General features: G+C 69.6%; 87 protein-coding genes and 1 pseudogene (2 of these 88 running past the window's edge). 34 read left to right on the top strand and 54 right to left on the bottom strand.

The features are described 5' to 3' along the window. The 3 genes in view from ahcY to GQQ93_RS01670 are tightly spaced (at most 53 nt apart) and all read right to left on the bottom strand, a layout consistent with a single transcriptional unit that may run on beyond the window. On the bottom strand, positions 1 to 1,146 hold the 5' portion of the coding sequence (gene ahcY, locus GQQ93_RS01680) for an adenosylhomocysteinase (protein ID WP_157422476.1). It extends 336 nt beyond the left edge of the window; only the first 1,146 of its 1,482 coding nucleotides appear in the window; the start codon lies at positions 1,144 to 1,146; its stop codon lies off the left edge, out of view. Between the two features lie 53 nt (positions 1,147 to 1,199). Then, a complete protein-coding gene (locus GQQ93_RS01675) occupies positions 1,200 to 2,636 on the bottom strand; it encodes a phosphomannomutase/phosphoglucomutase (protein WP_157422475.1) in 1,437 nt (478 codons plus the stop codon). Beyond that, the gene (locus GQQ93_RS01670; RefSeq protein WP_022888342.1) at positions 2,633 to 2,848 is read right to left on the bottom strand and encodes a DUF3499 family protein; all 216 of its coding nucleotides are present in this window, start codon (positions 2,846 to 2,848) and stop codon (positions 2,633 to 2,635) included. Before GQQ93_RS01670 ends, GQQ93_RS01675 begins: the two co-directional genes overlap by 4 nt. 45 nt (positions 2,849 to 2,893) lie before the next feature. Between GQQ93_RS01670 and GQQ93_RS01665 the strand changes: the two genes are divergently transcribed. Next, complete coding sequence (locus tag GQQ93_RS01665; RefSeq protein WP_157422474.1) at positions 2,894 to 3,331, top strand: hypothetical protein; 438 nt, start codon at positions 2,894 to 2,896, stop codon at positions 3,329 to 3,331. A 49-nt stretch (positions 3,332 to 3,380) separates the two neighbouring features. Here GQQ93_RS01665 and GQQ93_RS01660 read toward each other — a convergent pair whose 3' ends face one another. The 5 genes from GQQ93_RS01660 to GQQ93_RS01640 form a co-directional block, all read right to left on the bottom strand. Next, complete coding sequence (locus tag GQQ93_RS01660) at positions 3,381 to 4,856, bottom strand: DUF5719 family protein (protein ID WP_157422473.1); 1,476 nt, start codon at positions 4,854 to 4,856, stop codon at positions 3,381 to 3,383. Further along, on the bottom strand, positions 4,846 to 8,028 hold the full coding sequence (locus GQQ93_RS01655) for a glycosyltransferase (protein ID WP_170296095.1): 3,183 nt from the start codon (positions 8,026 to 8,028) through the stop codon (positions 4,846 to 4,848). Before GQQ93_RS01655 ends, GQQ93_RS01660 begins: the two co-directional genes overlap by 11 nt. Before the next feature lie 111 nt (positions 8,029 to 8,139). Then, the gene (locus tag GQQ93_RS01650) at positions 8,140 to 8,460 is read right to left on the bottom strand and encodes a WhiB family transcriptional regulator (RefSeq protein WP_157422471.1); all 321 of its coding nucleotides are present in this window, start codon (positions 8,458 to 8,460) and stop codon (positions 8,140 to 8,142) included. 181 nt (positions 8,461 to 8,641) lie between these two features. After that, a complete protein-coding gene (gene galE, locus GQQ93_RS01645) occupies positions 8,642 to 9,604 on the bottom strand; it encodes a UDP-glucose 4-epimerase GalE (protein ID WP_157422470.1) in 963 nt (320 codons plus the stop codon). A 120-nt stretch (positions 9,605 to 9,724) separates the two neighbouring features. Continuing rightward, the gene (locus tag GQQ93_RS01640) at positions 9,725 to 9,862 is read right to left on the bottom strand and encodes a hypothetical protein (protein WP_157422469.1); all 138 of its coding nucleotides are present in this window, start codon (positions 9,860 to 9,862) and stop codon (positions 9,725 to 9,727) included. Positions 9,863 to 9,947: 85 nt separating this feature from the next. Between GQQ93_RS01640 and GQQ93_RS01635 the strand changes: the two genes are divergently transcribed. Then, complete coding sequence (locus tag GQQ93_RS01635) at positions 9,948 to 10,904, top strand: GlxA family transcriptional regulator (protein WP_157422468.1); 957 nt, start codon at positions 9,948 to 9,950, stop codon at positions 10,902 to 10,904. Here the strand turns inward: GQQ93_RS01635 and manA are convergent, their stop codons facing one another. After that, on the bottom strand, positions 10,905 to 12,161 hold the full coding sequence (gene manA, locus GQQ93_RS01630) for a mannose-6-phosphate isomerase, class I (protein WP_157422467.1): 1,257 nt from the start codon (positions 12,159 to 12,161) through the stop codon (positions 10,905 to 10,907). Positions 12,162 to 12,332: 171 nt separating this feature from the next. On the opposite strand from manA, the gene GQQ93_RS01625 reads away from it, so the two are divergent. Continuing rightward, positions 12,333 to 14,348, top strand: coding sequence for an acyltransferase family protein (locus tag GQQ93_RS01625; protein ID WP_157422466.1), 2,016 nt, complete (start codon positions 12,333 to 12,335; stop codon positions 14,346 to 14,348). A 332-nt stretch (positions 14,349 to 14,680) separates the two neighbouring features. On the opposite strand, the gene GQQ93_RS01620 is transcribed toward GQQ93_RS01625, so the two are convergent. After that, positions 14,681 to 15,697, bottom strand: a complete 1,017-nt coding sequence (locus GQQ93_RS01620; RefSeq protein WP_170296094.1) for an O-methyltransferase — start codon at positions 15,695 to 15,697, stop codon at positions 14,681 to 14,683. Positions 15,698 to 15,706: 9 nt separating this feature from the next. Between GQQ93_RS01620 and GQQ93_RS18175 the strand changes: the two are divergent. Further along, positions 15,707 to 16,120 (top strand): annotated as a pseudogene (locus tag GQQ93_RS18175) (glycosyltransferase family 2 protein); the annotation flags it as partial. A 1,670-nt stretch (positions 16,121 to 17,790) separates the two neighbouring features. Here the strand turns inward: GQQ93_RS18175 and wecB (GQQ93_RS01610) are convergent. Further along, the gene (gene wecB, locus GQQ93_RS01610; RefSeq protein ID WP_246191998.1) at positions 17,791 to 18,984 is read right to left on the bottom strand and encodes a non-hydrolyzing UDP-N-acetylglucosamine 2-epimerase; all 1,194 of its coding nucleotides are present in this window, start codon (positions 18,982 to 18,984) and stop codon (positions 17,791 to 17,793) included. Between the two features lie 139 nt (positions 18,985 to 19,123). Between wecB (GQQ93_RS01610) and wecC the strand changes: the two genes are divergently transcribed. From wecC to GQQ93_RS01595, 3 genes are all read left to right on the top strand, one after another. Beyond that, positions 19,124 to 20,374, top strand: coding sequence for a UDP-N-acetyl-D-mannosamine dehydrogenase (gene wecC / locus GQQ93_RS01605; protein ID WP_157422463.1), 1,251 nt, complete (start codon positions 19,124 to 19,126; stop codon positions 20,372 to 20,374). Positions 20,375 to 20,465: 91 nt separating this feature from the next. Further along, the gene (locus tag GQQ93_RS01600) at positions 20,466 to 22,145 is read left to right on the top strand and encodes a glycosyl transferase (protein WP_170296093.1); all 1,680 of its coding nucleotides are present in this window, start codon (positions 20,466 to 20,468) and stop codon (positions 22,143 to 22,145) included. Between the two features lie 45 nt (positions 22,146 to 22,190). Then, a complete protein-coding gene (locus GQQ93_RS01595; protein WP_157422461.1) occupies positions 22,191 to 24,827 on the top strand; it encodes a CDP-glycerol glycerophosphotransferase family protein in 2,637 nt (878 codons plus the stop codon). Here GQQ93_RS01595 and GQQ93_RS01590 read toward each other — a convergent pair. Beyond that, the gene (locus tag GQQ93_RS01590) at positions 24,763 to 26,388 is read right to left on the bottom strand and encodes a glycosyltransferase family 2 protein (RefSeq protein WP_157422460.1); all 1,626 of its coding nucleotides are present in this window, start codon (positions 26,386 to 26,388) and stop codon (positions 24,763 to 24,765) included. The two genes, GQQ93_RS01595 and GQQ93_RS01590, sit on opposite strands and share 65 nt — an antisense overlap. A gap of 181 nt (positions 26,389 to 26,569) precedes the next feature. Between GQQ93_RS01590 and GQQ93_RS01585 the strand changes: the two genes are divergently transcribed. From GQQ93_RS01585 to GQQ93_RS01565, 5 genes are read left to right on the top strand one after another with little or no spacing between them, the layout of a single operon-like run. Further along, positions 26,570 to 27,943: an O-antigen ligase family protein gene (locus tag GQQ93_RS01585; RefSeq protein WP_157422459.1), complete on the top strand. Its 1,374-nt coding sequence runs from the start codon at positions 26,570 to 26,572 to the stop codon at positions 27,941 to 27,943. Next, positions 27,940 to 29,217: an O-antigen ligase family protein gene (locus tag GQQ93_RS01580; protein WP_246191997.1), complete on the top strand. Its 1,278-nt coding sequence runs from the start codon at positions 27,940 to 27,942 to the stop codon at positions 29,215 to 29,217. Before GQQ93_RS01585 ends, GQQ93_RS01580 begins: the two co-directional genes overlap by 4 nt. A gap of 56 nt (positions 29,218 to 29,273) precedes the next feature. Beyond that, positions 29,274 to 30,143 carry an ABC transporter permease gene (locus tag GQQ93_RS01575; protein WP_157422458.1) on the top strand — a complete coding sequence of 290 codons (870 nt, stop codon included), beginning with the start codon at positions 29,274 to 29,276 and terminating at the stop codon, positions 30,141 to 30,143. Beyond that, entirely contained in the window at positions 30,127 to 30,876 is a 750-nt protein-coding gene (locus tag GQQ93_RS01570; RefSeq protein ID WP_157422457.1) for an ABC transporter ATP-binding protein, read from the top strand. Before GQQ93_RS01575 ends, GQQ93_RS01570 begins: the two co-directional genes overlap by 17 nt. Then, a complete protein-coding gene (locus tag GQQ93_RS01565; protein WP_157422456.1) occupies positions 30,873 to 32,267 on the top strand; it encodes a bifunctional cytidylyltransferase/SDR family oxidoreductase in 1,395 nt (464 codons plus the stop codon). Before GQQ93_RS01570 ends, GQQ93_RS01565 begins: the two co-directional genes overlap by 4 nt. Before the next feature lie 20 nt (positions 32,268 to 32,287). Here the strand turns inward: GQQ93_RS01565 and GQQ93_RS01560 are convergent, their stop codons facing one another. Both GQQ93_RS01560 and GQQ93_RS17915 read right to left on the bottom strand, forming a co-directional pair. After that, positions 32,288 to 32,533 (bottom strand): DUF6752 domain-containing protein, encoded by a 246-nt coding sequence (locus tag GQQ93_RS01560; protein ID WP_157422455.1) that lies wholly within the window; start codon positions 32,531 to 32,533, stop codon positions 32,288 to 32,290. A 19-nt stretch (positions 32,534 to 32,552) separates the two neighbouring features. Then, positions 32,553 to 33,977, bottom strand: coding sequence for a methyltransferase domain-containing protein (locus GQQ93_RS17915; protein WP_212277226.1), 1,425 nt, complete (start codon positions 33,975 to 33,977; stop codon positions 32,553 to 32,555). Positions 33,978 to 34,288: 311 nt separating this feature from the next. On the opposite strand from GQQ93_RS17915, the gene GQQ93_RS01550 reads away from it, so the two are divergent. Together GQQ93_RS01550 and GQQ93_RS01545 are read left to right on the top strand one after the other, a co-directional pair. Then, positions 34,289 to 35,518 (top strand): lipopolysaccharide biosynthesis protein, encoded by a 1,230-nt coding sequence (locus GQQ93_RS01550; RefSeq protein WP_157422454.1) that lies wholly within the window; start codon positions 34,289 to 34,291, stop codon positions 35,516 to 35,518. Positions 35,519 to 35,572: 54 nt separating this feature from the next. Continuing rightward, positions 35,573 to 37,495, top strand: coding sequence for a glycosyltransferase (locus tag GQQ93_RS01545; RefSeq protein WP_246191995.1), 1,923 nt, complete (start codon positions 35,573 to 35,575; stop codon positions 37,493 to 37,495). Positions 37,496 to 37,557: 62 nt separating this feature from the next. Here the strand turns inward: GQQ93_RS01545 and glf are convergent, their stop codons facing one another. Together glf and GQQ93_RS01535 are read right to left on the bottom strand one after the other, a co-directional pair. Continuing rightward, a complete protein-coding gene (glf, locus tag GQQ93_RS01540; protein WP_157422453.1) occupies positions 37,558 to 38,709 on the bottom strand; it encodes a UDP-galactopyranose mutase in 1,152 nt (383 codons plus the stop codon). Continuing rightward, positions 38,706 to 40,007 (bottom strand): nucleotide sugar dehydrogenase, encoded by a 1,302-nt coding sequence (locus GQQ93_RS01535; RefSeq protein ID WP_157422452.1) that lies wholly within the window; start codon positions 40,005 to 40,007, stop codon positions 38,706 to 38,708. The genes glf and GQQ93_RS01535 overlap by 4 nt, the downstream gene beginning before the upstream one ends. A 137-nt stretch (positions 40,008 to 40,144) precedes the next feature. Here GQQ93_RS01535 and GQQ93_RS01530 point away from each other — a divergent pair, with 137 nt between their 5' ends. Then, positions 40,145 to 41,503 carry a glycosyltransferase gene (locus GQQ93_RS01530; RefSeq protein WP_246191993.1) on the top strand — a complete coding sequence of 453 codons (1,359 nt, stop codon included), beginning with the start codon at positions 40,145 to 40,147 and terminating at the stop codon, positions 41,501 to 41,503. Further along, the gene (locus tag GQQ93_RS01525; RefSeq protein WP_157422451.1) at positions 41,500 to 41,934 is read left to right on the top strand and encodes a hypothetical protein; all 435 of its coding nucleotides are present in this window, start codon (positions 41,500 to 41,502) and stop codon (positions 41,932 to 41,934) included. Before GQQ93_RS01530 ends, GQQ93_RS01525 begins: the two co-directional genes overlap by 4 nt. Here the strand turns inward: GQQ93_RS01525 and GQQ93_RS01520 are convergent. The 9 genes from GQQ93_RS01520 to wecB (GQQ93_RS01485) form a co-directional block, all read right to left on the bottom strand. Further along, entirely contained in the window at positions 41,931 to 42,767 is an 837-nt protein-coding gene (locus tag GQQ93_RS01520; protein WP_170296092.1) for an NAD-dependent epimerase/dehydratase family protein, read from the bottom strand. The two genes, GQQ93_RS01525 and GQQ93_RS01520, sit on opposite strands and share 4 nt — an antisense overlap. A gap of 20 nt (positions 42,768 to 42,787) precedes the next feature. Further along, positions 42,788 to 44,170 carry a polysaccharide biosynthesis protein gene (locus GQQ93_RS01515; protein WP_157422449.1) on the bottom strand — a complete coding sequence of 461 codons (1,383 nt, stop codon included), beginning with the start codon at positions 44,168 to 44,170 and terminating at the stop codon, positions 42,788 to 42,790. A gap of 112 nt (positions 44,171 to 44,282) precedes the next feature. Beyond that, positions 44,283 to 44,705 (bottom strand): hypothetical protein, encoded by a 423-nt coding sequence (locus tag GQQ93_RS01510; protein ID WP_157422448.1) that lies wholly within the window; start codon positions 44,703 to 44,705, stop codon positions 44,283 to 44,285. Beyond that, positions 44,705 to 46,024, bottom strand: a complete 1,320-nt coding sequence (locus GQQ93_RS01505; protein WP_170296091.1) for a glycosyltransferase — start codon at positions 46,022 to 46,024, stop codon at positions 44,705 to 44,707. Before GQQ93_RS01505 ends, GQQ93_RS01510 begins: the two co-directional genes overlap by 1 nt. After that, complete coding sequence (locus GQQ93_RS17820) at positions 46,021 to 47,226, bottom strand: glycosyltransferase (protein ID WP_170296090.1); 1,206 nt, start codon at positions 47,224 to 47,226, stop codon at positions 46,021 to 46,023. The genes GQQ93_RS01505 and GQQ93_RS17820 overlap by 4 nt, the downstream gene beginning before the upstream one ends. Beyond that, complete coding sequence (locus tag GQQ93_RS01500) at positions 47,223 to 49,001, bottom strand: ABC transporter ATP-binding protein (protein WP_157422446.1); 1,779 nt, start codon at positions 48,999 to 49,001, stop codon at positions 47,223 to 47,225. Before GQQ93_RS01500 ends, GQQ93_RS17820 begins: the two co-directional genes overlap by 4 nt. Before the next feature lie 4 nt (positions 49,002 to 49,005). Next, entirely contained in the window at positions 49,006 to 49,992 is a 987-nt protein-coding gene (locus GQQ93_RS01495; RefSeq protein WP_157422445.1) for a Gfo/Idh/MocA family protein, read from the bottom strand. Continuing rightward, positions 49,992 to 51,095 (bottom strand): DegT/DnrJ/EryC1/StrS family aminotransferase, encoded by a 1,104-nt coding sequence (locus tag GQQ93_RS01490; RefSeq protein WP_157422444.1) that lies wholly within the window; start codon positions 51,093 to 51,095, stop codon positions 49,992 to 49,994. The genes GQQ93_RS01495 and GQQ93_RS01490 overlap by 1 nt, the downstream gene beginning before the upstream one ends. A gap of 154 nt (positions 51,096 to 51,249) precedes the next feature. Then, on the bottom strand, positions 51,250 to 52,320 hold the full coding sequence (gene wecB / locus GQQ93_RS01485) for a non-hydrolyzing UDP-N-acetylglucosamine 2-epimerase (protein ID WP_157422443.1): 1,071 nt from the start codon (positions 52,318 to 52,320) through the stop codon (positions 51,250 to 51,252). Positions 52,321 to 52,385: 65 nt separating this feature from the next. Between wecB (GQQ93_RS01485) and GQQ93_RS01480 the strand changes: the two genes are divergently transcribed. The 6 genes from GQQ93_RS01480 to GQQ93_RS01455 all read left to right on the top strand — a co-directional run bounded on the left by GQQ93_RS01480 (position 52,386) and on the right by GQQ93_RS01455 (position 58,614). Next, positions 52,386 to 53,123: a glycosyltransferase family 2 protein gene (locus tag GQQ93_RS01480; RefSeq protein WP_157422442.1), complete on the top strand. Its 738-nt coding sequence runs from the start codon at positions 52,386 to 52,388 to the stop codon at positions 53,121 to 53,123. After that, positions 53,120 to 53,506 carry a DUF2304 domain-containing protein gene (locus GQQ93_RS01475; protein WP_157422441.1) on the top strand — a complete coding sequence of 129 codons (387 nt, stop codon included), beginning with the start codon at positions 53,120 to 53,122 and terminating at the stop codon, positions 53,504 to 53,506. The genes GQQ93_RS01480 and GQQ93_RS01475 overlap by 4 nt, the downstream gene beginning before the upstream one ends. Positions 53,507 to 53,556: 50 nt before the next feature. Beyond that, positions 53,557 to 54,150 (top strand): acyltransferase, encoded by a 594-nt coding sequence (locus tag GQQ93_RS01470; RefSeq protein ID WP_157422440.1) that lies wholly within the window; start codon positions 53,557 to 53,559, stop codon positions 54,148 to 54,150. After that, positions 54,147 to 55,349 carry a glycosyltransferase family 4 protein gene (locus GQQ93_RS01465; protein WP_157422439.1) on the top strand — a complete coding sequence of 401 codons (1,203 nt, stop codon included), beginning with the start codon at positions 54,147 to 54,149 and terminating at the stop codon, positions 55,347 to 55,349. Before GQQ93_RS01470 ends, GQQ93_RS01465 begins: the two co-directional genes overlap by 4 nt. A gap of 153 nt (positions 55,350 to 55,502) precedes the next feature. Next, positions 55,503 to 57,449, top strand: a complete 1,947-nt coding sequence (locus GQQ93_RS01460) for a DUF6541 family protein (RefSeq protein ID WP_157422438.1) — start codon at positions 55,503 to 55,505, stop codon at positions 57,447 to 57,449. A gap of 55 nt (positions 57,450 to 57,504) precedes the next feature. Beyond that, on the top strand, positions 57,505 to 58,614 hold the full coding sequence (locus GQQ93_RS01455) for a glycosyltransferase (RefSeq protein WP_157422437.1): 1,110 nt from the start codon (positions 57,505 to 57,507) through the stop codon (positions 58,612 to 58,614). Positions 58,615 to 58,644: 30 nt separating this feature from the next. Here the strand turns inward: GQQ93_RS01455 and GQQ93_RS01450 are convergent, their stop codons facing one another. The 4 genes from GQQ93_RS01450 to GQQ93_RS01435 all read right to left on the bottom strand — a co-directional run bounded on the left by GQQ93_RS01450 (position 58,645) and on the right by GQQ93_RS01435 (position 64,308). Continuing rightward, complete coding sequence (locus GQQ93_RS01450) at positions 58,645 to 59,787, bottom strand: glycosyltransferase (protein WP_157422436.1); 1,143 nt, start codon at positions 59,785 to 59,787, stop codon at positions 58,645 to 58,647. A gap of 77 nt (positions 59,788 to 59,864) precedes the next feature. After that, on the bottom strand, positions 59,865 to 62,282 hold the full coding sequence (locus tag GQQ93_RS01445; protein ID WP_157422435.1) for an LGFP repeat-containing protein: 2,418 nt from the start codon (positions 62,280 to 62,282) through the stop codon (positions 59,865 to 59,867). Between the two features lie 248 nt (positions 62,283 to 62,530). After that, positions 62,531 to 63,361 carry a glycosyltransferase gene (locus tag GQQ93_RS01440; RefSeq protein WP_157422434.1) on the bottom strand — a complete coding sequence of 277 codons (831 nt, stop codon included), beginning with the start codon at positions 63,359 to 63,361 and terminating at the stop codon, positions 62,531 to 62,533. Then, positions 63,358 to 64,308: a glycosyltransferase gene (locus GQQ93_RS01435; RefSeq protein WP_157422433.1), complete on the bottom strand. Its 951-nt coding sequence runs from the start codon at positions 64,306 to 64,308 to the stop codon at positions 63,358 to 63,360. Before GQQ93_RS01435 ends, GQQ93_RS01440 begins: the two co-directional genes overlap by 4 nt. Before the next feature lie 166 nt (positions 64,309 to 64,474). Here GQQ93_RS01435 and GQQ93_RS01430 point away from each other — a divergent pair, with 166 nt between their 5' ends. Continuing rightward, entirely contained in the window at positions 64,475 to 65,614 is a 1,140-nt protein-coding gene (locus GQQ93_RS01430; protein ID WP_157422432.1) for a glycosyltransferase family 4 protein, read from the top strand. A gap of 76 nt (positions 65,615 to 65,690) precedes the next feature. Here GQQ93_RS01430 and GQQ93_RS01425 read toward each other — a convergent pair whose 3' ends face one another. The 3 genes from GQQ93_RS01425 to GQQ93_RS01415 form a co-directional block, all read right to left on the bottom strand. Then, positions 65,691 to 67,064 (bottom strand): LCP family protein, encoded by a 1,374-nt coding sequence (locus GQQ93_RS01425; protein ID WP_157422431.1) that lies wholly within the window; start codon positions 67,062 to 67,064, stop codon positions 65,691 to 65,693. Further along, positions 67,061 to 67,528: a 5-(carboxyamino)imidazole ribonucleotide mutase gene (gene purE, locus GQQ93_RS01420; RefSeq protein ID WP_157422778.1), complete on the bottom strand. Its 468-nt coding sequence runs from the start codon at positions 67,526 to 67,528 to the stop codon at positions 67,061 to 67,063. The genes GQQ93_RS01425 and purE overlap by 4 nt, the downstream gene beginning before the upstream one ends. Before the next feature lie 129 nt (positions 67,529 to 67,657). Next, positions 67,658 to 68,788 carry a 5-(carboxyamino)imidazole ribonucleotide synthase gene (locus tag GQQ93_RS01415; RefSeq protein ID WP_157422430.1) on the bottom strand — a complete coding sequence of 377 codons (1,131 nt, stop codon included), beginning with the start codon at positions 68,786 to 68,788 and terminating at the stop codon, positions 67,658 to 67,660. 78 nt (positions 68,789 to 68,866) lie between these two features. Here GQQ93_RS01415 and GQQ93_RS01410 point away from each other — a divergent pair, with 78 nt between their 5' ends. Then, complete coding sequence (locus GQQ93_RS01410) at positions 68,867 to 69,517, top strand: GtrA family protein (RefSeq protein WP_246191990.1); 651 nt, start codon at positions 68,867 to 68,869, stop codon at positions 69,515 to 69,517. A gap of 3 nt (positions 69,518 to 69,520) precedes the next feature. On the opposite strand, the gene GQQ93_RS01405 is transcribed toward GQQ93_RS01410, so the two are convergent. From GQQ93_RS01405 to GQQ93_RS01395, 3 genes are all read right to left on the bottom strand, one after another. After that, positions 69,521 to 70,384 (bottom strand): DarT ssDNA thymidine ADP-ribosyltransferase family protein, encoded by an 864-nt coding sequence (locus tag GQQ93_RS01405; protein ID WP_170296089.1) that lies wholly within the window; start codon positions 70,382 to 70,384, stop codon positions 69,521 to 69,523. Between the two features lie 112 nt (positions 70,385 to 70,496). Next, the gene (locus GQQ93_RS01400; protein WP_157422428.1) at positions 70,497 to 71,054 is read right to left on the bottom strand and encodes a PH domain-containing protein; all 558 of its coding nucleotides are present in this window, start codon (positions 71,052 to 71,054) and stop codon (positions 70,497 to 70,499) included. A gap of 7 nt (positions 71,055 to 71,061) precedes the next feature. Beyond that, a complete protein-coding gene (locus GQQ93_RS01395) occupies positions 71,062 to 71,937 on the bottom strand; it encodes a biotin--[acetyl-CoA-carboxylase] ligase (RefSeq protein WP_157422427.1) in 876 nt (291 codons plus the stop codon). A gap of 111 nt (positions 71,938 to 72,048) precedes the next feature. Here GQQ93_RS01395 and GQQ93_RS01390 point away from each other — a divergent pair, with 111 nt between their 5' ends. Together GQQ93_RS01390 and GQQ93_RS01385 are read left to right on the top strand one after the other, a co-directional pair. Continuing rightward, positions 72,049 to 73,647, top strand: coding sequence for an acyl-CoA carboxylase subunit beta (locus GQQ93_RS01390; RefSeq protein ID WP_246191988.1), 1,599 nt, complete (start codon positions 72,049 to 72,051; stop codon positions 73,645 to 73,647). Positions 73,648 to 73,657: 10 nt separating this feature from the next. Then, entirely contained in the window at positions 73,658 to 73,927 is a 270-nt protein-coding gene (locus tag GQQ93_RS01385; protein WP_157422425.1) for an acyl-CoA carboxylase epsilon subunit, read from the top strand. Positions 73,928 to 74,382: 455 nt separating this feature from the next. Here the strand turns inward: GQQ93_RS01385 and GQQ93_RS17995 are convergent, their stop codons facing one another. Genes GQQ93_RS17995 through GQQ93_RS01370 form a run of 3 tightly spaced genes read right to left on the bottom strand, consistent with a single transcriptional unit; the run spans position 74,383 to position 78,744 of the window. After that, positions 74,383 to 76,689, bottom strand: coding sequence for a hypothetical protein (locus GQQ93_RS17995; protein ID WP_246191987.1), 2,307 nt, complete (start codon positions 76,687 to 76,689; stop codon positions 74,383 to 74,385). Beyond that, positions 76,676 to 77,335, bottom strand: a complete 660-nt coding sequence (locus GQQ93_RS01375) for a response regulator transcription factor (RefSeq protein WP_157422775.1) — start codon at positions 77,333 to 77,335, stop codon at positions 76,676 to 76,678. The genes GQQ93_RS17995 and GQQ93_RS01375 overlap by 14 nt, the downstream gene beginning before the upstream one ends. Positions 77,336 to 77,382: 47 nt before the next feature. Continuing rightward, complete coding sequence (locus GQQ93_RS01370) at positions 77,383 to 78,744, bottom strand: class I SAM-dependent RNA methyltransferase (protein WP_157422424.1); 1,362 nt, start codon at positions 78,742 to 78,744, stop codon at positions 77,383 to 77,385. 46 nt (positions 78,745 to 78,790) lie between these two features. Here GQQ93_RS01370 and GQQ93_RS01365 point away from each other — a divergent pair, with 46 nt between their 5' ends. Continuing rightward, the gene (locus tag GQQ93_RS01365; protein WP_157422423.1) at positions 78,791 to 79,444 is read left to right on the top strand and encodes a Maf family protein; all 654 of its coding nucleotides are present in this window, start codon (positions 78,791 to 78,793) and stop codon (positions 79,442 to 79,444) included. Between the two features lie 92 nt (positions 79,445 to 79,536). Next, positions 79,537 to 81,309, top strand: coding sequence for an acetyl/propionyl/methylcrotonyl-CoA carboxylase subunit alpha (locus tag GQQ93_RS01360; RefSeq protein ID WP_157422422.1), 1,773 nt, complete (start codon positions 79,537 to 79,539; stop codon positions 81,307 to 81,309). An 87-nt stretch (positions 81,310 to 81,396) separates the two neighbouring features. Here the strand turns inward: GQQ93_RS01360 and GQQ93_RS01355 are convergent, their stop codons facing one another. The 3 genes from GQQ93_RS01355 to GQQ93_RS01345 all read right to left on the bottom strand — a co-directional run bounded on the left by GQQ93_RS01355 (position 81,397) and on the right by GQQ93_RS01345 (position 85,938). After that, positions 81,397 to 82,833, bottom strand: coding sequence for a flavin monoamine oxidase family protein (locus GQQ93_RS01355; RefSeq protein ID WP_170296088.1), 1,437 nt, complete (start codon positions 82,831 to 82,833; stop codon positions 81,397 to 81,399). Between the two features lie 129 nt (positions 82,834 to 82,962). Next, positions 82,963 to 84,462: an APC family permease gene (locus GQQ93_RS01350; RefSeq protein ID WP_157422420.1), complete on the bottom strand. Its 1,500-nt coding sequence runs from the start codon at positions 84,460 to 84,462 to the stop codon at positions 82,963 to 82,965. A 45-nt stretch (positions 84,463 to 84,507) separates the two neighbouring features. Then, positions 84,508 to 85,938, bottom strand: a complete 1,431-nt coding sequence (locus tag GQQ93_RS01345; RefSeq protein ID WP_157422419.1) for an NAD(P)H-quinone dehydrogenase — start codon at positions 85,936 to 85,938, stop codon at positions 84,508 to 84,510. 84 nt (positions 85,939 to 86,022) lie between these two features. Between GQQ93_RS01345 and GQQ93_RS01340 the strand changes: the two genes are divergently transcribed. Next, positions 86,023 to 86,850: a purine-nucleoside phosphorylase gene (locus GQQ93_RS01340; RefSeq protein ID WP_157422418.1), complete on the top strand. Its 828-nt coding sequence runs from the start codon at positions 86,023 to 86,025 to the stop codon at positions 86,848 to 86,850. A 26-nt stretch (positions 86,851 to 86,876) separates the two neighbouring features. Continuing rightward, positions 86,877 to 88,598: a phospho-sugar mutase gene (locus GQQ93_RS01335; RefSeq protein ID WP_157422417.1), complete on the top strand. Its 1,722-nt coding sequence runs from the start codon at positions 86,877 to 86,879 to the stop codon at positions 88,596 to 88,598. A 154-nt stretch (positions 88,599 to 88,752) separates the two neighbouring features. Here GQQ93_RS01335 and GQQ93_RS01330 read toward each other — a convergent pair whose 3' ends face one another. From GQQ93_RS01330 to GQQ93_RS01280, 11 genes are all read right to left on the bottom strand, one after another. Further along, positions 88,753 to 89,037 (bottom strand): PTS sugar transporter subunit IIB, encoded by a 285-nt coding sequence (locus GQQ93_RS01330; RefSeq protein ID WP_157422416.1) that lies wholly within the window; start codon positions 89,035 to 89,037, stop codon positions 88,753 to 88,755. After that, positions 89,034 to 89,489: a PTS sugar transporter subunit IIA gene (locus tag GQQ93_RS01325; protein ID WP_157422415.1), complete on the bottom strand. Its 456-nt coding sequence runs from the start codon at positions 89,487 to 89,489 to the stop codon at positions 89,034 to 89,036. Before GQQ93_RS01325 ends, GQQ93_RS01330 begins: the two co-directional genes overlap by 4 nt. Before the next feature lie 67 nt (positions 89,490 to 89,556). Beyond that, positions 89,557 to 90,678 (bottom strand): adenosine deaminase, encoded by a 1,122-nt coding sequence (locus GQQ93_RS01320; protein WP_157422414.1) that lies wholly within the window; start codon positions 90,676 to 90,678, stop codon positions 89,557 to 89,559. 91 nt (positions 90,679 to 90,769) lie between these two features. After that, complete coding sequence (locus GQQ93_RS01315) at positions 90,770 to 92,074, bottom strand: thymidine phosphorylase (RefSeq protein WP_157422413.1); 1,305 nt, start codon at positions 92,072 to 92,074, stop codon at positions 90,770 to 90,772. After that, positions 92,071 to 92,487: a cytidine deaminase gene (locus tag GQQ93_RS01310; protein WP_157422412.1), complete on the bottom strand. Its 417-nt coding sequence runs from the start codon at positions 92,485 to 92,487 to the stop codon at positions 92,071 to 92,073. Before GQQ93_RS01310 ends, GQQ93_RS01315 begins: the two co-directional genes overlap by 4 nt. Before the next feature lie 61 nt (positions 92,488 to 92,548). After that, positions 92,549 to 93,856, bottom strand: coding sequence for an ABC transporter permease (locus tag GQQ93_RS01305; RefSeq protein WP_157422411.1), 1,308 nt, complete (start codon positions 93,854 to 93,856; stop codon positions 92,549 to 92,551). Continuing rightward, the gene (locus GQQ93_RS01300; RefSeq protein ID WP_212277225.1) at positions 93,856 to 95,193 is read right to left on the bottom strand and encodes an ABC transporter permease; all 1,338 of its coding nucleotides are present in this window, start codon (positions 95,191 to 95,193) and stop codon (positions 93,856 to 93,858) included. Before GQQ93_RS01300 ends, GQQ93_RS01305 begins: the two co-directional genes overlap by 1 nt. Further along, entirely contained in the window at positions 95,190 to 96,707 is a 1,518-nt protein-coding gene (locus tag GQQ93_RS01295; RefSeq protein ID WP_157422410.1) for an ABC transporter ATP-binding protein, read from the bottom strand. The genes GQQ93_RS01300 and GQQ93_RS01295 overlap by 4 nt, the downstream gene beginning before the upstream one ends. Before the next feature lie 162 nt (positions 96,708 to 96,869). Further along, the gene (locus GQQ93_RS01290; protein ID WP_157422409.1) at positions 96,870 to 97,967 is read right to left on the bottom strand and encodes a BMP family lipoprotein; all 1,098 of its coding nucleotides are present in this window, start codon (positions 97,965 to 97,967) and stop codon (positions 96,870 to 96,872) included. Between the two features lie 172 nt (positions 97,968 to 98,139). Continuing rightward, positions 98,140 to 99,198: a BMP family lipoprotein gene (locus GQQ93_RS01285; RefSeq protein ID WP_157422408.1), complete on the bottom strand. Its 1,059-nt coding sequence runs from the start codon at positions 99,196 to 99,198 to the stop codon at positions 98,140 to 98,142. A gap of 21 nt (positions 99,199 to 99,219) precedes the next feature. After that, entirely contained in the window at positions 99,220 to 100,338 is a 1,119-nt protein-coding gene (locus tag GQQ93_RS01280) for a mannose-1-phosphate guanylyltransferase (RefSeq protein ID WP_157422407.1), read from the bottom strand. Positions 100,339 to 100,510: 172 nt separating this feature from the next. On the opposite strand from GQQ93_RS01280, the gene sdhC reads away from it, so the two are divergent. The 4 genes from sdhC to GQQ93_RS01260 are packed head-to-tail and all read left to right on the top strand — an operon-like array spanning position 100,511 to position 103,960. Then, positions 100,511 to 100,933 carry a succinate dehydrogenase, cytochrome b556 subunit gene (sdhC, locus tag GQQ93_RS01275; protein WP_022888266.1) on the top strand — a complete coding sequence of 141 codons (423 nt, stop codon included), beginning with the start codon at positions 100,511 to 100,513 and terminating at the stop codon, positions 100,931 to 100,933. Between the two features lie 12 nt (positions 100,934 to 100,945). Then, a complete protein-coding gene (locus tag GQQ93_RS01270) occupies positions 100,946 to 101,377 on the top strand; it encodes a succinate dehydrogenase hydrophobic membrane anchor subunit (RefSeq protein ID WP_157422406.1) in 432 nt (143 codons plus the stop codon). 7 nt (positions 101,378 to 101,384) lie between these two features. Beyond that, complete coding sequence (sdhA, locus tag GQQ93_RS01265; protein WP_157422405.1) at positions 101,385 to 103,196, top strand: succinate dehydrogenase flavoprotein subunit; 1,812 nt, start codon at positions 101,385 to 101,387, stop codon at positions 103,194 to 103,196. 2 nt (positions 103,197 to 103,198) lie between these two features. Next, positions 103,199 to 103,960: a succinate dehydrogenase iron-sulfur subunit gene (locus GQQ93_RS01260; protein WP_157422404.1), complete on the top strand. Its 762-nt coding sequence runs from the start codon at positions 103,199 to 103,201 to the stop codon at positions 103,958 to 103,960. A 251-nt stretch (positions 103,961 to 104,211) separates the two neighbouring features. On the opposite strand, the gene GQQ93_RS01255 is transcribed toward GQQ93_RS01260, so the two are convergent. Together GQQ93_RS01255 and GQQ93_RS01250 are read right to left on the bottom strand one after the other, a co-directional pair. After that, positions 104,212 to 114,084, bottom strand: coding sequence for a DUF11 domain-containing protein (locus tag GQQ93_RS01255; RefSeq protein ID WP_157422403.1), 9,873 nt, complete (start codon positions 114,082 to 114,084; stop codon positions 104,212 to 104,214). Between the two features lie 287 nt (positions 114,085 to 114,371). Next, positions 114,372 to 115,343: the final stretch of a prealbumin-like fold domain-containing protein gene (locus tag GQQ93_RS01250; protein ID WP_170296087.1), read on the bottom strand. The gene runs 6,180 nt beyond the window's last position; 972 of the gene's 7,152 nt are visible here — the last part of the coding sequence; its start codon lies off the right edge, out of view; its stop codon occupies positions 114,372 to 114,374.

The following is a 115,343-nucleotide window of genomic DNA, read 5'->3' as shown; positions in this document are numbered from 1 at the left end:
GATCTCGACCTTCTCCGCACCCTCGAGCGCCTCGAGCGCGGCCATGTCGATCTCGTTGTCGAAGTGGCCGACGTTCGAGACGATCGCGAGGTGCTTCATCTCGAGCATGTGCTCGAGTCGCAGCACGTCCTTGTTGCCCGTGCAGGTGACGAAGATGTCGACCTCGCCCACCACGTCCTCGACGCGGGCGACCTGGTACCCGTCCATCGCGGCCTGGAGCGCGCAGATGGGATCGACCTCGCTGACGATGACCCGGGCGCCCTGGCCGCGCAGCGCCTCTGCGGCGCCCTTGCCCACGTCGCCGTAACCGACGACGAACGCGACCTTGCCGCCCATGAGCACGTCGGTGGCGCGGTTCAGCCCGTCGGGCAGCGAGTGGCGGATGCCGTACTTGTTGTCGAACTTCGACTTCGTCACCGAGTCGTTGACGTTGATCGCCGGGAAGAGCAGCTCGCCCTCGGCGTGCAGCTCGTAGAGGCGGTGCACGCCGGTCGTGGTCTCCTCGGTCACGCCCGTGAGCTCCTCGGCGATGCGGGTCCAGCGGTCGGGGCTCGTCTCGAGCGAGCGGCGCAGCGTGTCGAGGATCACGCGATACTCGCCGCTGTCGGCGTCGGATGCCTCGGGCACGACGCCTGCAGCCTCGAAGTCGCGCCCGCGGTGCACGAGCAGCGTGGCGTCGCCGCCGTCGTCGAGGATCAGGTTCGGGCCGATCCAGTCGGCACCGGCCTCGGCGGCTTCGGCCGACCAGTCGAAGATGCGGTCGGTGCACCACCAGTACTCGTCGAGAGTCTCGCCCTTCCACGCGAACACCGGCACGCCGGCGGGCGCGTCGACGGTGCCCTCGGGGCCGACGACGATCGCCGCGGCCGCTTCGTCCTGCGTGGAGAAGATGTTGCAGCTCGCCCAGCGCACCTGCGCGCCGAGCGCGACGAGGGTCTCGATGAGCACGGCCGTCTGCACCGTCATGTGGAGGCTGCCCGCGATGCGCGCACCCGCGAGCGGCTGCGTCGCCCCGAACTCGGCCCGCAGCGCCATGAGGCCCGGCATCTCGTTCTCGGCGAGCCGCAGCTGGTGACGACCCGCCTCGGCGAGCGAGAGGTCGGCGACCTTGTACGGGAGTGCGGTGGTGGCGGGCAGCGTCGTCATGCCGTCCATTCTCGCAGGCCTGTCGGCCGTGCGACGACGCGGAGAGCGACCGCCTATTCGGCGCGGATGAGGGCGAGGACCTCATCGCGGATGACGGCCATCGTGGGCTCGTCGCCGCCCTCGACGTTCAGGCGCAGCAGCGGCTCGGTGTTCGACGGGCGCACGTTGAACCACCAGAACGGCTCGTCGCCGGCGGTCTGGCCGAGCACGGTGAGGCCGTCGAGTTCGTCGAACTCGCCGCGACCCGTGAACGCCTCGACGATGCGCGTGTACGCGGCCGGAACATCGTCGACGACCGAGTTGATCTCGCCCGACAGCGCGTACGGGTCGAACCGCGCGGCGAACTCGGAGAGCGGCGCCTCCTGGCCGCCGAACTCGGCGAGCACGTGCATCGCCGCGAGCATGCCGTTGTCGGCGCCCCAGAAGTCGCGGAAGTAGTAGTGGGCCGAGTGCTCGCCGCCGAAGACCGCGCCCGTCGCCTTCATCTGGTCTTTGATGAGGGAGTGCCCGACGCGGGTGCGCACCGGCACGGCGCCGGCCGCCTCGATGGTCTCGGGCACGAAGCGCGAGGTGATGAGGTTGTGGATCACGTTGACGTTCGTCTCGCCCGCCGCGCCGACGCGGGCGATCTCGCGGAGGGCGACGATCGCGGCGACCGCCGAGGGCGTGACGGCACCGCCACGCTCGTCGACGACGAAGCAGCGGTCGGCGTCGCCGTCGAACGCGAGGCCGAGGTCGGCGCCGTGCTCGACGACCGCGCGCTGCAGGTCGACGAGGTTCGCCGGCTCGAGCGGGTTGGCCTCGTGGTTCGGGAAGGTGCCGTCGAGTTCGAAGTAGAGCGGCACGATCTCGAGCGGCAGGGCGGGCAGGCCCGCGGCCTCGCCGAGCACGGCGGGAACGGTGAGGCCGCCCATGCCGTTGCCCGCGTCGACGACGATCTTCAGGGGGCGGATGCCTCGGAGGTCGACGAGCGTGCGGAGGTACGCCGCGTAATCGGCGAGGACGTCGGCCTCGAGGATCGCCCCGCGCGCCTCGACGGGAGTGATGCCCTGTTCGAGGTAGTCGGCGGCGCGGTCGCGGATCGCTGCGAGACCGGTGTCGAGCGAGATGCCCTGGGCACCCGCACGCGAGAACTTGATGCCGTTGTAGGCGGCCGGGTTGTGGCTCGCGGTGAACATCGCCGCCGGGGCATCCATCGAACCCGACGCGAAGTAGCTCTCGTCGGTGGAGCACAGCCCGATCGACACGACGACGGCGCCGCGCGCGGCCGCACCGGCCCCGAACGCGGCCGCGAACGACGGCGAGGAGTCGCGCATGTCGTGCCCGACGACGACCCGGCCGCCGGCCGCGCCGACCTCGTCGACGAAAGCGGCGCCGAGCGCCTCGACCGTCTCGGCGGTGAGCCCCTCGCCCACGATTCCGCGCACGTCGTACGCCTTGACCACTGCGTCGAGGCGCGCGCGAACGTCGGATGATGCAGCGGAAGTCATGCCTTGAAACCTACCCCACCGAGTGCGGTGTGCCGCACGACCTGCCAGCCGACCGGGGCGGAGGTGCGCTCGGCGTGCCGGGCGCAGAGATCGTAGCCGTGGGGCTCGCGCACGACGGCGAGCGGGCCCAGCACCGCCGTGGACTCGGCGTAGTCGAAGGTCAACGTCGCAACCGCCTCGGCGGCGCATGCGGTTCGCGAACAACGTCTCATGGCAGATCAAGAGTAGCGATCGGTGCCGACAATAGGATGGAATACATGCCCCGCTCCCGTCGTGTCGCGCCCCGCTCTCCGAGACGGCTCGCCCGTGACCGCCATGGCCGAGGCATGCGCTCGCCCGTGACGGGGCCGCACCTGCCGCTGCTCTCGACCCGGCTCGACGATTTCGAGCTCACGATCGGCACGACCGTCTCGTACCTGCGGGGGCTCTGGCCCGAGCTCGAGGGGGTCGTGTTCGAGGTCGCGCAAGCCCCGGCCGAGGCGATCCACGACGACCACATCGACCGGTGGAAGGTCTACCACGACGAGCGACGCATCGTCTTCTTCCGGCTCCCGATCGTGCGCTTCCTCCGGCTGCAGGAGGGCGAGGATCGCGACGAGAAGCTGCTCGTCGAGAGCTGCGTCTTCCGGGCCGTCGCCGACTTCCTCGGCCGCGACCCGTGGGAGCTCGCGCCCGGACGCTACCGGCACCTCTGACACGGCGGCCCCGCCGCCCGCGCCTCGCTGAGGCGACGCGGCGCCCAGCTCAGCGCGGGGTGACCACGATCGGCGAGTCGAGCGGACCGGGCGGCCGCACCGGGAACGACGACAGGGCGCGCTCGCCCGAGAACGAGACGGTGGCGTGCACACCGGCGGCGCCGCCGAGTTCGACGACACTGCGCTGCTGGAGCTCGATCGACGCCGCCTCCTCGGGGGCGAGCCGAACGGAGCGCTCCTCGCCGTCGACGACGGCCAGCACCTCGAGCTCGTCGTCGCCCGGGTTCAGCAGGTGCAGCACCGGGCCGGGCCCGGCCGGCACCGCCACGACCGCGGTCTCGAGCAGCGGTGCCGTGGCGACCGTCCAGGCGAGGTCGACGGAGGCGTCCTCGTCGTCGCCGCCGGGAGCCGTTTGCGCCTCGGGCGTGCCGGTGGTCGCACGGGCCGCGGCGACGATCGGCGCGTCCGCCTCGAGCGTGATCGTGTAGTCGCCTTCGTCGAGCTCGCCGAGCGGCACATCGGTCACCTGGCCGGGTTCGAGCGAAACGTCGATGCTCGCACCGCCGCCGCCCGACTCGGACGCGACGCCGATCGAGACCTCGACGGGCTCGTCGCCCGGGGCGAAGAGGCGCACGGCGGGGTGGTCGTCGCCCTCGGCGTGATCGTCGGTGGGATCGACGCCGCCGGCGGTCGGCACCACGAAGCCGGGGATCGACTGGGTCGTCGCGGGCATCGCCGTCGGGCCGACGAGCTCGACGCCCGCGGGCGTCAGCCCCTCGATGACCGAGTGCTCGAGCGTCGCCGCGATCGCGCCGCCCGTGCTGGTCACATGCACCACCGGTGAGCGGAGGTTCGGTGCCAGTCCCGCGAGCGAGAGTGCCCGCTGCTCACCGGCCGGCACCGTGATGCCGAGTGCCGACGGGGCCTCGACCGGCCCATTCTCCCCGCTGACGCGCACGTCGACGGTCGCGGCGACCTCGCTCGGGTTCGAGAGCAGCACGATGCCGCTCCGCCCGACATCGGTCGCACCGCCCACGAGCCAGGCCTCGGCGACCGCCTCGTCGCACGCAGCTGCGGCGTATCCGGCGATCGTCTCGCGCTCGCTGCGCTGCCCCTGCGCTCCTGCCAGCTCACCGGGACCGGCGGCACCGGCCTCGGTGGCGATGGCGAGCGGAGTGCCGTCGCGGTCGGCGTTCGGGTTCTCGGGCGCGCCGAGCGGCGTCTCGGTGATCTCGACGTCGTCGGGCGAGACGCCCGTCGTCACCGAGGTCGAGCCGACCGACACCGCGGTCGTCGCATCGGCAGCGTCGTCGCCGAGCGAGAGCAGCGGTCCGGGGCAGACGCGCAACTGCCCGGTCTCCGCGGGCTCCACGACCGTCGAGGGCGGTTCGACGCGGAACTCGGGCCACGGCACGATCGCGGCAGCAGCGATGGCGGCCGCCGCGATGCCGCCGGCGACGACGAGGGCGAGGCCGCGGCCGCCCGCGCGGGCGAGGTTGCGAGCGAGTTCGCGCTTATCGGCCATCGTCGTCTCCTTCGCTCGCGGGGGCGGGTTGGTCCGGGCCCTCGGGCTCGGGCGCGGGTTCGGGTTCGGGTTCGGATGCCTCGGGGCCCGACTCGCCCGAGTCGGTTCCGGCATCGGGGGCGGGGCCCGCGTCGGGCTCGGTGCCGGCGTCGGTTTCTGGGCCCGCGTCGGGCTCCGGGCCTGCATCCGAGTGCGCGTCCTGCACCGTGGCATCCCCCGCGTCGACGGCGCCGTCGGCGGGACCGCTCTCGTCGGCATCGGCTGCGTCGCCGACAGCCTCAACCTGCTGCGCGTCGACCTCCGGCTCCGCGACCGCGGCACCGGCGGCCGCCGCGACGGCACGACCCTTCCGGCGCGGCGTCACCGGTCGACGCCGCTCGGGGCGGCGATCCGCCTCCCTCCCGGCGCCCGTGGGAATCGAGAGCAGCAGTGTCGCACCCAGCACGAGCAGTTGCACGGCGGTGATGACTCCCGCCATCCATCCCCCGGTGTCGGCCGGGATCTGCGCGGCCGGGGCGTCGGGCTCTGCGGCAGTGAACCGCCAGAGCGTGCCGAAGTCCGTCTCGCCGACGGCGACGAGCGCCGAGTTGGCGTCGAGCGCGGTGCGCGCGCGATCGGCCACCGCGACCGCGGCGCTGTCGTCGGGGTCGCCAGGTTCGTCGAGCAGCACGAAGGAGGCGCCGAACTCGCTGACGGCGGCCTCGGCGCCCGATCCGCTGCGCGAGGCGAGGTTGCCGGCGACGAGCGCGAGCTCCTCCTCGTCGGCCGACAGCGTCCGCTCGGTCGCGGCGAGCGTCGACTGCTCGTCGAGCGTGGTCCCGGTGCCGCGCTCCAGGGTCGCCCGCAGGCTTCCGTCGGCGTCGGGCGTGAGACGGAGCGTCGTGACCCGCGGGTCGGCCTCGGCCTCAGCTCCCACGAACGCGGGCAGGGTCCGAGCGGCGGCGGGCTGCACGGCGACGGAACCCGTCGCGAGCGAGATGCCGGTCGGCAGCATCGCGGCAGCCATGGCGGCGAACACCACCCACCCGAGGAGCGCGCGGCCGCGTCGCATCGCGTCGAGCGCGAGCACCGCGGCGAGCACGAGACCGAGCCAGGCGAGGCTGAGGCCCGCGCCCGTCCAGACCGGGATGGCGTGCGAGCCGGCCGAGGCGACCGAGAGGTGGGCCGCGGCGACGGCGGTGGCGAAGCCGAGGAGCGCGATCCCGAGCGAGAGCGCCGCCGCCCTGAGCGAGCGGGTGAGTACCGCGGTGAGCGCGACGAGCACCAGCGGGAGCACGAGCGCGCTGAGCGCGATGCGGAAGTCGACCGAGCCGGCGGAGGAGAAGAAGTCCTCCCACCCGCCCCAGGTACCGTCGGGGAGCCCGAGGGCGAGCTGCCAGGTCGACGGGATCCCGCTGCCCGTCGGGAGCCCCGGATCGGCGACGAGGCCGAGCGGAGTGCCGCGGCGGAGCTGATCGACGACGAGCGGCAGCGCGAGCACGAGCGCGGGGATCGGCAGGCCGACGAGGCGCACCCATGCGCGCCCGCTCACCGCGAGCGCGACGAGCCACGCGACCAGCAGCGCGGGTGCGAGGCTCGGGGCGGCGCCGACGAGGGCGGCGAGGAGCAGCGAGGCGGTCGCCGCCGCCGCCCACGACGTGGCGGCGCCGAATGCGGCGAACGCGAACCAGCCCAGCAGCACGTGGGCGAGCACGGCCCCGGGGCGGCCATCGCCGAGCGCCACGAGGAACGGCGGCGCGAAGGCCCAGAGGAGCGCGGCGACGGCGCGAACCGAGGCACGCTCGGTCAGTCGCGAGGCGGCGAACCAGGCGCCGACTGCGGCGGCGGGGATCGCGAGCAGCCAGAGCAGGAGGAGCGCGAACGACGGCGCCCAGAACGCCGCCGAACCGAGCACGGCGAGGACCCCCGCGAACGGGTCGGCCGCGCCGACGAAACCGGTGCCGAGGTCGCGCCAGCCGTACGCGGCGTTGCGCCAGAGCTCGGCGACGTCGTTCGAGAGCGGCTGGAGCGCCCCGCCGCCGACCCCGCCCGAACCGAGGAGCCACGAGAAGAGCCCCACGGAGGCGGCCGCCGCGACGAGGAGGATCCATCCCCCGCCCGTGCCGATGAACTGGAGCTCGTGCTTGCGCCCTCGCGCCCGCTCCCGGCGGGCCTCGGCGGAGTGCTGTCTCCGGCGCCGCATCTCGTCGGGCTGCATGCGCAGCGGGGCGATCGCCGACCATCCGACCGTGCGCGCCGATTTCAGCGCGCGCCGGGCTCGCGGCACGCGTGTGCCCGAGAACATCGTCGTGAATGCCGCGGCGAACTCGCCGGGGATGGCCCCGGGCGCCTTGACGAGCAGCAGCCGCACGGAGCGGACGACGGCGAGCAGCAGGAAGCTGAGCCAGTGCAGCGGCACGAACGGGAGCGGTGCGTAGACGAGTCTGCGGTGGAGCTGCGCCGCACGGGTCGCCCGCACACGGCGGCGCGTCGTGCGCGCCCGCGGCCCGGCCTCGGGTCCGGCCACGCCGACCCCGGCGAAGCGCACCTTCGCCTCGGGGACGACCGCGACCCGATGTCCGGCCAGGCGGGCGCGGATCGAGAGGTCGAGCGCGTCGTCGACGGTGGGGAGCCCCGGGTCGAACCCGCCGAGCGCCCGCCAGACGGTGTGCCGCACGAGGATCGCCGCGGGATCGAGTCCGAGGACGTCGCTGAGCCCGTCGTGCTGGCCCTGGTCGAGTTCGTCGGTGACGATCGCGACGCTCCGCCCGAGCCGGGTGATCGAGCGGCCGAATCGGGCGATGCGCTCGGGTTCGTCCCAGTCGACGAGCTTCGGGCCGGCGATGGCGACCGATCTCCCGGTCTCGAAGGCGGCGACGAGCTGCGCGAGCGCGTCGGGCGCGGGGGCGCTGTCCTCGGCGAGCAGCCAGAGCGCGTCGGCGTCGCCACCGGGCGCTTCGAGCACGCGGTCGGCGGCTCGGACGGCTTCGCCGAAGGAGAGACGCTGCGAGAGGTCGATGAGGCGGGTGGGCGACGCCGCGGTGACCTGCTCGCGTGCGACGTCGTCGGCCTCGGTGAGGACGACGACGAGCTCGTCGGGCGCCCGCTCCTGCGAGCGGATGGCATCGAGCGTCTGACGGAGGTGGTCGCCGCCGTGGTGCACGACGAGGACGGCGGTGACTCTGGGGAACATCGGGGTCAGCCTAAGCGGCGCGCCCCGTGGCATCCGCAAGCGAGGCGGGCGCGCCTCGAAAACGGCGGCCGGAAAGCCGTGCGCGGAGCCTGCCGAAGCAGGCTCCGCGCCTCACACCGCCCGCTTGCGGAGTTTGCGCCGCTCGCGTTCGGAGAGCCCGCCCCAGATGCCGAAGCGCTCGTCGTTGCCGAGCGCGTATTCGAGGCATTCGCCCCGAACCTCGCAACCGGTGCAGATCTTCTTCGCGTCCCGCGTCGATCCGCCCTTTTCAGGGAAGAACGCCTCGGGATCGGTCTGCGCGCACAATGCGTCGCTCTGCCACGCCAACGGATTGTCGTCGTCGATCGTGGGCCGCACGCCGGGAACTCCCAGCCTGACCGGATCGATGAACCAATCGTCAGGTACTCCAGAACGATATTCAGGACTTCCCATATCGTCTCCCACCCAGTTGTACCGACCACCCAGAGGGTGTGTCACGACCAATTACACCGGTGTAGTTCGTGAGAGTCAAGTCGTAGATCGTAAACCCTCAATCCGCCGTCGAGGCTTCACGAGGGTCACGACACGCCGGGTGTTGAGCAGACGTTATGAATCGAACGCGGATGCCTCGCGCTCAGCTCGCGGCGCGACGCGCCTCCCAGGCGCTCCGCACCATGTCGGTGAGCGAGTGGCGCATGCGCCAGTCGAGGTCGCGCGCGGCGAGCTCGCCGGAGGCGACGATGCGGGCGGGGTCGCCGGCACGGCGGGGGGCGACCTCGGGGTCGAACGCGATGCCGGTGACCTCGGCGACGGCCTTCATGATCTCGCCGACCGAGACGCCCTCGCCCGATCCGAGGTTGTAGACGGGCTCGACCGGCTCGCCGGCCTCGAGACGCTGCGCCGCGACGACGTGCGCCTCGGCGAGATCGGCGACGTGGATGTAGTCGCGCACGCACGTGCCGTCGGGGGTCGCGTAGTCGTCGCCGTTGATGCGCGGCGTGCGCCCGTCGAGCAGCGCGTCGAAGACGAGCGGGAAGAGGTTGTGCGGGCTCGGGTCGAACACCTCGGGCGTGCCCGATCCGACGACGTTGAAGTAGCGCAGGCTCGTGTGGGAGAGCTCCGTCGCCCGCGCCTGGTCGGCGAGGAGCCACTCGCCGATGAGCTTCGACTCGCCGTAGGGCGATTCGGGATGCTTCGCGGTCGCCTCGGTGACGAGGTCGACGTCGGGCGTGCCGTACACGGCCGCGCTCGACGAGAACACGATGTTCGAGACGCCCTTGGCCTCCATCGCGGCGAGGAGCGTCGCGGTGCCCGTGACGTTCTGCTGGTAGGTGTGCAGCGGCCGCTGCACCGAGACGCCGGCGTACTTGTAGCCGGCGAGGTGCACGACGCCGCGGATGCCGTACCGCTCGAACGCCGATTCGAGCACGCGCCCGTCGAGGATGGAGCCCTGCACGAACGGAATGCCGTCGGACACGAATCCGCGCCGCCCCGAGGAGAGATCGTCGACGACGACGGTGTCGATGCCCTTCGCCGCGAATGCCCGCACGACGTGCGAACCGATGTAACCCGCTCCCCCGGTGACCAGCCAGCTCATGTTCGACCCTCTCCAGGCGGCGGTCTCTCCGGCGCCCACCCGATCGTAACGAACCGGGCGAGGCCGAGCCCGCCGGCGGCCCCGAAGAACGGCGACGGCGGGCTCGATCGGCGTCGGCGGTCAGCCGAGTCGTTCGATGTGGCGCGTGCGGTCGCGGATCTCGGGACGCCCGTAGCCGTCGTCGTCGAGGCGGAGCACGGTGGCGAGGACTCCCCAGACGGCGAGCCCCGCGAGCACGAGGAGGATGATGGTGGTCATGGCAGTTAATCTACGTATTGCCACAAACTGCCGAAAGTGGCAGAGTGGACACTAATCGATCGATTTCTGCCACGCGGAGGGCACCGTGCTCCACTCCATCGCCTGTCTCGCCATCCCCCAGATGGCGCCGTTCGAATTCGGCGTGATCTGCGAGGTCTTCGGCATCGACCGCTCAGAGCAGGGCGGTCCGAACTTCGACTTCCACGTCGTCACCGCCGAGCCCGGTCCGATCTCGACGAAGCTCGGCTTCGACATCGTCGTGCACGAGGGCCTCGAGTTCGCCCGCACCGCAGACCTCGTCGCGGTGCCGGCCGCGCTCATCGACGAACCGCTCGACGAGCGCGTCGCCGAGGTGATCCGCGACGCGGTCGCGCGCGGCGCCTGGGTGCTCAGCGTCTGCTCTGGAGCCTTCACACTCGGCCGCGCCGGCGTGCTCGACGGGCGGCGCGCCACCACCCACTGGATGTACACCGACCGCCTCGCCGCCGAGTTCCCGACCACCGACGTCGACCCCGACGTGCTCTTCGTGCAGGACGACAAGGTCGTCACCGGTGCAGGTACCGCCGCAGGCATCGACGCGGCACTCCACATCGTGCGCTCGGAACTCGGTGCGAGCGCCGCGAACATCATCGCCCGCCGCATGGTCGTGCCCCCGCAGCGCGACGGCGGCCAGTCGCAGTTCATCCAGACCCCCGTCGGTGAATGCGCGAGCGACTCCTTCGCGACCATCACCACGTGGATGCTCGAGCACCTCGACGAAGACCTCACCGTCGACCGGCTCGCCCGCACCGCGCTCATGTCGCCGCGTACCTTCGCCCGCCGATTCCGCGCGGAGACGGGCACCACGCCGAACGCCTGGCTCAACCGCCAGCGGCTGCTGCGCGCACAGCAACTCCTCGAGGAGACCGACCTCAACCTCGAGCAGATCGCGCGAGACACGGGGTTCGGCGCCGCCGCCGTGATGCGGCACCACTTCGTCAAGGTGCTGCAGACGACGCCGACGGCCTACCGGCGGCTGTTCGGGCTCCGCGTCGCGAGCTGATCAGTCGACGGGCGAACCGACGGTCGCGATCCACGCCCGCCCCTCGCCCCCGACCTCGACGACCCGCTCGTCGGGGGTGACGTACACGGCCTCCCCGCGGGCCATCCGCATCGGCTCGGTCGAGACCGCGCCGCGCAGCTCGATCGACGACCCTTCGGCGAGGACGATCGCCGGCCCCGCGAGCGCGACGCGGGCGGCACCCGCGGCCGCGGACGGCTCGACGCGGTAGAGCTCGAAGTCGGGCACGCCCGGCCGGAACACGCGGAGCCCCGGCCCGAGCTCGTCAGGCGCCAGCCGCGGCGGCGGCATCGGCGTGAAGTCGAGCACACCGGCGAGTTCCGCGACGTCGATGTGCTTGGGGGTGAGTCCGCCCCGCAGCACGTTGTCGCTCGCCGCCATGAGCTCGATACCGAGTCCGTCGAGGTAGGCGTGGATATTGCCGGCCGCGAGGTACAGCGACTCCCCCGCGACGAGCCGCACCCGGTTGAGCAGCAGCGAGATCACGATGCCCGGGTCGCCGGGATACACCTCGGCGAGCGAGCCCACCGTCGCGAACGACTCGGCGTACGGCGAGGCCGCGGCCTCGTCGCTCGCGGCGAGCGCGGTCACCCGTTCGATCACCCAGCTCGCCTCGCCGGTATCGCCGCCCCGGCCGTCGGTCAGCAGCCACTCGACGGCGGCGCGCAGCGGGTCGGGCCCCGAGAGGCGGGATTCGAGCAACTCGAGCGCCCCCGGTTCGGGCGAGTCGGATGCCTCGTCGGCCCCGCGCAGCACGGAGAGCACGCCGCGCACCTCCTCGAGCGGCCGGAACCCCGACAACGCGTCGAAGGTCTCGCTCACCGCCACGATGAGCTCGGGCTTGTGGAACTCGTCCTTGTAATTGCGGTCGTACGCGTCGATCGGCACCCCGTCGGCCTCCTCGCGCGCGAAGCCCGCTCGTGCCTGCTCGGGGGTCGGGTGCGCCTGCAGCGAGAGCGGTGCGCCCGCGGCGAGCACCTTCATGAGAAACGGCAGGCGCGCCCCCTTGGAGGCCAGTTCGGGACCGAGCGCCGCGACCGGGTCGGCCGCGATCCACGCGGCGAGGTCGGCGTGGCCGACCGATGCGGCGTCGACGATCCGCGCGGGCGACCCTGCGTGCGCGCCGAGCCAGAGCTCGGCCTCGGGGCCGCCCGATGCTGGCCTGCCGCGGTAGTCGGCGATCGCGCTCCTCGATCCCCAGGCGTAGTCGCGGGGGGTGTTGTCGATCGTCACGAACATCCGTGCTGGTCCCTTTCCTCGGCGTGGCTCCAAACTACCAACGGACGCGTACGTCCGAATGAGGGGTGCCGTCGCGCCTCGTCGCGTCACTCCTGCCGAGTGGTCAGCCGGGGCTCCACCGGCCCCTAGACTCGATTGCCCCTTCTCGAGAGTCAGGAGAGTCACGCCGAGATGCCCAGTCCCACCGCCCGCCGGATCGACGAGATCGAAGGGCTCCGCGGCCTCGCGCTCACGCTCGTCGTGCTGTTCCACCTCTTCGGCATGGGCAGGGTGTCGGGCGGTGTCGATGTGTTCCTGTTCGTGTCAGGGTTCCTCCTCACGCTGACGATGCTCAGGAGCTGGTCGACAGGCCGGCCTCAGAACCTCCGCCGGCGTTACACCCGGATCATCCTGCGGTTGACTCCTGCAGCGTTGCTCGTGCTCGCCGCGACGGCAGTGCTCACGCTGGCCATCCTCCCCCCGTCGACGTGGTCGCAGACCGCGCGCGAGATCACGGCCGCAGCTTTCTACTACGAGAACTGGGAGCTAATCGGATCGCAGCTCGCGTATGGAGCGGCGGGCCCCTCGACCAGCCCGGTCCAGCATTTCTGGTCGCTGTCGGTTCAAGGCCAGTTCTTCCTCGTGTGGCCGCTCATCATGGTGGCGTTGTTCGCCGTGGGCGGGCGGCGTGCCAGGACCAAGCACCTCGTCGCCGTCGTCGTCGCATCGGCCACAGTCGCATCGTTCATCTACGCGATCTCCCTGAATGCGACTGAACCGGCCGTCGCGTACTTCGACTCCTTCACGAGATTCTGGGAGATCGGGGCCGGGGCACTCCTCGCCGTCGTCTTCAACCGCGTCAACCGGGTGGGCGATGCGTGGCGCGTCGTGCTCGGATGGATGGGGGCTACCCTGATCATCGCTTCAGGGTTCGTACTCGACGGCGCGAAGCAGTTCCCCGGTCCGGCCGCGCTCGTTCCCGTCGTCGGTGCAGCGCTCATCATCCTCTGCTCCGGGGAACCGACTCGTCTCGGCGTCGATCGGGCGCTCGCGACACCGCCGATGCGGTGGCTCGCTAGAATCTCCTATCCCCTGTACCTCTGGCATTGGCCCATCCTCATCGGCTACCTCGCCGTCCGCGACTACGATCACGTCGGCGTTCTGGGCGGGGCCTTCGTTCTTGTCGCGGCAGTTGTGCTCGCCTGGTTGACCCAGCGTTTCGTCTCCGAGCCGATACTCGAGCGTGCGAGCCGAGCTCCGCGAAAGCACCACCCGATCCTGGCCGTCGCGGCGGCCGCTGCACTGACCGTGGTCGTCTCGAGTGGCGCAACCGCTGCCGAGCAGTCCCGGAGCGAGACCCTCAGCAGCGTCGCCGACGAGGCGTCGCAGTACCCGGGCGCACTGGTTCTCACGGAGGGCAGTGTCGCTCCCAAGGGAGTGGAACCCGCTCCTGACGCCTCGATCGCGTTCGATGATCTTCCCGCCGTCTACTCGGAGAAGTGTATCCAGAACTACCGCGATCAGCCCCAGTACGCCGTCGTCCAGACATGCGAGCCCCGGGGCGATGCCGACTCCGACATCGAGATCGTGATGTCCGGAGGGTCGCACACTCAGCAATGGGCGGACGCGATGACGATTCTCGCTGAACGCCACCATTGGCGACTCACGATCATCGACAAGGACGGTTGCCGCCTGAGCCTCGATGAGCACAACCCCAATGCGAGTTGCGTCGCGTGGAACAAGGCGGCGATGGATGAGCTCATCAGGATCCGCCCCGACGCCGTCTTCACCGTCTCGACCAAGACCTACCTCGACAAGCCGGAGCTCGTGATCCCGGGCCAGTTGACGGCCTGGCAGACTCTCGATGAAGCGGATGTCCCGGTGATCGGTGTACGGGACACTCCGCGCTTCCCCTGGCGCATCCCCGAATGCCTCGAGGAGCGACCCGATGCCCCAGCGGAGTGCGGCCTCGACCGCGCGCGGGTCTACGCCGAGACATCCCCTATCCTGTCCGTCGACCGGTTGCCCGACTCCTTCATCGAGCTCGACGTCGCTGACGGATTCTGCGATGGACGATGCGAACCGGTGGTGGGGAACGTAACCGCGTACCGAGATGACGACCACATGACGGCGTCGTACTCGACCACCCTTGTACCGTTGCTCGAGGACGAACTCAAGGCATCGGCCGGTTACCTGTTCCGCGAGTGAGTCGCCGAGCCGGGCTCGAAATGCGTGCCCCCGACGAACCCGATACCGACGGCTGCCTCATACCGACGATCACCGTCCAGTCCAGCGGTCGACGGAGTTCAACTCCAGCGGGCTACGGCGTTCGAGGGAGCCAATGTGCGCCCGGCCTCATGACCATGGGTGTCGGACAGAACTCCACGCGTTCGGAGGCTCCCTCGTGCAAGACCTCGTCGACCGCGGAACGTTCATCCGAGACCTCGGGCTCCACCCAGCCGCACACCGCATGCCGCACGATCGGCAGCAACGCAAGACGGGGTGCTCCCGAGTCCACCGGGCGGCCCGATGACGCCAACTCAGCCTTCTGATGCCCGGGTGAGCAGTGAGGCGCCCTTCTCCACATCGAACTCGGATTCGATCAGGGGACCGAACTCGCGCTGCCAGGAGGCGACGGTCGCCTGCTCATCCGGACGTTTCATGTCGTCCATGATGATCACCGCGTCCGACGACAGCAGGTCGTGGAGCACGCGCATCGCCGGCCGTCTGGCAAGCGGACCAGTCGATTCGGGCGGCCCGTCGACGAAGAGGAGATCGATGTCGCTGACTCCGCGAAGCGCGTCCCTGGAGTACCAAGTGCCCACGCCGTCCCATTCCTCAAGCGGCGCCCGGCGTACCTCGGCGAACGCACCGAGCCCATGCGCTTCGATGAGCGCCTCGGTGCGGAGCGCGTACTTCTCACTGCTCTCGAGCGCGATCACTTTCGAACCGGGCGAGTACTTGCGCGCGGCCATCGCCAACCAGAATGTCGAAACCCCGCTCCCGCACTCGAGAATCAGACGAGGCTGACGAGCACGGACGAGGTCGACAAGTCGCAGCAACACGTCTGGCGAAGCGGCCCACCCTCGCATCTGAGGCACCGAGGCGCCTACCTCGAATTGGCCGAAGAGATTGATGGCTGCTTGAACCTGGGCGTAGTGAAACTGCAAGTCGGCCTTCGTGGCCACAGTGCCACGCATTTCGCTCACGCCAGCCTGCGCTTCGAGAACGGCGAGTTCGGACTCCACGAGCGTGGCTCGGAGCCGGCCCAGCTCATGCTGGACGGCCTGCCCGTCCTGCTGGATCCGCCGGAGCTGCTTGAGCGTCTGCACGTCCTGCTTGGCGAGCACACGCCGGGCCTGCACCTCCACGCGCGCGGCGACGATGACGAGCAGAGCGCCGATCGCCCCGATCGCCACCGCCAAGGCGATGCCTCCGAACAGCTCGTACGCCAGCGCACTCGCGGCGACGACGATCGCGCCGATGATCAACCCGGCGATCGCTCGGCCCGTTCGCGTCCGCGGCATAACCGTGCGCAATCTCTGCATCTTCGTCATCGCATCCTCATGGAATCGCCACTTCCCGCAGGGTGGACGGACAGTGCGCATGACGCGCATACAATCGAGCGCGTGGACAGCGCCCTTCCGACCGTATCAGTGATTCTTCCGACCCACAGGGGCGGGTCGCGGATCAACCAGATGCTGGCCGCGCTGGCCCGCCAGAGCATCGCATCAGACCGCGTGGAGCTCGTTGTCGTCGAGAACGGAACGCCCGACGGGACGAGCGAACTCGTCCAATGGTTCAGCGCACAACACCCCGGGATGCGGATCATCTACGACTGGCTTCCGGAGGCGAACGTCTCAGCCGCGGTCAATCGCGCCCTCGACCTCGCCACATACGAATACATCACGTTCGTCGACGACGACGACGACCTCGCACCGAGCTACCTCGAGGCGCTCCTGCAGGAGGCGACCCCCGACGCCGTCACAGTCTCCTGGATCGCGGACATCGACCCTGCCGAGGGGGTCGCCCGCTACGGCAACTACGTGAGTCGAGCCTTGAGCCGCGTCGCAGGCGAGACTGTTCACCCGAGTGTGGTGCCGCAGGCGCTCGCGCTTAACGTGTGCAAGCTCGTCGCACGGAACCACACCCACCAGTACAGGTGGGACACCTCGCTCCTGAGCGGCATGGACGTCCTTTTCTGGACCGAACTAGTCAACGGCGAGAGCCTGAATCTGAAGATCCTGGAGCCGGCGGCTCGCGCGGTCTACTACCGTCACGTTCGGAGCGGTTCCCACTCGCGGCCTCTCGACCGACCGTTCGAATACGGCGTGCTCGCGAAGCTCACGGTCATCGAAAGACTCGCCGAGATCTCCCGAAACCCCGATGCCTGGGCGTCCGACGTCGCGCGCCGACATGTCTCCGGACAGGTCCGCCATATCGCGAACTACCTGCACGAAAACCCGAGCCTCCATCGAAGCGCGATCGAGGCCGTGACGGCCAGCTCGGTCAGGGATCTCGTCTCCTGGCCCGAGCTCAACCGGGGTCGGGCGCGTGATCTGGTCGTGTCGTACTGCTTCCCCCCGACGGCCGATTCAAGTGCCGTCGTGGCCGCCCGCCGCGTCTACAAGGAAGGGCGTTGCGTGGATGTCGTCTCGCACAGCATGCCCCGTGTCCGTTCGACGGATCCTGCGGTGGCGACGGTGCTCGCACCGTTCGTCGGCGAGCATTGGCGCCTCAACACCCCAGTGACGACGCTGAATTGGTCGGGCGGAGTTCGTCAGTTCGTCATCGAAGGCTGGTCGAAGCTCGAGGATCACACCGAGGACGGTTGGCCGTACGAGCGAATGTACAGCCGAGCGATGTGGCCAGCGTCGCACCTCCTCGCAGCCCTCGTGAAGATCAAACGGCCGGCGACGCGCTGGGTCGCGGAAATGTCCGATCCGCTCGCCTACAACACCGTCGGCGAGCTCCGCGTCGGCGACCTCCAGCGCGACGATCTCGCAATGGAGTTCATCGATGAGCTGCGCGCTCGAGATCTCCCGGTCCTCGACGACGATAACCTCGCCCGGTGGATCGAACACCTCACGTATTCGCTGGCGGACGAGGTCGTCTTCACGAATGCCAACCAACTCGAGTACATGCTGGAGCACGCGCCCGCCGCCGGCATGCACGAACTCGTTCGTTCGAAGGCCGTGGTCGACGGTCACCCGGTGCCTGCGGAGGAGTGGTTCGATGTCGAACCCCCACAGCTCCTCGCCGCCACCGAGAGGAAGCGGATCGGCTACTTCGGGACCTTCTACGCGAATCGGGGCCTCGACGAGGTCCTCGCCTCGTTCGCCGAACTCGATGGCTCCAATCGCGACGCGCTCTCGCTCGAGGTGTTTACGACGAATGGCGCTGAGCTCATCGCGCGCGTGCGCGAGTACGGACTCGACGACGTCGTCAGCGTGCACCCCGCGCTTCCCTACCTGAAGTACCTCGCAACGGCGCGAGTGCTCGACGTGCTCCTCGTGAACGACACTGAGGCAACGAAGCACCACGGACTCAATCCGTATCTGCCGTCGAAGGTCGCCGACTACCTGGGAACCGGGCGCCCCATCTGGGGAATCTGCGAGCCCGGATCGCCGCTCAGCGCGATTCCGGTCGACTACCGGTCGTCGGTCGGGGACGCGGCGTCGATCACGGCTGTGCTCCGTGCCATCGCCTCGGGTTCGAAGTCCGCAATGCGTTCGCCAATCCCGAGTCGCTCCGCGAGCGCCGCGACGGTGCGCGCCGAGGCCAGCCCGTCTCCATAAGGATTGACGGCATTCGCCATGGCTGAATAGGCCGTGCTGTCGTCGAGCAGGGCGCTCGCCTCGTCGAAGATACGATTCTCAGAGGCACCGACAAGCCGCACAGTTCCCGCCTCGACGGCCTCGGGGCGCTCGGTCGTGTCGCGCATGACCAGGACCGGCTTGCCGAGCGACGGCGCCTCCTCCTGGACCCCGCCCGAATCCGTGAGCACAAAGGCGGAAGCTGCGAGCGCCTTGACGAACGGCGCGTACTCGAGCGGCTCGGTGATGTGCACATTCGGCAGCCCCACGAGCCGGGGGTACATCGCTGCTCGAACCGTCGGGTTGAGGTGCGCTGGGTAGAGGAAGTCGACGTCGGGGTACGCACGGGCGAGGCGCGAGACAGCGCGCCCGATCGCGTCCATACCGCCCGCCTGATTCTCCCTCCGGTGCGTAGTCACGACGACGAGGCGTCGCGTGCTCTCCACGAGGGCCTCGAGGGGCCCGTCGAGCATGACGTGGACGTCGACGGCTTGCAGGAGCGCATCGATGACTGTGTTCCCGGTCACCACGATGTCCCTCGCGGGAACACCCTCGGCGATGAGATTCGACCGACTCGTCTGCGTCGGGGCGAGATGAATGTCGGCGAGCTGGGTGGTGACCTTTCGGTTCAGCTCCTCGGGAAACGGCGATCGCCGATCGAAGCTGCGGAGGCCGGCCTCGAGGTGCGCAACCGGCACCTCGGCGAATGCGGCCGCCAACGCAGCGGCGGTACTCGTCGTCGTGTCGCCCTGGACGACCACGTAGTCCGGTCGTTCACTCGCCAAGAGCGGCGCGAGGCCGCTCACAACCCGCACGGTGATCTCGCTCAGCGTCTGCCCCTGACGAAGGATGTCGAGATCGTGGTGCGGAGTGATCCCGAAGAGCCGATTCACTTGATCCAGCATCGCGCGGTGCTGGCCCGTGACGACGACCGAGGTCTCGAATCGGGGATCGGCCTCGAGCGCACGAATGAGCGGTGCCACCTTGATCGCCTCGGGACGTGTTCCATAGACGACCATTACCCGCATCTGACTACCTTCGTTGAGCTGATTCGACCGCGATCGGGACGCACTCGCGTCGGGATCGAGCGGCCCGTCATGCTGTATTCTCACTCGGACGGTTCCCGACCCTTGAGCGTACCGTCTTCACGATCTGGAGTCAGCACACATGCATGTCAGCATCATCGGCCTCGGGTACATCGGCCTACCCACCGCAGTCGCGCTGGCGAACGCGGGCGTGAAGGTGCGCGGTGTTGATCTCAATGAGGCCGTCGTCCGCAACGTGAACGACGGGATTCTCTCGTTCGTGGAACCAGGCCTCGCGGAGCAGCTGGCGAACGTCGTCGACGCCGGCCTGCTCACCGCCGGCACTGCTCCGGAGTCCGCTGATGTGTTCGTCGTGGCGGTGCCCACGCCGTTCAATGGGGACCGGACGGCAGACCTCCGCGCCGTCGAGGCGGCCACTCGGAGCCTCTCGAAGGTGCTCCACGGCGGTGAACTCGTCATCCTCGAGAGCACGAGCCCGCCCGGCACCACCGAACGAATGGTGGACTGGGTGGCTGAAGAGCGCCCGGACCTCATGGGCGAGGTGGATTTCGCCCACTGCCCGGAGCGAGTGCTGCCGGGCCAGATGATGCGCGAGCTCGTGGAGAACGGCCGCATCGTCGGAGGACTCACGCTGGCCGCGTCGCTTCGTGCGAAGGCCCTCTACGAGTCGTTCTGCCGGGGCACGATTCTCACGACCGACGCACGCACCGCCGAACTGGTCAAGCTCGTCGAGAACGCCTACCGCGATGTGAACATCGCATTCGCGAACGAGATCTCGCTGATCTCCGACCAGCTCAGCGTGAACACCTGGGAGGTCATCGAGCTCGCCAATCAACACCCGCGCGTGAACATCCTGAACCCTGGGCCCGGCGTCGGTGGGCACTGCATCGCCGTCGACCCGTGGTTCATCGTCGAGGCGGCGCCCAGCACGGCCAAGCTGATCCGCCTCGCCCGCGAGGTCAACGACGCGAAACCCGACTACGTCGTTCAGCAGGTCGCTGACGCCGCGGGTCCGTCGACCAGCTCGATCGCCGTGCTCGGACTCGCCTTCAAGAAGAACGTCGATGACCTGCGAGGGAGCCCCGCGATCGACATCACCCGGAAAATCGCGGACCGGTTCCCCACTGTGGCCCTGCACGTCATCGAGCCGCATATCGCCGAACTTCCGGCCGAGCTCCGGTTGCCGAACGTCACCCTCGAGAGCACGGCGGCGATCGGCTCCGCCGATATCGTCCTCCTGCTCGTTGATCACGACCAGTTCCAGTCCGCGCACACCTACGTCACCGCCGACGCCACCGTTATCGACACCCGCGGCCAGTGGGGGGCCGTCGATCTCCATGCGCTCTCGATCCTCGACGCGACCGCGAGGTGAATCATCGTGCGTGGCGTCCCGCCGAACACCAGGACCGCTGAGGCCATACCCCGGTTGGGTGCGCCGACCGAGCGAGACCGGAGTCCCGCGCTTGGCTGATCGACTCGTCCGATCCGTTCGCGGATTCGTCTCCATCGGCGGTGTCGAGACTGTCCTGAGCATCGCGGTCCTCGCGTTCGCGCTGTGGCCTGGACAGCGCGCGCTAGTCCTTGTGATCGCCCTGATCAGCGCGGTATCGATTGCGACCGCGCTCGGCGCGTCGCAATCCCGACGACAGCTCGACGACTTCGCGCCGCTCGCCCGTTTCCGGATGCTCCGGGCGATCGCCGCCGCGAGCATTCTCGCGTTCGAGCCGAGGTCGGCCGCCCTGGCCTGTGTGTTGATCCTCCTAGGAATCCTCATCGAAGAACCGACCCGGCTGTCGTTGATCGCCGCCCCACCGCTCTGCGCCAATCTCCCGGGCGTCGAGCTGCGCAACACGGCGCCGTTCCCACCACGGTGGCTGTACTTCTCGAATCTCGCCGCACTCGCCGCTGCTACCGCGATATTGCTCGGATTCGAGTCGGCGGCCTACGCAGCCAGCGCGCTGGGCGCAATCACGATCGTCGGTGCTCTCGTGCTTCTGGGTGACTCCACCGCGCGGCGAAAGCGCTCTGCGATCGTTGAGGCCGGACTGCCCCGCGCGCTCGCTGCGTATGGTCCCGAGTTCGTCGTGTACTGGGACGCAGCGCGCGGCACCGGCTATCAGCTCCGGATGTGGATCGCGCAGCTCGAGGAACTCGGCGCACCGTTCATCATCGTCCTTCGCGAACGCGGCAGCTTCGAGGATGCGCTCGAGATCACCTCGAGACCTGTGCTGCTCCGATTGAGCCACTCCGACCTCGACGCCTTGCTGGTTCCGTCATTGCGGGTCGCCTTCTACGTCAACAACGCGACTCGGAATGCGAACTTCACCCGCTTCGCCCAGCTCAGGCATGTGCAGCTCAATCACGGGGAGAGCGACAAAGCACCGAGCTACAGTCCGTCCATGCGCATGTACGACCACGATTTCGTCGCAGGCCCGGCCGCGGTCGCCCGGTTCACCGACCGGGCGGTCACGACGACGGCCGACTTCTTCCGAATCGTCGGACGACCCCAGCTCGCCCCCATCAGCCAGTCGGCCCCGCATCCCGGACCACGACGCGTGCTGTACGCACCGACCTGGGCAGGTTTCAACGCGGACACTGCGCATAGCTCACTCCTCTTTGGTGAGCGGATCGTCGCGGAACTTCTCCGTCACGACGACATCGAGGTCGATTTCCGCCCGCACCCCCACACCGACCATGTCCGTTGGACCCGGCACGCCGCCGCTCGGATTCGCCGATGCCTGGAACAGGATCGTGCACGCACCGGCCGGAACCACCGGTTCAGCAGGTCTTTCGGAACCAGCGACCTCTACCTGACCTTCAATGAGGTCGATGCGGTGGTCGCCGACGTCTCGAGCGTGATCGCCGACTTCCTCGCCTCCGGCAAGCCGTTCGCGGTCACCGAGACCGGACTTCCCGCGACGCCGTCGGTGAAGGGACCGGCAATCGAATCCGCCGGCTACACGATCCGTGACTCGGACGATTCCATCCGAAACGGGGTCGCCGCACTGCTCGGGACCGACCCTGCCTCGGCGAACCGAGCCGAGGTGCGCCGGTACTTCCTCGGCTTCGACGACCCGGCTGAATCGGTCGCGGCGTTCCGGTCAGCGGCCAGAAGCGTGCTCGACCTGCCGAAGAGGGCCTAGCCGGCCGCGCCCGACCCGACTTATCTCGACGTACCACGGAGTCCCATGCAGCCTCAGTTCACCATCGCTTCCGCCGTCTACAACGTCGACCGCTATCTCAGCGACTTCTTCGCCTCGCTCGTGTCGCAGAGCTTCGGCTTTCGGAATCTCGAAGTGATCCTCGTCGACGACGGGTCGACTGACGGCTCGTTGGATACCTGCCGTGCATTCGCAGCAGATCATGACAATGTGCGTGTCCTGACCCAGGAGAACCAGGGGCAGGGGGCGGCGCGAAACGCCGGGATCGCCGCCGCATCCGGCGAATGGATCACGTTCGTCGACCCCGACGATGTGCTCGACGAGCAATACTTCCAGCGCGTCTCCGCGGTCATGGACAGACCCGATGCCGCGGACGCCGTCCTGTTCGCGGGACACACGATCATGTGGGACGAGGCGACGGACGCCCGGACTGATCGGCACCCGAACGCATTCCGCTTCCGCAACGGCAGCAGCGTCGTCGACCTCGAAGGCAAACCGAACTTCGTCCACGGGCAAGCGCCGCTGACCTTCTTCAGGCTCGACCGGATACGGGAGCACGACGTCGAATTCGACGATCGTCTGCGCACCCGATTCGAGGATGGGAAGTTCGTCTCGGAGTATCTGCTCACCGCATCGAGGCCGGTGGTCGGCCTCGTCGCGGATGCGTACTACTACTACCGTCAGCGGGCCGACGGAAGTTCGTCCGTTCAAGGTGCACGAAGCGATGCCCGGACCTATGAGCAGGTCGCCAAACACGGCTACCTGCCCCTGCTCGGTGCTGCGGGCGACCGCTTCGGCCGAGTTCCCCGCTGGCTGCAGGCACTGATCGCCTACGACCTTCTCTGGTTGTTCAAGGTCGAGGGGCGCGATGGAGCTGCGGGACGTTCGCTGCCTCGAGACGTACTGGACGCGTTCCTCGATGATGTGGCAGCAACGATGGAGTACCTCGAACCCGAGTCGGTCCTGGGTTCCGACATCGTGGGGTTCCCGCTCGACGACCGATGGGCGCTCGCCCATGCCTTTCGCGAGGGTCCCACCGCGTCCGGCGTCATCGCGGATGCCGTCGACGACGACCGGGATCTCGTGCGGCTGAGGTACCGATACACCGGGGCCCGGCCCATCGAACGAATCCTCTCCCGCGGCGTCGAGGTCACCCCGCACCACGCGACCGATCGGACGCTGAGCTACTTCGGCCGTGTCCTGGCGCACGAACGCACCGCATGGGTGCCGGCCCACGGGACGACCCGGATCGACCTCGACGGGACCCAGCGCACCATCTCGACAGAGGAGACGATGTGGTCGCCGTACAAGTTCCGACCGGCCCAGGAGCGTTCGCTCGTCGAAGAGCGCGATGAACTGACACCGCCGAAGTTCCGTGTTGACTTCGGCATCGTCACTCTCGTGCGTCGATCGCTCGGACGAGCGAGACGAGCCATCATCCGATCGATGAAGAAATCGAGCCTCAGCGATACTGCCGTCTCCCTCGAGCTCCGCGCGCCGTGGAACCGCAAGAAGTACTTCGATGCTTGGGCGCTCATCGATCGCGAATGGGACGCGAACGACAGCGCCGAAGAGTTCTATCGTTGGCTTCGCGCGAATCGACCCGAGGTCAATGCGTGGTTCATGCTCAGCAAGGACTCCCCTGACTGGCAACGCCTTCGCGCAGACGGGTTCAGATTGGTGGCGTACGGCAGCCGCCAGTATCGCCTGTTGATGATCATGGCCGCCGAGCTCGTATCGAGCCACGCAGATGCCCCGATCGTCAATCCGTTCGGCAGGCGGTACGGACGCCCGCGCTGGCGCTTCACCTTCCTGCAGCACGGCGTCATCAAGGGCGACCTCTCGACGTGGCTGAACCCCAAACCGATCGATACCATCGTGGCCTCGACTCCTGCCGAGTACCGCTACCTCAGCGGAGAGGGACCGTACCGTTTCTCGACCCGTGAGGTTCGTCTCACCGGGATGCCACGGTTCGATGCCCTCCTCCGCAAGAGCGCCGAAGTCCGCCCGGACACGGTTCGGGACATCCTGATCGCCCCGACGTGGCGGAAGTACCTCGCTGGGTCGCTCGAGGTCCGTTCGCAGCGGCACGGGCATTTCTCGGGATTCATGGACAGCGAATTCGCGCGCGCGTGGCGTTCATTGCTCACCGACCCCACGCTCCTCGAGCTCGCTCGACAGCACGATCGCCGGCTGGTGTTCCTCCCGCATCCGAACCTCAGCCACTACCTTCCCGAATTCGACCTCCCGAACGAAATCGAGGTCCTTCAGTACGGCGGGCTCGACATCCAGGAGGTTGTCGCGCGTTCGTGCGCGATGATCACCGACTACTCGTCGATCGCCTTCAACCTCGCCCTCCTCGGGCGACCGAGCGTGTACTTCCAGTTCGACGATGAGCGCTACTGGGCGGAGCACACCGAGCGGCGCGGGTACTTCGACTACTCCCGCGACGGATTCGGGCCAGTGACGTTCGAGGCTGCATCGACGATCGAGCATCTTCGCGAACTGCTCGAAGGAAACGATGCGAAGTACGTCGAACGGACGCGAGCGGCGTTCCCACATCGCGACGGGCGGAACAGTGAACGGGTCTACGAGGCGATCATCGCTGCGGGTCGCGCGGTTCCGTTCCAGGTGGCCTCCGAACCCTTCGTTCCGGAGGCATGAGCCCAACGACCGTGAGTCGGAGCGGTACGTGCGGGTTTGGGTCGCGCTCAAGTCTGTACTGGCGATCCGCGCCGTGTGCGACCATTCCGTCGGCCGCGAGCCACTCGGCAGGATGCCCGAGACTCACCTGACTCCGCAGGTGATTCACCTCGACCGTGGCCGAGAACTCGTACGTGTCATCGGCCAACGGGCCCAGGCCGACGGTGAAGTCGAATCTTCCGCCTTCGGCGGGCTGTTCGAAAACCGTTGCAGCTGCTCCGGTGCGGCGACCGATCAACTCGATTCGCACGGAGACGCCCACGGTGTCGGGTACGCCGCGGATCCGTGCGAACCCACTGAGTCGAAGCTCGGTCGCTGATGCCTCGTTGTCGAACTCCCCTCGCTCGACGAGGTGCTGGACACGCGCCGCGGGAGGAGCCGTGGTCCGCTCGGTCAGCGGCACATCGACGACGAATCCGTATTCGACCCCCGACGCATCGGCGCCGACGAAGTAATCGGACGGACAGCGGTATGCGCCAGATGCCCGGAACTGGAGCAGCTCTTCCTGCCGCCCTGAGGCGAGAAGCGAGAGTGCCGCGCGACGCTCCGCGGCGACCTCTGCGCGGGCGTCGTCGGGCTCGTGCTCCTCGACCGTGAGCAGCGCTGCTCGGAGGATCGACCAGTACTCGTCATCGTCGATCGCATCGTTGTCGAGATACCAATGGAAGTGGGTGGCGTAGAGCGTCCAGTACCACGCGGCGAGCACGGCCTCTCCGACCCCCTCGCGGCGCAGCGAGTCCAATGAGCGACGCCACGCCGCCACGCGATCTCGAAGATCCCGCAGTTCCTCGGGCCTTTGACTGATCGACGACCGATCCTGGCGGGCACGGTAGTCGTAAGTGATCGTGTCGAGGACGTCGATCGACGAGGCCCGCGCGAACATCAGTGCGATCAATGGTTGGTCTTCGTAGATGACGCCGTCGAGAAACCCGAGGCGCTGGGCCGACCAGAAGTCCCGCCGGAAGAGCTTCCCACACGGGTAGTTGTTTCTCAGCAGCTTCGGTGTCGCATCAAGCGTGGTTCGGAGCGTGGGCCCACCGTGCAGCTCGCCGACCCACTCAGGAACCCACACTCGTGCGCCGTCGAACCGGCGGAAGGCACCGACCGCAATCTCCGATCCGGTCTTCTCCGCGCTGTCGACGAGCGCTCCCAACGCGTCGGGCGGCAACAGGTCGTCCGAGTCGAGAAAGGCGAGATACTTCCCTCGTGCAATTCGGATGCCAAGTTCACGAGCCGGGCCCGGGCCGGCGTTCCGCTGGCTGATCCGTCGAACGCGCGGGTCTCCGAGAGCCTTCCTCAATGCGATCCGCCTCGAGCGATCAGTCGAACCGTCGTCGACCAGAATCAACTCGAAGTCGACGAGTCGCTGATCGAGCACGGAGTCGATCGTGCTCGCAAGGTACGCCTCGACGTTGTACACCGGGACGACGACGCTGACGAGCGGTTCCGTCGGCCGGATACACCGGGCCAGGCGAGATCCGCTGGCGCGAATGATCCGACCGATCCTCCCGACGACCGTCATTCGCGCGGACAATCGATGGGCATCTCCACAGCATATGCGTCACCCCTGCGTTACCGCTGTCGCATCGTGCGGACGAACCAGAGGTGCGATCGGGAGTGCAGAACACCGGAAGGCCCCCGATACAGCAGGGTGTTTCGCGACGGGTACTTGGCGACCGGGGTGCGGCGCTACGCTTTACCCCATGAGTCCCGCACGGCGCAACGCGCTCATCGGCGCGTACGCGACGTTCGCGCTGTTCACGTTGCTCGCGGGCCAGTTCTGGCGCAACCTCCTCGGCTGGTGGGGGTTCGGCATCGTCGCCGGTCTCGTGCTCGTCGGCGCGATCTGGCTCGTCGTCGCGACGAGACCGAGGTGGACCTGGCGCCGGGTGCCGAAGTCGACGCTCGTGTTCCTCGTGTTCGCGACGCTGTCGATCGCGTGGTCGTTGTACCCCGGCGCTTCGGCGCTCGGGGTCGCGCTGACGCTCGTCACGACCTTCGTCGCCGTCTCCCTCGCGCTGAGCCTGTCCTGGTCCGAAATCGTCCGCTCGCTGGGCGCCGCGATCAAGTGGGTGCTCGCGCTCTCGCTGCTCTTCGAATTCTGGGTCGCGGCGTTCCTCCGCGAACCGCTGCTGCCGAACTTCCCCGACTTCGATCCGAACGCCGAAAAGATCCCGATGGCCTTCTACTGGTCGCGGGCGCTGCTCTTCGACGGCGGCCCGATCGAGGGCATCGTGGCCAGCCGCAACCTCCTCGCGATGACCGCGCTCTTCGGCCTCATCGTCTTCGGAACGATGCTCGCGGCGGGCACGATGCGACGGGTGAGCGGCATCTTCTGGCTCGTCGTCGCCGGTGCGGTCTTCGCCCTCACCCGGTCGGCCACCGTCATCCTCGTGGCCGTCGTCGTGCTCGTCGCCCTCGGCTTCGCGCTCTGGGCGCGCCGAATGGGCCCCGAGCGCCGTCGCGGGGTGTACTGGGCGGCCGGCGGCGCGCTCGTGGCATCCGTCACCCTGCTCGCCGTGTTCTGGAACCGGTTGCTCGAGCTCTTCGGCAAAGGTGAAGACCTGACCGGCCGTCTCGACATCTGGGAGTCCGTGATCGGCATGATCGGCGAACGCCCGATCGCGGGCTGGGGATGGGTCGGCTACTGGAACCCCTTCGTCGAGCCGTTCAGCGATCTCGCCGTCCGCAAGGGCGTCGTCTACCTGCAGGCGCACAACGCATGGCTCGACGTGTGGATGCAGCTCGGGCTCATCGGGCTCATCGCCTTCGCCGCCATCGTGATCGGGGCGCTGTGGCGCTCGTGGTTCCTCGCCGTCGACCGACCCATGGATGTCTCGGGCCGACCGATCCCGTACTCCCCCGCCGCGCTCCTCCCCCTGCTCGTGCTCGTGGCGCTCATCGGCCAGAGCCTCGCCGAGAGCCGCATCCTCGTCGAGAGCGGCTGGGTGCTGCTGATCGCGATCGCCTGGGCGACGAAGCGGCGCCAGTGGGAGCACGAGCCCCTGCCCGCCGCACCGCGGGCGAAGCGTTTCGGCGGACTCGACGCGCAGAGCGTGCGCGACGGGGCGCGATGACGTCGGGCGGGGCGCCGGCGCGCGCCGAGATGATCCGCGAGTTCGTGGGTTCGGCACGATTCGCGCAGGCGATCTCGCTCATCGCCATCGGGTTGGCGTTCAGCACGCACGCGATCCGCGCCCTCATCGGCTGGCCCGGGCTGCTCGCGGCGCTCGCCGGGCTGCTCGTGCTCTGCGCGGCGTCGCTCGTCACGCGCTGGCGCGCGATCGAGTGGTACGGCATCCTGCCGTTGACGATCCTCGTCTTCGTCGGGTGGTGCGCCGCCTCGGTGCTCTGGAGCACGACGCCCGGCGCCTCGGCGGCGCGGGTCGTGTACCTCGTCGCCTTCGCGGTCCTCGGCATCTACGTCGCGCTCATGCGCGACACCATCCAGATCGTGCGCGCCTTCGGTGACACCTTCCGGCTGCTCCTCGGCGTCTCGCTCGCGCTCGAACTGCTCGCCGGCATCCTCATCGACTCGCCGATCCCGTTCCTCGGCATCCAGGGCGACCTTGCCGCGCTCGGCCCGATCCAAGGCATCTTCGGCTCGCGCAACATGCTCGGCTTCGTCGCACTCATCGGGTTCATCACCTTCATCGTCGAGTGGCGGATGCACATCATCTCGCGCGGCCGCGCGATCGGCTCGGTCGCCCTCGCACTCGGTTCCATCGTGCTGTCCGGCTCGCCGACGGCCTGGATCGCGCTCGGCGCGGCCCTCGTGGCGCTCGCGGCGCTCTACGGTCTGCGGCGGGTGCCCGGGGTGAGCCGTTGGCGATGGCAGCTCGCACTGCTCGTCACCGGGGCGGCGGCGCTCATCACCGGATGGATCCTGCGGATCCGCATCATCGAACTGCTCGACGCCCGTGGCGAGTTCGACGTGCGCCTCGACCTCTGGCGCGAGCTCTCGCGCTACCTGAGCCTCAACCCGCTGCAGGGCTGGGGCTGGGTGGGCCGGTGGCCCGACGCCCCGCCCTACACCTGGCTCGAGGCCGGCGCCGGCCGGCCGCACGAGTCGGCGCTCAACGCGTACCTCGACGCGTACTTCCAGGTCGGCGTGATCGGGGCTTTCGCCTTCGCGGCCCTCATCGGCGTCGCGCTCGTACGCGCGTGGCTCCTCGCGTCGAACCGGCGCAGCGTCGTCTACCTGTGGCCCGCCCTCGTGCTGGTCGCGGTCGCGGTGACGAGCGCGGCCGAGAGCTTCGCCCTCTACGAGGGCGGGTGGATGCTCGTGGTGATCTGCGCAGTGAAGGCGGCCCGTGACATGAGTTGGCGGGACGCGCTCAAGCGAAGCTGAGCGCGTGCTGCGTATCCGCGCTTCCGGCCGCCGCACGGGCGCATACAATCGTGAGGATGTCCAAGCCCGATTCCGTCGACCTCTCGGCGTTCTCCGTACCCGGATCCGGACGTGGGATCCTCGACGTGTTCAGCTACGGATACCTCCTGCGCCTCCTCGTGCGTAAGGGGATCCTGACGCGCTACCACGGCTCCGTGCTGGGCTGGGCTTGGTCGTACGTCAAGCCGACGGCGCAATTCTTCATCTACTACGTCGTGATGGGAGTCTTCCTCGATCTCTCGCGAGGGATCGAGGCGTTCCCGATCTACCTGTTCTCGGGGATCGTGGTCGTCAACCTCTTCAACGAGGCGTTCGGCAATGCAACGAAGTCGATCGTCAACAACAAGGCGCTGGTGAAGAAGATCTATCTTCCGCGCGAGTTGTTCCCCATCGCCGACGTCTTCATCGCGTTCGTCCACTTCCTTCCGCAGCTCAGCATCCTGATCGTGGTGTGCCTGATCTTCGGCTGGGTGCCGACCTTCGTGCAGCTCGCCGGAGCGTTGCTCGCCATCTTCATCGTCCTCCTGATCGCCACCGGACTCGGGCTGCTCTTCGGCTCCATCAACGTCTCCTACCGCGACTCGCAGAACCTGGTCGAGCTCATCCTCATGTTCGCGACCTGGACCTCCCCGGTGCTGTACTCGTTCACGATGGTGCGGGACAAGCTGCCGACCTGGGCCTTCGACCTGTACATGCTCAACCCGCTCACCTCGGCGGTGGAACTCTTCCACTCGGCGTTCTGGTTCCCCACGACGAGTGAGGCGGCCGAACGACCCGAGCATCTCTGGTTCTTCGCCGGCATCTCGGTCGTCGTCGCACTCGTCGTGCTGCTCATCGGCCAGTTCGTCTTCCGAAAGTTGGAGGGTCGCTTTGCCCAAGACCTCTGAGCTCAATCCGCCGCGAATCATCGTCGAGGGTGTTCGGAAGACCTACACCCTGCGGCACACGCAGTCGTTCAAGGAGACCTTCGTCGCCTGGATCAGGCGCAAGAAGACCTCGACGTCATTCCAGGCGCTCAACGGCATCGACATCACGGTCGGCGACTCCGAGGCGATCGCCCTGCTCGGCTACAACGGTTCTGGAAAATCGACCCTCCTCAAGCTCGTCTCGGGCGTACTCCGCCCCGACGCGGGTCGAATCCTGACTCGCGGACGCGTCGCGGGACTCATCGAAGTCGGGGCCGGTTTCCATCCCGACCTCTCGGGACGTGAGAACGTCTACCTGAACGCGGCCATCCTGGGCATGTCGAAGGACGAGATCGACGCCCGCTTCGACGAGATCGTGGAGTTCAGCGAGATCGGCGAGTTCATCGACACGGAGGTGAAGCACTACTCGTCCGGCATGTTCGTGCGCCTCGCGTTCTCGGTCGCCATTCATACCGAACTCGACATCCTCCTCGTCGACGAAGTGCTCGCGGTCGGCGATGCGCCGTTCCGCGAGAAGTGCAAGACGAAGATCCGTGAGATCGTCGCAGCCGGCAAAACGCTCTTCATCGTGAGTCACGACCTCGGGATGGTGTCCGATCTCTGCAGCAGGGGCATCGTGCTCCGGCGGGGCGAGATGGTGTTCGACGGGGCGATCGGCGATGCGATCACGACGCTGAAGGCCTCCACCCGATGACCCCGTCCTCCCAGACCGTTGCGGTCATCCTCGCCGGCGGCATCGGCGTCCGCGTCGGGCTCGGCATGCCCAAGCAGCTCATTCGAATCGCCGGTAAGGCAATCGTCGAGCACACCCTCGAGGCGCTCGAGGCGAGCCCGCTCATCGACGAGGTGCTCGTCATGATGAACGCCGGCTCGATCCACGAACTCGATCATCTCAAGCTCGACCCACGGTTCACCAAGCTCACCGCCGTGCTGCCGGGCGGTGAGACCCGCAACGCCACCACGCGGCTCGCCCTCGCCGCTCTCCCCGACGATGCCGACCCAAAGGTGCTCTTCCACGACGCGGTGCGCCCGTTCCTCGACGACCGCATCATCGAGGACTGCGTCGCGGCACTCGACGAGTACGACGCCGTCGACACCGCCATCCCCTCGGCCGACACCATCATCGAGGTCGATGAGCGTTCGATCATCACCGGCATCCCGCCGCGCTCTCGGCTGCGCCGCGGCCAGACCCCTCAAGCCTTCCGGCTCTCGGTCATTCGTCGGGCCTACGAGCTCGCCGCGGACGACTCCGAGTTTGCCGCGACCGACGACTGCGGCGTGATCTTCAAGTACCTGCCCGAGGTGCCGATCAAGGTCGTTCCCGGCACGGCCGAGAACATGAAGATCACCGAACCGCTCGACATCCACATCGCCGACAAGATCTTCCAGCTGCAGACGACGTCGCTGACCGCGCACAGTGCCGACGGCGCGGTGCAGCTCGACCTGGCGGGCAAGTCGATCGTCGTCTTCGGTGCGAGCTACGGGATCGGTGCGAGCATCGTCGAGCAGGCGGAACGAGCCGGTGCGCGCGTGCACGCGTTCAGCCGCTCGGAGACGGGCACCGACGTCACCTCCCGCAAGCAGGTCCGCCGGGCGCTCGCCGAGGCCTCCGCAGAAGGCCCGATCGACTACGTCGTCATCACCGCAGGGGTGCTCTCGATCGCGAATCTGACCGACACGTCGAAGAAGCGTCTTCGCAACACACTGGAGACGAACCTGCTCGCCCCGGCGAAGATCGCCCAGGAGGCCTACCCGCACCTCGAGCAGTCACGCGGCCAGCTCCTGCTCTTCACCTCGAGCTCCTACACTCGCGGTCGAGCGGGCTACAGCATGTACTCCGCGACGAAGGCGGGCGTGGTCAACCTCACGCAGGCCCTCGCCGACGAGTGGTCCGAGGCGGGCGTGCGGGTCAACTGCCTGAACCCGCAGCGCACCCGCACCCCGATGCGCACGAAGGCATTCGGCGACGAGCCGACGCATACCCTGCTCGATCCCGATCACGTGGCGGCGGTGGCGCTGCGTGTGCTCGACTCCGACCTGACTGGTCAGATCGTCGATGTGCAGGTGGCCGCGGCGAAACGCTGAGGTGCGTCAGGACACTCGCGCTACTCCGCCTTCGGCGGCGACTTCGTTCCTCGACCGCCGGGACGTCCGGGCTTCGTCGAGGGGTCGGCCAGCCGCTCGAACACGAGATCATAGAGCTCGGCGATGCGTCGCGAGTCGGTGCGCAGTTCGTCCACCTCAGCACGGAGCCGCTCGATCTCGGACTTCAGCCGCGTGATCTCCACGGATTCGGGGATCCCCGCTCCGCGGCGCCTCAACTTGCGCAGTGCCGCCTCGAACCGGTTCACGACGCCTCCTCCCGGACCGTCATCGCGGTCCCTTCATAGTGTGGATCCTCACGGTCGCGACCGACCTCGGCCCCGACGACGACGGGCGTATCGCTCGGGCGACCAGCTCGATCGAAAGCCCCTCCTTCGCCGCCTCGTCACGCAGCCATTTCAGCGGGAGATGCCAGGTATCGGGCCGGTGATGGTCGTAGACCAACGACGGGTTCTGGGCGAACGAGGCGAGCGCGACCGAGCGGTCGTCGAGCAGCGCCCGGAGCAGCAGGAAGGTGTTCGCACGGGTCTCATGCGTCAGGGAGGCCAGCACATCCGAGAGCAGGAAGTGGCGTCGCCCGCCGTGTCGCAGTTCATCGGCGATGAAGCCGAGCACCGCGCGTCGATCGGCGAGGTTCAGCCTGAACGCCGTGACTCCTGCGCGTGCGGACGCGGCGGCGACCGCGGTCCGCGAGAAGTCGACGGCGAGGACCTCCCGCCCCTCCGCAGCGAGCGCCTGGGCGAGCGCGCCGTCTCCACAGCCCAGGTCGATCACCCGATCGCCCTGTTCGGTCTCGGCAAGCATCCTGGTCGCATCGCGATACCAGTGCCGGGTGCGGCCGAGCCGGATGTGCCGCTCCCAGAAGTCTCGGTTGAGGTCGTACACGCCGAACCAGTTCTCGAACCGCCGCCGTGTCGCCGACGGCGTTCGGAAGCGGAAGTTCGGATCGGGGGTGCGCCAGTTCTCGCCGTAGCAGAGCGCGAGCCAGGCATCTCCATCGGCGACCGACGGCACTGCCACCCCCTCGAGGTGCACCTCGGTGAGCGGCAGCAGCAACGCCGTGTCGAACGTTCCGCGCACCGCGATGGGTTGGCTGTACACGCCTCGGTCGTGGAACCCGAGGAAGAGGTCGACGTGCACGTCAGGTGCGGGAAGCCCTTGGTCGACCGGCTCCTCGAACATGATCTGGAGGTGCGCATCGCTGTGGCGGATGACCTCGTGCCCACGCTCGCGGATGCTCCGCTCGAGTGCGTACGAAGCGATCGATACATCGGGCGGGGCGAGCTCGCCGAGGTAGACGAGCAGGTCGATGTCGTCGTCGTGCGCGAGGATGCGCCCCTCGCGGACTGCACCCAGCAGCGTTCCCCCCGTGACCGCAGCGGTGTAGCCGAGCGCGGCGAGGTCGTCGAAGACCGCCCGCATGCCCTCGATGAGCCGGCGATGCAGTTCATCCGACGGAGCGTCGGTCAGCTTGCCCCACTTGTCGACGACCTGCCCCGACTGGGCGAGCTCGTCCAGACCGACGACCGCCGGTCGGGTCGGCCACTCGAAGCGGCCCTCCGCGAGCGCGATCCCGTTGTGCGGGGCTCGCAGCACGATCGCGCCGGCGCCGGAAAGATGCATCTGCAATGCGTTCGGCCACGGCACGAACGCAGTGCGGCCGTTCGCCTCGGGGATGCTCGTCGTCCACATCCGACGGCCCTCGATCTCCACGTCGACCGATCGACCGATCGCCGGAGCATCGAAGCGGACATACAGGCCTCGTCGCCCTGCCCGTATCGCTGCACGCGACACACGGCGCCGGAGTACAGTCACGAAGCGGAAATCCTTCGGGTCGGCGGATGGTTGCTCAGGGGATTCCACGAGTCTATGCGAAGGACGGGGCTCGCTCCCGATCAATCGGGTACCGCCGGCGCCCGGAACTAGGGGAGAATGTCGGGAACGCCCACCCGACCGGCGAGCGCCCACACCCTGAACCCGAACCCGATGGAGGTCGTCGGCGCGTGAAGACCAAGACTGCGATGCGCTTCGCGGGCGGCTACGGACTCTCCGTCGCGATCAGCGGCATCGTGAGCCTCGCGATCATTCCGGCCATCATCGTGGCGGCCGGTTCGGATGCCTGGGCGACGATCGCGGTCGCCCAGGCGGTCTCCGGATTCGCCTACGTGTTCGCGGTGTACGGCTGGGGCGTCATCGGCCCGACCGAGATCGCGAGCCGCCCGGCCGAGGATCGTGGTGCCTACTTCTTCGACTCGCTCCTCAGCAGAGTCTGGCTCTGTCTCGTGATCCTCCCCGTCGCCATCGCGATCGCGCTGCTCGTCGTGGGTCACGACGCTCTGCTCACCGCCCTCACCGTCGCGAGCGGCGTGCTCGTCGCCCTCGGCGCCGGCTGGTTCTACGTCGGCGAGTCGAGCCCCATCCGATTCCTGCTCATCGACACGCTCCCGCGGATCGCCGGCACGGTCGTCGGCGCTGCCGTACTGATCGCGACCGGCGATGTGATCGCGTTCGCCGTGCTGCAGCTGGCGGGTGTCGTGGTCTCCGCGGTCTATGCCAGCTGGAACATCCTCGCCCGCTACCCCGGCTGGCGCTTCGGGCTCTCCCCCATCCGTGCCACGCGGAATCTGGCAGGCCAGGCCAGCCCGGTCGTGATGTCCGCGACCGCGTCGGTCTACGTCAACGTGCCGATCGTGCTCATCGATCTCTTCCTGCCCCAGGCGACGGCCGTCTACGCACTCGCCGAACGCATCGTGCGGCTGGCACTGTACTCCACCCGCCCGGTCGTGCAGGTCGCCCAGGGCTGGGTGCCGAGCCCGCTGCCCGAGGTGCAGGCAGCACGAGCGCGCCGAGTCACGCTCATCGCGCTCGCACTCGGCGCACTCGGCGGAATCGTGTACGGCGTGGCAGGGCCGTGGATCGGCGAGATCCTCTCGGGCGCGACGCTCACCATCCCCGTCGCGCTGGCCGTGCCCATGGCGGTGAACCTCGCCGCCATCCTCGCCTCGCAGCTCACCGGGTTCGCCTGCCTGACGGCGTTCGGTCTCACGAAGGCGCTCGCGACGTCGACGGTCGTCGGCGCGATCGTCGGAACGCTGCTGATGTACCCGCTCCTGCTCTGGATCGGCGCCCCCGGCGTCGCCTGGGGTCTAGCGACCGCCGAACTGTGCGTGCTCGGGGTCCAGCTCGCAACGCTCTTTCCCAGAATTCGCAGATCCGAGCCAGTAGGCTCGTAGTCGCGCGCGCAGAGGCCTCGGCGCGAATCACCACGAACCCCGGAGTATTGCAGCGTGAGCCTGACCTGGAACGAGATCCAGCGCGTCGTCTTCCCTCAGGATGCCGACCCCGATGTCATCTCACTGTACGTCGACGCCGATGTCTGGGCGAAGGTGGGCGACCGCGAGGTCAGGGTGAGCGATCGCAGCCACCTCGACGACATCCTCGATCGTGACCGGTTCCGCGTCGGCGCGGGCGAGCGCGTCTCTTTCGCGAGCTACTTCAACGCCTTCCCCGCCTCGTACTGGCAGCAGTGGACCAACGTCGAGCGAGTCCGGCTCTCGGTCGAGACGAGCGGTGAGGGCAACCTGCTCGTCTACCGCTCGACCGCGCAGGGCGTCCCTCAGCGGGTCGCCGCCGAACCGTTCTCCGGCACGGTCCGGCACGAGATCGACCTGCCCGTCACCACCTTCGGCGACGGTGGCTGGTACTGGTTCGACATCGTCGCCAGCGACACCGACGTCGTCGTCGCCGACGGACGGTGGCTGACCGATGCCCCCGAGTTGCGTTCGGGTGGCGCCTCCATCGGCACCACCACCTTCAACAAGCCCGACTACTGCGTCGGCACCCTCGAAGCGCTCGCGGGCGACGACGCGGTGCGCGAGATCATCGACCGCATCTACATCGTCGATCAGGGCAACCAGCGCGTGGTCGACGAGCCCGGCTTCGCCGCCGTCGCCGAACGGCTGGGCGATGCGCTCACCATGATCGAGCAGCCGAACCTCGGCGGCTCCGGCGGGTTCGCCCGATCGATGTCGGAGACGCTCGACGCCGGGTCGAGCGACTTCCTCATCCTGCTCGACGACGACGTCACCATCGAGCCCGAGAGCATCGCGCGGGCGGTGCGGTTCTCGCGCCACGCGACCCGCCCGGTCATCGTCGGCGGCCACATGTTCGACCTGCTCAACCGACCGGTGCTGCACGCCTTCGCCGAGACGGTCGACCTCAAGCCGTTCGTCTGGCACCAGCAGCCGCACGACGAGGTGCCGCACGACTTCCGTTTCTCGAACCTTCGCCAGACCAGCTGGATGCACTCCCGCATGGACGCCGACTACAACGGCTGGTGGTTCTGCCTCATCCCCACCGAGATCATTCGCGCGATCGGACTCTCGCTGCCGGCGTTCATCAAGTGGGACGACGCGGAGTACTGCCTCCGCGCCCGCGATGCCGGCTACCAGACGGTGAGCCTGCCCGGCATGGCGCTCTGGCACGTCTCCTGGCTCGACAAAGACGACTCGATCGACTGGCAGGCGTACTTCCACGCCCGCAACCGCATCGTCGCCGCGCTGCTGCATTCACCGTTCCCGAACGGCGGACTCCTCGCGCGCGACAGCGAACGCTGGGACCTCAAGCACCTCCTCTCGATGCAGTACTACCCCGTGACGCTCCGCCACCGCGCGCTGCGCGACATCCTCTCCGGCCCCGCGCACATGCAGCAGGGCATGCCGACCATCCTGAGCGAGCTCCGGGCCGCTGCGGCCGACTTCCCCGAGAAGACCGTGCTGCGCCACGAATCGGAGATCCCGAGGACCGTCGAGGGCAAGCGGGTCTACCCGGTGCCGACCGGCACGATCGGTCCCAAGGGACCGCGAGGGGTGTCGCTCATCCTGTTCACGCTGCAGATGACCGCTCGGCAGTGGTTCACGAGCCCCGCGTCGAAGAACGTCGCCGAACCACAGGTCGAGCTCTCCAAGCGCGACGGCACGTGGTTCCGCCTGCCGCATTTCGACAGTGCCCTCGTCTCCACCGCCGACGGCTCGGGCAAGGTGCGCTACACCCGCGACCCGAAGACGTTCCGCCGCCTCCTGGGCGAGAGCCGGCGCCTGCACCGCGAGCTCAAGCGACGCTGGCCCGAACTCGCCCGCGAGTACCGTGCCGCGCTGCCCGAGATCACCGCCCCCGAGCAGTGGGCGCCCCACTTCACGACCAAGAAGTAGCCCACCGACGAGACGAGAACGGCCCCGAGGCATCCGCCCCGGGGCCGTTCTCGTGACGCGGGTCAGCGCGCGAAGCGCTCGACCAGCTTGTTCTGGAACATGCTGAGCGCCGAACCGATCGCCATGTGCATGTCGAGGTACTGGTAGGTGCCGAGCCGCCCGCCGAAGTAGACGTCGGACTCGCCGTCCTGCAGTTCGCGGTACGCGAGGAGCGCCGCGCGGTCCTCGGGCGTGTTCACCGGGTAGTACGGCTCGTCGCCCTGCTCGGCGAAGCGCGAGAACTCGCGCATGATGATGGTCTTGTCGGCCGGGTACTCGCGTTCGGGGTGGAAGTGGCGGAACTCGTGGATGCGGGTGTACGGCACCGAGGCGTCCGCGTAGTTCATGACCGACGTGCCCTGGTAGTCGCCCACCGACATGACCTCGCGCTCGAAGTCGAGGGTGCGCCAGCTCAGGTGGCCGGCCGACGAGTCGAAGTAGCGGTCGACGGGGCCCGTGTAGATCACGGGCACGTTGCCGACGACGGCCGACTTGTTGATCGGCTGCGAGGCGTCGAAGAAGTCGGTCGAGAGCTTGACGTCGATCTTCGGGTGGTCGGCCATGCGCTCGATCCACGCCGTGTAGCCGTCGACCGGCAGGCCCTCGTGGGTGTCGTTGAAGTAGCGGTTGTCGTAGTTGTAGCGCACTGGCAGGCGGCTGATGACCTCGGCGGGCAGCTCGGTCGGGTCGGTCTGCCACTGCTTCGCGGTGTAGTCGCGGATGAACGCCTCGTAGAGCGGGCGGCCGATCAGCGAGATCGCCTTCTGCTCGAGGTTCGCCGCCGACTTCGTGTCGAACTCGTCGGCCTGCGAGGCGATGAGGGCGCGAGCCTCATCGGGCGAGCAGGCCGCACCGAAGAACTGGTTGATCGTGCCGAGGTTCACCGGCAACGGGTACACGACGCCGTTGTGGTTCGTGTACACCTTGTGCTGGTAGCTCGTGAAGCTCGTGAAGCGGTTGACGTACTCCCACACCTTCTCATTCGAGGTGTGGAAGAGGTGGGCGCCGTACTTGTGCACCTCGATGCCCGTGGTCGGGTCGTCCTCGCTGTAGGCGTTGCCGCCGATGTGGTCGCGCCGGTCGATGACCTGCACGGTGAGGCCGAGCTCGTTCGCGGCACGCTCGGCGATGGTGAGGCCGAAGAATCCCGACCCGACGACGACGAGGTCAGTCATCGGGCTCCTCCCGCGCCGATCACGAGACGCGGCGTGCCGACCCAGCGGTCGGCCGCGGTCACGTTGCGTCCGTCGACGACGAGGCGCACGCCCGGCAGGTCGCTCGCGGCGAGGGTACGGTAGTCGGCGTGATCGGCCTGCACGACCGCGAGGTCGGCCGGTTCACCGAGGTGGTACGCCGTCCAGCCGTAGCGGGCGAGCTCGTCGTCGGTGTAGAGCGGGTCGTGCACGAGCACCTTAGCGCCGCGCGACTCCAGGGCCTCGACCGTCGCGAAGACACCCGAGAACGCCGTCTCCTTCACGCCGCCGCGGTACGCGGCGCCGAGCACGACCGCGGTGAGCCCGCTGAGGTCGCCGAGGATGCCGGCCGCCTGCGCGACGAGCCGCTCGGGCATCGAGGCATTCAGCAGGCGCGCGGTGCGCACGATCTCGGCATCGCGGTCGGTCGAGAGGTACAGCCGCGGGTACACCGGGATGCAGTGGCCACCGACGGCGATGCCCGGCCGGTGGATGTGGCTGAACGGCTGCGAGTTGCACGCCTCGATGACGGAGTACACGTCGACGCCGACCTCGTCGGCGTAGAGCGCGAACTGGTTCGCGAGTCCGATGTTCACGTCGCGATAGGTCGTCTCGGCGAGCTTGGCCATCTCGGATGCCTCGGAGGAACCCATGTCCCAGACTCCGTTGGGTCGGGCGAGGTCGGGACGCTCGTCGAACTGGAGCACCGCCTCGTAGAACTCGACCGCGCGGCGGCTGCCCTCGGGGCTCAGCCCGCCGACGAGCTTGGGGTACTTGCGGAGATCGGCGAACACGCGCCCCGTGAGCACCCGCTCGGGCGAGAACACGAGGTGGAAGTCCTCGCCCTCGCTGAGGCCGGAGACCTCTTCGATCATCGGCTTCCACCGGCCGCGCGTGGTCCCCACCGGCAGGGTCGTCTCGTACGAGACGAGTGTGCCGGGTGTCAGGTGCTCGGCCAGCGAACGCGTCGCTGCGTCCATCCATCCGAAGTCGGGCTCCCACGTGGCGTCGTTCACGAAGAGCGGCACGACGATGACGACCGCGTCGGCGCCGGGAACGGCCTCGGCGTAGTCCGTCGTGGCACGCAGCCGGCCGGCGGGCACGAGCTCCGCGAGCTTCTCCTGCAGGTGCGCCTCGCCCGGGAAGGGCTCGGTGCCCGCGTTCACCAGGTCGACGACCGTTTGGTTGACGTCGACGCCGATGACCTCGTGACCGGAATCGGCGAACTGGACGGCGAGGGGAAGCCCGATCTTTCCGAGGGCGATGACGGCGATGCGCATGGATATCATCCTAAGTCGATGAACGGGGCACCACGTCACCGAGCTCTGGGCTGAGCGACGTCCGCCGCCCCGCCCAGAGCGCCTCCGGCGACCGAGTACACTTGACGAGGACATCGACGATTGGGAGGCGCCGCAGCGTGATTGCTCCGACGCCGACTCCGGCTCCGGCCGAGACCCGGCCCCATCTGCTGTACGTCGCATGGGGATTCCCTCCGAGCCGCGGCGGTGGCGTCTACCGCACCTGGGCCACCGCGAACGCGTTCGCCGCGGCAGGCTGGGACGTCACGGTCCTCGCCGCTCCCCGCGAGACGTTCACCATGTCGACGGGCATCGACGAGTCCCTCGAACGCACCGTCGACCCTTCGATCGAGATCGTCCGGGTCCCGTTCCACTCCGCGGCGTTCGAGAGCGACCTGCGCCGGTGGCCGCGTTCGCGCGCTACGGCGCCCGAGCTGTGGAACGTCCTCAGCTCGCGTCGGGAGAGGAAGTCGTTCCCCGAACGCACGTACGGGGGCTGGCGTTCGGCGCTGGAGTCGGCCGCGCTCGAGGTCCATGATGGCCATCCCGTCGACCTCGTCCTCGGCTCGGCGAATCCCCACGTCGACTTCATCCCCGGTCATGTGCTGCACGAGCGCTTCGGAATCCCCTACGTGATGGATTACCGCGATGCATGGCAGCTCGATGTCTTCAGCGGCGCCCGACTGAGCCCCGAAGGCAGCGCGGTCGCCCGCTGGGAGCGCGAGCTCATCGAGAACGCCCACGCAGTCTGGTTCGTCAACGAGCCGATCCTGCGATGGCACGCCGATCTCTATCCGGCACGGGCCGACCGATTCCACGTCGTCGCGAACGGCTACGACAGCCCTCCCGAACCGACCGATCGGATGCCGTCCGATCAGGGACTCGTGTTCGGCTACGTCGGAACGATGTCCGCCGCCGTCCCGGTCGATCGACTCGTCGCCGGGTGGCGCCTCGCTCGGACCCGGTCGCCGCTCCTCGCCGCATCGCGCGTCGAGCTCTGGGGCCACCTGAATCACGCCGGCATACCGAACGAGGCGATCGCGCGGCAGATGAGCACCTTCGCGGAGAATGGCATCACCTACCACGGGGCCGTCGCCAAGAAGGAGGTCGGAGCCGTGTACACGCGATTCGACGCGCTGCTCCTGGTCCTCGGAACCGGGCGCTACGTGACGAGCGGCAAGGTGTACGAGTATGCCGCCACCGGTCTCCCCATCGTCTCGGTGCACGACCCCGGCAACGCGGCCAGCGACGTGCTGCGCGACGCGGCCGCGTGGTACCCGGTCGCCGACCTCGAACCGTCGACGATCGCCGACGCCCTGATCGACGCCGCCGACGCCGCGCTCGACCAGACCCCGGAGGCGCGCGCGACGGCGCGCGAGTGGGCGACGCAGTTTCAGCGAGGTCGTCAACTCGACCCGCAGATCGCTGCGCTTCATACGATGGTCGATGATCGCCGTCGGACGGAGGCGGCTCGGTGAACATCGTGCTCTTCGTCCCCTCGGGTGCCGTCGATTCCGCGCTCGAGCAGCTCGCGCCCGACCCGGCGATCGACCGGATCACCGTCGTCTCCCGGTCCGTCCCGGATGCCCGTGACGGTGTGCATGCGATCGTGCTGAAGCCGGCGCTGTCGGCCCTCACCGCCCGCGCGGCGCGCGCCCTCGGCGGTTCCGCCGCCGGACGGAACCTGCTCCGGCTGAGTCCGCTCGACCCGGGCAGGCGCTTCTCAGGCGCCGCGCGTCACGACCGCGAGCTGCGGGCACGACTCGCCGAAGCCGACCTGATCGTCGCTCTCGAGCGCGACGGCATCCTGGCCGCATGGAAGGGCGTTCGACGCTCGGCGCCCGTTGAAGCGAAGGCCGTCTACGGCATCGCCGCCGCGCGGACGCTGCTGGCCGCCGCACGAGACTAGTCCGCGCGAGTCGCCGACTCCCAGTCGCGTGTCGGACCCTGACCGGGCACGACGCCGAGCGTCTCGAGCAACAGCGAGATGTCGGCCCAATTGAAGCTCGGTCCGCCGTCCTTCTCGACGACTCGCGCATCATCGATCTGCAGACCGGCGAGCAGCATCCGTGTCGAGATCGCCGCCCCTGCACCCACGTTGAGCACGCGATGGCCGGCATGCTCGGCACCGACTGCCGCGCGGAGCACCGCGAGCACGTCGCTCTGGTGGATGTAGTCGCGGACGAAACGATCGGGAGCGACGACCGTCACCGGCTCCGCGCTCGTGGCATGCATGAGTTTGTGCACGAGTGAATCCGGGAACGCCGGGCCTGCGACGTTGAAGACCCGGAGCGTCATCACGGCAGTTTCGGGGCGATCGTCCGCGAGGGTTCGAAACAGCTCTTCTCCAGCGATCTTCGACTTCGCATACGGGCCGTCGCCCTCGAGCGCCGAGTCCTCGCGACGTGCCTCGGTGGCGGACGTTCCGTAGACGGCGCCCGACGAGATGTGCACGATCCGCCGTGTGCGGGCTTCGCGCGCGGCGCCGGCGACTGCCGAGTCGATGAGCCGGTTGTCCGCGGCCAGCTCGCCACCCCGCAAGACCGATGCCAGATGCACGATCACCTCAGGCGCGGACCGCCGCGTGATGTCCGCCACCGCATCCGAGTCCCGCAGGTCGACGACGACGTCGTCGGGATGGTCTGCGTCGTGCCGAGAACGGCCGAGCGAGACCACCTCGGGCCCCGCCGCGCGGAGATCCTCGACGAGCAACCGCCCGAGACGACCTCGCCCTCCCGTCACGAGGATCGTGCGAGCCGAAGTCACGAGCTTCCCGGGGATACCCGAGGATCGATCTTGAAGCCCATGTCCACGAGGGCGGCACGTGCATCGTCGTCGGACAGCTCGCCAATTCGTACGCGGTCGAGCGTGCCGCGGATCTCGGCGACCGGGACATCCATCTCGTTCTCCACCTGGAGGATGAACACCTTGCTGTTGGCCGTGCTCGTCGCGAGTTCGGGGTTGTACGTCAACTCCTCGTACAGCTTCTCACCAGGACGAAGCTGCGTGACCTTGATCTCGATGTGCGGCGCCGTCGCCTTCACCAGGCTCTCCGCGAGATCCATGACCCGTACGGGCTCACCCATGTCGAGGACGCAGATGTCGCCGTTCGAGCCCAACAGGGCGGACTGGATGATGAGATGCGCGGCTTCGTCGATCGTCATGAAGAAGCGCGTGACCTCGGGATGGGTGACCGTGAGCGGACCGCCCTGCTCGATCTGCCGGCGGAAGGTCTCCATCACGCTCCCGTTGCTCTGGAGCACGTTCCCGAATCGGACGGCCGTCAGCTTGGTCGAGCCGGAGTCGCGCGCGAGGTCGCCGAGGAGGAGTTCACCCAGCCGTTTCGTCGACCCCATGACGTTGGCGGGGCGAACGGCCTTGTCGGTGGAGACGTAGACGGCGTGGCTCGCCCCGGAGGCGATCGCCTGACGCAGGACGTTCTCGGCCCCGAGCGCATTGTTGGCGATCGCCTCGGCGGGATTCTCCTCCATGAGCGGCACGTGCTTGTACGCCGCGGCATGAAAGACGAGTTCCGGTCGATGCGCGTCGAAGATCCGCTCCAGACGGCGCACGTTCTTGACGTCGGCGACGACGACGTTCAGCCGCTCGTCGTGCAGCCGGTTCGCGAGGTGGAACAGGCCGGTCTCCCACCAGTCGAGCGCGATCACGGCTCCGACACCGAGGTTGAGCAGGTGCTCCACGAGCCGGGAACCGATCGAACCGGCCGCCCCGGTCACCAGGACCCTGCGACCCTCGACCATCTGTCGCGCGTCGAGCATGTCGTGCTTGACCGGCTCTCGACCGACCAGTTGCAGGACGTCCACGTCGGTCAGGTCGTTGACACTGACCGTCTCACGACTGATCGTCTCGTAGGTCCGAGGGAGCATGGACAGCTGCAGGCCCGTCTGCTCGAGCCCGGCGAGGAACTCGCGCAGCTTCGCAGCGTCGACCGTCGGAATCGCGAAGTACACCGAGTCGACGGCGTGCTCACGGACGACACGGTTGACCTCGGCAAGCCGCCCGAGTACCCGTGGGCCCTGCTTCGCATCGTCGAGAAACCCGACGACCTCGTCGCCGTGGGCCGCGGCATCATCGGCGATGCCGATGCCGGCGGTGCCGTACCCGACGACCAGTACCCGTCTCATCGCACCCGTTCCAACCGCATTTTCACTCCCCGATCCTATCCGAGCCTTCACGGGCGCACCGACGCCTGCGCCCGATCGATCGCGAACGACGCTCGATGCAGGTCGCTTCCGTTCACCGACGGGAGATCCGCGCCCGCGCCGCGGCGTAGCCACGCACGACGGCCGGCGGCGCGCCCGTGCGCGAGGTGTTCCGCATCCACTTCCAGGCGGCGAATCCGCCGTCGCGCTCCGCCGCGATGATCAGGTCCGCTTCGCCGATCCTCCGTGCCACTTCTCCCGCTGCGACCGATGCCCGCCAGAATCGCGCGCCGCCGTCGAGCGGCAGCACCCGGACGAGCATTCGGCCCGCCAGGCTGCGCGAGAGCACCGCGACCACCCTCGCTGATCGAGGGGACTGCCTCAGCTCGAGCACCTCGTCCGCTTCGACCGCAGGTGCCCCCACCCAGCTGACCACGGTCACACGGTCGGTCTCGGCCAGCCCGGGCAGCGCATCGGCGGAATAGCGTCCGCTCGGCGCGAGTACGACGATGTCCATCAGCGCCCGCCTCCCGTGGCGAGCAGTCGCTCGGCACCGTCCACCGCGGATTGGAGCTGGTGCCCGCGTTCCCACTGCGCACCCCACGAGATCGCCTCGGCTCGGGATTGCGCCGTCTGCGTGCGAGCACGCTCGGCGCCGACGATGAGCGCATCGGCGATGTCGTCGGGGCCCATCGAGGCCGTCGGCGACCACACCGGGGAGCCCTCCATGACGGCCGAGGCCGCGCTCGAGGGATCATGGACCGAGACGACCGGAAGCCCCGTCGCCGCGAACTCGAAGACCTTGCCGCTGGTCACCCCTGGCCCACTCGCGAGCGCGAGTACGAGGGCATCGAACGTCGCGTAGACGTCTTGGATCTGGGCCTTCGCGACCGGCCCCTCGTAGGCGATGCCGACCGCGGCGCCGCGGCGCAGGAAGTCCTCCAGGTGCTCGTCGGCGATGCCCGTCCGCCCGAGGTATCCCCGAAGCACGAGCCTGGCTCCCGCCAGTTCGGTCGATCGTTCACGTGCGCGCGTCCAGCCCGCAAGCAGCGCCTCTGTCGGGAACTGCCCGTGGTTGATCGTTCCGAGGTAGCCGAAGGTCAGCGGGCGCCCCGGCACGTGATCGACCATCGGCACCGCCGGCGACTGCCCGTCGACCACGTCGAACCCATTGGAGACCACACGCATCCGGTCGGCCGCCAGTGGGTACTTGGCCGCGTGCCATCCCCGGATCGGCTCGTTCACGAACCAGACCTGATCCGCGGAATCGATGAGCCGAGACTCCCACTGCTCGGAGCGCCGAGTGGCCCGTGGGTTGCGCCCACCCGTGAACACGTCGATCGTCCAGGCGTCGCGGTAGTCCATGATGTTCGGCACACCGTGTCGGCGCTTCAGGTGCCAGCCGGGAATGAAGTCGACGGAAGGGCTCGCAGTTCCGAGCGTGAGGTCGACGCGCGTGGTGCGGTGCACTCTGTCAGCGGCGCGGGCCAGGGCGCGACGCCAACCGCCGAAGCCGGCCTCCGGGAAGGGCAGCCCACGCACGGCGCCCCAGAGTTCAGGGAATCGGGCTTGGGTCCGCGACCACTCCGCGACATCGCTCGCGTACAGGCCCGAGGAGAACGGCACGTGCACCGTGCGCACTCGGTCATGGATCTGCTCGGACAGGGAAGCGTCGATGACGCCCTCATCGGCGAAAGTCTTCTCGGGTGCAGTGAGGACCGTGACGTCCCACCCGCGCGAGGCGAATGCGTTCGCCAGTCCGATGGCGCGATACACGCCGCTGGTCCTGGCCGGCGCGAACGCCCATGCGGTGAGGAGCAGGTGGCGCCCGCTCACGGCGTCCGCCCCAGGAACGGAGCCAGCACGCGCGCGGACAGCGCGCCGTTGTGGACCGCCTCGACGTAGGCCGGACCGGCGTTCGCGATCGGCCGATACTTCTCCGGGTGCGCCGTGATATCCCGAAGGACCTCCTCGAGCGTGGCCGGGGTCGCCTCGACGACCGGCACCTCGCATCCGCTCACCTGCTGGATGTGGTCCCGGACCTGATCATGGAGATGCGCGATGACCAGTCGACCCGCCGCCATCGCCTCGATGGAGGTCGTCGCATAGATTCCCAGTGTGAACTGGTCGAGCACGACATCGGCGCTCGAGTATCGTGCGGGCATCTCGCCGGCAGGAACCTTGACGATCCGCTGATAATCCAGCACCTTCTCCGCCGCGAGTCGATTCACGGTCGGCTCGATGAGCGCCGTCCCTTTGACCGCCGGGTTCGTCGGGGCGTGCAGAACGACCGGCGTCTCGCCGGACAGCGCCTCGCGATCGGTCCTCCACTCGGTCGGGTCGACCACGATCGGGAGCCACGACGCCGCCGGCCAATCCAGGAGGAGCTCCGGCGTCGCCACGAAGGAGGGCACGTCGAGTCGGGCGAAGATCTCCCGATTCCTCAGCGCGCGGGCCTCGAGTGTGCGGATCCAGTCCTGGTCGGCGTCGCGGAACGGCGACCACTCGTCGACCTGAGCGTGGCGGCTCGGCAGACGGAGATCCGTTCCGAGGCTCGCCAAGCCGACCGCGAGGCCGCGCTCGAGTAGCCAGTTCGCCTCGCGTTCGACGAATCCCTGGAATGCGAGGCCGAAGAGCGGACGTTCCGCTTCGATGAGCACGTGGGTGAATTGTGCCGCCACCGCGTCCCGCTGTCGCCGGCCCCAGTCGCCCGACGAGGTGAACACTCTCTCGGAGACGGAGTAGTCGGCAGGGAAGCCGAAGTCGCTGCGCGTGCGGTACTGCATGTTGACCGCGCCGACTCCCTGGAGGCGCTCGGCGGAACGCGCCCACTGGTAGCCCTGGGCGGCGAAGTTCGCCGGCGCGACGTACAGTCGGACATCGCCCGCGGGCGCGGTCACCGGAGCCGGGACCTCCGCGAGCGAGTACCGGCGCGATGGCGGCCGGAGCCACCGGGAGATCCGATCGGGCAGCGACCCGACTGCGAGCCGGTAGGCGATACCCGCTTTCCGCGTGAGATCTCTCAGCACGCCGGTCATGCGAGCCCGGCCAGCTTCGCCTGAGCCGCGAACTCCGGGCTCTGCGCCACGACCGAGGTGAAGTCGCCCTGAGCCTCGACTGTCCCGTCCTTCATGAACATGACGATGTCCGACTCGCGGATCGTGCTGAGCCGATGCGCGACCGCGATCACGGTGACGTCGCCACGGAGATCGCGGATCGCCGCGGCGACGTCGGATTCGGTCTTGGTGTCGAGGGCGCTCGTCGCCTCGTCCAGGACGAGCACGAGCGGATCCGTGTACAGGGCGCGTGCGATCCCGAGTCGCTGCCGCTGACCGCCGGAGAGGGCGAGACCACGTTCTCCGACCCGTTCGTTCAGTCCGTTCGCTCGCTGCTCGATGACGCTCCACAGCTGGGCGCGGCGGGCGGCCTGCTCCACTCTGGCCAGGTCGACCTCGTCGCCCCAGGTGAGGGCGATGTTCTGCGCGATCGTGCCGTCGAAGAGGGTCACCTCCTGGGGGACGAACGCCACGTGCTTGCGCCACGCGTCCATCACCTCTTCGAGCGGCAGCCCGTCGATACGGATCTGCCCCGCGGTCGGCGTCAGCAGGCCGAGCAGCAGGTCGATGAGCGTGGACTTCCCGGCGCCCGAGGCGCCCGCGATGCCGATGCTCGACCCCATCGGCACGCTCAGGTCGACGTCGCGAACGGCGGGTACGTCGCTACCCGGGAAGGTGAAGGCCACGTCGGTCAGCTCGAGCACCTTCGGCTGTCCGGGCAGCGGCTCCTTGCCGAGCACCTCGCGATCGGCGCGGAACTTCGCCGACGCCTCGACGTCCGCGACCACGGCATCGACATACGGGACGGAGGTCATCGTCCGGGTGATGACGGCCTGGAACCCGGTGAGCGAGGGGACGAGCCTGAATCCCGCGATACCGAACAACGCGATGGCCGCGATGGCCTCCTCCCGTCCGCCGAAGAGGAAGGCGGCGCCGCCCACGATGAGGAAGCCGCCGATGATCGCCGCGTCGAAGATGAACCGCGGAACCGCGGAGAGGAAGCTCGCGTTCGCGCGGGCCTGGGCGGTCTGGGCCCGATTCCTGCGTACGACCTCGCTGACCTCGTCGGCCTTGTCGCGCAGCGTGATCTCCTTCAGGGACGCGACCATCCCCGAGATGAGCGCGGCAACGCGCAAGGACGAGTCGCGTGCGACCCGCGCCGCCTGTCTCGTCTTGCCGCTGAGCACGACGTACTGCAGCATCGCGATACCGCCCAGGTAGACGACCGTGACGAGCGCCGTCACGGGCTGGGCGAACACGATCACGCCGACCACTCCGACGGATGTCACCAGGAGGCCCAGCAGCGTCGTGAGCGGGAGGAGGAATCCCGCGACGACGTTGGCGATGCCGCTGTCGGTCATCGCCACGATCTGGGCGCTGTTGCGCGAGAGCCGATCGGTCCACGAGGCGCGGATGTACGCGCCGAAGAGTTCCTGGCCGATCGCGAGTTCGTACGACGCGAACCGTCGCGTCGCGATCCACTGGAGCCACACGTTGGCGGCCGACTTGCCGATGACGATCAGGGCGAGGACGAGGACGAGCCACAAGACCTGGTCCTCGCCGATCTGGCCGATGATCGGCAGCGACAGCGGCTCGCCGGAGATCACCGCGGCGAGGGTCAGTGCGAGGAGCATCAGCGCCACGACGTCGATGACGGCGAGACCTGCGGAGATCAGCGAGAAGATGAGGAGGAACCGACGCGCTGAGTGCGGCAGGAACGGCAGGAGCCGCCGGAGGGTGCGAGCGATTTGCTTCATGATGCTAGGGCTGCAGGACCTTGCCCTCGCGCGCGCTCTCGAGCGCCGCCTCCACGACGGCGAGCGTCCGAAGCGCCTGTTCCATCGTCACGACGTCGCTCGGCTTGCCGAGTACGGCGTCGCGGAACGCCTCGTGCTCGATCCTCAGCGGTTCGCGCTTGGGGAAGGCATATCGCGTCACATCACCCTCGGATACGCCGCGGAACGCGGTGACCGACTCCCATTCGAGGGGGATCGTGCCGTTGGCGTAGAACGTGAGGTCACCGGTCGAGGTGTCCGCGACGAACGCCCCCCGCTCCCCCGTCACGACCGTGACTCGTTCCTTCATCGGGCTGAGCCAGTTCACGAGATGATTCACGATCGTCCCGGACGTCAGACGCCCGGTGATCGCGATCATGTCCTCGTGCTCGCGCCCGCTCTTGAAGGTGGTCTGCGCGAACACCGACTCATACTCGCTCTGCGCGACCCAGGCCGTGAGATCGACATCATGCGAGGCGAGGTCCTTCGCGACCCCGACATCCGCGATCCGCGAGGGGAACGGTCCCTGACGGCGCGTCTGGATCTGATAGACGGCTCCGAGCTCGCCGGCCTCGAGGCGGTGGCGCAGCTCCTGCAGGGCCGGGTTGAAACGCTCGATGTGCCCGACCGCCCCCACGAGCCCGGCCTGTCGGAATGCCTCCACCATGCGCGCTCCGGCCTCGACCGACTCGGCGATGGGCTTCTCCACGAGGGCATGGACGCCTGCCGCCGCGAGCTTGAGCGCGGCATCCTCGTGGAACCGCGTGGGTACCGCGACGACCGCGATGTCGATGCCGGCCTCGATGAGCGCGTCGATGTCCGGCAGCACCTCGAGTGGGCCGGCGACGCCGTGCGGATCCCCAGCGGGATCGGCGATCGCCACCAGCTCGACGCCGTCGAGTTCGCGCATCACCCGCGCGTGGTGCCGACCCATCATGCCGACTCCGAGCAGGCCTGCGCGCAGTTCGCCCATCAGGCGCCCGCCCCCGCGAGCGTGTTCACGGCCGTGACGATGCGATCCAGGTCGTCCTGGGTCAGCGATGGGTGCACCGGCAACGAGACGACTTCGAGCGCGGCCTTCTCGGTCTCGGGCAGTTCGAGTCCCGGAGCATAGTGCGCGAGGGAGGGAAGGCGGTGGTTCGGGATCGGGTAGTAGACCCCGCTTCCGATCTGGTACTCGTCATTCAGCGCCTTCACGAAGCCGTCGCGATCGTCGAGCACGCGGATCGTGTACTGGTGGTAGACGTGCACGGCGCCGGGCGCCACCGGCGGTACGACGACCCCTCGGAGGTGAGCGTCGAAGAACGCCGCGTTCTCCTGACGGGCACGAGTCCAGGCATCCACCTTCGTGAGCTGGACACGACCGATCGCAGCGTGGATGTCGGTCATGCGCGCGTTGAATCCGACGACCTCGTTCTCGTACTGGCGCTCCATGCCCTGGTTGCGGAGCAGTCGGAGCCGGCGCTCGACGGCGGCGTCGCCGGTCGAGACCATACCGCCCTCGCCGGATGTCATGTTCTTCGTCGGATACAGGCTGAACATGGCGAAAGCGCCGAAGGTGCCGACACGCCGGCCATCGACCGAGGCCCCATGAGCCTGGGCGGCGTCTTCGAAGAGCTTCACCCCGCGCCGTTCCGCGAGTTCACCGAGCGCGAGGACGTTCGCCGGGTGCCCGTAGAGGTGGACCGGCATGATGCCGGCGGTCCGCTCGGTGATGAGCGATTCGACCGACGCCACATCGAGGCCGAAGTTCTCGGGCTCGATGTCAGCGAACACCGGGGTCGCTCCGGTCAGGGCGACGGAGTTGGCGGTCGCGGCGAACGTGAACGAAGGCACGATCACTTCGTCGCCCGGGCCGACGCCGGCGGCGAGCAGTCCGAGATGCAGCCCGGAGGTGCCGGAGTTGACGGCGACTGAGGCCCGGCCGTCGAGCAGCACCTCGGAGAACTCGCGCTCGAACGCGGCGACTTCGGGCCCCTGAGCGACCATGCCGGAACGGAGCACCGCATCGACCGCAGCACGTTCCTCATCGCCGATGATCGGCTTCGCCGCAGGGATGAATTCTGGACCGCTCACGCGACCACCTTCCACTTCATGATTCTGCCCGATGGCACAAGAGACGTCCGCCAATCCTAGCGTCTCCGAACTTCCGCGCTGCTGCTGCGGTCGACTCCCGGCTCAGTGCGACGCCGGCGGCTGCAAGCCCTCAGGGACGCCCCACCGCTTCGGCTCAGGCGCGCGCGCCCTCGAGCAGCACCTCGATCACCCGCTCGGCGGCTCGACCGTCACCATACGGCTGTGCGTCGGTGGGCGCCGGCATCGGTCGCTGAACAGCACGCGCGATCGCTTCGTGCGTCTCGGCCAGGACGTTCCAACCGAGTTCGACCGTCTCGACCCATTCGGTCTCGCTCCTCACAGTCGTGCACGGGACCCCGAGCAGGAAGGCCTCCTTCTGCAGACCGCCGGAATCGGTCACCACGCCTGCGCTGCGAAGTGCGACCGAGACGAGTTCGGGGTACCGCAGCGGGCGGTGAGGCACGAGCGTGCCCGTCGAGAGGTCGATGCCGTGCTCGGCCGCCTTCGCGACGAGTCGCGGATGCGCCACGATCAGCACCGGGCGGTCGAGGCCGGAGAGACTCTCGACGATCGAGCGCAGCCTGGCCGGGTCGTCCGTGTTCTCGGCACGGTGGATGGTGGCGAGGTAGTACCCATGCTCCCGAAGGCCTGCGTCGAGCAGCAGTTGCGGGAATTCGTCGGTGACCGCGTCGCGGACACCCAGCAGGACATCGGTCATGACATCGCCGACCACCACCGATCGCTCGGAGAGGCCCTCAGCTGCGAGGTGTTCGAGCGCCACGCGCGTCGGCGCGAGGCAGAGATCGGCCGCGTGATCGGTGAGCACGCGGTTGTGCTCCTCGGGCATCCGCCGGTTGAACGACCGCAACCCTGCCTCGAGATGCGCGACCGGATAGTGCAGCTTCACCGCACTCACGGCCGCAGCCAGTGTGGAGTTGGTGTCGCCGTACACGAGCACCCAATCGGGGTCGTGCTCGCTCAGGACGGCGTCGAGCGCACCGAGCATCGCGCCCGTCTGCACCCCATGGCTGCCGGACCCGACCCCGAGGTGCACGTCCGGCGCGGGAATGCGGAGGTCGTCGAAGAAGACGTCCGACAGCATCGGGTCGTAGTGCTGACCGGTGTGGACGATGACGTGCTCGACCCCGGCGGCATCGGCCGCCCGGGCGATCGGGGCGAGCTTGACGAACTGCGGGCGGGCGCCGACGACACTGAGAACCTTCACACATCGATCGTAGACGAGCACTCGCCGGGCGTCTTCGGCGGGGTTCGATTGCTAGTATCACCGTCATGCCCTCGACTCCGCTGCGCCCGCTCATCGTGCTGCCAGCATTCAACGAGGAGCAGGCTCTTGGCCCCGTGCTCGACGAGATCTCGGAGGCGCTGCCGACGATCGACTGCCTCGTCGTGAACGACGGTTCGAGCGATGCCACGGTCGCAGTCGCCCACGGTCGTGGAGTCGCCGTCGTCGACCTCCCGTTCAACCTCGGTGTCGGCGGAGCCATGCGTGCTGGCTTCCGGTACGCGCAGCGGAACGGCTACACGGCGGTCGTGCAGGTCGATGCAGACGGTCAGCACGATCCTCGAGACGTGCCGCGTCTGGTCGCCGAACTCGAGGCGGCCGACATCGCGATCGGTGCCCGATTCGCCGGCGTCGGCACGTACACCGCCCGCGGACCCCGGCGATGGGCGATGAAGGTGCTCGCCTCGGTCATCGGCGGCATCGCCGACACGACGCTCACCGATGCGACGAGCGGTTTCAAGGCGTGCGGCCCCCGGGCGGTCGCCCTGTTCGCGGCGACCTACCCGGCCGAGTACCTCGGGGACACCGTCGAGGCGCTGGTCATCGCGGCACGGGCGGGCCTGCGGATCCGTCAGATGCCGGTGGCGATGCGCGACCGTCAAGGCGGCGTGCCGTCCCACCACCCGGTGAAGGCCGCCGCATACCTGGCGCGTGCGGGAATGGCGCTCGTCTTCGCGATGATCCGCCCGAAGGTCGCGCTCCCGAGAACCGAGGTCGCGCAATGAGCACGATGACCTACCTCCTCTCCATCGGGGCCGCAGTGATCGCCCTCGTGTCGGTGATCGAACTCCTCCGACGCCGACGCCTCCGTGAACGCCACGCCATCTGGTGGATCCTGGCCGCGACCCTCGCCCTCATCGGCGCGGTCTTCCCCGCCAGTGTCGCCTGGCTCGCAGCCGTCCTCGGTGTCGGCGTCCCGAGCAACCTCGCCTTCTTCGTCTCGATCGTCCTGCTCTTCTTGGTCAACCTCCAGCACAGCGCGGAGCTGACCGACCTCGAGGACAAGACACGGACGCTGGCCGAGGAGTCCGCGCTCCAGAAGGTACGCTTGGAGCGGCTCGAGGAGCGGACCGATCCCAAGCGCGACCGCCCCGACGCCCGGGCCTGAGGCACCGAAGCGCCCGGGCCGATCCCCGCCTGAGCAAGAAGGAGTCCACCGTGGCAACTATCGCGGAGAGCGCAGACGTCTCCGTCGACGCACGCATCGGCGAAGACACGAAGATCTGGCACCTCGCGCAGGTGCGCGAAGGCGCGGACATCGGCAAGCGGTGCATCGTCGGGCGCGGCGCCTACATCGGCTCCGGTGTTCACCTCGGCGACGACTGCAAGATCCAGAACTACGCGTTGATCTACGAACCTGCGATCCTCGCGGACGGCGTGTTCGTCGGCCCCGCTGCGGTCCTCACGAACGACACCTATCCTCGGGCGATCGCGCCCGACGGATCGATCAAGACCGCGGCCGACTGGGAGCCCGTAGGCGTGACGATCGAGCGCGGCGCATCCATCGGCGCACGCGCCGTCTGCATCGCACCGGTGACGATCGGGGCGTGGGCCACGGTCGCCGCAGGAGCCGTCGTCACGAAGGACGTTCCCGCTTTCGCGCTCGTCGCGGGTGTTCCCGCGCGCAGGATCCGTTGGGTCGGCCGGGCAGGCGTCCCGCTCGAGCAGGCCGGTGACGGCATCTGGGTGTGCCCCCAGACCGGCGCTCGCTACTCCGAGTCGAACGGCGAACTCCGCGAGGCCGTCGAGTGAGCCCCGCACGGGCTCCGAAGAACCGCGCCGCCCCACGGGTCGTCCTTGCGACCAGACTCTTCGCTCCCGAGGTCAGCGCGGGCGCATTCCGGCTGCGCGCGCTGACCCGGTCGTTGCTCGCACGGTCGGCGACGGTTCGAGTCCTGACCACGACGCCCCCGAAGACCGCCCCGCAATTCGTCGCGGAAGAACCCGGCCTCGAGGTCTCGCGCTTCCCGGTCCTTCGCGATTCCGGCGGGAACGTGCGCGGGTACGTCCAGTACCTGAGCTTCGACATTCCGCTGGTGTTCCGGCTGATCGGGGCGCGGTACGACCTGGCCATCGCCGAGGCGCCGCCGACCACCGGCATCATCGTCGCGGCGATCAGTGCGCTGCGACGGCGCCCCTACGCGTACTACGCCGCCGACATCTGGACGGACGGAGTCGCGGCGATCGGTGCACCGCGGTTCGTGATCTCGATCATCCGCGGGCTCGAGGGACTGACGATGCGACACGCTGCGACGGTGCTGTCGATCTCCGATGAGGTCACCGAGCGGATCATCCGGTTCGGCGTCGCTCCCGAGCGCATCGCCACGGTCGGCAACGGCATCGACACCGACGTCTTCACCCCCGACGGGCCGGTCGCGGACGACGACGCGCCCTACTTCGTCTACACCGGAACGATGTCGGAGTGGCAGGGAGCCGAGGTGTTCATCCGCGCCCTCCCCCTCGTTCGCGAGCGCTTCCCTGATGTTCGGCTCCGTTTCTTCGGCCAGGGGTCGGCCGAAGCGCACCTGCGCGAACTGGCCTCGACGACGGCACCCGAGGCCATCACATTCGGTGGCGTCGTCGCCCCGGAACGATCTGCCGAGTGGATCCGCGGGGCGGTCGGCGCACTCGTGAGCATCGCACCCGGGCTCGGGTACGACTTCGCTCGCCCGACCAAGACGTACGCCGCAGCGGCGTGCGGCACTCCGGTCGTCTTCGCGGGATCCGATGGCAGCAGCGGCGGCGCGCTCGTACGAGAGCACGGGCTCGGCATCCACTCCTCGTTCACCCCGGAGTCCGTCGCCGCGGCCATGATCGAACTGCTGACCGAGCACGGGACCGACCGCGCGGCGACGAAGCGGCGTGATCGAGCCGTCTGGATCGATGGCAACGCGTCGCTTCGAGCCGTCGGTGATTCCGCAGCCGACGCGGTGCTCCGACCACTCGGCTGACACCCGGGATCGCCCGCGACGTGTCGAGTACGATGGACCGTCCCTCAGAATTGGAGCCGAGCACGTGACCTTCGACCCCTCGCGCGATCGAGGTCTCGACCGATCGCCCTGCGGTATGTTCGCCGATTCCGACCTCGCAGCTTGATCACCCGGATGACCTGGCTCGAATTCGTCCCGGTCTTCGCGACCGTCGTCGCACTCCTCATCGGGATCGGCGCTCCGATCTCCGCGGCCCTCCGGCTCCGTGGCATCGCATTCGTCGGCGTCGCCATCGGTTCGTCGATCGCTTCGATCGGCCTCTCGGCGTTCCTCGCACCGAAGGTCGGGCTGTCGTGGACCCTGGCCGCGCCGCTCGGACTCTCCCTCATCGTGGCCGTCGCCGTACTCACGCTGCGCCGTCGACTGACGATCCCGCCCGACCCCCGAGGGCGGAACGAGTGGGGCCGCCCATTCCTCTTCCAGCTGTCAGCCGTCCTGCTGGGCTCCGCACTCGCACTGCTGTTCATCGCCCCGCAGATCGGAGATCCCGGTCACCCGGCGCAGACCTACGACACGGTCTTCCATCTGAACGCCGTCGAGTGGATCCTCGACACCGGCAACGCCTCGCCGACGGCGATGACGATGACCACCCCGGGGCGGGCCACGACCTTCTATCCGACGCTGTGGCATGCGATCGTCGCGCTCGTCGTCCAACTGACCGGTGCCTCCGTCCCGGTGGCGACGAACGCCGTCGCCCTCGTGGTGGCGTCCGTCGTCTGGACCGTCGCCTGCGTGTTCCTCGCGCGGGTGCTGTTCGGCCGTGCGCCGTTCCATGCCGTACTCGTCGGCGGCCTGAGCGCCGTGTTCGGGGCATTTCCCGCAATGCTGTTGTGGTTCGGCGTGCTCTATCCGAATCTGCTCGCGGTGAGCATCCTCCCGCTCGCACTGGCCCTGCTCGCGGCACTCGTCCAGCAGCGATCGATGCTCGGCATGCGATCGATCGCCCTGGCGCTCACCGCTGCCTGGGTCATCGGCGGCATGACGCTCGCGCACCCGAACGCGTTGTTCAGCCTCTTCGTCCTCACCATCCCGCTCGTCGTCTCCGCGGCCGTTCGTCTCGTCCGGCGCGCCTCGCCCCAGCGGAGGATCCGCGTCGCGGCGCTCTCGGCGATCGCGGCGATCGCGCTCTTCGCCGTCGAGGCGTTCGCATTCTCTCGGACGACGACCACCGACAACGCCTGGCTGCCGAGCCGGAGCTTCCCGGCGGCGGTCCGCGAGGCACTCACGAACAGCCCGATCGACCTCTCGTATGCGTGGGTCGTGAGCGCCCTCATGGTCATCGGAATCGTCGTCGCCCTCCGGCGGCCGCGACTGCGCTGGGCTGTCGCGGCGTACCTGCTGAGCGTCCTCCTGTACGCCGTAGCGATCGGCTGGCCCGCGGGCCCGCTTCGCACGGCGATCACCGGCGTCTGGTACAACGACTCCTACCGGCTCGCCGCGCTCACCCCCATCCTCGCGATCCCGCTCGCCGCGCTCGGCACGGTGCGCATCGCCCGGTGGCTTGCCGGAGGGATCCGCCTCGGCCGCAGCCGGACGCGGCGAGCCCCCGCCCTGCCCGCGATTGCGACGATGATCATCGTGGGCCTGCTCGCGATCAGCGTGCCGTTCACCTCGACCGTCATCGACAGCGGCCGTTTCATCGCGGCGCGCTACCACCTCGACGACCGCAGCGCGATGCTCTCCGCCGATGAGGTCGCCCTCCTCGAACAACTCCCCCAGCTGGTACCCGAGAATGCGGTCATCGCCGGCAACCCCTGGAACGGGAGTTCGCTCGTGTACGCCTACACGGGCCGTCGCACCCTGTTCCCGCACGTCGGTGGGGCCTATCCCGACGCCTACTGGGCACTGGCGGAGGGACTCTCCGACGGTACGCCCGAAGCGTGCGCCGCGGCCCACGACCTCGGGGTCACGCACGTCCTGGACTTCGGCGAGCGGTACATCTTCGCCGAAGACCTGCGCGCCGAGGAGTTCCCCGGCATCACGAACGTGTCCGGCTCGGACACCCTGACGTTGATCGCCGAACGCGGCGACGCGAAACTGTACGAGGTGACGGGCTGCTGAGCCGACCCGGTCGTCCGGCATCCCCATCGAGAGAGAAGAAGGCACGCCCGCCGTCATGCGCATCGCGATTACGAAGAACACGCTGAGGGTTCCGCCGACCTACTTCGCGGTCGACCACGCCATGCGTCTGGCGCAGGAGTTCGATTTCCGGATCTTCACCATGATCGCGGAGATCGTGGACGAGACGGTCGACCTCCCGGTGGTCGACGCCGTCCCGCTCCGCGGTCTTTCGTTCCGCGCGCGCGAGTACCTGATCCCCGCGTTCCAGTCGGTGATGACGCGGCGGATCCGACAGTACCGACCGAACGTGATCCACCAGCACTTCGCGACCTGGTCCACCCCCGCCGTGGGCGCCGCCGTCCGCGACCGCATCCCGATGATCACGACGCTCCACGGCGCCGACGTCTTCGCGGCCTCGCGCAACGGCGGCGGGGCACTCGGGTGGTGGAATCGACGCAATTGCGCACGCGCAGGTGCGACGAGCGCGCGCATCCTCGCGGTGAGCGAGTACCTCGCCGGCGAGGCGGTGCGCGGCGGATTCCCCGCGGCCCGCACCGAGGTGCACTATCAGGGCATCGATTCCGACTACTTCACGCCGGCATCGGAGCCCGGTTCCGACTCGAAGCCGGTGATCGTATTCGTCGGCGCGGTCGCCGAGCACAAGGGGATCGATCACCTCGTGCAGGCCTCGACCGAACTCGGCCGCACGCGCGAGCACCGACTGATCGTCGTGGGCGATGGGCCCATGCGCCCCGGCCTGCAGGCAACCTCGGCACCGCACATCGAGTTCCTCGGTCCGCGCGACCGATCGGAGATTCGAGACCTCCTGCGCGGAGCCTCCGCGCTCGCCCTCCCGACGCGGCGCATGCCCGGCTGGCGCGAGGCCGCGGGCCTCGTGCTGCTCGAGGCGCAAGCCTGCGGCACCCCCGTCGTCGCATACCGGAACGGTGGAACGCCCGAGATGCTCGTCGACGGGACGACCGGCCTCCTCGTCGACGACGGAGACATCCGCGGGCTCGGGGACGCGCTCCGTTCGCTGATCGACCTCGAGCCCGTTGCGCGGCGCCGAATGAGCGAGGCGGCGCGTGCATTCGTGGTCGGCTCGCGCAGTCTCGCCGTCAGCGCGAACGAGCTCGCCGCGCACTACCACGACGTCGGCGCCTGAGCGCGGTTCGTGGAGGCACCGCTGGGACGCTCAGCGTCCGAGCAGCGACTCGATGATCTCCGCCTCGACCCGCTCGTCCTGCGCGGAATTGAGGGACCCGGCCGCGACATCCGCGTTCGCCTTGTAGCCCGTGACCGCTTCGGGAGTGAGCGAGCGCAGGGTTTCGACGAGTTCCTCGACGCCGAAGCCCGGTGAGATGCGGCCGAGTTCGTAGCGCTCGATGAGTGCGTCGGTCTCGACCGCCGTCGAGAAGACGAGCGCGAGCCTCGCCTGCACCATGTCGAAGAACTTGTTCGGCAGCATCAGACGGTGGTTCGTGGTGCGGGGCGGCAGCACGAACACCCCCACGTCGTAGGCGTTGAGCACACGAGGGAGCTCAGCCGGGGCGACGGGGTCGTGCACGTTGATGCGATCGCTCGTCGCCGCCGCGTCGACGAGCGACTGCCAGTAGGCATCCGAGCCGCGCGCCTTGACGAGGTACAGGTCGAGCGTGAACCGCTCATCGAGGCGCTTGGTCGCCTCGATGAGTGTCTCGATGCTTCGGCCGGGGACGGCGCCGCCCGAGTGGACGAGCCGAATGCGGTCGGGGGCGACCGGAGTCGGTGTGAGCGGCTGCAGATCGATCGCGTTCCGCACGATGCGCGAACTCACGCCGAACTCCCGGTCGTAGAGCTCGGCGATCGAGCCGTTGATCGTCGATACGGCATCGGTCCGCGGCAGGTACTCACGACAGACCCAGGTCATGAACGGCGCGACGAGCAGACGCCACGACAGTACATGCGTCCGCTCCTGGGGCGCCCACTCGTGCATGTCGCCCCAGACGGGGGCTCCCGCGGCGACTCGGTGAGCCAGCGGCAGGGCGCGTGCCTCGTTGGCCACGACGAGGTCGAACCGGCGATCGCCGATGAGCTCGATGGCACGACTCACGGCGGGGGCGTCGAATTCCACCGAGCGGTAGGCGCGAAGACCGAGCTTCGCGACGCCGCCGACCGTCTGCGGCAGTGATGGCAGGGCCGCGGGGATCTCGAGGTGCTCGACGACGCCAGGGGGCGCGTCGCCGTACCCGATCGTCGTCACATCGCCGTAGCGCTCGAGCACCCGAAGCTGTCGCAGCACTCGCGAATCGGCGAGGAAGTGCGAGAACGAGATGCAGAGGATGCGGGGTCTGGACACTCAGGACATCTTAGTTGCGGGCGGGCATCCACGACCGCAGTCCTCGCGCGGGGCGCACCTGACCGAGCCCCGCGGCATCAGAATTTCACGACACCGCCGGCGCTCGTCCAACGGAGCCTGACCTTCGTGAACTCCTGCTCGAGCACCCCGCCGGTCTTGGCGACGGTGCTGTCCTTCGGATACCCGAAGGCGTCCGTTCCGCCGTTCTGGAAGTAGTACTCGCCGATCGGTCGGGCGATTCGATCGATCCCCGAGGCCGGCGACCAGATCAGCCATCCGTTCTGGAACTCCTGGCTCACCCCGCCACCTGGCTCGCCCCGCTGCGGACCGACCGGGTAGCCGAGCACCCCATTGGGCCCGCCGAGGGCGGTGTACGAGGTCGCGATGGCACCCGCGGTCGTCTGGAACCCTGTCGCGTTCGACGAGTAGAGCCAACCGTTCACGAACCGCTGACCGAATCCGCCCTTGTACACGACGGTGCTGCCGAGGGGATGACCGAGCGAACCGCTCACCCCGCCGCGGCGCAGATACTCGGTGTTGAGCGCGCTGCGGACGTAGTGGATGCTGTGCTTCGGCGAGTAGTACAGGCCGCCACCGGTGAACTGCTGGCTGAGGCCGCTGCCGGGCTCCGCTTTCTGCACCGCGGTCGGGTACCCCAGTACACCCCCGCCACCGCCGAGCGTCCAATGCGATCTTCCGAGCACCCCGGTCGTCGTCCCGACCCCGTTCGGGGACACGAAGACCGTCGCCTTGCTGAACCGTTGGCCGAATCCGCCATCGGCATAGGACTTCGTGCTGTCGATCGGAACGCCGTACTTCCCGGTCAGTCCGCCCGCCTTGACGTACGCCGTATTCATCGCGTTGAGCACGTAGTGGATGCCGTGCGAGGAGGAGTAGTAGAGAAGCCCCCGTTGGAAGGTCTGACTCGTCCAACCGGTCGCCGCCGTCTTCGGCGCCGACACCGGGAACCCGAGCAGTCCCGACGGCCCTTTCAGGGTGGCGTAAGATTTCGCGATCACGCCCGAGCTGCGCACGAAGCCCGTCTCGGGCCCCCAGTACAGCCAGCCCTTCTGGAACTGCTGGCCGAGGCCGTTGCCAAAGGTCTTGGTGCTATCCACGGGCGCGCCGAGGGCTCCTGTGATCCCACCGGCGATCGCGTAGCCCGCCTGCATCTTCGTCAGGACATAGTGGATGCCGCCGGTCGGCGAGTAGTACAGCACGCCCTTCTCGAAGGCCTGGCTGACCCACCCGTTGCCGGCGCCCTTCTGCGCGGCGATCGGGTAGCCGAGGATCCCCGCCGGACCCTTGAGCGCCTGGTACGAGGTCGCGATCGGACCGGACACGCGGTGGATGCTCGTGGTCGGCGAGGTGTACAGCCAGCCCTTCTGGAACTGCTGGCCGAATCCGCCGTTCGGACCGGCGATCGCACTGTAAACGGGGAAGCCGAGCACGCCCGCCGGACCCTTGAGGGTGACGTACGAGGTGAGGATCTTGCCGGAGACGATATGGATCCCCGTCGAGCGCGAGTAGTAGAGCGAACCTTTCTGGAACCTCTGGCTCGTACCCGACAGCGGCTCGCTCTTCGGGTTCGCGAGCGGGTACCCGAGGACACCGGTCGGACCCTTCAGAGTGATGTACGACTTCCCGATCGTGCTCGCCGTTCGGAATGCCCCGGTCGTCGAGTGCCAGTAGGCCCACCCGCGCTGGAACTCCTGCCCCACGCCGCCGTCGCTGTAACGTACGGGCTTGTCCGTCGCCAGGCCCAGTATTCCGGTCGCCCCACCGGTCGAGTTGAAGAGTGAAACCAGATTGGGATCGACGGCGTACGCTCCGGTCGACCCGAACCAGTCGGTGAACATCCGCCAGAAGTTGCGATTGCCGTAGCTCGAGCAGGCGTCGCCCGACCCGTAGAGATTCTGCAGCGCCGCGGCGTTCGGCCGGTAGGGCGTGTACAGGTAGAGGCCTGCGGTCGCCTGGTTCTGGATGTACACCTGCGAGGTGCCGCAGGCGGCGTTCGGATGCCACTGGATCGTGTTGTAGCGCCCGGCCTGGTACGCGCGGATCGTCGGGCGGGCGCGATACTTCTTGAACTGCCATGCCGCGTGGTACACCTGATTGAAGAAGCCGTAGTAGTTGGCGTCGCAATCGGCCGTGTCGGGGCATCCGTAGCCGGTCGCAGACCGATACTGCCGTGATGTCGGCCAGGTGTCGGTCACCAGCCCCTGCTCCTTCTCGAGCAGGACGAGCAGGCTCTGCGGATTGATCCCGCACGCGCGGGACACCTTGTAGATGATGAGGGCGGCAGACTCGTTCGCCTGACCGGCGTACGCAGAGCAGCCTTCGCTCCGCGCCGGCTGCGACGTCGTCGTCTGCCGGAAGCTCTTCAGACACACGTACCCCGAGCGGCAGGACGGCACCCGCGCATTCAGGAACGACTGGATCTGCGCCACCGTCATCGTCGAACTGTCGTAGAAGACCGCGTCGGTGATGATCATCCCCGGATTGAACGCGGAACCCACCGCCGCCGTCGCCGGCTCCTCATTCGCGATGCCATCGGCTGTCGCGAGTCCGACGGCGAGAACCATCGCCGTGATCACCGCGAGAATCCGCGACTTCCGCCCTGTACGCACCATCCGAACGCCTGCCCCCCCGAACTCCGGCTGCGCCCATGCTATCGACCCGAGCCCGGGAACGGGTGATCCGGAGATCTCGCGCGCGTCGGCCGAGGGGCCATCACGACGGGTCAGCTCGAGTGGCCGCCTGCGATCAGCTTGCGGTACGCGACCTTCCGCACCCCTTCGGGCACGAAGCGGTACACCCCGCGTACGGTCACGTTGCGCAGGTACTCCCACCGGCTCGTGAAGCGGATCCGGCGCAGCGCCCGCTGCAGCTGCAGCTCGCTGCGCCACTGCGCCTTCCCACCGCGGCGGGCGTAGGCGCCCGCGCCGACGCGGTACATCACGAGCGGTTCGACGAGGTTCTCGACGGATGCCCCGGCGTCGATCATCCTCGCGAACAGCCAGTAGTCCTCCATCAGCCCGAGCGGCTGGTACCCGCCCGCCCGCTCGACGGCGCTGCGTCGGTACATGACCGTGGGGTGGCTGAACGGGTCGTGGAAGCGCGCGTAGCGGGCGATCTCGTCGTGCCCGGTGCGCGGGGTGCGTCGGCCGACGATGGCGCCGCCGTCGTCGAGGAACTCGAACATGCCGGTGCCGAGCAGGTCGACGCCGCCCTCGACGACCGGGAGCTGACGTGCGAAGCGCTCGGGCAGCGAGATGTCGTCGGCGTCGATGCGCGCGACGATCTCGTGCTCGCACAGGGTGAGCCCGAGGTCGAGCGCACGGGCGAGCCCGACGTTCTCATCGATGACGTGCCGCGTGACGGGCACGGGGCTCGCGTCGACGACGCGGTCGATCGCCGCGGCGAGCTCCTCGTCGACCGGGCCGTCCTGCACGAGGACGACCTGCGACGGCTTGATGGTCTGCTCGCCGACGCTCGAGGTGAAGGCCTTGGCGAAGTGCGCGGCGTCGTCGCCGCGGTAGACGGGCATGAGCAGCGAGAAGTCCGCGCTCATGCAGGCTCCACCTGTGCCACGGCATCGCTCGCACGGCCGAGACCCTCGAGGGCCATCGCGTTCGGCCGCGGCCGGGTGCGGGTGCCGTCGCGGTAGCCGCGGCGCCAGCCGTCGCGGAGCACGGTGCGATCGGCGGAGCGAACGAAGGTACGGATCCAGCGGCGCACGCTCGACGCGCCGTACACCGCCTTCTCGAACGGGCCGAGGCTCTGCGAGCGCCGGAACATCCACAGCTTGTTGCGCACCTCGTAGTAGAAGCGCGGCCCCGGGTCGGCGTCGGTCGCTCCGAGCACCTTCGTCTTGTGCACGACGACGGAGGCGGGCACGTGCAGTCCGCGGCGCCCGCGCAGGGCCCGCGTCGAGTACTCGAAGTCGTCGTTCCAGATGAAGTAGTCGGCGATGGGCAGACCGATCTCGCGCACCACGTCGGCACGCACGAGCATCGAGACGAACGAGGTGCTGCGAATCGGGATGCCACCGCGGCGCGCCGCGGCGACGCGCTCGTCCTTGCCGACGAAGGGCTTCTCGCGGGGGGTGTTCATCGGGTGCTCGGTGCCGTCGTGCCAGACGACGCGGGAGCCGGCGACGACGTGGTCGGTGCCCTCGACGGCGGCCAGGAGTTCGGCCAGTGCGCCCTCCGTCGGCACGGTGTCGTCGTCCATGAGCCAGAGCCAGTCGGGCTCGTGGTCGGCGATGGCGACCGCCATGCCCGCGGCGAAGCCGCCGGCGCCGCCCGTGTTGCGCGGCAGGCTGACGAGGTCGACGAGGTCGCCCGCGGCACGTGCCACCTCGGCCGAGGCATCCGTGGAGGCGTTGTCGACGACGACGACCTTCGCGAGTGCGACGCGCTGGGCGGCGAGTGCGTCGAGCACCTCGGCGAGGAGCTCGGCCCGGTTGTAGGCGACGACGACGGCGACGACGCGCGGTGGCACAGGTGACGGACTCATCGACTCTCGCTGATCTCGGGAATGCGTCCCGGACTCTCGGGAAGGCTCCCCACTATCTTGCCCTGTCCGCGGCTTCGAGCTTTCCACAGACCGGGGCTCACGCCCGATTCTCGGGGAGCTGGCGATAGATTGGGTGATTCGACCGTACGACACTCGAAGGAGGGGCATGCCCACGACGCTTCGGATGATCGTCGACCAGGTGGTCGCACCCGTACCGGGCGCGCTCGGCCGCTACACCAACGCGATCACTGCCGCGCTCATCGACACGGCCCCTCCGGGGTGCGAGGTCGAGGGCGTGGTCTCGTCGTCGCTGCCGAGCGACTACGAGCTGCTGCTCGAACGCTTTCCGGGCCTGTCGGGGCTCTACAAGTCGAGCCTCGCACGACGCGAGCTGGTCGCCGCGTGGCAGTTCGGCCTCACGACCTCGCCCGGCGGCGGCATGATCCACGCACCGAGCCTGTTCGCGCCGCTGCGCCGTCACGACGCCTCGGCCGGGGTCGACCAGACGGTCGCCACCGTGCACGACCTCCTCGCGTGGACCCACCCCGAGTCGCTCACGGCGACGACCGTCGCGTGGAACAAGGCCATGATGAAGCGCGCGCGCAAGCACGCCGACGCCATCGTGGTGCCGACCCACGCCCTCGCCGAGCGGCTCGCGATGGTCGCCGACTTCGGCGACCGCGTGCGGGTCATCGGCACCGCACCGCGTCTCGGCCTGAAGCTCCCGCGCGACGCCGCCGACCGCGCGGCGCGCTTCGCGCTCCCCCGCGACTACCTCGTCACGGCGGGAACGCTCGATCCGCGCAACGGCGTCGTCGACCTGCTCGAGGCGCTCGGGCGCGCCGACTCCCCCGACCTCCCGATCATCGTGCTCGGTCCCGAGAACTGGGGCGAGCTGCATCTGGCCGCGGTCGCCGAGGAGGCCGGGATCGCTCGCGGCCGGGTGCGGGCGCTCGAGCTCGACGACCCCGCCGACCTCGCGACGGTGCTCTCGGGCGCCACCGCGTTCGTCGCGCCGAGCCACGACGAGGGCTCGGGCACCTCGCTCATCGAGGCGTTCAGCCTGGGCGTCCCCGTCATCCATTCCGATGCCCCCGCGTACGTCGAGGTCGCGGCCGAGGCGGGCCGTTCCGTCGCCGTCGGCGGCGGAACGGGCTACGCTGAACGCCTCGCGGCGGCGATCACCGCGGTCGTCGAGGACTCCGAGCTCGCCGATCGCCTCTCGATCGCCGGCACCGACCGCGCGCAGGCCTTCACCTGGCGGGACTCGGCCGAGCGCGTCTGGCAGCTGCACGCCGACCTCTGAGCCGACCGCCTGCGGCGACGGACGCCGCAGCCACGACGACAACGGCAACCGCGTCCGCATGAGCCGCCGCGTGCGGCTACTCGGCCGGTTCCTCCGTCGCCGGAGGAGCGATCGCCTCGGCGACGAGCTGGCGGATGTACTCGTAGTCGGGGTCGGTCGGGTCGATGCCGTTGTCGGGCGTCAGCTCGACGTGCCCCATCGGCAGCTCCTTCGTCTTCATCGCGAGGCCGACGAAGTAGCCGAGCATCGACTGCGGCACGTCGGTCTTCACGGTCTCGGCGCCGGCCGAGGCGACCTCCTGGAACTTCGCGAGCACGTTGGTGGGCGTGAACTGCCGCAGGATCGCCTCCTGCAGGACGCGCTGGCGGGCCATCCGCTCGTAGTCACCGCCGGCGACGCCGTAGCGTGCACGGCCGTACCAGAGCGCGTGGTAGCCGTTGAGGTGCTGCTGGCCGGGCTCGATCCAGCCGTCGACGCCGTTGTTGTCCTCATCGCCACCGATCGGGATGCGGGTCTCGACGTCGATGTCGACCCCGCCGAGCGCGTTGATGAGGGCCTCGAAGCCCTGCATGTCGATGAGCGCGTAGTACTGGATGTCGAGGCCCGTGATGCCCTCGGCCGCGTCGCGCACGCCCTCGATGCCGGGCTCGGACCCTTCGGCGACGGCGTTCGGGTACATCTCGGGGCTCTTCAGCTCGACCTCGGTGTACACCGAGTTCAGCTGGCAGACGTCGACCTCGCAGCCGTCGATCGCGCCGTAGCCCTCGGGGTAGACCTCGGCGAGCGGCGATCCCTCTGAGAACGGGAAGTACTCGAGGTCGCGCGGCAGGCCGATCGTGACGGCCGCGCCGGTGTCGGCGTCGATCGAGACGATCGACATGCTGTCGGGGCGCATGCCCTCGCGGTCGGGGCCGGAGTCGCCGCCGAGCAGCAGGATGTTGTAGCGCCCGTTCTCGTCGGGCGGCTCGGTCGGGCCGGCGATGAACATCGACGAGATCACGCCGCCGGTCGTCGTGGCGAGGTAGGCCCCGTAGGCCGCCGTGCCCGAGACCAGCACCATGACGACCGTCGTGAGCCCCGCGATCCAACCGCGCGCCGACGGTGCGGTCTTCACGATCCGCACGAGCCGCAGCGTGTCGAGCGTCAGCACCACCCACAGCACGGCGTAGAACGCGAGCACGAGGGCGACGAGCCACAGCGTCCAGGGCGTCGAGGCGATCGTGAACAGCGCGGTGCGCCAGAACAGCCACGCGAGCAGGGCGAGCACGGCGAGCACCCAGAGCACGAGGGTCGCCCCGAGCCCGAAGCGCCCGAGCCGCCGGTTGCCCGCGAGCACCTGCGGCGCACCGGGGATGAGGAAGTTGAGCACGACGAGCCACCAGCCGCGACGGGTCATCACGGTGCGCGAGGCGACATCCGGGTAGCGGATGGGGCTTGCTGCGAGGCTCATCGCGACTGCTTCAACCGCTCGTTCTTCTCCTCGACGAGGGCGGCGAGGTCGCGTGCGTACCGGTCGAGGGCTTCGGCGATCGCGGGGTCGGATGCCCCGAGCACGCGCGCGGCGTAGAGGCCGGCGTTCTTCGCACCGCCGATCGCCATGGTCGCAACGGGGATGCCGCCGGGCATCTGCACGATCGAGAGCAGCGAGTCGAGTCCGTCGAGCTTCGCGAGCGGCACCGGCACGCCGATGACGGGCAGGGTCGTGACCGAGGCGAGCATGCCGGGCAGGTGCGCGGCGCCGCCGGCGCCGGCGATGATGACCTTGAGGCCGCGAGCGGCCGCCTGCTTGCCGTAGGCGATCATCTTCTCGGGCGTGCGGTGCGCCGAGACGACCTCGACCTCGTGGGCGATGCCGAACTCGTCGAGCACTGCGGAGGCCTCGCTCATGACGGTCCAGTCGGAATCGGAACCCATCACGACGCCGACGAGGGGGCTGGTGTTCGTCTCAGTCACTTGATCGAGTGTACGGCCGGGTGCTGGGAGATGTCCGCAACGACACCGCGACGCCGGCGTCGTCCGGTGCCCGGTGCCGAGCCCGCAGGCTCAGTCCTGGAAGAACGCCGCAGCCGCGCGGGCCTCGTACACGACCGAGTCGAGATCATCGCCCGTCGCCGTCACGTGACCGATCTTGCGCCCCGGTCGGGGCGCCTTGCCGTAGTTGTGCACCTTGACCGTGGGGTGGCCGGCGAGCGCCTCGGCGTAGCGGTCGGTCAGCGCGCCCTCGGCCGGTCCGCCGAGCACGTTGACCATGACCGACCAGTCGCCGTGGCTACCGGTGGCGCCGAGCGGCAGGTCGAGCACCGCGCGCAGGTGCTGCTCGAACTGGCCCGTCGTCGACCCGTCCATCGACCAGTGGCCGCTGTTGTGCGGGCGCATCGCGAGTTCGTTCACGAGGATGCGGTCGTCGGTGGTCTCGAAGAGCTCGACCGCGAGCACACCGGTGACGCCGAGCCCCTCTGCGATCGTGATCGCGACCTCGGCGGCGACGTCGGCGAGACGTCCGGCCGAGCGGGGTGCGGGCGCGATCACCTCGCTGCAGACACCGCCGACCTGCAGGGTCTCGACGACGGGCCAGGCCGCGATCTCACCGCTCGGGCGGCGGGCGACGAGCTGCGCCAGCTCACGGCGGAAGTCGACGAGCTCCTCGACGAGCAGCGCGCCCTGACGACCGTCCTCGACGATCGTCGCGAACCACTCGGCGACCTCGGCCGCGCTGTGCACGACTCGGACGCCCTTGCCGTCGTACCCGCCGCGCGGCGTCTTCACGACCGCGGCACCGCCGTGCTCGGAGATGAACGCGTCGAGTTCTTCGGCGGTCTCGACGCGCGCCCAGTCGGGCACCGGGAGGCCGAGCTCCGAGAGGCGCTGCCGCATGACAAGCTTGTCCTGCGCGACGGCCAGCGCGTCGGGGCCGGGATGCACCGCGATGCCGGCGTCGACCATGGCGCGGAGCACGTCCTGGGGGACGTGCTCGTGGTCGAAGGTGACGACGTCGACGGTCTTCGCGAACTCGAGCACCGTCGCGGTGTCGGTGTAGTCGCCGACCCGCTCCGCGGCGATCTCGGCCGACATGCCGCTCTGCTCGGCGAGCACCCGGAGGTCGACCCCGAGTTCGATCGCCGCAGGAATCATCATCCGGGCCAGCTGTCCGCCACCGATCACTCCGACCCGCACCCCGTGCACTCCATTCGCCGTCGTCTGCGCCCGAACGACGCCCAGTCCAGTCTAGGCGGCGAGGAATAGGATGTGTCGGTGTCCACCGATGCACCCGCTCGCCTCACCGAGGCCGTCGCCCGCCTGTGGCACGGGCTCCTCGCCTACGCGGTGAAGTTCGGTGTCGTCGGCCTCATCGGCCTCGTCATCGACGTCGTGCTCTTCAACGCCCTGCGGCTCGGGCTCGCGGGCGACGACACGTGGGCCCAGTCGGCGATCGGCGCGAAGACGATCTCGACGAGCGTCGCGATCGTGTTCAACTGGCTCGGCAACCGGTACTGGACCTTCCGCAGGCACCGGCGCCGCAACTACGTGCGCGAGTTCGCCGAGTACGCGGTCGTCTCGCTCGGCGGCATGGCGATCTCGCTCGCCTGCCTGTGGATCAGCCACCACCTGCTCGGCTACACCACGCTCCTCGCCGACAACATCGCCACCAACGTCGTCGGCCTGGGTCTCGGCACGGCGTTCCGCTTCCTGCTGTACCGGTACTGGGTGTTCGGGCACCACCGCTCCGACGGCCTGTCGACGCTCGCGCGCGTGGAGGAGGCCCAGCGCACCCTCTTCGAAGAGCCGGATGCCCCGGCGCCCGACGACGCCGCAGGCCCCACCCCCGAGGCATCCGCCCCCGAGCCCGACGCGGTCGCGCGGTCGCGCGAGCCCGGCCCCTCGACGAAGGCGGGCCGGCCGTAGGGGTCAGTCGCCGTCGAGCTCGAGCTCGGCCGGCTGGAACCACGGCGGATAGACCGCGACCTTCGCACGGACGCCGACCGCGGCGAGCGCGGCCCGCACCCGGTCGCGCACCTTGTCGTTGCCGACGGCGATGAGCGCGATGCGCTCGAGCGGCACCTCGCCGCGGGCGAGGAACTCGGCCGTGCGGAGGCGGGTGGTCTCGTCGGCGTGCACGAGGCGGCGCAGCAGTCGCTCGACGTCGGCCCACTCGATCGCGAGCTCGGCGCCGGGGAGCGCGGCGTCGGTGTCGCTGACGAGGACGGCGCCGGGCTCGGTGAGCGCCCCGCGGGCCGCGGCGACGGAGCCGACGAGGATGACGTGGTCGGCCGCGGGCCGGAGCACGGCGTCGTCGCGGAGGCGCGGGTCGGGGCTGGCGGTGCGCACGGCGTCCCAGACGAGCGCATCGGGCGTGAGCAGGAAGGGCACGTAGTCGGCGAGGGTCGCGTCGACACCGGGGACCGACTGCTGCCTGCGGAACTCGCGGACGGCGGGGGCCGCGACGTCGACGACGGGGTTCGCCCCGCCCGCGTCGGAGAGGATCGCCCCTGCGCCGAGGATGCGGCCGAGGTTGTCGAGGTGGGTGACGTGGTAGATGCGGATGGTGCCGACCTCGACGGGGGGCGCCGTCAGCGGCCGGCCCGTGAGCGTCGGCGCTGCGCGGCCGGCACCCGAGGAGGCGGTGCGCGTGGAGGCGGTCGCCGTCCGGGCGCTGCCGCGAGTCGAACCGCGGACCGGTGCGGTCGCCGTGGGCTTCTGCTCGGGCTCCTTCGGGGGGAAGCACGTGGCGCAGAGGCCGTCATCGAAACCGTGGATGCATTCGTCGCCCAAAGGGGAACCTCTCGTCGCGCGGCTCGCACTCGGGGGCGTGCGAGAACCGACGGACAACTTTACGCGCTCCGGCGGGGTTCCGCGGCCGGGTCGGGCTCGGCGTCCGTTCCGGTCAGCGTCCGCCCCACGCGACCGTGTCGCCGTCGAGCATGGTCGCGGCGACGGGCCCGCGCATCGCGGCCCCCTGCACGGACTCCATGAGTTCGTGGAGCGCGCCCTGCACGAGCTGCGGCTTGGGAAGGTCGCGGAGGACGACGGGATGCTCCTGGCCGACGTCGATGCGCACGTCCCCGGAGCCGAACATGCTCTGCCCCGGCGTCTTGCGGACGCTCACCTCGCGGATCCGGGCGTGGGCGACCTCGTTGCGCACGCGCACGAAGACGCCGCGGCGCATGATGATGCGCCGCGTCGTGATGGTCGTGCGGCCGGTGAGCCACGACAGGTACGGCAGCAGGCAGCCGAGCACCACGACGAGGAGCGCGCCCCCGAGGAGGGCGAGCAGTTGCCAGAGCTCGCTCACGAACCCCACCGCGTACCCGGCGCCCGCGGCGACCGCGACGAGCAGGATCACGGGCAGGATCAGCACGCGAGCGTGCCGTCGCAGGCGCGCGACCACGCGCTCCGCCGGCGGGGCGGTCGGCGCGGCGGCAGACGCGTCGGCTCTCGTCATACGCCCATTAATACCGCAGGTGGGTCACGTCGCCCGCGGCGACAGACCAGGGTTCGCCGTTCTCCCGATCGATGACGACGAGCCGGCCGTCGGCGTCGAGCCGTTCGGCACGCCCGAGCAGTTCGCGGTCGCCGGGCAGCTCGACGCGAACCTCGCCGCCGAGGGTGCCGCAGAGCGCGGCGACCCGGCGGTCGACCCCGGATGCCACGGGGTCGGCGCCTGCGGCGCAGAAGTCGTCGAAGATGCCGAGGAACCGCGTGAGGTAGTCGGCGAGCACCGCGTCGCCGTCGGGGCGCACCCCGGTGGCGAGCAGCAGCGAGGTCGAGGTGAGGGTCGGCAGGTCGTGCTCGTCGAGGGTGAGGTTGAGCCCGGCGCCGACGACGACCGCGCCGGGGGCGTCGCCCTCGGGCGCCTGCAGCAGCTCCGAGAGGATGCCGCAGATCTTGTAGCCCGAGACGAGCACGTCGTTCGGCCACTTGAGCTCGACGTCGACGACGCCGCTCCGATCGTCGTCGTCGTGCTCGGGGTCGGCCGCCGCGCGGACGGCGGCGGCCGTGTCGACGGCGCCCCGCACGGCCTCGGTCATCGCGGCGCCGGCGATGAGCGGGATCCAGCCGTAGCCCGACGCGGGGAACGGCAGGCCGCCCGGCAGCTCGGGTCGGAGCAGCATCGAGATCGCGAGGGTCTTGCCGGTGGGGGCGAGCCAGGTGCGGCCGAGCCGGCCGCGGCCCCTCGTCTGGTTGTCGGTCGCGATCACCGCGCCGTGGGGCCAGCCCGAGGCATCCGCACCGGTGGCCGCCTCGCGCAGCTCGTCGTTCGTCGACCCCGCCTCGGCGAGGAACTCGAAGCGCGGCACCGCCGCGCGCGATCGCTCCCATTCCATGCCGACCACCCTAGCCACGGACGGCTTTGTACGAAGTCGGCCAACTCGCGGATGGATTTGTAGGAAACCATCAACGAAGTCGGCCGGATGCTCGCCGGTAGAGTGAACGGCGTGACCGAAGCGACTGACGGCCCCGACCTCTCCACCACCGCCGGCAAGCTGGCCGACCTCAAGCTGCGCTACCACGAAGCGGTGACCGCATCGGGTGAGGCGGCGATCGAGAAGCAGCATGCCAAGGGCAAGATGACGGCGCGCGAGCGCATCGCCGAGCTGCTCGACCCGGGCTCCTTCGTCGAGCTCGACGAGTTCGTGCGCCACCGCACGCACGCCTTCGGCATGGACGCGAAGCGCCCCTACGGCGACGCCGTCGTCACGGGCACCGGCACGATCCACGGTCGGCAGGTCGCCGTGTACTCGCAGGACTTCACGATCTTCGGCGGCTCGCTCGGCGAGGTCGCCGGCGAGAAGATCATCAAGGTCATGGAGCTCGCGCTGAAGACCGGCGTGCCGATCATCGGCATCCTCGACTCGGGCGGCGCCCGCATCCAGGAGGGCGTCGTCGCGCTCGGCAAGTACGGCGAGATCTTCCGCCGCAACACGCAGGCCTCGGGCGTGATCCCCCAGATCTCGATCATCTGCGGCCCGGCCGCGGGCGGCGCGGTCTACTCCCCCGCGCTCACCGACTTCGTGATCATGGTCGACAAGACGAGCCAGATGTTCGTCACCGGCCCCGACGTCATCAAGACGGTCACCGGCGAGGACGTCGGCATGGAGGAGCTCGGCGGCGCGCTCACCCACAACACGGTCTCGGGAGTGGCGCACTACCTCGCGAGCGACGAGTCCGATGCGCTCGACTACGCGCGCACGCTCGTCTCGTTCCTTCCCGACAACAACATGACGGATGCCCCGGTGTACGACGCCGAGGTCGAGCTCGAGATCACCGACGACGACAAGCGTCTGAACACGGTCATCCCCGACTCCCCGAACCAGCCGTACGACATGCACACCGTCATCGAGGGCATCGTCGACCACGGCGACTTCCTCGAGGTGCAGCCGCTCTACGCCCCGAACATCGTCGTCGGCTTCGCCCGCGTCGAGGGACGCACGGTCGGCATCATCGCGAACCAGCCCTCGCAGATGGCGGGCACGCTGAACATCGCCGCAGGCGAGAAGGCGTCGCGGTTCGTGCGCTTCTGCGACGCGTTCTCCATCCCGATCCTCACCCTCGTCGACGTGCCCGGCTACCTGCCCGGCACCGACCAGGAGTGGACGGGCGTGATCCGCCGCGGCGCGAAGCTGCTGTACGCCTACGCCGAGGCGACGGTGCCGCTCGTCACCGTCATCACCCGCAAGGCCTACGGCGGCGCGTACATCGTGATGGGCTCGAAGCAGCTCGGCGCCGACATCAACCTCGCGTGGCCGACGGCCGAGATCGCGGTGATGGGTGGCCAGGGCGCCGTGAACATCCTCTACCGCGGCGAGATCAAGCGCGCCGAGGAGGCGGGCGAGGACGTCGCGGCCGTGCGCACGAAGCTCGCGAACGAATACACGTACAACGTGGCCTCGCCGTTCCTCGCGGCCGAGCGCGGCGAGCTCGACGGCGTCATCGAGCCCGCGGCGACCCGCGTCGCCGTCGTGAAGGCGCTGCGGGCGCTGCGCACCAAGCGGGCGAGCCTGCCCGCGAAGAAGCACGGGAACATCCCGCTGTAGGGCGGCGACCATGTCTGCACACGACGAATCCCGCGTTCCCGAGGTGGCCGCCGAGGGCGCCTCAGGCGACCCGCGCGCAGCCGAGCTGCGCATCCTCTCCCGTTCGGTGAGCGACGAGGAGACCGCCGCGGTCACCGCGGTCCTCCTCGCCGCCGCCGATGCCGAGGTGCCCGAGGCCGACGAGGTCGCGCCTGGCCGCAACGCGTGGGTGCGCAGCGGCGGCGCGATCCGCAGGCCCGTCGAGGTGGGCCCGGGCCGCTGGGTCGCCTCGCTCCGTTGAGGCGCACCGCCTGAGGCGCACCGCCTGAGGTGTGCTGCCCCTGCGGTGCACGGCACCGCGGTGCGCTGCCCTGCCGCGGCCCGGCACCGCCGCGCGCTGTGGTGCGCTGCGTCGCTGTCCCCCGTTTCGCTGAGAACGAACACGCTCGGGACGGCCGCTCGCGCCGCCACTGGCGCGGGTCGATCACGTGGGGGACACGGATGTCCCCCGAAATGCTGACTATGCGGACCGTGCTCGAACGAGCAGTATTGATCTTGCAGGCTCCACAGGAGTCGCCACTGTCATCGGTCGGGTAACCGGTGACTGTTGGGGGCGAGCCAGGGCGATATTCGGGTTGTCGCCGTGGCTCGGGCTTGAAGGGGGACCGGTCGGGGATCGGTCCCCCTTCCTCATGCCCGGCGTTCGCGCATCCGCGCGCCGTTCGCTCCCGCTGCTCGAGACCCTCGTCCGAAACCTCACGCCCCGAGCGCGCGCGGGATCTCGAGCCACAGCTCGACCTCGAGGTCCTCGGTGTCGCCGGACGCCGCGCCCTCGTCGTCCACGGCACCGACGAGCCCGACGACGGTGACCGCGGTGGGAGAGCCCTCCGCCGCCGTGCGCGCGATCAGGCGGTCGGCGGTCGACGCCGCGATGGCCTCGGCGAGCCGGGAGAGCACCCGGTCGCGCGCGGCCTCGTCGAGATCGTCGATCCCGCCCTCGTCGAGCAGGGTGACGATCACCCCGCGCTGACGGGCCCGCTGCACCTCGGCGCGCACGACGTCGGTGAGCAGCATCCGCCCGCGGATCTCGTCGCGGATCGTCGCCTCGAGCAGCCGGCACTCCGCCCGCTGCCGCTCGTCGAGCCGACCGTCGCGGTCGGCGATGCGGCGCAGCATCGGCGCGGCGACGCGGTTCGTGTGCGCGAGCCGCATCCGCCCCTCGAAGAGGTGGGCGTCCTGCGCCGCCTGCCACGCGGCGGCCTCCCGCTCGGCCTGCGCGTACCGTCGCGTCTCGCGGCCGGCGTTCGTGAGGGCACTCGTGAGCATATGGGCGATCGCGACCCAGACGAGACTGCCGATGACCCCGAGCGAGCCGAGCGCGAGCGGACCCGCCCACAGCGCGGTCTGCACGGCGAGCGCGATGACGCCGACCCAGGCCGTGACCAGTCGGCGTCGGGCGGCGGCGATCGTCATGAGCGTGCCGACCGCCGCGACGTACCAGGTCGCGTAGCCGTTGTCCGCGGACGGGTCGAGCTGGCTCGTGACGAGGAGGGGCAGCACGATGCTCACCGCCAGGTCGAAGGCGGCGAGCCAATCGGGCATCCGCACCCGGCGGGCCGGCCAGAGGCTCGCGACCGTCGCCGCGGTGTACAGCACGAGCGCGACCACGGTCGGCCACGGCGAATCGGGCACTTCGAGCGAGTAGACGCCGAGGACGACGTGGTAGGCGGAGAAGAGCGCGCCGAGCACGAGGAGGAGCCACCGCGGGATGGTGATCATGCGTCGCCTCCCGCCGCAGGCGCCACGCCCGACGCCCCACCGAACGCCCCGGGGTCGCCGCCGAGCGCACCGGCCGGCCACGCGAGCGTCACGGTCGTGCCGTGGCCGGGCCGTGAGGCGATCTCCGAGTTGCCGCCGACGTTCGCGATCCGCTCCTCGATCGAGACGCGGAGCCCCAGCCGCTCGCTCGGCACACGGCCCGGATCGAATCCGACGCCGTTGTCGGCGATCTCGATGACGCAGCCCCCCCGCGCGCACTCCCCTGATCCGGATCTCGCGCCGGGCACGTCGCCCCGGCTCCTCCGCGTGCTGCACGCTGTTGACCATCGCCTGCACCGACGCCGTGTAGAGCGCGTCGACGACCTCGACCGGCAGTTCGACGCCACCGGCGTTCACGACCCTGACCGCGAAGTTCGTGTTGAACGTCGTCAGGGCGGCGCGGAGGCGTCGCACGAGCACCGACAGCCCGACCCGATCGAAGGCGCGCGGGCCGCTCGCCCCGGCCTCGTCGAGCCGGTGCAGGGCGTCCCTCGCCATCCTGGCCGCGAGCCGTTCTTCGCCCTCGCTCCTCGCCGATGCCGCCGAGAGCAGGGTCGTCAGCACGCTGTCGTGCACGAGCGCGTCGACCTTGACGCGCTCCGTCTCGGTCGCGTGCTGCCGAGCGACGAGGTCGTAGCGTTCGAGCGCGGCCTCCTGGGCGGCGTCGACCGCCGAGGCGGCCTCGCGCAGCATCGTGATGATCGCGAGCACGACGACGCCGAGCACGACCGCGTAGAGCGCGTCGAGCACCGCGAGCAGGGGCGGCGCCTGACCTCCCGACGGGGTCAAGCGGATGACGCCGTACATGGCGGGCACGATGAAGGTGTAGGCGGCCGCCCAGACCGGCGGGAGCGCCACTGCGGCGCAGGTCGTGGCGACGGTGCACAGGTAGTACAGCCAGGGCGCCGCGCCGTCGAGCGCAGCGGGGTCGCTGACGAGCAGCGGCCAGATCGCCAGCCCTGCGACGTAGAACCCGGCGAAGACGAGACACGCGGCGCGCACGGCGACCTTCGCGACCGTGGCGACGGCGAGCGCGGCGATCCCGCCGAACAGCGCCGCCATGAGCGCCGCGCCCGCGCCGACGCCGAGGGCGTCAGCCTGGTCGAGCGCGAGCGGCAGCGACTGCGCCCCGAAGACGAGCCCCACGACGCCGAGCGCGCGTGCGACGATCGTCTCGATCTGCGCACGCGTCACCGCGGGCTTGCGCTGCGGAAGGCGGGGCACCCGCCATTCAGCGGCGGCCATCTCCGCTCTCGGCGTCGAGACCCGGGAGGATGCCGTCTTCGACGGCGCGCCGCAGCAGGTCGACCTTCGTCGGCGCCGGGCGGCCGATCTCGACGTACTTCGCCCGGATCCGGTCGAGGTACTCGCGCGCCGTGGAGTGGGCGATGCCGAGCTGCATCGCGACCGCCTTCAACGGGAGCCCGGAGGCGTAGAGATGCAGGACGTCGCGCTCGCGCCGCCCGAGCTGCGCCTTCGCGAACTCGCGGTCGGCTTCGATCGCGCTCGCCCATTCGACGTTCGTGAGCACCCCGCCGCCTGCGACCGTCGCGATCGCGCCGATCACGGCGGACATCGGCGAGGCCTTCGGGATCACGCCCGCTGCGCCCGCGGCGAGCGATTCGCGCACCGCCGCGACGCGGTCGGCGATGCTGTGCACGAGCACCGCACTGCCGGTCGCGAGCACCGCGCGCACGTTCTCGGTCACGGTGGTGCCGTCGCCGAGCGAGAGGTCGAGCACGACCACGTCGCACCGCCGCGCCTCGATCACCGGCAGCAGTTCGGCCACGTCGGCCGCGTCGGCCATGACCTCGTAGCCCGCGGCCTCGCACGCCGCGCGCAGGCCGAGGCGCACCGCTTCGTGGTCGTCGACGATCGCGACTGTCGCCACGGCCTTCGTCGTCTGCACGTCGTCCGTCACAGGCCCCCCTTCCCGAATCACACGATAGCGGTCAGACGCGCGACCGCCTCGACATGATGGGTGTTCGGAAAGAGGTCGAAGGCCCGGACGGCGTCGAGCCGGTAGCCGTGCTCGGCGAAGATGCCGACGTCGCGGGCGAGTGCGACCGGGTCGCACGCGACGTAGACGAGTTGCCGCGGGGCGAGGGCGGCCAGACGTTCGACGACCTGGCGACCGGCGCCCGAGCGCGGCGGGTCGAGCACGATGGTCGCGGCACGCAGCCGCTCGCGCTCGGAGGGGCTCGCGGCGGCGGCGAGCTCGTCGAGATAGCGATCGACCCGGCCGGTGACCGCACGCGCTCCGACCCAGTCGGCGAGGTTCGTGCCCGCGTGCTCGGTGGCGCGCGCGTCGGACTCGACGGAGGTGATGCGCACCGTGTCGCCGAATCGATCGCCGATCGCGGCGGCGAGCAGGCCCACGCCGCCGTAGAGGTCGTGGTTCGCGGCGCGCGGATCGAAGAGCTCGTCGTGCACAAGGTCTTGCACGGCGGCGCTCAGGGTCGCGGCCGCACCGCGGTGCACCTGCCAGAAGCCCCCGCGGTCGAGCCGGAAGACGCGGTCGCCGACCTGCTCCTCGATGCGCTGGGTGCGACCGCCCCGCGTCGCCTCGCCGGTGTCGACGACGACCCACGGGTTGCCGAGCGAGGGGGCGACGAGGTCGACCGACCGGGCGCCGGCGAAGCGCTCGTCGACGGGGGCGAGCGGGGCGAGCTCGGGCACGGCGAGCGGCACGGATGCCACGGGCACGACCCGGTGGCTGCGTGCCGCGTACGGGCCGACGCGGCCCTCGGCGTCGACCTGCAGCCGGAGCCGGGTGCGCCATCCGGTGCCGAGCTCGGGGTCGGCGCCGGGCGCGAGCGCCGGATCGACGGCCTCGACCTCGACGGCCCGCTCGACGCCGCCGAAGCGAGCGAGCGCGTCGACGAGCACCTCGGCCTTCAGCGCGCGCTGGCGCGACATGGCGATGTGACCGAACTCGGCGCCGCCCGCACGGTGCTCGGGGGCGCGGTCGACCCCGGCCTCGGCCCAGGGGTGCTCACGCCGATCGGGCGAGGCGTCGAGCACCTCGAGGGTCTCTGCGCGCCAGAACTTGGCCTTGCCGGTGTCGGTGACCCGGGCGCGCACCCGCTCGCCCGGGATGGCGTCGGCGACGAAGACGACCCGCCCCTCGTGGCGGGCGACGGCGACGCCGCCGTGGGCGATCCGTTCGACGTCGAGTTCGAGCACGGGGCCGTCGAGCCGCGGCTCGGCGGGTGCGGGGCGGGCCGGGCGGGGTGCGGCGCCCTGCGCACGGGCGGGACGGCGCGCGGAGCTGCGGCGTCGACGATCGGGATTCACCATGCTTCGAGCATTCCACAGCCGCCCTGGGTGCGTGCAGGATGGGGTGATGCGCCTCTATCTCGCCTCGACCTCTCCGGCACGCCTCCAGACCCTGCGTGCAGCCGGCATCGAACCGATCGCCGTTGCACCGGGCGTCGACGAGGCGGCGGCGGTGGCGGCACACGAGGCGGTCTCGGGCCGGCTCGAGGCCCCTGAGATGGTGCAGCTGCTCGCCCGGGCCAAGGCCGAGGCGCTCATCGGCGCCAGACCCGGCGGCGACGAGATCGACGGGCTCATCCTCGGCGGCGATTCGGCGTTCCTCACCGGCGGGTCGATCCACGGCAAGCCGCACACGCCCGACGTGGCGAAGACGCGCTGGCTCGCCCAGAACGGCGGCCACGGCGACCTCTGGTCGGGGCACTGGCTGATCGACCACCGCGGCGGCGAGGTGCGCGGCGCGGTCGGCCGGGCCGACATGGCGACGGTGCGCTTCGCGGCCCTCGACGAAGCCGAGATCGACGCGTACATCGCGACCGGCGAGCCGCTGCTCGTCGCCGGCGCGTTCACCGTCGACAGTCTCGGCGGTCCGTTCATCCGCCGCGTCGAGGGCGACCCATCGACGGTCGTCGGGCTGTCGCTCTCCACGCTGCGCGACCTCGTGCGCGAGCTCGGCGTCGACTGGACCTCGCTCTGGAACCGGGGCGGTGCCGCCGCGGGGTGACCCCGCGATTGTCGTCTGCCGCAAGAGACATCCATTCATTTTGTGGAGGTCGCCCAAAGTCAGGGCCGCCGTGCGCAATAGGCTTGGGAACTATGCCGCGTATCACCAAGGTCCTCATCGCCAACCGTGGAGAGATCGCCGTCCGCGTGATCCGCGCCGCTCGCGACGCCGGCATCGGCTCTGTCGCCGTCTACGCCGACCAGGACCGCGACGCCCGCCACGTGCGACTCGCCGACGAGGCGTACGCCCTCGACGGCACCACGAGCGCCGAGACCTACCTCGTCATCGACAAGATCCTCTCGGTCGCCCGCCGCTCGGGCGCCGACGCCGTGCACCCCGGCTACGGCTTCCTCGCCGAGAACCCCGACTTCGCGCGCGCCGTCATCGATGCAGGCCTGATCTGGATCGGCCCCTCGCCCGAGGCGATCGAGCGTCTCGGCGACAAGGTCTCCGCACGGCACGTGGCCGAGAAGGTCGGCGCCCCGCTCGCGCCCGGCACCCTCAACCCCGTCGCGGATGCCTCGGAAGTGCTCGAGTTCGTCGACGTCCACGGCCTGCCCGTGGCGATCAAGGCCGCCTTCGGCGGCGGCGGCCGCGGCCTCAAGGTCGCCCGCACCCGCGAGGAGGTGCCCGAACTCTTCGACTCGGCCACCCGCGAGGCGGTCGCCGCGTTCGGCCGCGGCGAGTGCTTCGTCGAGAAGTACCTCGACAAGCCGCGCCACGTCGAGACCCAGTGCCTCGCCGACCAGCACGGCAACGTCGTCGTCGTCTCGACCCGCGACTGCTCGCTGCAGCGCCGCCACCAGAAGCTCGTCGAGGAGGCGCCGGCGCCGTTCCTCAGCGAGGCGCAGCGCTCGGCGCTGTACGAATCGTCGAAGGCGATCCTCAAGGAGGTCGGCTACGTCGGTGCCGGCACCTGCGAGTTCCTCATCGGCCAGGACGGCACGGTCTCCTTCCTCGAGGTGAACACGCGCCTCCAGGTCGAGCACCCCGTCTCCGAGGAGGTCACCGGCCTCGACCTCGTGCGCGAGCAGTTCCGTCTCGCCGAGGGCGGCGTGCTCGACTACGCCGACCCCGAAACGGTCGGCCACTCGATCGAGTTCCGCATCAACGGCGAGGACCCGGGCCGGGGCTTCCTCCCCGCACCGGGCCCGATCCACCAGCTCCGCTTCCCGGGCGGCCCCGGCATCCGCGTCGATTCGGGCGTGACGAGCGGCGACGAGATCTCGGGCGCGTTCGACTCGCTGCTCGCGAAGCTCATCGTCACCGGCAAGGACCGCGAAGAGGCGCTCTCGCGCGCCCGCCGCGCCCTCGACGAGTTCGAGGTCGCCGGGCTTCCGACCGTGCTGCCCTTCCATCGCGACATCGTGAACAACCCCGCGTTCGCGCCCGAGGGCGATGCACCGTTCTCGATCTACACGCGCTGGATCGAGACCGAGTACGACAACCGGCTCGAGCCGTGGTCGGGCGAGCTCGAGGAGACCACCGGCCCGGCAGCGCGCACGAACGTCGTCGTCGAGGTCGCCGGGCGCCGCATCGAGGTCAGCCTTCCGAAGCGGCTCGCGGGCGGAGCATCCGCCTCATCGCGCACCGCCGGCCCCGCGCCGCGCCGGCGCACCGGATCGCACGCCGTCGACACCGGCACCGGCGACGCCGTGAAGGCGCCGATGCAGGCGACGGTCGTGAAGGTCGCCGTCGCCGAGGGCGACAAGGTCGTCAAGGGCGATCTCGTGCTCGTGCTCGAGGCCATGAAGATGGAGCAGCCGATCGTCGCCCACAAGGACGGCGTGATCGGCGCGGTGAACGCCGAAGCCGGCGCGACCGTCTCGAGCGGGCACCTGCTGCTCTCGATCGCCGACGCCTGACGCCGACCGCCGAACGGGGCGTCGCGAGCGATCATCGCTCGCGTCGCCCCGTTCCGTCGTTCCGTGGCCTGCGCGGGTTCGGCCCGTTCAGCGCGCAGCGAGCGCGGCGAGCGCCTGCCTTGCGGCCGTGATGCCCGAGTTGCGCGAGGAGTGGATCGTGCTCGTGACCATGCCGGCCCAGAAGACCGTGTCGGCGATCGGTCCGTTGAGGCCCGTGCGACGCGAGAACGGGCCCGGGTAGGCGCCCCGGGCGAACTCGTCCTCCGACCAGTCGTACGTCGAGGCGTGGACGGGCTGGAGGCCGCCGTCGCCCACGGCGGTCCGCACGTTGTCGAGCGCGGCCGCGAGTCGATCGGGCTCAGGCAGGTCGAGCAGCTCCTGCGCGACCCCGCCGGTCGCCCAGGCGACGGCGATCTCGCCGGAGTACCCGGGTGTGCCGATGGAGGCGTTCCAGAGGCTCGGCGGCTGCGTCGAGAAGGTCGTCATCACGTCCCACGCGCGCGGCACCGCGTGGTCCTCCGGCAGCACCGGCGCGGCGAACTCGAGGATGCCCTTGAACACCGGCAGGTACTCGATCTCCTGGAAGCCGTCCCGCCGGTCGGCCGGGAGCGGCGGGTCGAAGGTCACGTCGCCGTGCTTCAGTACACCGCCGGGCAGGGCGACGACGAGGGTCTTCGCCTGGTAGCTGCCCCGGCTCGTGTGCACGTCGACCCTGCCCGCGCGGTGCTCGACGGTGTGCACCCGCGTGCCGAGGCGGATCGGCAGCCCTGCGGCGAGCGGGCGCAGCACCTGGTCGTAACCGCCGATGACGCGGTGGTCGTCGTAGGGCTCCTCGAACGGCGTCGACGCCGGAACGTCCTGCTCGGCGATCGCCCACGCGACCGTGTCGACGACCCACTCGGCGGGCAGCACGTCGAACTGCTCGGAGTCGACCTCGATCGCGGCGAGCAGGATCGGGTAGTTCTCGCGCGGGATCCCCGCCCTCGTGAGCCAGGCCGATGCCGTCTCGCCGGGCTCGGGGTCGGGCAGCGGCGCGGCCGGGGCGCCGAGCGGGAACTTCAGCGAGGCGTACGTCGACCCGTCGAGCCAGGGGGTCCCGGGTGCGAGCCGTCCCCAGATCGACTGCTGGCGCCGCGTCGCGATGCCTTCTGCGTCGATGAGCTCCCACGTCGAGGCGCGGCTGCCGTGCACGAGTTCGGCGCCGCGTTCGACCGGGATCGACATGCTCGTGCGGTCGGTCCACATGCGCCCGCCGATGCGGTCGCGCGCCTCGAGCAGGAGCACGCGTCGGCCCGCGTCGGCGAGGGTGCGCGCCGCGCCCAGGCCGGATGCACCGGCGCCGAGCACGATCGCGTCCCACATCCGGTGGTCGGACCCGGTCACGGGATCCGGCGGAAGGACGCCGGCGGTCAGCACGAGCGACGCGGCGCCCGCCGCACCCAGGCCGAGCACTGCGCGCCGCGTGGGGCGCACTCCCCCGCCTTCGGTCTCCGTCATCGTGTCGGTCTCGCGCGCATGGGACATCGCCGCCTCCTGGAACCTCATCGTCACCGGTGGGGGTGGTCACGGCGCTCCTCGATGCGACCGACCCGATTCCTCGGAGACTATCGATCCGGAAACGGAGTTGTCAACGCTGTTGACAGCCTTGCTCGGTCAGGTGCCCTGCGCGGTCGGAACCTCGACCTCGCTGACGCTTCCGGCCATCCGCGAGTGGCGGCGGCCGTAGAGGAGGTAGATGACGATGCCGATCGCGAGCCACACGAGGAACCGCACCCAGGTGAGCGTCGTCAGGTTGAACATCAGCCAGAGGCAGAGCGCCGCCGAGAGGATCGGCAGCACCGGGGAGAACGGCACCTTGAAGCCGCGCGGCAGGTCGGGCCGGGTGCGCCGCAGCACCACGATGCCGATCGACACGAGCACGAACGCCGAGAGCGTGCCGATGTTGATCATCTCCTCCAGCAGGCCGACGTCGGTGAACGCGGCGACGAACGCCACCACGGTGCCCGCGATGATCTGGACGCGGGCGGGGGTCTTCGTGCGCTCCGTCGTCTTCGACAGCCACCGGGGCAGGAGGCCGTCGCGGCTCAGCGCGAACACGATGCGGGAGAGTCCGAGCAGGATGATCATGATCACCGTCGTGAGGCCGGCCAGCGCACCGAGCGAGATCACGGCCGACGCCCAGTCCTGCCCGACGAGGCGGAAGGCGGTCGCGAGCGACGGCGTCTCCTCCTCGGCGAGCTCGCGGTACGACACCATGCCGGTCATCACGATCGAGACGAGCACGTAGAGCAGCGTCACGATGCCGAGCCCGATGAAGATGCCGCGGGGCAGGGTGCGCTGAGGTTCCCGCACCTCCTCGGCGCTCGTGGCGACGACGTCGAAGCCGATGAAGGCGAAGAACACGAGGGCCGCCGCGGCGAGCATGCCGAACACGCCGTACTGCGCGGGCGCGGCGCCGGTCGCCCAGGAGAACAGCGACTGGGTCCACACGTCGGTGGCGCCGCCCTCGGTCGGCAACGCCTCGGGGATGAAGGGCGTGAAGTTCGCCGCCTTCACGAAGAAGAAGCCGACGACGATCACGAAGAGCACGATCGCGACCTTGATGATCGTGAAGACCGCACCGACCCGGGCCGTGAGCTTCGTGCCGGCGACGAGGAGCGCCGTGAAGACCGCCACGATCAGGAAGGCGGGCCAGCTGACCTCGAGCCCGCCGATCTGGAAGGTGGACGGGAACGGCAGGCCGAAGGCGAGCAGCGCCTCGCCGAGGTAGACGCCCCAGTACTTCGCGAGCACCGCCGCGGCGGTGAAGAGCTCCAGGATCAGATCCCACCCGATGATCCAGGCGAGGAGCTCGCCCATCGTCGCGTAGGTGAAGGTGTACGCGCTGCCGGCGACCGGCACGGTCGAGGCGAACTCGGCGTAGCACATGATCGCGAGACCGCACGTGACGGCTGCGAGCACGAACGAGATGATCACGCTCGGCCCGGCGAAGTTGGCGGCCGCCTGCGCTCCGACCGAGAAGATGCCGGCGCCGACGGCGACCGCGATGCCCATGAGGGCGAGATCCCACGTGCCGAGCGAGCGCTTGAGGCTGCGCTCCTCGTCGTGGGAGTCGGCGATCGACGCCTCGACGGATTTCACTCGCAGCTTCATCGCGACCCCCTGGGTTCGGCACCGCCCCCGCGGCACTCGATCACCTCAGCGTACGACGTGCATGGCCCTCGCGGCATCCGTCAGCGAGCCGCTGAGCGACGGATACACCGGGAACGCCTCGGCGAACTGGTCGACCGTGAGCCGGTGCTCGACCGCGAGCGCGAGCGGGAAGATGAGCTCGGAGGCCTTCGGCGCGACGATGACGCCGCCGATGATCGACCCCGAGCCGCTCGAGGCGAAGAGTTTCACGAAGCCCTCGCGGATGCCCATCATCTTCGCGCGCGGGTTCGACGAGAGCGGGAGCTTGTAGACGACGCCCGGCACGACGCCCTCCTCGATCTCCTTCTGCGTCCACCCGACCGTCGCGATCTCGGGCTGCGTGAAGATGTTCGAGGTGATGTTGCGGTTCTCGGGCGGGTTCACGATATCGCCCATCGCGTGGAACACGGCCGTGCGTCCCTGCATCGAGGCGACCGAGGCGAGCGGCATGAAGGTCGTGCAGTCGCCCGCCGCGTAGATGTTCGGGATCGAGGTGCGTGCGACCCGGTTCACCCGGATGTGGCCCGACTCCGCCAGCTGCACACCGGCCTGCTCGAGGCCGATGTCGCGGGTGTTCGGCACCGAACCGACGGCCATCAGGCAGTGCGAGCCCCGTACCTCGCGGCCGTCGCTGAGCGTCGCGACGACGGAGTCGCCGTCGCGCACGACGGACTCGGCGCGCGACTTGTTGAGCACCTTCATGCCGTTGCGCTTGAAGACCTTCTCGATCACGGATGCCGCGTCCGCGTCTTCGCCCGGAAGCACCTGGTCGCGGCTCGAGATGAGGGTGACCTTGGCGCCGAGCGCGCGGTATGCCGAGGCGAACTCGGCACCGGTGACGCCCGAGCCGACGACGATGAGGTGCTCGGGCACCTGCTGGAGCGAGTACAGCTGGGTCCACGTGAGGATGCGTTCGCCGTCGGGGACGGCGGTCGGCAGCACGCGGGGGGTCGCGCCGACCGAGAGCACGAGCGTGTCGGCCTCGATCCGGTCGAAGTCAGTGCCGCCCTTCGCGGTCGCGACGATGACGGCGTTCGGGCCGTCGAGGCGACCCTCGCCGTGCACGAGGTGGACGCCCGCATCGATGAGGTTCGAGCGCATGTCCTCGGACTGCTGCGCCGCGAGGCCGAGGAGCCGCTTGTTCACGGCGGCGAGGTTGATCGCGACGTTCGGCTTCACGGCCTTCTCGGAGTCGCCCTTGGCGTAGAACTGCACGCCGAGATCGGCGGCCTCCTTCACGGCGTTCGACGCCTCGGCGGTCGCGATGAGCGACTTCGAAGGGACCACATCGGTGAGCACCGCCGAACCGCCGACGCCGGCACGTTCGATCAGGGTGACCTCGGCGCCGAGCTGCGCGGCGGCGAGGGCGGCCTCGTACCCGCCGGGGCCTCCTCCGAGGACGGCGATCCGTTGCGTGCGCTCGAACTCGTAGGACATGCTCACATTCTGCCAGTTTCACGGGCGCGGCCAGCACATGAGCAGCCTCGTGCCGAAGCATCCGACGCGTTCTAGAGTGGTGGCATGCACGATGCGAACCCGCTGGACGACCCCACCGCCGACCCCTTCGAGGTGGCGGCCGCCGCCGCCGCGAAGATCGCCGAGCTCACCGGCGTCCCCCGCCACGACGTCGCACTGACGCTCGGCAGCGGCTGGGGCCGCGCCGCCGAGCTCATCGGCGAGACGACCCACACGCTCGCCGCGACCGACGTGCCGGGATTCTCGAAGCCCGCGCTCGAGGGCCACGTGGGCACCCTGCGCTCCGTGCTGCTGCCCTCGGGCAAGCGCGCGCTCGTGATCGGCGCGCGCACCCACTACTACGAGGGCCACGGCGTGCGCCGGGTCGTGCACTCGGTGCGCACCGCGGCCGCCGCGGGCGCGACGACGATGATCCTCACGAACGGCGCCGGCGGCATCAAGGAGCACTGGACGCCCGGCACTCCCGTGCTGATCAGCGACCACATCAACCTCACGGCCGACTCGCCGCTCGAGGGCGCGACCTTCGTCGACCTCACCGACCTGTACTCGCAGCGGCTGCGCGACCTCGCGCACTCGATCGACCCCGGGCTCGACGAGGGCGTGTACTGCCAGTTCCGCGGCCCGCACTACGAGACCCCCGCCGAGGTGCAGATGGCGAAGACCATCGGCGGGCACATCGTCGGCATGTCGACCGCGCTCGAGGCGATCGCCGCCCGTCAGGCCGGCATGGAGGTGCTCGGCATGTCGCTCATCACGAACCTCGCCGCCGGCATCCAGCAGACCCCGCTGAGCCACGCCGAGGTGATCGAGGCCGGCCAGGCCGCCGAGCCCGTGATCAGCGCACTGCTCGCGAAGATCGTCGCCGCGCTCTGAGCGCCGGCCGCAGGAAGGACCGAGGGATGTCGCACGAACCCGATGCCCGCGACGCCGAGCGCGTCGCCCTCGCCGAGGCCTGGATCGCCCAGGACCCCGACCCCGAGACCCGCGAGGAGCTCGCCTCGATCGTCGAATCCGTGCGCGGCGGCGACGCCGAGGCATCCGCCGACCTCGCCGACCGCTTCGACTCGCGCCTCGCCTTCGGCACCGCCGGGCTCCGCGGCGAGATCGCCGCGGGCCCGAACCGCATGAACCGGGTGCTCGTCGCACAGGCGGCGGCCGGGCTCGCCGCGTACCTGCTCGAGCATGCCGAGCCGGGTACGACGCCGTCGGTGGTCATCGGCTACGACGGGCGCAAGAACTCGGCGGTCTTCGCGCGCGACTCGGCCGAGCTGATGGCGGGCGCGGGCGTCCGCGCCATCCTGCTTCCGCGCCTGCTGCCGACCCCCGTGCTGGCCTTCGCCGTGCGCCACTTCGACACTTCTGCGGGCATCATGGTGACCGCCTCGCACAACCCGCCGAACGACAACGGCTACAAGGTGTACCTCGGCGGCGAGCACCACGGTTCGCAGATCGTCGCCCCCGCCGACGCCGAGATCGCCGCGCACATCCTGCACGTCGCGTCGACCGCGACCGTGCCCGCCCTGCCACGCGCCTCGTTCGAGACCGCCGGCGAGGAGGTCGTCGACGAGTACGTGCGCCTGACCGCCGAGAGCGCCGCACCCGGCGCCCCAGCGGCGCAGCCCCGCGTCGTCTACACGGCGATGCACGGCGTCGGCTGGGAGACCGCGGCGCGCGTGCTCGAGACCGCCGGATTCGACGCCCCCGCGCTCGTCGAGGCGCAGATCGCGCCCGACGCCGCATTCCCGACGGTCTCCTTCCCGAACCCCGAGGAGCCGGGGGCGATGGACCTGTCGTTCGAGCGCGCCCGCGAGGTCGACGCCGAACTGGTCGTCGCGAACGACCCCGACGCCGACCGGCTCGCGGTCGCGATCCCCGATGCCGCCGCGCCCGGCGGCGCGGGCTACCGCAGGCTCACCGGCAACGAGGTCGGCCTGACGCTCGGCTGGCTCGCCGCGCGCCGCGCCGCCGAGGTCTCGGGCGACGCCGGCCCGTCGGGGTCGCTCGCCTGCTCGATCGTCTCCTCCCCCGGCCTCGAGGCGGTCGCGCGCGCCTACGGGCTCGACTTCGAGGCGACGCTCACCGGCTTCAAGTGGATCTCACGGGCGCCCGGCCTCGTCTTCGGCTTCGAGGAGGCGCTCGGCTATCTCGTGAACCCCGGGGTGGTTCGCGACAAGGACGGGATCTCGGCCGCGGCCGCGTTCCTCTCGCTCGCGGCCGAGCTGAAGGCCGAGGGCAAGACGATCGCCGATCACCTCGACGAGTTCGTCGAGCGCTTCGGATGCCACGCCTCCGGCCAGGTCTCGATCCGCGTCACCGACCTCTCGCGCATCGGCGCGGTCATGTCGCGCCTGCGCGCAGAACCGCCGGCCTCGGTCGGCGGCATCCGGGTGGAGCGCATCGAGGACCTCGCCGACGGATTCGGCGGACTCCCGCCGTCCGACGTGCTGCGCATCGTGCTCGAGGGCGGGGCCCGCGTGATGGTGCGCCCGAGCGGCACCGAGCCGAAGCTCAAGGTCTACCTCGACGCCGTCTCGGAGCAGGGCACGGTCGCCGAGCGCCGGGCCCTGGCGACGGCCACGATCGCCACGCTCGAGGCGGGCATGCGCGAACTGGTCGCGTAGCGGCGCGCCGCAGGCGCCGAACCCGGCCGGCTCGGCAGCCGTGGGCGCGCCACTTGCGCGTCGCCCGCGCCACGTCAACTGGCGCGGAGGGCGCGCAGGTGGCGCGGTCGGAGAGGCGTGCTCAGCGCGGGCGAGCGCGTTCGGCGAGCGCGGGTCAGCCGAGCGAGCGCTCGAGAAGCCGCGAGATCTCGTCGACGTCGAAGTAGTTCGTCACCTCGACCACCTCGGCGAAGCTCCGCCCGATGGCCTGACGCACCGCCGGCGCGAGTTCGCTCGAGGTGAGGATCACCTGGGCATCGGCCGCGGCGACGGCGATGCCGGCGAGGTCGCTCGCATCGATGTCGGCGGTGAGCTCGAGGCGTTCGAGGGCGCGTTCGGCATTGACCTTGAGGATGGCCGAGGTGCCGATTCCGACTCCGCACACGGCGATGATCTTCATGCCGCGCCTCCTTCGATGCCGAGCAGTCCACGGATCTCCGTCGCGTCGCGCGCGTGTGCGAGACGGCCGACCGCGCCGGCATCGTTGAAGACGTTAGCGAGGTTCGCGACCGAGGCGACGTGCTCCTCCGCGTTCGCGACCGCGAGGCCGACGACGACGCGCACCGGGTCGTTGTGCGGGTGCCCGAAGGCGACCGGCTCGGCGAGCGTCACGACCGCGAGTCCCTCGCGGAGCACGTCGCGCCCCGGCCGGGCGTGCGCGAGCGCGAGCCCGGGCGCGATGACGACGTAGGCCCCGAACTCCTCGATGACCGCGATCATGCGGTCGGCGTAGTCCGATCGGGTCGCGCCCGAGCGGGTCAGCGCCCGCCCGGCCTCGCGCACGGCACTGCGCCAGTCGGCGGCGTGCGCGCCGATGACGACGGCCTCGTCGGGAAGGGGAGGGAGGTTCATTGCGGGTCCGTTCAGGGGCGGCGGCGCGGACGGCGGAGGCACGTGGCATCCGCCGTCGGCAGCGTCGTCAGGCTTCGTCGAAGCCGTCTTGAATGAGCTCGGCGAGCTCGTCGCGGTCGTCGAGCGGCAGGAACGCCGCTGCCGCCGCATTGAGCTGGAACGTCTCGAGGTCGTCGAGGTCGTAGCCGAAGGCGTCGCTGAGGAGCGCGAGCTCGCGCGTGAGGCTCGTGCCCGACTGGAGCCGGTTGTCGGTGTTCACCGTCACCCGGAAGCCGAGCTGGTAGAGCAGATCGAAGGGGTGGTCGACGAGTTCGTCGCCCCACGCGGTGATCGCCCCGGTCTGCAGGTTCGACGAGGGGCTCGTCTCGAGGGCGATCTCGCGGTCGCGCACCCACTGGGCGACCGGGCCGAGTGAGACGTAGGTGTTCTCGTCGTCTTGGCGTTCGATGAGGAGGTCTTCGGCGATGCGGACGCCGTGGCCGAGCCGGAGCGCGCGGCCGTCGAAGAGCGCGCTGCGGATGGACTCGAGGCCGTCGGCCTCGCCGGCGTGCACCGTGACCGGCATGAATTGGCTCGCGAGGTAGTCGAATGCGGTGCGGTGCCGGCTCGCCGGGAATCCGGCCTCGGCGCCCGCGATGTCGAAGCCGACCACGCCGCGGTCGCGGTGGCGCACGGCGAGCTCGGCGATCTCGAGCCCGCGGTCGGCGTGGCGCATCGCGGTGATCAGCTGCCCGGTGCGGATGCCCCCGCCCTGGTGCCGCACGTCGTCGGCGCCCTGTTCGAGGCCCTCCTGCACGGCCTCGACCGCCTCGTCGAGCGTGAGCCCGCGAGCGAGGTGCTGTTCGGGCGCCCACCGGATCTCTCCGTAGATGACGCCGTCGGCGGCGAGATCGTGCACGAACTCGCGCGCGATGCGCGCGAGGCCGGCGCGGGTCTGCATGACCGCCGTCGTGAGGTCGAACGTCTTCAGGTACTCGACGAGCGAGCCCGAGTTCGACTGCTCGGTGAACCAGGCGGCGAGGCCGTCGGCGTCGGCCGCCGGCACCTCGAGCCCCTGCTCATCGGCGAGCTCGATGAGCGTCTGCGGCCGCAGTCCGCCGTCGAGGTGGTCGTGCAGCGAGATCTTGGGCAGGGACTGAATGCTCGCGCCGTCGCCCTCGAGCCGGTACTCCGTCGAATTGGTGTTCACGTGACAACGATAGCGGCGCGACTGCCGCGAAGTCTCGGCAATCTCGAAGCCTGGCGCGTCTCGCGACGCAGCACCCCCAGTGCCGCGGCCGTCAGCGCCCGATGCGGTCGGCGATGAGGGGGCCGCCGTCCTCGACCGGCTCGCCGGCGTCGCCGATGCGCCAGGCGCCCTCGACGGCCTCGAGCGCCCGCTCGAACCGGGCGGGTTCGTCGGCGTGCAGCGTGAACAGCGGCTGGCCCGCACGCACGGCGTCGCCGGGCTTCGCGTGCAGCTCGATGCCGGCCGCGTGCTGCACCGGGTCCTGCTTGCGCGCGCGGCCCGCGCCGAGGCGCCACGCCGCGATGCCGAAGGGCAGCGCCTGCTGCTCGACGAGCACGCCGTCGCGCTCGGCGGTCACGACGTGCTGCTCGCGCGCGACGGGCAGGGCCGCGTCGGGGTCGCCGCCCTGGGCGATGATCGAGCGCCGCCAGGTGTCCATAGCGCGACCGTCGTCGAGCGCGGCCTCGACATCGACGTCGGGCCGCCCCGCGAGGGCGAGCATCTCGCGGGCGAGCTCGACCGTGAGCTCGCGCACGTCGGCGGGGCCGCCGCCGGCGAGCACCTCGACCGACTCGCGCACCTCGTTGGCGTTGCCGATGGTGAGACCGAGCGGCACGTTCATGTTGGTGATGAGCGCGCTCGTCGCGACCCCGGCGTCCTCGCCGAGCTCGACCATCGTGCGGGCGAGCTCGCGCGAGCGCTCGATGTCCTGCAGGAAGGCACCCGATCCGAACTTCACGTCGAGCACCAGCGCGCCCGTGCCCTCGGCGATCTTCTTCGACATGATCGACGAGGCGATCAGCGGGATCGCCTCGACCGTGCCAGTGATGTCGCGAAGCGCGTAGAGCTTCTTGTCGGCCGGGGCGAGGCCGGCGCCAGCGGCGCAGATCACGCCGCCGACGTCGCGCAGCTGCGCGAACATCTCGTCGTTCGTGAGGTCGGCGCGCCACCCCGGAATCGACTCGAGCTTGTCGAGCGTGCCGCCCGTGTGGCCGAGCCCGCGCCCCGAGAGCTGCGGCACCGCGACGCCGAAGGTCGCGACGAGGGGCATCAGCGGCAGGGTGATCTTGTCGCCCACGCCGCCCGTGGAGTGCTTGTCGCTCGTCGGCTTGCCGAGGCCCGAGAAGTCCATGCGCTCGCCCGAGGCGATCATCGCCATCGTCAGGTCGCGGATCTCGCGGCGGGTCATGCCGTTGAGGAAGATCGCCATGGTCATGGCCGACATCTGCTCGTCGGCCACGTAGCCGCGGGTGTAGGCATCGACGAGCCAGGCGATCTCGGGCGAGGTGAGCTCGCGACGGTCGCGCTTGGCGCGGATCAGATCGACGGCGTCGAAGGGCTCGATGGCGGTGGTCATGCTTCTCCTCGGAATTCTGCGAGCTGGCGCGGGCCGAACGCGTCGGGCAGCACCTCGTCGATGGTCTTCAGGCCCGACACGGTGTCGAGCACCATGCCTTCAGCCGAGTGCTCGTACAGCAGCTGTCGGCAGCGCCCGCACGGCATGAGCGTCGCGCCGTGGCCGTCGACGCACGTGAAGGCGACGAGCTTGCCGCCGCCCGACATGATGAGCGCCGACACGAGCGAGCACTCCGCGCAGAGCGTGACGCCGTACGAGGCGTTCTCGACGTTGCAGCCGCTCACGATGCGGCCGTCCTCGACGATCGCCGCGGCGCCCACCGGGAACTCGGAGTACGGCACGTAGGCCTTCGCCATCGCCTCCCGGGCGCGCTCGCGCAGGCCCTGCCAGTCGATCGCATCCGTCTCGGTCATGTTGCTCCCCCGTTGCAGATGAGGCGAGGGATGCCACGGGGCGGTGCCCCGTGGCATCCGCTCAGGACTTGATGTAGGGCTTGCCGGCCGCAGCGGGGCCGCGCACCTTGCCGACGAAGCCGGCCACCGCGAGGATCGTGATGAGGTACGGCAGCATCAGCATGAACTCGCTCGGCACGGGCGAGCCGATGACGCCGAGGGTGTTCTGCAGGTTCGAGGCGAACCCGAACAGGAGCGCCGCGAGCGTCGCCTTGATCGGGTCCCACTGGCCGAAGATGACGGCGGCGAGGGCGATGAAGCCCGCACCGGCGGTCATCTCCTTGTTGAAGGCGCCGACCGAGCCCAGGGTGAAGAACGCGCCGCCGAGGCCGGCGATCGCACCGGCGAGCGAGACGTTCCAGAACCGGGTGCCGGTGACGTTGATGCCCACGGTGTCGGCGGCCTGCGGGTGCTCGCCCACCGAGCGGAGGCGGAGGCCCCAGCGGGTGTGGAAGAGCCCGATGTAGACGACGGCGACCGCGATGTACATGAGGTACACGATGATCGTCTGGCGGAAGAACATCGGGCCGATGAGCGGGATCTCGCTGAGCAGCGGGATCGGCAGGCGCTCGAGTCGCGGCGGCGAGTTGAGCACGGCCGCGTTCGGTGCGAGCACCTGCGAGAACAGGAAGCTCGTGAGGCCGAGGACGAGGACGTTCAGCACCACGCCGACGATCACCTGGTCGACGTAGTACTTGATCGAGAACGCGGCGAGCACGAAGGCCACGAGCACGCCCGAGATCGAGGCCGCGATCATGCCGAGCGCGGGGCCCATGATGGCGTTGCCGACCGCGGAGGCGACGACCGCCGAGGTGAAGGCGCCCGCGAGCAGCTGACCCTCGATCGCGATGTTGACGACGCCGACGCGCTCGGAGATGACGCCGCAGAGCGAACCGAAGATGAGCGGGACCGAGAGGCTCAGCGCTCCCGCGAGGAGGCCGGGCAGCGGGATGACCGGGGTGCGCGAGCCGGCCGCCGCCCACGTGAGGAACCCGATGAGGAAGATCGCGGCGAACAGGACGACCAGCCAGATGCCGACCTTGCGCTTCGCCCGGACGAGGAGGGCCGAGACGACGGTGATCGCCGCCATGAGCACGACGCAGACCCACGAGGTGACCTCGCTCGAGAGCGTCACGTCGGGCAGCTGGATGACGTCGTTCGCCTGCGAGAGCTTGAACGTGGCCTCGCCGTGGCTTCCGGCGGCGAGGAACAGGACGGCGGCGAGCACGGTGAAGACCGCGAACGCGATCGGCGCCTTCCAGCTGACGACGACGGTCTTGTCGAGGGCGGCCGACACCGGCGCGGAAGGGCTCGTGGTCACGGTGGTCATCACTTCGCCTCCATCTCTTTCGTCACGATGGGTCTCTGCCGCTTCGGCGCCGACCCCGGCGCGGGCAGGCGGAAGATCGCCCGCACGAGCGGCGGCGCCGCGATGAACAGCACGATGAGCGACTGCACGACGAGCACGATGTCGATCGGCACGCCCTCGGCGGCCTGCATCGAGAAGCCGCCGGCCTTGAACGCGCCGAACAGGATGCCGGCGGCGAGGATGCCCCACGGCGTCGAGCGGCCGAGGAGCGCGACGGTGATCGCGTCGAAGCCGATGCCGGCGTCGATACCGCTCGAGAAGCCGGTCGTCACGGTGCCGAGCACCTGGCTGACGCCTGCGAGGCCCACGAGCGCGCCCGAGATGAGCATCGCGTAGACGTACATGGCCTTGACGTTGATGCCGGCGACCCGCGCCGCGTTGGGGTTCTCGCCGACGGCGCGGAACTTGAAGCCGAGGCTCGAGCGGTCGAGGATCCACCAGACGAGCACGACGGCGCCGATCGAGAGGATGAAGCCGAAGTGCAGGTTGAACTGCGGTCCGAGCAGATCCGGCAGGATCGCCGTGTCCTTCATCGCCGGTGTCTTCGGATTGTTGGAGCCCGGGGCCTGCAGGAGGCCCGGGGTCCGCAGCATCCACTGCACGAGGTAGAGCGCGACGTAGTTGAGCATGATCGTCACGATCACCTCGTGCGCGCCGGTGCGCGCCTTCAGAAGCCCGGCGATGCCGGCCCAGAGGGCCGCGCCGATCATGCCCGCGAGCACCGCGACGACCATGTGGATGCCCCAGGGCAGGTCGAAGCCGAAGGCGACCCAGCCGGCGGCCGACGCCGCGATGAGCATCTGGCCGCGGCCGCCGATGTTGAACATGCCCACGCGGAACGCGAGCCCGACACCGAGGCCGGCCGCGATGAGCGGCGTCGCGAAGGTGAGGGTCTCGGTGAGCGGCCGGATGCCCGAGATGAAGTCGGGTCGGCGGAAGTTGTAGATCGAGCCCTGGAAGAACGCGACGTACGCGCCCGAGACCGACTCCCAGATCGCCACGAAGGTGTCGCCGGGGCGGGCGAAGAAGTAGACCGCGGCCTCTTGCACCCGCTCGTCGGTGAAGGCGATCATGACAGCGCCGACGATCAGGGCGAGCACGACGGCGAGCACCGAGATGATCGCGTTGCCGGTCACGATCTCGCGGAACGCGATCGACCAGCGCGAAGGCGGCTCGCCCGCGGCCGGCCCCGGCTTCGACGGCCCCGCGGGCGGCGGGGCCGTGTCGGTCGCCGAACCCTGCACGGCGTCGGACTCGGCGCCCGGCTCGGGCTGGGCGGGCTGCTGGGGGTCGCTCATGCGGCGGCTCCTTCTGCGGGGACCTCGCCGGCCATCATGAGGCCGAGGACGTCGCGGGGGGTGTCGCCGGGAACGATGCCGACGATGCGGCCCCGGTACATGACCATGATCCGGTCGGCGAGTGCGGTGACCTCGTCGAGCTCGGTCGAGACGACGACGACGGGGACGCCCGCGTCGCGCGCCGCCACGATGCGCTTGTGGATGAATTCGATCGAGCCGACGTCGACGCCGCGGGTGGGCTGCGCGGCGACGAGAAGACGCAGGTCGCGGCTGAGTTCGCGGGCCAGCACGACCTTCTGCTGGTTGCCGCCCGACAGGCGACCCACCTTCGTGTCGATGCCGGGGGTGCGCACGTCGAATTCCGCGACCTTCTCGGTCGCGAACTGCTCGAGCGCGCCGCGCTGCACATTGCCCGCCTTCACGAAGGGGGCGCTGTTCGAACGGTCGAGCATGAGGTTCTCTGCGATCGAGAACTCGCCGACCAGCCCGTCTTCGTTGCGGTCTTCGGGCACGAAGCCGACGCCGGCGTCGAGGATCTTGCGGACGCTGGCGCCGGTGAGCTCGTCGCCGTCGAGCGAGATCGAGCCCTGCACACGCGGCTGGAGTCCGAGGAGTGCCTCGGTGAGCTCGGTCTGCCCGTTGCCCTGCACGCCGGCGACGGCGAGGATCTCGCCGCGACGGACCTCGAAGCTCACATCGTTGACGACGAGTTGGCCGATGTGGTCGATGACCGTGAGCCCGTCGACGACGAGCGCGGGTTCGCCGAGCTTCGCCGGGTCCTTCTGCACGGTGAGCTCGACGGCGCGTCCGACCATGAGCGAGGCGAGCTCGGCGTTCGACGCCGTCGGCGAGGCCTCGCCGACGACCTTGCCGAGCCGGACGACCGTGATGCGGTCGGCGACCTCGCGCACCTCGCGCAGCTTGTGGGTGATGAACACGATCGCGGTGCCCGACTCGCGGAGCTGGCGCATGATCGCCATGAGTTCGTCGGTCTCTTGCGGGGTGAGCACGGCGGTCGGCTCGTCGAAGACGAGCACCTTCGCGTCGCGCGAGAGCGCCTTGATGATCTCGACGCGCTGCTGCACCCCGACCGGCAGGTCGTCGACGAGGGCGTCGGGGTCGACGTCGAAGCCGAAGCGGTCGGAGATCTCGCGCACCTTCGCACGGGCCGACTGCAGGTCGAGGAATCCGCCGGCCTTGGTCGACTCGTGGCCGAGCATGACGTTCTCGGCGACGGTGAAGACGGGAATGAGCATGAAGTGCTGGTGCACCATGCCGATGCCGGACTTCATCGCGTCGCCCGGCCCGGTGAAGTGCTGGACGACGTCGTCGAGGAGGATCTCGCCCTCATCGGCCTGGTACAGGCCGTAGAGCACGTTCATGAGCGTCGACTTGCCTGCACCGTTCTCACCGAGGAGGGAGTGGATCTCTCCGGCCTCCACGGTGAGGTCGATGTGGTCGTTGGCGACCAAGCTGCCGAATCGCTTCGTGATGCCGCGAAGTTCGAGCTTCATGACCCCGATCCTAGTGATTGAGCCGCATCCGTTGGTGATGCTGCGCGAATGTTGATGCGCATCGGAGCGTGCTGCTCAGATGCTGCCGAGCGTGCTCGGCTGGGAAACGAGGCCGGGGAGGCCGGCAATGCCGACCTCCCCGACTTCGTGATGGCGGACCGGTTATCCGGCGAGGTAGGACTCGACGGTGATGTCGCCCGCGATGATCGCTTCCTGCAGCTCGGCGACCTTGTCGGCGAGCTCGGCCGGGACCTTGCTCTCCCAGTCGTGGAACGGCGCCAGGCCGACGCCCTCGTTCTCGAGCGTGCCGACGAACGGCGTCGGGTCGAACTCGCCGTTGCCGGCCTCGATGATCGCGTCGTAGACGCCGACGTCGATGCCCTTGCGGATCGAGGTGAGGAGGAGGTCGCCGACCGAGGGGTCGGTCTCGTACACATCGGCGTCGACGCCGATCAGGGCGATCTCACGGCCCGAGTCGCGGATCGCCGCGGCTCCGGGCTGGTAGATCGGGCCGCCGACGGGCAGCAGCACGTCGACGTTCTGGTCGATGAGACCCTGTGCGACCTGCTTGGCCTTGTCATCGGGGGCGAAGCCGCCGGTGAACGAGCCGTCCTCCTTGGCGCGGTCCCAGCCGAGGACCTTGACGGCGGTGCCGTTCTCCTCGTTGTAGTGCTCGACGCCCTGGGCGAAGCCGTCCATGAAGATCGAGACGGTCGGGATGTTGAGGCCGCCGTAGGTGCCGACGACGCCCGTCTCGCTCATGCCCGCGGCGAGGTAGCCCGCGAGGTACGCGGCCTGCGCCGTGTCGAAGATGATGGGCTTGATGTTCTCGGCGTCGGTGGTGCCGTCGAAGTCGGTGTCGACCGTGTCGTCGATCGAGATGTACTCGAGGTCGGGGTTCGCGGTGGCCGACTCGAGGGCGGCCGGGGCGAGCAGGAAGCCGACCGTGACGATCGTGTTGCAGCCCTGGTCGACGAGGCCCTGCAGGTTCGACGCGTAGTCGGTCTCTGCGGCCGACTCGACCTCGGTGTAGTCGACGCCGAGCTCGTCGGCCGCCTTGGTGAGGCCTTCGAAGCCGAGCTGGTTGAACGACTTGTCGTCGAAGCCGCCCTCGTCGGAGACCATGCAGGGCAGGTAGTCGAGCGTCTCGCCGCCCGACTCGTTCGACTCTTCAGGAGCCGAGGCGCATCCGGCGAGCAGCGCGGCTGCACCGAACATCGCGAGGCCGCCGAGAGCGGCCTTCTTGGTCGTGACCTTCACAGTGTCCTCCAAAGACTGCGCCCCGACCTTCGCGAGGCTCGTGCAGAAACGTTACCCAATGTTGCGCGGCACGCCATCGACCCCGATCACAATCGGCGTCAATGGTTATCTAGACGCAATCTTCTGCTCATATGAGCAGGCTTCGGCGTCCCCCGAACGGGGCGATCCTGCCCTACGGCGCGCTCGGCGACTCGACGACGAGGTCGCCGGCGATGATCGCCTGCCGCAGACCCTCGATCTCCGCGTCGAGCTCGGGCGTGACCAGCGCCTCGAGCTCGTGGTAGGGCGCGATCTCGACGCCGCCGTTCTCGAGCGTGCCGATGAACGGCTCGTTCGTGAACTCGCCGGACTCGACGTCGCCGACGATCTCGAGCATCGCGTCCTGCGTGCGCTTCAGCACGCTCGTGAGCACGACCGGGCGGAACTCGCTCGGCAGCGTCTCGAAGCCGTCGCTGTCGACCCAGATGATCGAGACGCCGCGCTCGACGGCCGCCGCGGCGGCGCCCTCTCCGACCTGGCCCGCGACCGGCAGGATCACGTCGGCCCCCTGGTCGATGAAGCCCTCGGTCATGACCTTGCCCTTGTTCACGTCCTCGAAGTCCCCGGTGAACGAGCCGTCCTGCTTCGCCTTGTCCCAGCCGAGCGCCCGCACCTGGGTGCCGTGCACCTCGTTGTACTTCGCGACGCCGTCGACGAAGCCGTCCATGAAGAGGGTGACGGGAGGCTGGTTGCCGCCGCCGAACGTCGCGACCACCCCGGTCTTCGAGACGCCCGCCGCGAGGTAGCCAGCGAGGAACGAGGCCTGCGCCGTGTCGAACACGACGGGCTTCACGTTGTCGGCCTCGACGGTCTCGTCGACGATGGCGAACGCGACATCGGGGTTCGCCTCAGCCTCTTCGAGGGTCGACTCCGCGAGCTCCCAGCCGACGGTGACGACGAGCCCGCAGCCCGAGCCGACGGCCTGCGCCACGTTCGGAGCGAGGTCGGTCTCTCCGGTCGAGACGAGCGCCTCGGCCTCGATGCCGTACTCCTCCTCGGCCTGCTGCAGGCCCTCCCAGGTCGACTGGTTGAATGAGCGGTCCTCGAGGCCGCCCGAGTTCGTGACCATGCGCACGCAGCCCTCGCCGGCGGCGTCCGAGCCGCCTGCCTCGGGGGCGGAGGCGCACGAGACGAGCGCGAGGGATGCCGCGGCCACCGCGGCGACGAGGAGACTGCGCGTTGCCCGGGACATCCTGAACCTGCCTTCTCGTGCCTAGAGCACGTCGCTCGAACCGCCGAGCCGCAGGGCGTCGACGACCGCCTTCACCCGCTGCGCGTGCTCGCTCGTGGTGACGAGGAGCGCATCGGGCGTGTCGACCACGACGATATCGTGGACGCCGATCAGGCTGATGACCCGCTTCGAGCGGCTCACCACGATGCCGCTCGACGCGTCGGCGAGCACGCGGGCGTGCTCGCCGAGGATGGCGAGCTCGCCGGAGCGGCCCGCCGTGTTCAGCTTCGCGAGCGAGGCGAAGTCGCCGACGTCGTCCCACTGGAAGTGGCCGCGGATCACGGCGAGCCGGCCGGCCGCGGCCGCGGGCTCGGCGACCGAGTAGTCGATCGCGATCTTCTCGAGGCGCGGCCAGATGCGGTCGACCGCCGGGCCGCGGGTGGCGGGGTCGTCCCACGCCTCGGCGAGCTCGAGGAGGCCCGCGTGCAGCTCGGGCTTGTTGCGGGCGATCTCGGCGAGCAACTGGTCGGCGCGGGCGATGAACATGCCCGCGTTCCAGAGGTGGCGGCCGTCGGCGAGATAGCGCTTCGCCGTGGCGAGGTCGGGCTTCTCCACGAAGCTCGAGACGAGTTCGCTGTGCGCGGCTCCGGGCAGGTCGAGCGGCTCGCCGCACTCGATGTAGCCGAATCCGACCGCGGGCTCGGTCGGGGTGATGCCGATGGTGGTGATGTACCCCGCCCGTGCCGCCGCGACCGCCTCGGCGACGGCGCCCTGGAACAGCGCGTCGCCGGAGATCACGTGGTCGGCCGCGAACGAGCCGATGACGACCCCCGGTTCGCGGCGCTCGAGGATGGCGGCGGCGAGGCCGATCGCGGCCGTAGAGTCGCGCGGCTCGGACTCGAGCACGATGTTCGCGTCGGCGAGCCCCGGCAGTTGGAGTTCGACCGCTGAACGGTGGGCGCGTCCCGTGACCACCATGATGCGCTGTTCGCCCGAGAGCGGCGCGAGCCGATCCCAGGTGTCCTTCAGGAGCGTCTGACCCGAGCCCGTGAGGTCGTGCAGGAACTTGGGCGCGTCGGCGCGTGAGAGCGGCCAGAGCCGCGAACCCACACCACCGGCGGGAATGATGCTGTAGAAGCCATCGAGGGCTGCGGAGGTCATCCGCTCAGGATAGTCGGCGCACCTCCGGCCCGGCGGTATTCGCCGTGGCGGCGAGTGGATAAGGCACACCTCACCTGCACGTCGAGCGGGCCGGGTCTAGACTCTGATCGGGCCGTCGCGCCCGTGCGCCCGCATGTCCGGGCCGGAAACACACAGCCAGGGAGGGTTGTTCATGCCAGAGACCTCGGCAGGAACCCTGACCACACCCGAGAAGCCGGCGAAGCAGAAGCCGGGCGGCACGCTCTATCGCGGCCACGAGGGTATGTGGTCATGGGTGCTGCACCGCATCACAGGTGTCGCGATTTTCTTCTTCCTTCTCGTGCACATCCTCGACACGGCGCTGGTCCGGGTGAGCCCCGAGGCGTACAACGCGGTGATCGGCGCCTATCAGACCCCGATCATGGGGCTGGGCGAGGTCGCCCTCGTGGGCGCGATCGTGTTCCACGCGTTCAACGGGCTGCGCATCATCCTCGTGGACTTCTGGGCCTGGGCCACGCGTCACCAGAAGGTGCTCTTCTGGGTCGTCATCGCCCTCTGGGTCGTCACGATGCTCGCGTTCACCCCGCGTCACCTCATCAACGTCTTCAGCCACTAGGGGTCCTCCGACATGACTGCGATCGAATTCCCCGGCGAACCCCGCCGACGCGGCTCCAACCTCGAGAAGTGGGGCTGGATCTACATGCGCGCCTCCGGCGTCGTGCTGCTCGTGCTGATCTTCGGCCACCTCTTCATGAACCTCATGGTGGGCGACGGCATCCAGGCCATCGACTTCGGCTTCGTGGGCGGCAAGTGGGCCGACCCGTTCTGGCAGTGGTGGGACGTGCTGATGCTCTGGCTCGCCCTCATCCACGGCGCCAACGGCATGCGCACCCTCGTGAACGACTACACGAACCCCGGCACCGTGCAGAAGGTGCTCAAGGGCGCCCTGTTCGCCGCCGCCGCCGTGCTGATCATCCTCGGCACCCTCGTCGTCTTCACCTTCGAGCCGTGCCCCGCAGGCGCGCCGGCCGACCTGCTCCCCTCGTTCTGCGCCGCATAGGAGATTCGTGAACACCCAGACCTCCGACGCCGAGACCACGGTCATCGACGGCGTCCACTACCACCAGTTCGACATCGTCATCGTGGGCGCGGGCGGCGCCGGCATGCGCGCGGCCATCGAGGCCGGCCCCGGTGCGAAGACCGCCGTCATCTCGAAGCTCTACCCCACCCGCTCGCACACGGGCGCGGCGCAGGGCGGCATGGCCGCGGCGCTCGCGAACGTCGAAGAGGACTCGTGGGAGTGGCACACCTTCGACACCGTCAAGGGCGGCGACTACCTCGTCGACCAGGACGCGGCCGAGATCCTCGCGAAAGAGGCGATCGACGCGGTCATCGACCTCGAGAACATGGGTCTGCCGTTCAACCGCACGCCCGAGGGCAAGATCGACCAGCGCCGCTTCGGCGGGCACACCCGCGACCACGGCAAGGCGCCCGTGCGCCGCGCCTGCTACGCGGCCGACCGCACGGGTCACATGATCCTCCAGACGCTGTTCCAGAACTGCGTCAAGCTCGGCATCAACTTCTTCAACGAGTACTACGTGCTCGACCTCGTGATGACCGAGGTCGACGGCGTCGAGCAGCCCTCGGGCGTCGTCGCGTACGACCTCGCCACGGGCGAGCTGCACGTCTTCCAGGCGAAGGCCGTGATCTTCGCGACCGGCGGCTTCGGCAAGATCTACAAGACGACGTCGAACGCGCACACCCTCACGGGCGACGGCGTCGGCATCATCTGGCGCAAGGGCCTGCCGCTCGAGGACATGGAGTTCTTCCAGTTCCACCCGACCGGCCTCGCAGGCCTCGGCATCCTCCTCACCGAGGGCGCGCGCGGTGAGGGCGCGATCCTCCGCAACGCCTCGGGCGAGCGGTTCATGGAGCGCTATGCGCCCACCATCAAAGACCTGGCGCCCCGCGACATCGTCGCGCGATGCATGGTGCAGGAGGTCGCGGAGGGCCGCGGCGCCGGCCCCCACAAGGACTACGTGCTGCTCGACTGCACGCACCTCGGCGCCGAGGTGCTCGAGACCAAGCTCCCCGACATCACCGAGTTCGCCCGCACCTACCTCGGCGTCGACCCGGTGTACGAGCCGGTTCCCGTCATGCCGACCGCGCACTACGCGATGGGCGGCATCCCGACGAACGTCGCGGCCGAGGTGCTCCGCGACAACACCACCGTCGTGCCCGGCCTCTACGCCGCCGGCGAGTGCGCCTGCGTCTCGGTGCACGGCTCGAATCGTCTCGGCACGAACTCGCTGCTCGACATCAACGTCTTCGGCAAGCGCGCCGGCCGCAACGCGGTCGAGTACGTGAACTCCGGCGTCGAGTTCACCCCGCTGCCCGAAGACCCGGCACGCGGCATCCGCGAACTGCTCGTGCAGCTGCGCGACTCGAACGGCACCGAGCGCATCGCCGCCATCCGCAAGGAGCTGCAGGACGAGATGGACAAGGGTGCGCAGGTGTTCCGCACCGACGAGTCGCTCGCCCACGTCACGAACGTCATCGCCGGCCTCCGCGAGCGGTACAAGAACATCGCCGTGCAAGACAAGGGCAAGCGGTTCAACACCGACCTGCTCGAGGCGGTCGAGCTCGGATTCCTGCTCGATCTCGCCGAGGTCGTCGTCTTCTCGGCCCGCAACCGCAAGGAGAGCCGCGGCGGCCACATGCGCGACGACTTCCCGAACCGCGACGACGAGAACTACATGCAGCACACCATGGCGTACCTGTCGGGCGACGCGCACTCCGCCGACGCGGCCGACCACATCCGGCTCGACTGGAAGCCGGTCACCGTCACGCGCTACCAGCCGATGGAAAGGAAGTACTGATCGTGAGCACCGCTACGCTCGACCAGGCGCCCGCCGCCGAGGCGCCCATCCAGTCGTTCACCGTCACCTTCCTGATCCGCCGCTTCGACCCCGACGTCGACACCGAGCCGCGCTGGCAGGACTTCGACGTCGAGATGTACGCGACCGACCGCGTGCTCGACGCGCTGCACAAGATCAAGTGGGAGCAGGACGGCTCGCTGACGTTCCGCCGATCGTGCGCCCACGGCATCTGCGGCTCGGACGCGATGCGCATCAACGGCCGCAACCGGCTCGCGTGCAAGACCCTCATCAAGGATCTCGACATCTCGAAGCCGATCTACGTCGAGGCGATCAAGGGCCTGCCCCTCGAGAAGGACCTCATCGTCGACATGGAGCCGTTCTTCGCGAGCTTCCGCGAGGTGCAGCCGTTCCTCGTCGCGAACTCCACGCCCGAGCCGGGCAAGGAGCGCGTGCAGTCGGTCGCGAACCGCGCGATCTTCGACGACACCACGAAGTGCATCCTCTGCGCCGCGTGCACCTCGTCGTGCCCCGTGTTCTGGACCGACGGCCAGTACTTCGGCCCCGCGGCGATCGTGAACGCGCACCGCTTCATCTTCGACTCGCGCGACGACAACGCGCAGACCCGCCTCGACATCCTCAACGACAAGGAGGGCGTGTGGCGCTGCCGCACGACCTTCAACTGCACCGAGGCATGCCCCCGCGGCATCGAGGTCACGAAGGCCATCGCCGAGGTCAAGCAGGCGATCATGCGCGGCAAGCCGTAAGACGGATCCACCCCGAACGGGGCCGGTGCCAGGTGGCACCGGCCCCGTTCGCGTCTGCGTGGACGCCCCCTCACGCCGTCACGCCGTCGGAGTGCCGTTCCGGGGGTCCTTTCGCGTCGCCCGACACGCGGGATCACCGTCTCGGTGACGCGAATGCACCCCCGGAACGTTCACGTGGCCGCGCCGCCGGGAGCGCTGCACGCACGAGGGGCCGGTGCATCCGAAGCACCGGCCCCTCGCTCACGCGACCCCTACGCGGTGTGCCGTTCACCCGGGCGGCGGCGACGGACGATCGTCACCGACACCAGCAGCGCACCGATCAACAGGAGCCCGGCGGCACCCCAGAGGAGGGGCGCGCCTGCGAAGCCGGTCGAGGCGATGCCCGGAGCCGGCGGCTGCGGCACTCGGACCGTGACGGTCGAGTCGTCGCAGAGGATGGGCAACTCGGGATCGAGGACCGCGGCCGCGGCCACCGTTCCCGGCTCCGCCTGGGGCTCGACGGGCGCATCGTCGGGGTCGTTCCAGCAGACCTCGCCGGTGTTCTCGATCCGGTCGACCTTCGCCGCAGGATCGAGCACCACCGAGAGCACCACGTCGGGCGCATCGGGCTGCGTGCCGCCGATCATGCCGTTGAGCACGCAGTGGAGCAGTCCGCCGTAACCGTCGGAGCCGGCACCGGTGACCTCGCAGTCCTCCCAGCGCGGGAACGCGGGCGCCTCATCGGTCGTGATCTCCGTGACCTTGAGGTCGGCCGGGATCTCGTCGAAGAGCTCCATGTTCTCGATCGCGCCGAGCCCGGAGTTGGTGACCGACAGCGTGTAGTCGAACGCGCCGCCGGGCTTCACCTCCTCGACGCTCGCGGTCTTCACGATGTCGACCGACGGGTCGCGGACGACCTCGCACGCGGGGGTCGCCTGCGGGTACACCGCGAGGATCGACTGGCTCGGGTTGACCGAGAAGGTCACCGTGATCGGGTTCACCTGGTCGGCGAACGCGTAGCTCTCGAGCTTCGAGTCCTTGACCATGTTCTCCCAGATGTCGACGATGCCGTTCTCGCCGACGACGTCGCCCTCCTGGATGAGCCGCCATCCGGGCCATCCGATCGAGATGCCGTCGTCGTTCACGACGCCGTAGGGCCAGAGCAGCCGCCCGTCGCGCTCATCCCACGGGATCTCCATCACGATCGGCTCGGCGTCGGGGTAGACCGTCGGGTCGGGCGTCCACGTCACCGTGATCGGCCCGGGCTCGACATTCTCGGACACCGCGACGTTGTGGTAGAGGTACGGGACGTCGGCCACGCAGCGCGTGTACGCGGACGGGTCGATCGCCTTCGTCGGCACATCGACGTCGTCGCAGTCGTTGCCGGGCACCATGTCGGGCATGGTCTCCGCCGCCGCGGCGATGTCAGCCGCCTCGGGCGCCGTGATCGCGACGCACGCCTCGTTGTGGATGTCGTCGAGGTCGATGACCGGCAGCGCGGGCGGCGGGTCGTTCGGCCCCACGGGCGGCACCGGCGGCAACGGCGCGGGCACGGCCACCTGCACCGGGATAGTGATGGTGGTCACCGCACCGGACGGGTACGAACCCGAGTACGTCGCCGAGAACGCGTTGTCGGTGTCGCCCGAGGTCTGCGTCCAGGTGCCGGGCTGCGCCGGGTCGGCCGCGGGGATGAAGCTCGCCGCCCCGGTGACGACGAGGTCGTCGGGGAGGACGTCGGTCACCTCGAGGCCCGGCACGTCGAGGGTGCCGTTGTTCGTCACGGTGAGCTGGTACTCGAAGGCGTCGCCGGCTTCGACGGCGGTCACGCCGTCTGGCAGCAGGTAGGTCTTCTCGATGCCCACGTCGAGCGAGTCGGCGACGTTGTTCAGCGAGCACTCGGTGACCCCGCCGGCCTGCACCTGCGCGTGCGTCACTGCCGCATCACCGCAGAGCCACGCCTCGGCCGAGTAGTAATCGGCGAACTCGTGCTCCTCCTGCTCGGTCTGCAGCTTCTCGCCGAGCAGGTACGAGCCGACCGGCACGACGAGATGGATGCCGCCGCCGTTCAGGAACTCGGCGAAGTGCGTGCCGGAGTCTCCGCTGAGATCCCAGTCGGTCGCGGCGAGCAGTTCCTCGGGGGTGAAGCCGAGGTCGAGCAGCGCCGTGTTGTCGACGGTCTTCGTGAGATTCAGCAGGCCGACCGGGATGTCGGTGCATCCCTCGAGCTCGCTGACGACGGTGCCGTTCACCATCTCCGCGGTGTTGAGGAACCCGCCGCCCGTCTCCGTCGCCTCGCACGTCGCGAGGTCGATCGTCTCGATCGAGGCGACGTTCGCACGGACGGTGATCGTCCAGACGTGGGTGTCGCCCGCGGTGATCGGATGCGCCGTGGCGAGCGTCGTGGCATCCTCGCCGTTCCAGCCGGCGACCGGGTCGCCGTCGGGATCGGCGGCCGTGGCCTCCTCGACGGTCACGCCGTCGGGGAAGACGAGCGCGTCGCTGAGGTCGTAGACGAGGTCGTGGTCGCCGACCGTGTCGACGGTGATGTCGTAGGTCACCTCCCAGTCGCCGAGACCGAGGTTCGTCGCGGGGTGCGCGACCTTGACCGCGGTGGTGCGGCCGGGTTCGTCGCACGCCTCGGCGTCGGTCGGAAGGCCGGCGACGGTGAGCGTCGCGGAGTTCGCGAAGCCGCCCTGCTCTCCGGGCACGCAGCCCGTCGAGCCGTCGCCCTCATCACCGTCTTCGGTGGTCGGGTCGTCCCAGACGGCGTCGCCGGTGACCGTGGCCTTCACGGTGACGAGGTACTCGTGGGTGCCGACGGCGGCCGTCAGGACCACGTCGTTCGCGAGTTCCTCGACCGGCTGGGTCGCCGGGTCCTCCCAGACGTCACCCGAGCCGTCGGGCCCGGTCCACGAGGCCTCGTCGATCTCGATGCCCTCGCCGAACCCGGCGAGCGAGTCGACCAGGTCGTAACTGACGGGCGAGACGACGCTCTCGTTCGTCACGGTCACGGTGTAGTCGATCGTCCAGGTGCCGTCGTCCTCCTGCACGACCCCGGTGACCTCCTTGTCGAACAGGTAGTTCGCCGGCTTCGCCGTGTTCACGATGGTGCAGGTCACGTCGTCGCCCGGTTCGAGGTTCGCGGTGTCGCCCGTGAGCGCACCGGGGACGTCGCAGCTCCACGCACCCGCTTCGAACTCGTCGGCGCCCGCGAAGTCGCTCGCGAGCTCGGCGAGCACGTAGTCGACGTTCGACTCGACCGCACCGGTCGCGGTGCCTTCGCCGCTGATGACGGCGGTCTCGCCCTCTTCGGTCGCCGAGACCGTCCAGAGGGTCGGCGGGAAGTCCGCCTCGACCGAGTCGGGGGCGACGTCCTTCACGAGCGTCAGCGTCGGTGCGATGTCGGTGTTCTCGATCACGCAGTCGACGGTCGCGCCGAGCTTCGTGACGGTGAGCGTCGCGTTCGTCGAGCCGGGAGTGCTGACGAGCGTGAACGCATCGGCACCCTGCTCGGAGGTGCAGCTCCAGGTCGCGGCGACCTCGTACTCGACGCCGTTCTCCCACACGAGCGACACCTCGTTGAGCGTGTACCCGACTCCGAGTTCCACGGGTCCGGCAGCGGTGCCCGGCCCCCCGAAGCCGTCCTCGGGTCCGCTCGCCGAGACCGTCCAGTCGTCCGCCACGGCGTCGCCGCCGTGCTGGTTGTCGACGACCTTCTCCAGGGTGACCGTCTGCTCGCAGTCGACTTCGTTGGTCACGAGGTAGGTGTTCACCGTGGCATCGAGCTGGTACTCCCCCGTGCCGTTCAGGACGGCGTCGATGATCTCGCAGCCCTCGGGCACGACCACGCCGCTCTCACCGACGGCGACCTCATCGCCGAGCGAGTAGGGGCCGTTCTCTGCACCCCAGTCGACCGCCTCGCCGTCGAGCATGCCCTGCGCCGTGAAGCCGTCGGGCAGTTCGTCGCTGTCCCACGCGATCGGCGCGCCGCCGTCGATCACCCATACCTTGTCGACGATCACGATGACCGGCACGTCGATGCAGTCGTCGTCGGTCCAGGTTCCCCCGGAGGTGACGACCGCGCCGTTCAGGAGTCCCTGCCCGTCTTCGCCCTCGCAGAGGAGCGCCGGCGATCCGTCGATCTCGTCGACCGTGAACGACACCGTGACGGTGAAGGTGTGGGTCGCGCCGCCGGCGAGCTCCTGGTCTTCGACGATCACGTCGGTGGCCGGGCTCGCGCCGTTCCACGCGGGGTTCACCGTGACATCCGCGCTCGTGACCTCACGATCGGTGATCGTGACGCCGTCGGCGAAGTCGGGGGTGTCGGCGAGGTCGTAGACGAGGGCATGGCCCGGGCTGAGGTTCTCGACCGTGATCTCGTAGGCGGCCTCCCAGTGGTCGCCGACCTCGACGGCCTCGGTCCCGACGGCGGTCTTCGTCACCTCCGGCTCGGCGGGCAGGCCGCAGCCGTCGTCCGACTGGAGCACGCCGTCGCTCGTGAGCGTCGCGGTGTTGAGGAAGCCGACGTTCGGTTCCTCGTCGCTCGGGTCGCAGGTGTTCGTCGTCGGGTCGGCGAACCCGAGCTCATCGACCGTCGCGGTCACCGTGACCGTGTAGCTGTGCACCTCGTCGATGCCGATCACCTCGGCGGTGCCGACGATCGTCTCGGTGGGGTTCGCCTCGGGGTCCTCCCACTCGCCGCTCTCGCCCTGCCCCGCCCACTCGGCGGTGAGGATGTCGACCGAGGGACCGAAGTGCAGCGTGTCCTCGAGCGTGTACGTCGAGACGTAGTCGGCGTTGCCGGTCACCGTCACGTCGTACTCGACGGTCCAGACGCCCTCGCCGTCCTGCGAGACGGTCGGATCGGACTTCTCGACCGTGGGACGACCGCCCTCCTCCACGGGCGTGCAGTCGTCGGAGGTGTCGACGATCTCGCCGCTCGTGAGCTGCGTCTCGTTGAAGAACCCGACGCCCGACTGTCCGTCGACGCAGAGCCGCTCGTTCTCGGGCAGGCCCGCGGGAACGGTCGCGTTGAGGGTGATGCGGTAGACGTGCGTCGCCCCCGCCGCGATCGGCTCGTCGGCGACGACCGGGATGGTCGCCGGAACCGGCGACGCGTCGGTCGTGATCGGGCCCGCCACCGGCGAGACCTCCTCGACGGTGTACGTGTTCAGCGTCACCGAGGCCGGGAAGCCCGGCACGTCGTCGAGCGAGTAGAAGCCCGGCTTCGCACCCGGCGCCGTGTTCGAGACCGTCAGCAGGTAGCTGACGTCCCAGGTGGCGTCGGGCTGCTGCGTCGCGGTGGCGCCGCTCTTCAGCACCTCGGGTGCGCTGGGGCTGTCGCACGCCGTGTCGGTGCTCGGCGTGCCTGCGACGGTGATCGTCGCCGCGTTGTTGAACGCCCCGTCTGCGTCGTCCTGCGGGCAGGCGGTCTGCGCGGGTGTCAGCGTCTCTCCGTCGAGTGCGATCCCCGAGACGGTGATGATCCAGACCTCGGATGCCCCGCCGGCGAGGTACGCGTCGGCGACGAGTCCACCGGTGCCGGCCCAGCCGGCCGCGGCCGGCGAACCGTCACGGGTGACCGCGTAGCTCGCGGCGGAGAGGTCGACGCCCGCACCGAAGTGCAGATCGTCGTCGAGCGAGTACGTGCCGCCGACGGCGCCCGTGTTGTCGACGTCGATGCGGTACTGGATCGTCCAGAGTCCGTCGGCGCCCTGGCTCACCGAACCGGGCACGACGGTCTTGTCGTGCACGATGACCGGCGGGTCGATGGTGACGCAGCCGGTGGCGTCCTCGGACTGGTTGCCCGACTCGAGCGTCGCGACGTTGTTGAGGCCGCCGTCGCTCGGGCAGCGGAAGCCGCCCTGCTCGGCACCGATCTCGACGACGACCTGCACCTGGTAGACGTGCTGGTCGACGCCCGCAGTGCCCGCGAGGGTCACGTCGTCGGCGAGCAGGGAGTTCGGCGCGGAACCGGTCCATCCGGGCACGGTCGCCACGGGCGCCGCGACCACCGTCGCCGGCCCCGTGGGCGTGACGCCCGCCGGCAGGTCGAGCTCGTCGACGAGGTCGTAGACGACGCTCGTCGCCGCGGACGGGTTCGTCACGGTGATCGAGTACGGCAGGGTCCACGTTCCGTCGCCGTTGTCGACGGCGGTGCCGCCCTGCTTGGCGATCGTCGGCTTCACCGGCAGTTCGCAGTCGGATGCCTCGTACGGCACCTGACCGACGTACATCGTCGCCGTGTTGAGGAAGCCGACGGTGCCCGGGTCGAGCGCGTCGCACTCGGCCTGCGTGGTGCCGCCGAAGTCGGCGCCGGCATCGAGCGTCGCGTTCACCGTGACCCGCCACGTGTGCGAGGTGCCCGCGGCGAGCTGCGGTTCGTCGTCGAAGGGCTGCACGGCGTCGAACCCGACGGTCCAGTTCTCGACGGCACCGGCGGGCAGCGGCTGCACGCGCTGGTAGCTCGCGCTGTTCACCGTCACCTCGGAGCCGAACTCGAGCTGGTCGGAGAGGATGTAGTCGAGCGACTGGAAGGCGCTCGGGTTCGTCACGACGATGTCGTAGGCGATCGTCCACGAGCCGTCGGCGTTCGGCATGGGCACGGCCGCCGTCTTGAGGATCGACGGGGTGAACGGCTTCAGCGTGTTGGTGACCGTGCACTCGACCGCGTCGCCGGCGCCGAGCGCCGCCACGTTCGGACCGGGCACGTTCGGGCCGCCGTTCAGCGAGCAGAGCCACGCGCCGGGGGCGAACTGGTCGGCGTTCGGCAGGTCGGTGCTCTCCGAGAGCTCGAAGGCGACGCCGGCGGGAACCGCAACGACGCCGGTGGTGCCGTCGCCGCTCGCGACGATCTGATCGTCGTCGGCGCGGCTCGCGCTCACCGTCCACTCGCTCGCGGGGGCGACGTCGCCGGTGACGATCTTGGTGAGCTTCAGCGTCGGGGCGATCGGATCGTTGGAGATGACGCAGGTGCCCTGACCGAGGGCGGGCAGCGTGATCTGGTCGGTCTCCACGTACTGGCCGTTCGGCGTCGTCCGGCACATGACGCTGGTCTTCGTCCAGCCGTCGGGCCCGCCGGTCTCCGAGACGGTGTACGTCTTGTCGGGGCGGATGTGGACGGTCTCGCCCGTCGTCGCCTCCTCGGTGCCGAGGCCCGGGATCGCGGGCGCGTTCGGCGTCGCGGTGAGCGTCCAGTCGCTCGGGTCGGCGTCGATGTCGAGGTCGTTGTCGACGTTCTTGATGAGTGTGAGCGACGCGGTCTGGTTGACCGCGGTGCATCGCACGCTGAATCCGAGCGGCACCGTGACCCCGCCGTTGATGCCGTCGGCGAAGCCGGGGATGACCACGCCCTCGGCGTCGACCTGCTGACAGGTCCAGCTTCCGGTCGACGGAGGCACCGGGACGCCGCCCTGGATGATGGTCTGCACGTACCTCGGGTCGCCGTCCTCGGTGAGCGCGTACCGCACGAGCGGGGTGACCGGCGCCGAGACGCCGCTCGTCCCGCTCGGACCTGCGAGGGCGCCGTTCGGCGCCACCGAGTCGAGCGCCCAGTCGGCCGGCACCGCGTCGCCGTTCGCGACGCTCTTCACGAGCTCGAGTTCGGCGGTGCAGTCGACGACGTTGGTGATCGTGTAGCTGTTGCTTCCGGGCTCGAGGATCGGCGTGTACGGCAGGGCCTCGTTCGCCGGCGCACCGTTCGCGAGCGTGACCGTGCTGCTCGTCACCCGGCAGAGTTCGCGGTTGCCGACCCCCGTGGTCTCGGAGATCTCGACCCCGTCACCCGAGCTGTAACCCGTCTGCACGATGCCGAAGGGCTTGTTCGCGCCGTCGAGCTTCAGCTGGGCCGAGAGCCCGGCGGGCTGGTTGCCGTTGGTGAAGGTCTGACCGTTCACGATCCACGTCTTGTCGACCCGCACGTCGGCCTGCGGCTCGGGCGGTCGGTTCCAGACCGTGCAGGTGACGGCGACCTGGGGGTCCACGCCGATCGTGAACCCGTTGGCGCCGTCGTTCGTGACCGTGACCGCGTCGCCCGACTCGACCTCGGTGCAGACCGCGTTCTTGCCACCCGTCGTGACGATCGAGTGGCCCGCCTGCACGGTCTCGGTGACGGTCACCGATCCGGTGGTCGAGCTCGTGTCGAACTCGAGCGGGAAGTTCACGGCACCGGTGCCGTCGGCCGTCGAGCCGGACTGCGTCGCCGGGGTGATGGCGGGGTTGTCCGAGTCGACCGTGAACTCCCAGCCGCCGGTCGGCGTCTGTCCGGTCTTGTCCTCCCCGGTGGTGCCCTCGTCGACGACCTGCTTGACGATCGAGACCGAGCCCTCGCAGTCGCCGAGGGCGAGCTGCCGCAGGGTCTCCCCCGCCGCCTCGTAGTCCTCGGTCTGGAAGTAGTCGGAGCCGGCGGCCGGTCCCGAGATGGCGACGAGGTTGTCGGGGGCGCCGTCGATGCCGTCGCCGACGCCCACGGCGACCATGCGGATGCCGAGTGCCTTCACGGTGTTCGCGGAGAAGACGCCGTTCTCGACCTCGCGGAACCGGGTTCGGTTGCCGGGGCCCTCGTCGTTGGAGTACACCGTCGGGTTTCCGTCGGTGAGGATCACGGCGAGGTCGTAGTCGACGCCGCTCGCAGCCACCTGGCTGATGCCGCGATCCCAGTTCGTCGCCTCGACCGGGGTGTCGAAGTCGTCGATGTGCTCCTTCACGACCTCGGCGCCTGCCGGGGTCGACACCGGCGTGACGCCGAGGTTGCCGCCCGCCGACGCGGGCGCGACGTTGTTGAACGTGAAGATGCCGACCTGCGACGGCGTGCCGGTGAGCGCGTCGACGAAGCCCTTCGCGGCGTTCTTCAGCTGCGTCTCGTACGGGGCCACCGAGCCGGAGAGGTCGATGATCAGCGCGACGTCGATGCCGCACTGCTGCGGTGCGACGGGGTTCACCCGCGAGTTCTGCCAGATTCCGCCCGAAGCCTGATTGTTGTCGTTGCCCGACGCGATCATGAAGTCGACGGTCGAGCTCACATCGTCGCCGCTGCCGATCACGGGCGTGCGGAAGCGGTACGCCTGCGAGCTCGGGGTGGTGCCGATCGCGAGGGTGTCGTTCGAGAACCAGCCCGCCGGCACGTCGTTCGGAGCGGCGCGCTGCACGACCCAGTAACGGCTGTCGTTCGGCGTCGGGACGGTGAAGGTGCAGACGCCGCTGGCGATCGAGGTGCAGATCGACCACGGCTGGCCGACGGGCGAACCGATCGTGCCGCTGTTGTCGGTGTAGAGCTCGAGCTGCACGCCGGCGAGGCCGGAGACGCTCGCGATGCCCGTGCGGTCGCCACCGACCTGGACGGTGATGGTGGCGGGTTCGACGAAGGTGTGGGTGAAGGTGCACTCGGCCCACTTGCCATTGCCGCTGCCGTAGGTGACGGTGCGGTTCGACTCGTTGTAGGTGGGGTCGCCGCCACCCGAGCCGCCACTATCGCACTGGAAGTCGGTCATCGCGTAGCCGGCCGGACCGCTGTCTGCGGAGATCGTGTAGGTGGCGCTGCGCGGCACGTCGCGGGTCTGCCCTGACGTGAAGTCGTAGTTGTCGCTGTTGCTCGATCGGATCGCGTGCAGCGTCCAATCATCGGCACCGGCGGAGCCGCCCACGACCTCGTTCGTGATGGTGAGCTCGCCGCAGTTGCTCGTACAATCGGCCGTGTCGGCCGGGAAGACCGCCATCGGCGCGACGAGCTGCTCGGGTGCGGCGGGCTCGGGCGCCGGCTCGGCCGGCGCCGGCTTCGCGGGCGGCTCCTCTGCCGGCGGCGCCTCTTCAGCGGGCGGCTCTTCAGCCGGCGGCGCCTCTTCGGCGGGCGGCTCCTCGGCCGGCGGCGCCTCTTCAGCGGGCGGCTCGCTCGGCGCCGTGGTCTCGCCCTCGGCCGTGCCGGGCTCGGCGGACTCGCTCGTCACCTGCGCCGTGTCGGGCGCGGTGCCGTCCGATGCCTCGCCGGCGGCGAAGGCCATCGTGGGCAGCCCGATCGCCAACATCGCCCCTGCCGTGATCGCGGCGATCGTCGCGCGGAGCGACCGGCTTCGTCGTTCCTGACGGCGGCGTCGATCACGACGTCCGTCGGGCTTGCGGTCGGAGCGGAACGGGTCGAGCAAGCTGTCCATGGTTGTCGAACCTTCGTGATCGGGTGAAGCGCACGGTGGTGCAGATCGCGCAATTGCGCCGAGTCAACCAGAGGATTCGGGGGACAGAATAGGGGGACAGTGACACCAAAACGGGGGGCAGTGCCTACTGACTTATCAGTCGCGATCAGGGATTCTGCAGAATGTGTCACCCGAAAGCGGGGTACTCGACGATCACTCGACTTCCCCCATTCGGGGGACACGCAGACGGGGGTCGGACCCGACCGGTCCGACCCCCGTCCGCGCTGTGTCAGTGCGCGATCACCCGCTCACACGACGTGCTCACCCTGCCTGCGACGACGGATCACGATGCCGGCCGCGACGAGCAGTCCGCCGAGGAGCACGAGCCCGGCAGCACCCCAGATCAACGGCTCGCCGCCGAACCCGGTGACAGCCATGGGCTGCGGGATCCGCACGGTCACCGTCGAGTCGTCGCAGACGACCTCGGGATCCTCGGAGACGTCGTCGGCGTTCTGCCAGCACACCTCGCCGGTGTTCTCGACGCTCGTCGCCGTCGTGTCCGGGTCGACGTGGACGTCGAGCACGATGGGCGGGGCTTCGGGGTAGTTCGGTCCGAGCACTCCGAGCAGGTCGCAGTGCAGCAGTCCGCCGTAGCCGTCGGCGTCCTGACCGGTCACCTGGCAGTCCTCCCAGCGCGGGAACGCGGGTGCGGGTGCGGTCGTGATGTCGTCCACCCGGAGGTGCGACGGGATCTCGTCGAAGACCTCCACCGGATCGGCCGAACCGATGCCCGTCGCGGTGACCTCGAGCGTGTACTCGAAGTTCGTGCCGGGCTTCGCCTCCTCGACGCTGGCGGTCTTCAGGATGTCGACCTCGGGCTCTCGGTCGAGCTCACAGGCCGGCAGCGCCTGCGGATACACCGCGAGCACCGACTGCGACGGGTTCACCGAGAACGTGATCGTCGCCGGGTTCTCCATGTCTCGCCACGGGTAGGTCGGCACCGTCTCGTCGAGGATCAGGTCGCCGAACCGAGTGCCCGGGGTGGGCGGGTTCGTGAGGTCCTCCTCGGTGATCGGACGCCAGCCCGGGAACTCGAACGGCACGCCGTTCTCGTCGACCGCTGCGCCCGGCCAGAGGAGCCGGCCGTCGCGCTCGTCCCACGGGACGGTCTGCGTCTTGGTCAGCGTTCCGTCGGCGCTCGTCCAGGTGACGGTGATGTCACCCGGCTCCACGTTCTCACTCGCCGCGACGTTGAAGTACAGCCACGGGACATCCGCGAT

The sequence above is a fragment of the Agromyces lapidis genome (genome assembly GCF_009749405.1).
In the GTDB taxonomy this organism is placed as follows: domain Bacteria; phylum Actinomycetota; class Actinomycetes; order Actinomycetales; family Microbacteriaceae; genus Agromyces; species Agromyces lapidis.
The sequence above is the reverse complement of the archived record's forward strand: the minus strand, read 5'-3'. Positions and strand labels throughout refer to the sequence as shown.

Bases quoted from the DNA above. Each gene is read 5' to 3' on its own strand.
- GQQ93_RS01675 (WP_157422475.1), bottom strand. From the start codon at position 2,636: ATGACTTCCGCTGCATCATCCGACGTTCGCGCGCGCCTCGACGCAGTG.
- GQQ93_RS01670 (WP_022888342.1), bottom strand. From the start codon at position 2,848: ATGAGACGTTGTTCGCGAACCGCATGCGCCGCCGAGGCGGTTGCGACG.
- GQQ93_RS01665 (WP_157422474.1), top strand. From the start codon at position 2,894: ATGCCCCGCTCCCGTCGTGTCGCGCCCCGCTCTCCGAGACGGCTCGCC.
- GQQ93_RS01660 (WP_157422473.1), bottom strand. From the start codon at position 4,856: ATGGCCGATAAGCGCGAACTCGCTCGCAACCTCGCCCGCGCGGGCGGC.
- GQQ93_RS01655 (WP_170296095.1), bottom strand. From the start codon at position 8,028: ATGTTCCCCAGAGTCACCGCCGTCCTCGTCGTGCACCACGGCGGCGAC.
- GQQ93_RS01650 (WP_157422471.1), bottom strand. From the start codon at position 8,460: ATGGGAAGTCCTGAATATCGTTCTGGAGTACCTGACGATTGGTTCATC.
- galE (WP_157422470.1), bottom strand. From the start codon at position 9,604: ATGAGCTGGCTGGTCACCGGGGGAGCGGGTTACATCGGTTCGCACGTC.
- GQQ93_RS01640 (WP_157422469.1), bottom strand. From the start codon at position 9,862: ATGACCACCATCATCCTCCTCGTGCTCGCGGGGCTCGCCGTCTGGGGA.
- manA (WP_157422467.1), bottom strand. From the start codon at position 12,161: ATGTTCGTGACGATCGACAACACCCCCCGCGACTACGCCTGGGGATCG.
- GQQ93_RS01625 (WP_157422466.1), top strand. From the start codon at position 12,333: ATGCCCAGTCCCACCGCCCGCCGGATCGACGAGATCGAAGGGCTCCGC.
- GQQ93_RS01620 (WP_170296094.1), bottom strand. From the start codon at position 15,697: ATGACGAAGATGCAGAGATTGCGCACGGTTATGCCGCGGACGCGAACG.
- wecB (WP_246191998.1), bottom strand. From the start codon at position 18,984: ATGCGGGTAATGGTCGTCTATGGAACACGTCCCGAGGCGATCAAGGTG.
- wecC (WP_157422463.1), top strand. From the start codon at position 19,124: ATGCATGTCAGCATCATCGGCCTCGGGTACATCGGCCTACCCACCGCA.
- GQQ93_RS01595 (WP_157422461.1), top strand. From the start codon at position 22,191: ATGCAGCCTCAGTTCACCATCGCTTCCGCCGTCTACAACGTCGACCGC.
- GQQ93_RS01590 (WP_157422460.1), bottom strand. From the start codon at position 26,388: ATGACGGTCGTCGGGAGGATCGGTCGGATCATTCGCGCCAGCGGATCT.
- GQQ93_RS01585 (WP_157422459.1), top strand. From the start codon at position 26,570: ATGAGTCCCGCACGGCGCAACGCGCTCATCGGCGCGTACGCGACGTTC.
- GQQ93_RS01580 (WP_246191997.1), top strand. From the start codon at position 27,940: ATGACGTCGGGCGGGGCGCCGGCGCGCGCCGAGATGATCCGCGAGTTC.
- GQQ93_RS01575 (WP_157422458.1), top strand. From the start codon at position 29,274: ATGTCCAAGCCCGATTCCGTCGACCTCTCGGCGTTCTCCGTACCCGGA.
- GQQ93_RS01565 (WP_157422456.1), top strand. From the start codon at position 30,873: ATGACCCCGTCCTCCCAGACCGTTGCGGTCATCCTCGCCGGCGGCATC.
- GQQ93_RS17915 (WP_212277226.1), bottom strand. From the start codon at position 33,977: ATGTGGACGACGAGCATCCCCGAGGCGAACGGCCGCACTGCGTTCGTG.
- glf (WP_157422453.1), bottom strand. From the start codon at position 38,709: ATGACTGACCTCGTCGTCGTCGGGTCGGGATTCTTCGGCCTCACCATC.
- GQQ93_RS01535 (WP_157422452.1), bottom strand. From the start codon at position 40,007: ATGCGCATCGCCGTCATCGCCCTCGGAAAGATCGGGCTTCCCCTCGCC.
- GQQ93_RS01515 (WP_157422449.1), bottom strand. From the start codon at position 44,170: ATGAGACGGGTACTGGTCGTCGGGTACGGCACCGCCGGCATCGGCATC.
- GQQ93_RS01510 (WP_157422448.1), bottom strand. From the start codon at position 44,705: ATGGACATCGTCGTACTCGCGCCGAGCGGACGCTATTCCGCCGATGCG.
- GQQ93_RS17820 (WP_170296090.1), bottom strand. From the start codon at position 47,226: ATGACCGGCGTGCTGAGAGATCTCACGCGGAAAGCGGGTATCGCCTAC.
- GQQ93_RS01500 (WP_157422446.1), bottom strand. From the start codon at position 49,001: ATGAAGCAAATCGCTCGCACCCTCCGGCGGCTCCTGCCGTTCCTGCCG.
- GQQ93_RS01495 (WP_157422445.1), bottom strand. From the start codon at position 49,992: ATGGGCGAACTGCGCGCAGGCCTGCTCGGAGTCGGCATGATGGGTCGG.
- GQQ93_RS01480 (WP_157422442.1), top strand. From the start codon at position 52,386: ATGCCCTCGACTCCGCTGCGCCCGCTCATCGTGCTGCCAGCATTCAAC.
- GQQ93_RS01475 (WP_157422441.1), top strand. From the start codon at position 53,120: ATGAGCACGATGACCTACCTCCTCTCCATCGGGGCCGCAGTGATCGCC.
- GQQ93_RS01460 (WP_157422438.1), top strand. From the start codon at position 55,503: ATGACCTGGCTCGAATTCGTCCCGGTCTTCGCGACCGTCGTCGCACTC.
- GQQ93_RS01455 (WP_157422437.1), top strand. From the start codon at position 57,505: ATGCGCATCGCGATTACGAAGAACACGCTGAGGGTTCCGCCGACCTAC.
- GQQ93_RS01445 (WP_157422435.1), bottom strand. From the start codon at position 62,282: ATGATCATCACCGACGCGGTCTTCTACGACAGTTCGACGATGACGGTG.
- GQQ93_RS01440 (WP_157422434.1), bottom strand. From the start codon at position 63,361: ATGAGCGCGGACTTCTCGCTGCTCATGCCCGTCTACCGCGGCGACGAC.
- GQQ93_RS01435 (WP_157422433.1), bottom strand. From the start codon at position 64,308: ATGAGTCCGTCACCTGTGCCACCGCGCGTCGTCGCCGTCGTCGTCGCC.
- GQQ93_RS01430 (WP_157422432.1), top strand. From the start codon at position 64,475: ATGCCCACGACGCTTCGGATGATCGTCGACCAGGTGGTCGCACCCGTA.
- GQQ93_RS01425 (WP_157422431.1), bottom strand. From the start codon at position 67,064: ATGAGCCTCGCAGCAAGCCCCATCCGCTACCCGGATGTCGCCTCGCGC.
- purE (WP_157422778.1), bottom strand. From the start codon at position 67,528: ATGGGTTCCGATTCCGACTGGACCGTCATGAGCGAGGCCTCCGCAGTG.
- GQQ93_RS01400 (WP_157422428.1), bottom strand. From the start codon at position 71,054: ATGACGAGAGCCGACGCGTCTGCCGCCGCGCCGACCGCCCCGCCGGCG.
- GQQ93_RS01395 (WP_157422427.1), bottom strand. From the start codon at position 71,937: ATGGAATGGGAGCGATCGCGCGCGGCGGTGCCGCGCTTCGAGTTCCTC.
- GQQ93_RS01385 (WP_157422425.1), top strand. From the start codon at position 73,658: ATGTCTGCACACGACGAATCCCGCGTTCCCGAGGTGGCCGCCGAGGGC.
- GQQ93_RS17995 (WP_246191987.1), bottom strand. From the start codon at position 76,689: ATGGCCGCCGCTGAATGGCGGGTGCCCCGCCTTCCGCAGCGCAAGCCC.
- GQQ93_RS01370 (WP_157422424.1), bottom strand. From the start codon at position 78,744: ATGGTGAATCCCGATCGTCGACGCCGCAGCTCCGCGCGCCGTCCCGCC.
- GQQ93_RS01365 (WP_157422423.1), top strand. From the start codon at position 78,791: ATGCGCCTCTATCTCGCCTCGACCTCTCCGGCACGCCTCCAGACCCTG.
- GQQ93_RS01360 (WP_157422422.1), top strand. From the start codon at position 79,537: ATGCCGCGTATCACCAAGGTCCTCATCGCCAACCGTGGAGAGATCGCC.
- GQQ93_RS01355 (WP_170296088.1), bottom strand. From the start codon at position 82,833: ATGTCCCATGCGCGCGAGACCGACACGATGACGGAGACCGAAGGCGGG.
- GQQ93_RS01350 (WP_157422420.1), bottom strand. From the start codon at position 84,462: ATGAAGCTGCGAGTGAAATCCGTCGAGGCGTCGATCGCCGACTCCCAC.
- GQQ93_RS01345 (WP_157422419.1), bottom strand. From the start codon at position 85,938: ATGTCCTACGAGTTCGAGCGCACGCAACGGATCGCCGTCCTCGGAGGA.
- GQQ93_RS01340 (WP_157422418.1), top strand. From the start codon at position 86,023: ATGCACGATGCGAACCCGCTGGACGACCCCACCGCCGACCCCTTCGAG.
- GQQ93_RS01335 (WP_157422417.1), top strand. From the start codon at position 86,877: ATGTCGCACGAACCCGATGCCCGCGACGCCGAGCGCGTCGCCCTCGCC.
- GQQ93_RS01330 (WP_157422416.1), bottom strand. From the start codon at position 89,037: ATGAAGATCATCGCCGTGTGCGGAGTCGGAATCGGCACCTCGGCCATC.
- GQQ93_RS01325 (WP_157422415.1), bottom strand. From the start codon at position 89,489: ATGAACCTCCCTCCCCTTCCCGACGAGGCCGTCGTCATCGGCGCGCAC.
- GQQ93_RS01315 (WP_157422413.1), bottom strand. From the start codon at position 92,074: ATGACCACCGCCATCGAGCCCTTCGACGCCGTCGATCTGATCCGCGCC.
- GQQ93_RS01310 (WP_157422412.1), bottom strand. From the start codon at position 92,487: ATGACCGAGACGGATGCGATCGACTGGCAGGGCCTGCGCGAGCGCGCC.
- GQQ93_RS01305 (WP_157422411.1), bottom strand. From the start codon at position 93,856: ATGACCACCGTGACCACGAGCCCTTCCGCGCCGGTGTCGGCCGCCCTC.
- GQQ93_RS01300 (WP_212277225.1), bottom strand. From the start codon at position 95,193: ATGAGCGACCCCCAGCAGCCCGCCCAGCCCGAGCCGGGCGCCGAGTCC.
- GQQ93_RS01295 (WP_157422410.1), bottom strand. From the start codon at position 96,707: ATGAAGCTCGAACTTCGCGGCATCACGAAGCGATTCGGCAGCTTGGTC.
- GQQ93_RS01285 (WP_157422408.1), bottom strand. From the start codon at position 99,198: ATGTCCCGGGCAACGCGCAGTCTCCTCGTCGCCGCGGTGGCCGCGGCA.
- GQQ93_RS01280 (WP_157422407.1), bottom strand. From the start codon at position 100,338: ATGACCTCCGCAGCCCTCGATGGCTTCTACAGCATCATTCCCGCCGGT.
- sdhC (WP_022888266.1), top strand. From the start codon at position 100,511: ATGCCAGAGACCTCGGCAGGAACCCTGACCACACCCGAGAAGCCGGCG.
- GQQ93_RS01270 (WP_157422406.1), top strand. From the start codon at position 100,946: ATGACTGCGATCGAATTCCCCGGCGAACCCCGCCGACGCGGCTCCAAC.
- GQQ93_RS01255 (WP_157422403.1), bottom strand. From the start codon at position 114,084: ATGGACAGCTTGCTCGACCCGTTCCGCTCCGACCGCAAGCCCGACGGA.